102 protein-coding genes and 1 pseudogene (2 of these 103 cut by a window edge) are annotated in these 115,343 nt (G+C 51.3%); 22 read left to right on the forward strand and 81 right to left on the reverse strand.

The annotated features are described in order from the left end of the window. From I8J30_RS23455 to ilvB, 40 genes and pseudogenes are all read right to left on the reverse strand, one after another. Window positions 1-707 carry the start of a GH39 family glycosyl hydrolase gene (locus I8J30_RS23455; RefSeq protein ID WP_210662287.1) on the reverse strand. Its footprint begins 1,303 nt before the window's first position, so 707 of the gene's 2,010 nt are visible here — the first part of the coding sequence; the start codon lies at window positions 705-707; the stop codon falls past the left edge of the window. A 94-nt stretch (window positions 708-801) separates the two neighbouring features. Beyond that, the gene (locus tag I8J30_RS23460; protein WP_210662289.1) at window positions 802-4,689 is read right to left on the reverse strand and encodes a sugar-binding protein; all 3,888 of its coding nucleotides are present in this window, start codon (window positions 4,687-4,689) and stop codon (window positions 802-804) included. Between the two features lie 188 nt (window positions 4,690-4,877). Next, on the reverse strand, window positions 4,878-6,470 hold the full coding sequence (locus tag I8J30_RS23465; protein ID WP_210662291.1) for a response regulator: 1,593 nt from the start codon (window positions 6,468-6,470) through the stop codon (window positions 4,878-4,880). Then, on the reverse strand, window positions 6,463-8,199 hold the full coding sequence (locus I8J30_RS23470) for a sensor histidine kinase (protein WP_210662293.1): 1,737 nt from the start codon (window positions 8,197-8,199) through the stop codon (window positions 6,463-6,465). Before I8J30_RS23470 ends, I8J30_RS23465 begins: the two co-directional genes overlap by 8 nt. A gap of 871 nt (window positions 8,200-9,070) precedes the next feature. Then, window positions 9,071-10,069, reverse strand: coding sequence for a zinc-dependent alcohol dehydrogenase (locus I8J30_RS23475; protein ID WP_210662294.1), 999 nt, complete (start codon window positions 10,067-10,069; stop codon window positions 9,071-9,073). A gap of 94 nt (window positions 10,070-10,163) precedes the next feature. Then, a complete protein-coding gene (locus I8J30_RS23480) occupies window positions 10,164-11,000 on the reverse strand; it encodes a helix-turn-helix transcriptional regulator (protein ID WP_210662297.1) in 837 nt (278 codons plus the stop codon). 75 nt (window positions 11,001-11,075) lie between these two features. Further along, window positions 11,076-11,780 (reverse strand): hypothetical protein, encoded by a 705-nt coding sequence (locus tag I8J30_RS23485; RefSeq protein ID WP_210662298.1) that lies wholly within the window; start codon window positions 11,778-11,780, stop codon window positions 11,076-11,078. 3 nt (window positions 11,781-11,783) lie between these two features. Continuing rightward, the gene (locus I8J30_RS23490) at window positions 11,784-13,244 is read right to left on the reverse strand and encodes a serine hydrolase domain-containing protein (RefSeq protein WP_210662300.1); all 1,461 of its coding nucleotides are present in this window, start codon (window positions 13,242-13,244) and stop codon (window positions 11,784-11,786) included. Window positions 13,245-13,260: 16 nt separating this feature from the next. After that, window positions 13,261-13,566, reverse strand: coding sequence for a hypothetical protein (locus I8J30_RS23495; RefSeq protein ID WP_210662302.1), 306 nt, complete (start codon window positions 13,564-13,566; stop codon window positions 13,261-13,263). A 571-nt stretch (window positions 13,567-14,137) separates the two neighbouring features. Next, window positions 14,138-14,914, reverse strand: coding sequence for a DeoR/GlpR family DNA-binding transcription regulator (locus tag I8J30_RS23500; protein WP_210662304.1), 777 nt, complete (start codon window positions 14,912-14,914; stop codon window positions 14,138-14,140). A gap of 73 nt (window positions 14,915-14,987) precedes the next feature. Continuing rightward, entirely contained in the window at window positions 14,988-16,094 is a 1,107-nt protein-coding gene (locus I8J30_RS23505; RefSeq protein ID WP_210662487.1) for an ABC transporter ATP-binding protein, read from the reverse strand. 5 nt (window positions 16,095-16,099) lie between these two features. Further along, the gene (locus I8J30_RS23510) at window positions 16,100-16,930 is read right to left on the reverse strand and encodes a carbohydrate ABC transporter permease (protein ID WP_210662307.1); all 831 of its coding nucleotides are present in this window, start codon (window positions 16,928-16,930) and stop codon (window positions 16,100-16,102) included. Between the two features lie 25 nt (window positions 16,931-16,955). Continuing rightward, window positions 16,956-17,894, reverse strand: coding sequence for a carbohydrate ABC transporter permease (locus tag I8J30_RS23515; RefSeq protein ID WP_210662309.1), 939 nt, complete (start codon window positions 17,892-17,894; stop codon window positions 16,956-16,958). A gap of 89 nt (window positions 17,895-17,983) precedes the next feature. Next, window positions 17,984-19,372 (reverse strand): ABC transporter substrate-binding protein, encoded by a 1,389-nt coding sequence (locus I8J30_RS23520; protein ID WP_210662311.1) that lies wholly within the window; start codon window positions 19,370-19,372, stop codon window positions 17,984-17,986. Window positions 19,373-19,504: 132 nt separating this feature from the next. After that, window positions 19,505-20,863 carry an aspartate aminotransferase family protein gene (locus tag I8J30_RS23525; protein ID WP_210662313.1) on the reverse strand — a complete coding sequence of 453 codons (1,359 nt, stop codon included), beginning with the start codon at window positions 20,861-20,863 and terminating at the stop codon, window positions 19,505-19,507. A gap of 24 nt (window positions 20,864-20,887) precedes the next feature. Continuing rightward, window positions 20,888-21,394: pseudogene (locus I8J30_RS23530) on the reverse strand (MATE family efflux transporter); the annotation flags it as partial. A 15-nt stretch (window positions 21,395-21,409) separates the two neighbouring features. Continuing rightward, window positions 21,410-22,246, reverse strand: a complete 837-nt coding sequence (locus I8J30_RS23535) for an MATE family efflux transporter (protein ID WP_210662316.1) — start codon at window positions 22,244-22,246, stop codon at window positions 21,410-21,412. A gap of 9 nt (window positions 22,247-22,255) precedes the next feature. Next, complete coding sequence (locus I8J30_RS23540) at window positions 22,256-23,212, reverse strand: PHP domain-containing protein (RefSeq protein WP_210662318.1); 957 nt, start codon at window positions 23,210-23,212, stop codon at window positions 22,256-22,258. Then, window positions 23,209-24,174: a CehA/McbA family metallohydrolase gene (locus I8J30_RS23545; protein WP_210662320.1), complete on the reverse strand. Its 966-nt coding sequence runs from the start codon at window positions 24,172-24,174 to the stop codon at window positions 23,209-23,211. The genes I8J30_RS23540 and I8J30_RS23545 overlap by 4 nt, the downstream gene beginning before the upstream one ends. Window positions 24,175-24,431: 257 nt before the next feature. After that, the gene (locus I8J30_RS23550) at window positions 24,432-25,406 is read right to left on the reverse strand and encodes an ABC transporter ATP-binding protein (protein ID WP_210662322.1); all 975 of its coding nucleotides are present in this window, start codon (window positions 25,404-25,406) and stop codon (window positions 24,432-24,434) included. Then, a complete protein-coding gene (locus tag I8J30_RS23555) occupies window positions 25,399-26,382 on the reverse strand; it encodes an ABC transporter ATP-binding protein (RefSeq protein WP_210662324.1) in 984 nt (327 codons plus the stop codon). The genes I8J30_RS23550 and I8J30_RS23555 overlap by 8 nt, the downstream gene beginning before the upstream one ends. 12 nt (window positions 26,383-26,394) lie before the next feature. Continuing rightward, entirely contained in the window at window positions 26,395-27,324 is a 930-nt protein-coding gene (gene opp4C, locus I8J30_RS23560; RefSeq protein ID WP_210662326.1) for an oligopeptide ABC transporter permease, read from the reverse strand. A 13-nt stretch (window positions 27,325-27,337) separates the two neighbouring features. Further along, complete coding sequence (locus tag I8J30_RS23565) at window positions 27,338-28,291, reverse strand: ABC transporter permease (protein WP_210662328.1); 954 nt, start codon at window positions 28,289-28,291, stop codon at window positions 27,338-27,340. A gap of 69 nt (window positions 28,292-28,360) precedes the next feature. Next, complete coding sequence (locus I8J30_RS23570) at window positions 28,361-30,097, reverse strand: ABC transporter substrate-binding protein (RefSeq protein WP_210662329.1); 1,737 nt, start codon at window positions 30,095-30,097, stop codon at window positions 28,361-28,363. A gap of 259 nt (window positions 30,098-30,356) precedes the next feature. Further along, window positions 30,357-31,265 (reverse strand): ArsR/SmtB family transcription factor, encoded by a 909-nt coding sequence (locus tag I8J30_RS23575; RefSeq protein WP_210662331.1) that lies wholly within the window; start codon window positions 31,263-31,265, stop codon window positions 30,357-30,359. 167 nt (window positions 31,266-31,432) lie between these two features. After that, window positions 31,433-32,725 (reverse strand): MFS transporter, encoded by a 1,293-nt coding sequence (locus tag I8J30_RS23580; protein ID WP_210662334.1) that lies wholly within the window; start codon window positions 32,723-32,725, stop codon window positions 31,433-31,435. Between the two features lie 56 nt (window positions 32,726-32,781). Continuing rightward, complete coding sequence (locus I8J30_RS23585) at window positions 32,782-34,317, reverse strand: leucyl aminopeptidase (protein WP_210662335.1); 1,536 nt, start codon at window positions 34,315-34,317, stop codon at window positions 32,782-32,784. 180 nt (window positions 34,318-34,497) lie between these two features. After that, the gene (locus tag I8J30_RS23590) at window positions 34,498-35,871 is read right to left on the reverse strand and encodes an ATP-binding protein (RefSeq protein ID WP_210662338.1); all 1,374 of its coding nucleotides are present in this window, start codon (window positions 35,869-35,871) and stop codon (window positions 34,498-34,500) included. A 4-nt stretch (window positions 35,872-35,875) separates the two neighbouring features. Beyond that, window positions 35,876-36,274: an ATP-binding protein gene (locus I8J30_RS23595; RefSeq protein ID WP_210662340.1), complete on the reverse strand. Its 399-nt coding sequence runs from the start codon at window positions 36,272-36,274 to the stop codon at window positions 35,876-35,878. A gap of 181 nt (window positions 36,275-36,455) precedes the next feature. Further along, window positions 36,456-38,084 (reverse strand): anti-sigma-I factor RsgI family protein, encoded by a 1,629-nt coding sequence (locus tag I8J30_RS23600; RefSeq protein WP_210662342.1) that lies wholly within the window; start codon window positions 38,082-38,084, stop codon window positions 36,456-36,458. Continuing rightward, window positions 38,081-38,902 carry an RNA polymerase sigma factor SigI gene (sigI, locus tag I8J30_RS23605; RefSeq protein WP_210662344.1) on the reverse strand — a complete coding sequence of 274 codons (822 nt, stop codon included), beginning with the start codon at window positions 38,900-38,902 and terminating at the stop codon, window positions 38,081-38,083. The genes I8J30_RS23600 and sigI overlap by 4 nt, the downstream gene beginning before the upstream one ends. Before the next feature lie 108 nt (window positions 38,903-39,010). Then, entirely contained in the window at window positions 39,011-39,436 is a 426-nt protein-coding gene (locus tag I8J30_RS23610) for a hypothetical protein (RefSeq protein ID WP_090977421.1), read from the reverse strand. Between the two features lie 169 nt (window positions 39,437-39,605). After that, a complete protein-coding gene (locus tag I8J30_RS23615) occupies window positions 39,606-40,154 on the reverse strand; it encodes a peroxiredoxin (protein ID WP_210662346.1) in 549 nt (182 codons plus the stop codon). Between the two features lie 209 nt (window positions 40,155-40,363). Then, a complete protein-coding gene (leuB, locus tag I8J30_RS23620; protein WP_091212701.1) occupies window positions 40,364-41,443 on the reverse strand; it encodes a 3-isopropylmalate dehydrogenase in 1,080 nt (359 codons plus the stop codon). A gap of 851 nt (window positions 41,444-42,294) precedes the next feature. Beyond that, complete coding sequence (locus tag I8J30_RS23625) at window positions 42,295-42,954, reverse strand: response regulator (protein ID WP_210662348.1); 660 nt, start codon at window positions 42,952-42,954, stop codon at window positions 42,295-42,297. Then, on the reverse strand, window positions 42,951-44,315 hold the full coding sequence (locus I8J30_RS23630) for a sensor histidine kinase (RefSeq protein ID WP_210662350.1): 1,365 nt from the start codon (window positions 44,313-44,315) through the stop codon (window positions 42,951-42,953). The genes I8J30_RS23625 and I8J30_RS23630 overlap by 4 nt, the downstream gene beginning before the upstream one ends. A gap of 297 nt (window positions 44,316-44,612) precedes the next feature. After that, on the reverse strand, window positions 44,613-46,157 hold the full coding sequence (locus I8J30_RS23635) for a 2-isopropylmalate synthase (RefSeq protein WP_210662352.1): 1,545 nt from the start codon (window positions 46,155-46,157) through the stop codon (window positions 44,613-44,615). Between the two features lie 188 nt (window positions 46,158-46,345). Further along, entirely contained in the window at window positions 46,346-47,338 is a 993-nt protein-coding gene (ilvC, locus tag I8J30_RS23640) for a ketol-acid reductoisomerase (protein WP_091212692.1), read from the reverse strand. A 181-nt stretch (window positions 47,339-47,519) separates the two neighbouring features. Beyond that, window positions 47,520-48,008, reverse strand: a complete 489-nt coding sequence (ilvN, locus tag I8J30_RS23645) for an acetolactate synthase small subunit (RefSeq protein ID WP_210662354.1) — start codon at window positions 48,006-48,008, stop codon at window positions 47,520-47,522. Beyond that, window positions 48,005-49,750 (reverse strand): biosynthetic-type acetolactate synthase large subunit, encoded by a 1,746-nt coding sequence (gene ilvB, locus I8J30_RS23650; protein WP_210662356.1) that lies wholly within the window; start codon window positions 49,748-49,750, stop codon window positions 48,005-48,007. Before ilvB ends, ilvN begins: the two co-directional genes overlap by 4 nt. A 561-nt stretch (window positions 49,751-50,311) precedes the next feature. Here ilvB and I8J30_RS23655 point away from each other — a divergent pair. Next, on the forward strand, window positions 50,312-50,761 hold the full coding sequence (locus tag I8J30_RS23655) for a GNAT family N-acetyltransferase (protein WP_091212684.1): 450 nt from the start codon (window positions 50,312-50,314) through the stop codon (window positions 50,759-50,761). A 19-nt stretch (window positions 50,762-50,780) separates the two neighbouring features. On the opposite strand, the gene I8J30_RS23660 is transcribed toward I8J30_RS23655, so the two are convergent. The 6 genes from I8J30_RS23660 to I8J30_RS23685 all read right to left on the reverse strand — a co-directional run bounded on the left by I8J30_RS23660 (window position 50,781) and on the right by I8J30_RS23685 (window position 55,560). Next, on the reverse strand, window positions 50,781-51,167 hold the full coding sequence (locus tag I8J30_RS23660) for a hypothetical protein (RefSeq protein ID WP_210662358.1): 387 nt from the start codon (window positions 51,165-51,167) through the stop codon (window positions 50,781-50,783). A gap of 222 nt (window positions 51,168-51,389) precedes the next feature. After that, the gene (gene rplT, locus I8J30_RS23665; protein WP_090977446.1) at window positions 51,390-51,749 is read right to left on the reverse strand and encodes a 50S ribosomal protein L20; all 360 of its coding nucleotides are present in this window, start codon (window positions 51,747-51,749) and stop codon (window positions 51,390-51,392) included. A gap of 47 nt (window positions 51,750-51,796) precedes the next feature. After that, window positions 51,797-52,000: a 50S ribosomal protein L35 gene (rpmI, locus tag I8J30_RS23670; protein WP_090576365.1), complete on the reverse strand. Its 204-nt coding sequence runs from the start codon at window positions 51,998-52,000 to the stop codon at window positions 51,797-51,799. Between the two features lie 23 nt (window positions 52,001-52,023). After that, window positions 52,024-52,521: a translation initiation factor IF-3 gene (gene infC, locus I8J30_RS23675; RefSeq protein WP_143111540.1), complete on the reverse strand. Its 498-nt coding sequence runs from the start codon at window positions 52,519-52,521 to the stop codon at window positions 52,024-52,026. A gap of 314 nt (window positions 52,522-52,835) precedes the next feature. Further along, the gene (locus I8J30_RS23680; RefSeq protein WP_210662360.1) at window positions 52,836-54,074 is read right to left on the reverse strand and encodes a glycosyltransferase family 2 protein; all 1,239 of its coding nucleotides are present in this window, start codon (window positions 54,072-54,074) and stop codon (window positions 52,836-52,838) included. A gap of 307 nt (window positions 54,075-54,381) precedes the next feature. Then, the gene (locus I8J30_RS23685; protein WP_210662362.1) at window positions 54,382-55,560 is read right to left on the reverse strand and encodes a glycosyltransferase family 4 protein; all 1,179 of its coding nucleotides are present in this window, start codon (window positions 55,558-55,560) and stop codon (window positions 54,382-54,384) included. A gap of 273 nt (window positions 55,561-55,833) precedes the next feature. Here I8J30_RS23685 and I8J30_RS23690 point away from each other — a divergent pair, with 273 nt between their 5' ends. After that, entirely contained in the window at window positions 55,834-56,391 is a 558-nt protein-coding gene (locus I8J30_RS23690; RefSeq protein WP_210662364.1) for a phosphatase PAP2 family protein, read from the forward strand. Here the strand turns inward: I8J30_RS23690 and trmB are convergent. Both trmB and I8J30_RS23700 read right to left on the reverse strand, forming a co-directional pair. Next, window positions 56,310-57,095 carry a tRNA (guanosine(46)-N7)-methyltransferase TrmB gene (gene trmB / locus I8J30_RS23695; protein WP_091212666.1) on the reverse strand — a complete coding sequence of 262 codons (786 nt, stop codon included), beginning with the start codon at window positions 57,093-57,095 and terminating at the stop codon, window positions 56,310-56,312. The two genes, I8J30_RS23690 and trmB, sit on opposite strands and share 82 nt — an antisense overlap. 304 nt (window positions 57,096-57,399) lie before the next feature. After that, complete coding sequence (locus tag I8J30_RS23700) at window positions 57,400-57,585, reverse strand: hypothetical protein (protein ID WP_090977456.1); 186 nt, start codon at window positions 57,583-57,585, stop codon at window positions 57,400-57,402. Window positions 57,586-57,894: 309 nt separating this feature from the next. Here I8J30_RS23700 and mnmL point away from each other — a divergent pair, with 309 nt between their 5' ends. From mnmL to I8J30_RS23720, 4 genes are all read left to right on the forward strand, one after another. After that, window positions 57,895-58,863: a tRNA modification radical SAM protein MnmL/YtqA gene (gene mnmL / locus I8J30_RS23705; RefSeq protein ID WP_210662365.1), complete on the forward strand. Its 969-nt coding sequence runs from the start codon at window positions 57,895-57,897 to the stop codon at window positions 58,861-58,863. A 1-nt stretch (window position 58,864) separates the two neighbouring features. Continuing rightward, the gene (gene mnmM / locus I8J30_RS23710) at window positions 58,865-59,434 is read left to right on the forward strand and encodes a tRNA 5-(aminomethyl)-2-thiouridylate-methyltransferase MnmM (protein WP_210662366.1); all 570 of its coding nucleotides are present in this window, start codon (window positions 58,865-58,867) and stop codon (window positions 59,432-59,434) included. 66 nt (window positions 59,435-59,500) lie between these two features. Further along, window positions 59,501-59,902 carry a VOC family protein gene (locus tag I8J30_RS23715; RefSeq protein WP_210662367.1) on the forward strand — a complete coding sequence of 134 codons (402 nt, stop codon included), beginning with the start codon at window positions 59,501-59,503 and terminating at the stop codon, window positions 59,900-59,902. 47 nt (window positions 59,903-59,949) lie between these two features. Further along, on the forward strand, window positions 59,950-60,915 hold the full coding sequence (locus I8J30_RS23720; protein WP_240548323.1) for a type I phosphomannose isomerase catalytic subunit: 966 nt from the start codon (window positions 59,950-59,952) through the stop codon (window positions 60,913-60,915). Window positions 60,916-61,043: 128 nt separating this feature from the next. Here I8J30_RS23720 and I8J30_RS23725 read toward each other — a convergent pair whose 3' ends face one another. The 3 genes from I8J30_RS23725 to I8J30_RS23735 form a co-directional block, all read right to left on the reverse strand. Next, a complete protein-coding gene (locus I8J30_RS23725; protein ID WP_210662368.1) occupies window positions 61,044-61,886 on the reverse strand; it encodes a hypothetical protein in 843 nt (280 codons plus the stop codon). Window positions 61,887-61,911: 25 nt separating this feature from the next. Continuing rightward, on the reverse strand, window positions 61,912-62,967 hold the full coding sequence (locus I8J30_RS23730) for a hypothetical protein (RefSeq protein ID WP_210662369.1): 1,056 nt from the start codon (window positions 62,965-62,967) through the stop codon (window positions 61,912-61,914). A gap of 122 nt (window positions 62,968-63,089) precedes the next feature. Then, entirely contained in the window at window positions 63,090-64,364 is a 1,275-nt protein-coding gene (locus tag I8J30_RS23735; protein ID WP_210662370.1) for a glycosyltransferase family 39 protein, read from the reverse strand. Between the two features lie 120 nt (window positions 64,365-64,484). On the opposite strand from I8J30_RS23735, the gene I8J30_RS23740 reads away from it, so the two are divergent. From I8J30_RS23740 to I8J30_RS23750, 3 genes are read left to right on the forward strand one after another with little or no spacing between them, the layout of a single operon-like run. After that, window positions 64,485-65,189 (forward strand): glycosyltransferase family 2 protein, encoded by a 705-nt coding sequence (locus I8J30_RS23740; RefSeq protein WP_210662371.1) that lies wholly within the window; start codon window positions 64,485-64,487, stop codon window positions 65,187-65,189. A 19-nt stretch (window positions 65,190-65,208) separates the two neighbouring features. Further along, window positions 65,209-65,571 (forward strand): DUF2304 domain-containing protein, encoded by a 363-nt coding sequence (locus I8J30_RS23745; RefSeq protein ID WP_091212644.1) that lies wholly within the window; start codon window positions 65,209-65,211, stop codon window positions 65,569-65,571. Further along, window positions 65,568-65,939 (forward strand): EamA family transporter, encoded by a 372-nt coding sequence (locus I8J30_RS23750; protein WP_177245598.1) that lies wholly within the window; start codon window positions 65,568-65,570, stop codon window positions 65,937-65,939. The genes I8J30_RS23745 and I8J30_RS23750 overlap by 4 nt, the downstream gene beginning before the upstream one ends. Window positions 65,940-66,001: 62 nt before the next feature. Here I8J30_RS23750 and I8J30_RS23755 read toward each other — a convergent pair whose 3' ends face one another. From I8J30_RS23755 to I8J30_RS23765, 3 genes are all read right to left on the reverse strand, one after another. Then, window positions 66,002-66,727, reverse strand: a complete 726-nt coding sequence (locus I8J30_RS23755) for a DsbA family oxidoreductase (protein ID WP_210662372.1) — start codon at window positions 66,725-66,727, stop codon at window positions 66,002-66,004. 73 nt (window positions 66,728-66,800) lie between these two features. Continuing rightward, the gene (locus I8J30_RS33270) at window positions 66,801-67,265 is read right to left on the reverse strand and encodes a helix-turn-helix domain-containing protein (RefSeq protein WP_210662373.1); all 465 of its coding nucleotides are present in this window, start codon (window positions 67,263-67,265) and stop codon (window positions 66,801-66,803) included. Beyond that, window positions 67,241-67,702: a cupin domain-containing protein gene (locus I8J30_RS23765; RefSeq protein WP_210662374.1), complete on the reverse strand. Its 462-nt coding sequence runs from the start codon at window positions 67,700-67,702 to the stop codon at window positions 67,241-67,243. Before I8J30_RS23765 ends, I8J30_RS33270 begins: the two co-directional genes overlap by 25 nt. A 128-nt stretch (window positions 67,703-67,830) precedes the next feature. Here I8J30_RS23765 and I8J30_RS23770 point away from each other — a divergent pair, with 128 nt between their 5' ends. Further along, window positions 67,831-68,922 (forward strand): fatty acid desaturase, encoded by a 1,092-nt coding sequence (locus I8J30_RS23770; protein WP_210662375.1) that lies wholly within the window; start codon window positions 67,831-67,833, stop codon window positions 68,920-68,922. An 87-nt stretch (window positions 68,923-69,009) separates the two neighbouring features. After that, complete coding sequence (locus I8J30_RS23775; protein WP_240548324.1) at window positions 69,010-69,243, forward strand: non-heme iron oxygenase ferredoxin subunit; 234 nt, start codon at window positions 69,010-69,012, stop codon at window positions 69,241-69,243. Between the two features lie 94 nt (window positions 69,244-69,337). On the opposite strand, the gene I8J30_RS23780 is transcribed toward I8J30_RS23775, so the two are convergent. The 11 genes from I8J30_RS23780 to I8J30_RS23830 all read right to left on the reverse strand — a co-directional run bounded on the left by I8J30_RS23780 (window position 69,338) and on the right by I8J30_RS23830 (window position 85,277). Next, complete coding sequence (locus tag I8J30_RS23780; RefSeq protein ID WP_210662376.1) at window positions 69,338-71,464, reverse strand: DUF5054 domain-containing protein; 2,127 nt, start codon at window positions 71,462-71,464, stop codon at window positions 69,338-69,340. An 18-nt stretch (window positions 71,465-71,482) separates the two neighbouring features. Then, window positions 71,483-72,376, reverse strand: a complete 894-nt coding sequence (locus I8J30_RS23785; RefSeq protein WP_210662377.1) for a carbohydrate ABC transporter permease — start codon at window positions 72,374-72,376, stop codon at window positions 71,483-71,485. A gap of 16 nt (window positions 72,377-72,392) precedes the next feature. Next, entirely contained in the window at window positions 72,393-73,283 is an 891-nt protein-coding gene (locus I8J30_RS23790; protein WP_210662378.1) for an ABC transporter permease, read from the reverse strand. 72 nt (window positions 73,284-73,355) lie between these two features. After that, complete coding sequence (locus I8J30_RS23795) at window positions 73,356-75,065, reverse strand: extracellular solute-binding protein (RefSeq protein ID WP_210662379.1); 1,710 nt, start codon at window positions 75,063-75,065, stop codon at window positions 73,356-73,358. 184 nt (window positions 75,066-75,249) lie between these two features. After that, window positions 75,250-76,980, reverse strand: a complete 1,731-nt coding sequence (locus tag I8J30_RS34070) for a cache domain-containing sensor histidine kinase (protein ID WP_210662380.1) — start codon at window positions 76,978-76,980, stop codon at window positions 75,250-75,252. Further along, complete coding sequence (locus I8J30_RS23805) at window positions 76,977-78,374, reverse strand: response regulator transcription factor (RefSeq protein WP_210662381.1); 1,398 nt, start codon at window positions 78,372-78,374, stop codon at window positions 76,977-76,979. The genes I8J30_RS34070 and I8J30_RS23805 overlap by 4 nt, the downstream gene beginning before the upstream one ends. A gap of 86 nt (window positions 78,375-78,460) precedes the next feature. Beyond that, window positions 78,461-79,237 carry a class I SAM-dependent methyltransferase gene (locus I8J30_RS23810; RefSeq protein WP_210662382.1) on the reverse strand — a complete coding sequence of 259 codons (777 nt, stop codon included), beginning with the start codon at window positions 79,235-79,237 and terminating at the stop codon, window positions 78,461-78,463. A 372-nt stretch (window positions 79,238-79,609) separates the two neighbouring features. After that, window positions 79,610-80,602 (reverse strand): L-glyceraldehyde 3-phosphate reductase, encoded by a 993-nt coding sequence (mgrA, locus tag I8J30_RS23815; protein WP_210662383.1) that lies wholly within the window; start codon window positions 80,600-80,602, stop codon window positions 79,610-79,612. 68 nt (window positions 80,603-80,670) lie between these two features. Next, window positions 80,671-82,476, reverse strand: coding sequence for a B12-binding domain-containing radical SAM protein (locus I8J30_RS23820; RefSeq protein ID WP_210662384.1), 1,806 nt, complete (start codon window positions 82,474-82,476; stop codon window positions 80,671-80,673). Window positions 82,477-82,625: 149 nt separating this feature from the next. Further along, window positions 82,626-84,224 carry a stalk domain-containing protein gene (locus I8J30_RS23825; RefSeq protein ID WP_210662385.1) on the reverse strand — a complete coding sequence of 533 codons (1,599 nt, stop codon included), beginning with the start codon at window positions 84,222-84,224 and terminating at the stop codon, window positions 82,626-82,628. Window positions 84,225-84,395: 171 nt separating this feature from the next. Then, window positions 84,396-85,277 (reverse strand): helix-turn-helix transcriptional regulator, encoded by an 882-nt coding sequence (locus tag I8J30_RS23830; RefSeq protein ID WP_210662387.1) that lies wholly within the window; start codon window positions 85,275-85,277, stop codon window positions 84,396-84,398. A 146-nt stretch (window positions 85,278-85,423) separates the two neighbouring features. On the opposite strand from I8J30_RS23830, the gene I8J30_RS23835 reads away from it, so the two are divergent. From I8J30_RS23835 to I8J30_RS23845, 3 genes are all read left to right on the forward strand, one after another. Then, window positions 85,424-86,257: a phytanoyl-CoA dioxygenase family protein gene (locus tag I8J30_RS23835; RefSeq protein WP_210662390.1), complete on the forward strand. Its 834-nt coding sequence runs from the start codon at window positions 85,424-85,426 to the stop codon at window positions 86,255-86,257. Between the two features lie 1,920 nt (window positions 86,258-88,177). Continuing rightward, window positions 88,178-89,044: an RluA family pseudouridine synthase gene (locus tag I8J30_RS23840; protein WP_338044931.1), complete on the forward strand. Its 867-nt coding sequence runs from the start codon at window positions 88,178-88,180 to the stop codon at window positions 89,042-89,044. A 16-nt stretch (window positions 89,045-89,060) separates the two neighbouring features. Continuing rightward, window positions 89,061-90,026: a helix-turn-helix transcriptional regulator gene (locus I8J30_RS23845; RefSeq protein ID WP_210662394.1), complete on the forward strand. Its 966-nt coding sequence runs from the start codon at window positions 89,061-89,063 to the stop codon at window positions 90,024-90,026. On the opposite strand, the gene I8J30_RS23850 is transcribed toward I8J30_RS23845, so the two are convergent. Next, window positions 90,023-90,694 carry an MBL fold metallo-hydrolase gene (locus I8J30_RS23850; RefSeq protein WP_210662397.1) on the reverse strand — a complete coding sequence of 224 codons (672 nt, stop codon included), beginning with the start codon at window positions 90,692-90,694 and terminating at the stop codon, window positions 90,023-90,025. The genes I8J30_RS23845 and I8J30_RS23850 overlap by 4 nt on opposite strands. 831 nt (window positions 90,695-91,525) lie before the next feature. Between I8J30_RS23850 and I8J30_RS23855 the strand changes: the two genes are divergently transcribed. Both I8J30_RS23855 and I8J30_RS23860 read left to right on the forward strand, forming a co-directional pair. Beyond that, window positions 91,526-92,134: a DUF2087 domain-containing protein gene (locus I8J30_RS23855; RefSeq protein WP_091220057.1), complete on the forward strand. Its 609-nt coding sequence runs from the start codon at window positions 91,526-91,528 to the stop codon at window positions 92,132-92,134. A gap of 59 nt (window positions 92,135-92,193) precedes the next feature. Further along, window positions 92,194-92,547, forward strand: a complete 354-nt coding sequence (locus tag I8J30_RS23860; protein WP_210662399.1) for an antibiotic biosynthesis monooxygenase family protein — start codon at window positions 92,194-92,196, stop codon at window positions 92,545-92,547. A gap of 72 nt (window positions 92,548-92,619) precedes the next feature. Here I8J30_RS23860 and I8J30_RS23865 read toward each other — a convergent pair whose 3' ends face one another. The 3 genes from I8J30_RS23865 to I8J30_RS23875 form a co-directional block, all read right to left on the reverse strand. Further along, entirely contained in the window at window positions 92,620-94,119 is a 1,500-nt protein-coding gene (locus tag I8J30_RS23865) for an IMP dehydrogenase (RefSeq protein WP_210662401.1), read from the reverse strand. Window positions 94,120-94,251: 132 nt separating this feature from the next. Further along, entirely contained in the window at window positions 94,252-95,673 is a 1,422-nt protein-coding gene (locus I8J30_RS23870) for a S41 family peptidase (RefSeq protein WP_210662403.1), read from the reverse strand. Between the two features lie 180 nt (window positions 95,674-95,853). Then, the gene (locus I8J30_RS23875) at window positions 95,854-96,801 is read right to left on the reverse strand and encodes an aldo/keto reductase (RefSeq protein ID WP_338044929.1); all 948 of its coding nucleotides are present in this window, start codon (window positions 96,799-96,801) and stop codon (window positions 95,854-95,856) included. Window positions 96,802-96,915: 114 nt separating this feature from the next. Here I8J30_RS23875 and I8J30_RS23880 point away from each other — a divergent pair, with 114 nt between their 5' ends. Both I8J30_RS23880 and I8J30_RS23885 read left to right on the forward strand, forming a co-directional pair. After that, window positions 96,916-97,764 carry a helix-turn-helix transcriptional regulator gene (locus I8J30_RS23880; protein WP_210662404.1) on the forward strand — a complete coding sequence of 283 codons (849 nt, stop codon included), beginning with the start codon at window positions 96,916-96,918 and terminating at the stop codon, window positions 97,762-97,764. Window positions 97,765-97,847: 83 nt separating this feature from the next. Beyond that, window positions 97,848-98,648, forward strand: coding sequence for a Cof-type HAD-IIB family hydrolase (locus I8J30_RS23885; RefSeq protein WP_210662406.1), 801 nt, complete (start codon window positions 97,848-97,850; stop codon window positions 98,646-98,648). 66 nt (window positions 98,649-98,714) lie between these two features. Here I8J30_RS23885 and I8J30_RS23890 read toward each other — a convergent pair whose 3' ends face one another. Then, the gene (locus tag I8J30_RS23890) at window positions 98,715-99,809 is read right to left on the reverse strand and encodes a YeiH family protein (protein WP_210662408.1); all 1,095 of its coding nucleotides are present in this window, start codon (window positions 99,807-99,809) and stop codon (window positions 98,715-98,717) included. Window positions 99,810-100,030: 221 nt separating this feature from the next. Here I8J30_RS23890 and I8J30_RS23895 point away from each other — a divergent pair, with 221 nt between their 5' ends. Beyond that, window positions 100,031-101,140 carry a PdaC/SigV domain-containing protein gene (locus I8J30_RS23895; protein WP_210662410.1) on the forward strand — a complete coding sequence of 370 codons (1,110 nt, stop codon included), beginning with the start codon at window positions 100,031-100,033 and terminating at the stop codon, window positions 101,138-101,140. Window positions 101,141-101,197: 57 nt separating this feature from the next. Here the strand turns inward: I8J30_RS23895 and I8J30_RS23900 are convergent, their stop codons facing one another. The 6 genes from I8J30_RS23900 to I8J30_RS23925 form a co-directional block, all read right to left on the reverse strand. Beyond that, entirely contained in the window at window positions 101,198-102,259 is a 1,062-nt protein-coding gene (locus tag I8J30_RS23900; RefSeq protein WP_210662411.1) for a sulfate ABC transporter substrate-binding protein, read from the reverse strand. 23 nt (window positions 102,260-102,282) lie between these two features. Next, on the reverse strand, window positions 102,283-103,347 hold the full coding sequence (locus I8J30_RS23905) for a sulfate/molybdate ABC transporter ATP-binding protein (RefSeq protein ID WP_091212572.1): 1,065 nt from the start codon (window positions 103,345-103,347) through the stop codon (window positions 102,283-102,285). 3 nt (window positions 103,348-103,350) lie between these two features. After that, a complete protein-coding gene (locus I8J30_RS23910; RefSeq protein WP_091212569.1) occupies window positions 103,351-104,148 on the reverse strand; it encodes a sulfate ABC transporter permease subunit in 798 nt (265 codons plus the stop codon). Next, window positions 104,145-104,948, reverse strand: coding sequence for a sulfate ABC transporter permease subunit CysT (gene cysT / locus I8J30_RS23915; protein WP_371264799.1), 804 nt, complete (start codon window positions 104,946-104,948; stop codon window positions 104,145-104,147). The genes I8J30_RS23910 and cysT overlap by 4 nt, the downstream gene beginning before the upstream one ends. 205 nt (window positions 104,949-105,153) lie before the next feature. Then, window positions 105,154-105,786 (reverse strand): YigZ family protein, encoded by a 633-nt coding sequence (locus I8J30_RS23920; protein WP_091212563.1) that lies wholly within the window; start codon window positions 105,784-105,786, stop codon window positions 105,154-105,156. 12 nt (window positions 105,787-105,798) lie between these two features. Further along, complete coding sequence (locus I8J30_RS23925; RefSeq protein WP_210662413.1) at window positions 105,799-107,148, reverse strand: glucose-6-phosphate isomerase; 1,350 nt, start codon at window positions 107,146-107,148, stop codon at window positions 105,799-105,801. 158 nt (window positions 107,149-107,306) lie between these two features. Here I8J30_RS23925 and I8J30_RS23930 point away from each other — a divergent pair, with 158 nt between their 5' ends. Further along, the gene (locus I8J30_RS23930) at window positions 107,307-108,611 is read left to right on the forward strand and encodes an NAD(P)-binding domain-containing protein (RefSeq protein ID WP_210662415.1); all 1,305 of its coding nucleotides are present in this window, start codon (window positions 107,307-107,309) and stop codon (window positions 108,609-108,611) included. 87 nt (window positions 108,612-108,698) lie between these two features. Here the strand turns inward: I8J30_RS23930 and ppnP are convergent, their stop codons facing one another. The 4 genes from ppnP to I8J30_RS23950 all read right to left on the reverse strand — a co-directional run bounded on the left by ppnP (window position 108,699) and on the right by I8J30_RS23950 (window position 113,489). Further along, on the reverse strand, window positions 108,699-109,016 hold the full coding sequence (gene ppnP / locus I8J30_RS23935; protein WP_210662417.1) for a pyrimidine/purine nucleoside phosphorylase: 318 nt from the start codon (window positions 109,014-109,016) through the stop codon (window positions 108,699-108,701). A 104-nt stretch (window positions 109,017-109,120) separates the two neighbouring features. Beyond that, window positions 109,121-111,136, reverse strand: coding sequence for a transketolase (gene tkt / locus I8J30_RS23940; RefSeq protein ID WP_210662419.1), 2,016 nt, complete (start codon window positions 111,134-111,136; stop codon window positions 109,121-109,123). Between the two features lie 276 nt (window positions 111,137-111,412). Further along, the gene (gene purU / locus I8J30_RS23945; protein WP_091212549.1) at window positions 111,413-112,312 is read right to left on the reverse strand and encodes a formyltetrahydrofolate deformylase; all 900 of its coding nucleotides are present in this window, start codon (window positions 112,310-112,312) and stop codon (window positions 111,413-111,415) included. A gap of 49 nt (window positions 112,313-112,361) precedes the next feature. Next, the gene (locus tag I8J30_RS23950; RefSeq protein WP_210662421.1) at window positions 112,362-113,489 is read right to left on the reverse strand and encodes a deoxyribonuclease IV; all 1,128 of its coding nucleotides are present in this window, start codon (window positions 113,487-113,489) and stop codon (window positions 112,362-112,364) included. Window positions 113,490-113,741: 252 nt separating this feature from the next. Between I8J30_RS23950 and I8J30_RS23955 the strand changes: the two genes are divergently transcribed. Together I8J30_RS23955 and I8J30_RS23960 are read left to right on the forward strand one after the other, a co-directional pair. Then, window positions 113,742-114,173, forward strand: coding sequence for a DUF2621 family protein (locus I8J30_RS23955; RefSeq protein WP_210662423.1), 432 nt, complete (start codon window positions 113,742-113,744; stop codon window positions 114,171-114,173). A 76-nt stretch (window positions 114,174-114,249) separates the two neighbouring features. Next, entirely contained in the window at window positions 114,250-115,149 is a 900-nt protein-coding gene (locus I8J30_RS23960; protein WP_210662425.1) for a TIGR01777 family oxidoreductase, read from the forward strand. 68 nt (window positions 115,150-115,217) lie between these two features. On the opposite strand, the gene I8J30_RS23965 is transcribed toward I8J30_RS23960, so the two are convergent. Further along, on the reverse strand, window positions 115,218-115,343 hold the end of the coding sequence (locus tag I8J30_RS23965) for a DUF6382 domain-containing protein (protein WP_210662426.1). It continues 1,458 nt past the right edge of the window; 126 of the gene's 1,584 nt are visible here — the last part of the coding sequence; the start codon falls outside the window, past its right edge — the gene reads right to left on this strand; the stop codon is at window positions 115,218-115,220.

Consider the following 115,343-nt stretch of genomic DNA (forward strand, 5'->3'; position numbering starts at 1 on the left):
CCGGTTGAGCTTAGATCCGACCAAGCATCCGCCGGTCCGATCAGCTTAATCGTGGAATCCTGCGCTTTCATGGCATTACCGACCGTCTGAGCAAACGTTTTGTAATTGGCTTGGCTCGAGAATTTGCCGTCTCCTTCGATGGTAGGCTCGTTCCAAAGCTCCCAATAACGGATAGTCTTGGAGGCCCCTAACACATGGTCCGTGTTATATCGCTTCACTACGCCTTTCATGAAATTGGCATATTCCGTCCAGTTGGCTGACGTAATCGTGCCGCTTGCATCCCGCGTATTCGGGACGCCTGCAGGGAAACCCGCGATGACAAAGAGCGGCTCTGCTCCGGCATCATAGATCGTATTCAGAATCGCATCCATGTCCGTTAGGGCAAAATTACCGGCAGACGGATAGGGGTCTCTCCCGTTATACAGCATGTTCTGAATCGGATTCACGCGCACAAGCTTAATCTTCGCATCGCTGATTCTTGTCTTCAGTGCCGTGTTACCCGCCCACCAAGCATACTTGTCCGGTGCCCCGACGCCCCACGCAAATGGATTGACGCTCCCTGCATTGGAAGCCGTATCCACTGTAATTGTCGTTGCCGTCCCTGCGAAGCTGACACCTGCGGGAAACAACGTCGCCAGCGCCACTGCTGCCGTAATGCCTAATTTCAACCCTGCTTTCACCCAACTTCTCTGCCTTGTGTTCTTCACTAATTCACCTGCTCTCTTCAATTTATGCAGCTATAAGAAGAGGAGGACGCCGCTGAAGTTGCAAGCTCCCGAACATCCTCCTCGTACTGCCAAACTAATTCATGAGCCAGAGCGTACCGAATTGCGACGCATTCTTGGCGTCTCCCACGCCAGATGACCATTCGATATACCCTTCACGGCCGCTGCCATCGTTGTCGTTGACGAGGAAGGAGAAGCCTGCAGCCTTCAGAGCCGCTCCGGCGCCGAAACCATCGAGCTCGGCAAACGGAATGCTCAGCTCGTAGAGCGTTGTGCCATTCGCTTCATCCCGAATGACGGCGATTTCCCCATTCTCCATCAACCCGGCTTTGGCGAAGCCCATCCCCTTGAATAGCTGCGGGGCTGCCCCGTCCGGTTTACCGATCTGAATCTCGTATACCTGCGCACCGTATCCGGCACCTGCCGAGTTCGTTGCGTCGAATGCCAGCTGAAGCGAATCGCCCTGCCACATCGCTCCTCCGGATTGCGGCTGGAAAGCCTTCTCATCCTTCACCGTTGCGAGCACGTACAGCTTAGACGCGTCCCACATCAGCTTCACGTTCGCCGAAACATCGTTTACTTGCCAGCTCGGGCGGTAATTCGCGCTCACCTGTGTCTGCTCGTTAGCGATTGCGGAAGCTGCAGATTGCCAGCTTTCATCCACAAGTCCGTCGATAACTGGAGCCTGCGCCGCATGAGAGGCTGTCGCTACATGCAGCTTCTGTACGAAAGGTATCGTTTCTCCGCCTGCAGTTACGCTCCCCGCAATGGATAGCGAACTCATCGCTTTCGTGCCGCTTAGCGGGGCGAGCGAATAAGGCAGAGATACGGACGCGCCCGGCGCAATTTCGAATGACGTCTGTCCCAACGTCAGCTGCCAGCCTGCCGGAGCAGGCAATGCCACTGTGCCGGACACAAGCAGGCTCGTCGTATTCGTGAGTTGAATGACCTTCTTATCGACTTGAACCGCTAATTTAGGAACGACGTCCAGCGCAGCGTCTTTGGCGGCTAATGCCGGCTTGGAGCCAAGCGGTTGTATCGTCGCTTTAACCGTGCCAAGCTCAGCAGTTGCCGGCGGCTTCAATTTGAAGGTGATCGTCTGGCTTGCGTATGGCTTCACTTCATACTCGCGGAACATACCCTTCGCTGAGGCAAACCAGCTCTTCGGAATTCCTTTCAGCTCCAGCGTCCCTGCGATCTTGCGGCTGCTATAGTTATAGACTTCGACCGAATACGAATTATCGAAGCCGCGCGTTAGCTTCGCATTGCCAATCCGCGTATACGGGCTTTTCATTATCCAGGCTTCCGCAGGATGGACGGGCTTTCCTGCAGACAACTTCTTCGTTCTGGGGACAGCCTTGTTGACATACGACCGGAGGTCGCTCCCTTGCACGTAGATCAGCTGTGCCGACAGTGCTACCGTCACTTTCCCTTTGCTCGGTGCGACGGATGAGGCGTTGCCGTAGAAATCGTATAGCGTCACCGCTTTGGATGAAGTCAGCTGAATGGTCTTGGCGGTCGTCGACCATATCGCCATAACAGGATCTGCGCCATGGCGGTCGAATGCAAGAGCGGTTACGCCATCGCTGCCAAGCCCCGCATCGCCTGCATACGCGCGATCCGCCAACACCCGATTCATGGCAGCCACCGCCGGGTAGATCGGTTTCACGGCACCGCCGAGCCCGGAATCGGCAAGTCCGAATTGCGTATCCGTAGCGATATTGAACGAATACAGCGCGTTCTTCTGCACGCCCATCGCATCCGCGAGCAGATACCCCTTCACCGTGTAGAGCGCTTGGTTGTTCACACCTTGCTCGTCCGTTCTCCAGCCCCACTCTGTCAGCCATACCGGCTTGTTTGGCATTTTCGCTTGAACGCCTGCGATATCGTGGACGAACGCATTTCCGGCTTCCGGGTCTCCCGCTTGATACGGATGAATAACAACGGCGTCCGTGTAATTCTTCGCTCCATGAGCGATCATGTCATCCAAATAGCTGCCGCCCGTTCCCGACAAGCCGCTCATGACGACGGTTGCAGAAGGATCTGCCCGCTTGGCCGCCAAATAGCCCGCCTTCAGCAGTTCCACGTAAGCCTCAGCCGAATGCGTCGGTCTAAAGAAGCCATCCAGATTCGGCTCGTTCCAAATTTCCCAGAGATGGACGGTATCTTTGTACCGCTTGACCGTCTTATAGACAAAGTCCGCGTATTCGCCAACTGTGCGTGGCGGGTAATGTTCGGACATCTCGGTCCCCGGCGCAGCGGCACTCGCCCAAGTCGCGCTATAGGCCAGCAAGCCGATCATTTGAAGGCCGCTCTTCTTGTTCGCTGCCACGATTCGATCGTAGAGCGACCAATCGTAGTTGCCCTTTGAGGGCTCAATCGTATTCCACAGAAAATCATTGCGGACAAGCTCTGAACCCGACAGCCGGATAAGCTCGGCTTCCTGCCGGCGAAGAGCGTCACTCGCCAGATAATCGTAATGGGTGGAGAAGCCGCTCAGCGAACGTGAATCGGACTGAGACTGCGGATGCTTGCCTGATGAGGCAGGCGGTGCAATAACTGCAAAGGCAGTCGTCATTGCAGACGTTAAACCTCCATCATCCTCCGTGACCGCTTCAAACGTGAAGTATCCGTAACGAGGCGCTGAGAATGAAGCAGTCAAGCTTACTTCTCCGCCCGCAGCAATGACGGGAATCGCGATAGTGCCGGTCAGCACCTTCGCATCAGCTGCATCCTTCACCGTGTAGTTCAGCTTTCGTGTCTGCGAGGTCGGTGAGGAACCGTTATTGTTCAGCTTCGCTTCGATCTTAATGTTTTTGCCCTCGAATACCGATCCCGATTTCATTGCGGATAGCTTCGCTACCTTCAGCGAAGGCTCACGAACGACCGGCGGCAGCAAGCCGCCTTTATAGAACGAGAAGTTATCAAGCTCCCAATAACCGGCGCCGTTCTCTTCCGGACTAATATTGAAGCCGTTCACGAGACTCCAATCCAGCTTCCCATCACCGCCGCCATCTTGATAGGCGAGCTCTGAAGCCGCAACCGATACCGGCGTCCAACCGTTGCCCTTCACTTCGATCACGGAACGGAACTTATCTCCTCCGTCTTTCTCCTCAACGCCAACGGAATAGTGTCGATCCGTCCCGTCACCGCGAACCATGAACTTCAGCGCTTGCGTGCCGTCAAGTTTCCAGTCCGCGGGAACGGATCCATGTGCGACAAGCCCCCATCCGGCATCGGAACGCGTATAGGTAAACCGTGCTCCCGGACCTGCCACGCCTGCTGTCTCTGTTTTCGCAATCTGGCTGCCATCTCCGGCCCATAGTCCCCAATCCCCGAAAGTATCGGGTGAGAAGCTATTCGTGTAGCTCGGCTCGAATGCTCCAATGGTCATGTCGTCAATGGTAAGCTGACCGGAGCGGTTCTTTTCGGGACTAATATTAATGGCATTCACTTTGTCCCAATCGAGATGCCCGTCTCCGCCATCCTGATAGGTCAGTTCGGACACCGGAATGGAGATGAGCGTCCACTCCCTATCCGCAATGGACACCAGCTTGCGGTATTTGTCTCCCCCGTCCTTCTCCTCCACTCCGATGTAGAAGGTCTGTTCTTCTCCATCGCCTTTGGCATAAAACTGAATCGTCTTCATCCCGTTCAGCTGCCAATCCGGCGGAAGCTCTGCATGTGCTACCAATCCCCAACCAAGCGCCGAGCGATCATAGTCAATGCGCATCGCCTTGCCGGTCACGCCGGTCACGCTTTCTTGCTTGACCGTGCTGCCTTCGCCCGCCCATAACCCCCAGCTCGTAAATCCATCGGGATCGAAGCTATTCGTCCATGTCCCGGCTGTTTCCGCCGCTGCCGCAGCCGCAGATGCACCTTGATTAGGCATCCATAGCGGCACCGCTACAACGAGTGCCATCAACCATTTGATGATCGTTCCTGCTTTCAATTGCTTAGCCAATTCACTTCCTCCTCCATCCTTCATATCCATTTCCGACACCACCGTTTTCCGATGTCATCCTGAATGATATAGGGAATGGAAACGTTTTCTCTACGCTGTGCGGTGACAATTCCGACGTTTCCGTTACTTCGCCCGGCAAGGTAGCGGCAAAAAAACCTCCGATCGCGATTATCGGAGGTTTGAAAAGGCTACTTATTAAACTTTTGCCGGTATTCCTTCGGGCCAATACCGACGATCTTGCGAAATAGCTTAGCGAAATGAGACAAATTCGTGTAACCGACCGCTTCGGCGATATCGGATACCTTACGGTCGGTGTCCGACAACAACGACTTGGATTTCTCTACCCGGGCATGCATGATGTAATCGGATAAAGCAATACCCGTTTCTTTCTTATACAACCGGGACAAGTAGGCCGGATTCAGAAATACATGCTTGGCGATATCTTCCCGCTTCAGCTCTACATCCATGAGATGCTGCGCCACAAATTGATGGATTCTATCGATAACCGCGCGCGTGTCCGGCACTTGACCGTGATAGGCCTCGAATGCCTCCTCGAGCGTTTGTTTCGCCCAAGCGTGGAACTGGGACAATGATCGAATGCCGACTCTCGCGGCGTATCCGCTGTGGATCGGCAATCCTTGGCGATGGAACGATCGGTAGAGCAAATGCTTGATCGAGGTCGTCAGCATATCCACCATATCCGCAGTCGCGTCGCGTTCTCTCATCGCCTTGACCGTATCTTCCAATCGCCGCAGAAGCTCTTGCTTGTTCCCCGCTTCGAAGAGCACCAGCCAATCATCGACGGGAGCAAACGGGATCACCTGCTGTACCGTTCTCCCCGCCGATTCTGACCACATAAACACGTCGTTCGAATCGGCCACATTATCTTGTTCCAACTCCAATAACGTGCGATAGGAACCCGGAAGACGGGATAACTCCGTCCCTTCCCCGATATAACAGGAAATCTCGCAGTAGAAATACCGCTTAGCCGCTTCAAGCATGCTTCGGCAGCGATCCCTTAACCGCTCCATTCCTGCTTCATCATAGATCCCGTCATAGAGCAGGGCTACATTAACGCCGGACCTGTCTTGCAGCACCGCGCCTCGACCATCCGCGAGCAAAATTTCCGCAGCCGAGTTCCGAATGGCATATTCCATGATCTCTTCGTCCCGCGTATCGAGCTCTTTGTTCCACTGCTCCACGCTAATCAGAATGGGAAGTATCGTTTGGCGGGAGGATAATGGCAAATTATAGAGATGAATCGCTTCGTCGATCGTGTCCGGCGAAGAAGAGATGCGCCGGCTCAAGAGATCCTGCCAGAAGCGTTCAATGAGCAGCGGCTTCTGCTGCACCCACCGGTCGTGATAACGCCGGTAAGTTTCCTGATACACTCTGGCTTCGCGCTTGTCTCCAATTTCCTTCAACGCTTTACCGACTACTTGCTTAAGCTCCTCATAGTCGATCGGCTTAACAATATATTCATAGCTTCCGAGATGAACCGCTTGCTGGGCGTAGCTGAAGTTCGCATGACCGGTCAGAAAGATCGTTTCCGTCTCCGGAAACTGTTCGCGTGTCCATTCGAGCAGCTGGATCCCGTTGTCGCCGGGCATTTCAATGTCGGAAATAAGCAGATCGACGTTCACGCGGTTCATCAGCTCCTTCGCTTGCTTGGCGCTGTAAGCCTCATAGATGTTATCGATGGGCAGGTCCGTCCAATCAATGCCCTGCGTAATGCCGGCAACTGAGTATTTCTCATCGTCCACGATCAATAGATTAAACATGCTCATTGCCTCCTCCGTCCGTCCCCAAGTTGAAAGGCAAGGTCAGTCGAACGATCGCGCCTTGCGGATCGCCGTTCGTGAAATGCGCTGCCGCCTTGTCGCCGAAATACAGTCTTAAACGATGAATGACATTCCAGATTCCAATATGGCTGCCATCCGCTTCCTCCATATAGCTTCCCGAAGCGAGCTTCGATAACTGCTCGGCCGGAAACCCTTCTCCGTTATCGGCGATTACGACGACGAACCGCTCGGGATCATCAGGAAGCGCTTCCGCAACCATGCGAACAAAGAATGACTCGCCTTCCATTCGCATGCCATGAACGATGGCATTCTCGACGAAAGGCTGGATCGACAGCGCAGGTATGAACGCCTCTCCCCAAGGTGCCGGGATGTCGATTTCAAATTCCAGCATATCGGGATATCTCAGCTTCTGGATTTCCAAATAATTGCGAATATGCTTCATTTCTTCGTTCAAGGTGACATGCGAACGGTTCGTCCGAATGGTGAATTTAAAGTAGTCCGCTAAGTATAATGCCATCTTCTGCACGTTACCGTACAGCTTCAGAGTAGCCAAACTATAGATGATATGAAGGCTGTTTAAATAAAAATGGGGGTTAATCTGTACCTGTAAATGCTTCAGCTCCGCTTGTTTGACGCGAAGCTCCTGTTCGTAGATGCCGATTCGAAGCTGCTTAATCTGATCGGCCATATGGTTGTAAGTGGATGACAAGAAGGACAGCTCGCTCGTCTTGTCCTCCGCCAATCTGAAATTCAAATCCCCTTGAATGATTCGCCGCATCCCGCGCATCAGGTCGCTTAGCGGCATGAACAGCACTCGCCTGAGGAGCAGAATATACAAGCCTAACACCAAGACAGCGAAGATCGGAATGATCCATGCCGCTCTTAAGAAGAAGGTCAACCGCTGCAGCAGGCTTCGTTCCGGAACGAGCACGACGATGCGAATATCCGACAGCTCGGATTTCGTTCCGACCGCAAGCTTCTTTCCCTCCGGCTGGTCCAATATGACATAGGAATCGTCCAGCAGATCCAATTGAGGGCGAAGATCGTCCAAACCGGCATCTGTTAGAGAGGATGAGGATAGCGGCTCGCCATTCGCTCCGAGCACCATAGCTTCCCCGCCTCCCCCGAGGTTCAATTGTCGGAATGGGACAAGCAGGCTCTTCACATCAATCCAAGCGCCGAGCATGACATCCGGCGAAGCATGAACGGCAGTGAACAATCCATATCCCCGGCCATTGTGCAAGACGGTCCAGCCGGCATTATCGTTCACGCTGCTCTTATCCAGCCAATCGGCAAGCTCGCCAAAATCTTTATAGTTGCCATCCGTTACCGTTAAATCCTGCCCGCCGCGGGAATAGACGAAGAATGTATTGATGGTGCTGTACAATACCAGATCATCCCTCAGCCGATTAATGATGCGTGCCTTGCGCATCTGATATTCCCCATCGCTCTCCGAGTATAGGTTCAAAGACAGCACATCGGGGTCGCCGGCAGCTCTCGTCAGTAAATATTTGTTCGTATCTTCAAGCACCTGATCGACCTTGCTCTGCATGAACAAGTCGACCAAATCATTATTGGAAGACGCGACTTTCTCCCGTACGACATGAATCGCATAGAAATTCGTATAGAGATGATAGGCGACTAGAGGAACGAGCACCGCAACAATGCCGATTATCAATTTAAATTGGAGCGATTGGAACACCTTCATCGGCATCGATCCTTTACAGTGAGTAGAGTTAGTTAATTTCGATTATCTCACATTGCGCGAAAAGGCGTCCACGCTATACGGTGCACATTTGAACGTTTTCGTTACCTCCTCCTCCCATCCTCCTCCCACCGCCGTCCCATTGCCATTGCCATTGCCATCGCCTTCGTCAACCACACATTAGTCTCCGCACTCCTCATTTTTAGTTTTCATGCGGTCATTTGTGACCACTAACATCAATTTATTGAAATATTAATTTTCTTGCGGTCATTAGTGACCGTAATCGAGGGGAAAGAAATAGAAAACCGTGAAGTATTCATTCTAATGGTCATTATTGACCATAAATACAGTAAATGCCCTTTATCTTCGTTCTAATGGTCAAGATTGACCACTTGATAGAGCCGATAACGCTGTTGTCCAAGTCTCATCTGTCTAGCGGATCGCGATTCAGGTACAAGGAACTCTCAGCACCAAAATCCATCGGAAAAAGAAGCCGAGAGTCTCAAATGCGAACTCTCAGCCCCCCAAACTACCCCCATCTCAATCGCATCACCAACCGAGAGTCTACCAAAAAGACCCATCAGTCGAGTACAGCCGTGCCGTGTAAAACGAAAACAAGCGGGGGCGAACCGGTTAGAATTTCAGGTGGCTGCTTTGGGACTAAATAAGGCTTGTACGGTTCGTTAAAATTTAGCGCATATGAACATATGCCCTGAAGAGAAGCTCATCCGCCAAGGGGATGGTGGGAAAGCACTTTTTTGTCTCTGGTTCTAAGTTGCCTGCAACAAAAGGCCAACCCGTATTTGGGTTGACCCAATAACGCAAAAAGGCTGCCCGCTAAGGCAGCCTCCCAATACTCTTGTTAGCTCTATCTTTACAGCAGATCCCAATCAAAAATAACGCCAATCGCCGAAGTGCGATCCTTCATCAAGAAATCATAAGCAGCAGGTGCCTCGAGCGGCGAGTACGTATGGGTCATCAAATGCTCGATGTTCATTCGGCCTTGGAGCAGGTAATCGTAGAATACGGCCGTCATTTGATCGCCGGTCACGCCGTTATAGTTGCGCGTCATGCTGGCATGAACGCCGAGAATGGCGACTGAGTTCGATACGACGCGCGGTCCGATCACTTGCTTGGACGGCTGAGTCGTATCGCCCAGCAATACGACACGGCCCATTTCCTTCGCCAGCAGCGTGGCCGGCGCCAGTACAGCCGGATGGCCTGTGATATCATACACCACGTCGCACATGCTTCCGCCCGTGATGCGGCGCACTTCTTCAGCCGCTACATCAGCAGCAGCGCAGATCGTATGCGTCGCTCCGCTCTTGCGGGAGAACTCCAAGCGCGATTCCGCCTGATCGATAGCAATGATATGTCTGGCGCCGGCTGCTCTCATGTACTGCACGACCAGCTGGCCGAGCAAGCCTTGGCCGATGATGGCAACCGATTCGCCAAGCTTCAGCTCCGCGCGGCGCGTGCCCACTTGCGTAATTTGTCCAAGCGTCAGCCAGGAAGCTTGCTCATCCGTAATGCCGTCCGGAATCGGCTTCACATTGTTCGCATGGGTATTGAAAAATTGTCTGTGCTGCATATTCGATGTGACCCGGTCGCCAACTTTAAACCCTTCGGCGCCTTCACCCACTTCAATAATTTCAGCAGCCATGGAATACCCCGGATAGAACGGATATTGCACCCATGACTCCCAGTTCGTATTCGTATCGAAAATCCCGCGCAGGCAAAGCGTTTCCGTGCCGGTACTGATCAACGATTTTCTGGCTTTGCAGCGCACCTCGCCGGCTTGCAATGGAGCTAATTCTTCTTCGCGTACTTCAACGACCTGCGCCGAAGGAAAAATAATATTCGTGGAATTCATTGATTCCCTTCCCTCCCATTCGTCTATACGGACATTGTAGGAGAAAAGAGTGCGCTTACAATAGAGCAGTTTTATCGCTATAATGATCATTTCTTTAGGTTATCGTTTCCTGCATGAAGCGGCGGTACTGAATGGGAGCCATTCCGGTATACTTTTTGAACAGACGCGTGAAGTTAGTCACCTCCGAGAAGTGAAGCGCCTCCGCCACCTGCGTAACGCTCATATCCAAATCAGTGAGCAGCAGCGCCTTGGCCTTCTCAATTCGCAGCCTGCGCTGCAGCCCGATCGGCGACATGCCGTACAGCTCCTTGAATCTGCTGCTGACGTAAGCCGTGTTCAAGTGCAAATGCTGTGCCATCTCCGTTAAAGAGAGCGGCTTCTCCGGCTGCTGCACGATTTGGCACAGAATGCCGAGGAAGCTCTGCTGCGCGGCACCCGTATCCGCAGCCGCTCGCTGCCCGATCGCCTCGTCAAACAAGAGATACAACAGCTCAAGCGACTTCGCTTTCTGCAAAATCGCCGCCGGCAGTGATGAAGCGTTCCGCCTCGATTCCATGAGCTGCCCGAACACCGTCTCGAAGCGTTCCTTCTGTTTCAGCTGATAAATATACGGGATTTGGAACAGCGGCAGCACATCCAAGACCCGCTCCACTTTGTACGTAAAATGCCACCACAGAATAACCGCTTCGTCATCGGTATCTTTATATTGATCATGAATCAAATGAGGAGGAATGAAGATCACGCTGCCCGGTACGATCTCATAGACCGAATCGCCGATCCGCAGCTTGGCCGTGCCTGTTTTGTGATAGGACATCATGTACTCACTCGAGAACGCTCGGTCACGGAAGTTCATTTCCCTGCGTGTATGAATGGCAAACTCCGACACGTTCAGCTCCGCCTGTTGAAGGAGCTTTATCAAGTACTGATTCACTTGTAATCCCCATCCAATCTATCTGTCTGCCTGTTTAGCTGTATCGTCGCAGGTTCCTTTCATTCTAGCATAGGGTCACGGGATCGAGGGATTGCCATTCTTCAAACGGTCGAATTCATAGATAGCTTGCAGCTTAAATTCGCCGTCCATATGATCCCTATGAAAAAGGCCCATGTATCCGACATCGGCGAAAATCATCGTTTCCACGGAAGTCTTCTCGTCGCTGCGGCTGGACTGCCAGTAATAATGCAGCTGCAGCGGGGCTTCATACCACAGCCAATCCAAATCCTTATTCGCCTGATTGCGATGCGTCAGCACCCAGATCTGAAACAGCACATGCGGATCCTTGATATCGATTTTCGATGCAAGATTGACAGTCTTTAAGCGTTCCGCTTCCTTCTTAAGCAGCTCATGGATCTCCGAATTCGCTGTAACGGTCGTAATAGAACGCACTTCGTTGAACTGTGAGGCATATTGATCCGCCTTGGCATGCACACGCAGCTCATGGAACGAGAGGGTAGGCAGATAGAAATTAGCCGTAACCGTTACAAGGCCGAAGAGCAATGCTTTCAGTAAGAAGCCATGCTTCTTCTTGTTCATGTAAGACAGTCCGATGATGAACCCTACAGGGATCAGCACCTTGCTAATATTGACGTAGAAATTGCATAAGCAATAGAGCGCGACGATCATCAGCCACATCCGTACCGTCATCGCTTTACGCTGATCGAGATAGGAGACCAGAAGAAGAGCCAGCAAGCCGATCCAAATCAAGATAGTCATGAATTAACGGATTCCGCGAACGATGTTCGTGTCGGTCGAGACGAAGGACACATTTTGCCGGTAACGCAGCTCCAGCTTTTGATCCCCGAATTGAACTTCAAAAGTCACGATAAAAGGCGTTTCGATAAAACGCAACGTAAGGAGAAGTGTATCCTGCTCCTGCCAGGTAAAGCTCGACACCGTGCGCTGCTTGCCAAACGCGCTGGGCTCCGGTTGAAGGAGCTTGCCGCTGCCTTCCATCCATGTACCGCGTCCGCTATGCACGATATACTCACCGGCTGCAGCTCCCTCGAGCGTCATGACGACCTCGCCTCGCTCGAAGCGGAACGTAAGTGATTCCCATTGCTGCGGGTTCTCATTCAAACGGTATTTATGGCCGGACACAAGTTCCTCCTGCGCTGAGCCGTTGCCGAATACCGGCGGGTGAAGCGCTAAGGATGCGAGCTGCGTCGATAGCTGCGCGGCTTGTTCGCCGTTTGCCCCCAGTGGGAGCGCTCGATCCAAGGTAGCGGGGAGAATATGCGTCCAGATGGCATCCAAGACGCCTTGCATGTCATTCGTGCTGCTCGTAATGGCGATCACCATGTCTTGTTCCGGCATGACGATGCAGAACTGGCCGAATGCGCCATCTCCGCGGTACGCACCATGGCGGCATTGCCAGAACTGATAGCCGTACCCTTGTGCCCACTCGTTGTCTCCGCCGTCGCCATTCTCGATTTGCTTCGAGGTCGCTTCCTCGATCCAAGCCTCGGAGATGAGCCGCTTGCCCTCCCAGAGTCCTTTCTGCAAGTAGAGCTGTCCGAACTTGGCGACGCCTTCCGTCGTTAGCGCCAATCCCCAGCCGCCGATATGGATGCCGCGAGGGCACGCTCCCCATGTCGCTCCCAGAATGCCCAGCGGTTCAAACAATCGAGGCTGCAAGTAATCGAGCAGCTTCTGTCCGGATACCTTCTGAAGAATCGCCGACAGCATATAGGTCGCTCCGCTGTTGTACACGAAATGAGTACCCGGCTCCCGCTCCACTGGGGCATTCAGAAAAGCACGCACCCAATTGCCGTCCTCACTGGTGATGAGGTTCACGATGGTGTCTGTTTCATGGCCGGTTCCCATCATGAGCAAATCGCGAATGCGCATCGCTTGCAGATTCGGCGACGGGTCAAGCGGAGTCTCTTCCGGGAAGTACGAGATGACGGTGTCATCGATCGACAATAATCCCTCCATCGCTGCCATTCCGATTGCAGTGGAGGTAAAGCTTTTGCTGAGCGAGAACATCGTATGCGGCAGCTGCCTCGCATAAGGCGCCCACCAGCCCTCGGCAGCTACGTGGCCATTACGCATGATCATTACGCTATGAATTTCGATTTGACGTCTCTGCCAATCATTCAGCAAGGCCGTAATCGCCTGCGGACGAATGCCCAGCTCTTCCGGCCGGCTTCTCGGCAGGCGCTGCTCTGTTTTTGTCATTTTGGGGAACCGCCTCTCAAAGTTGTGGCTTATTATCCTGATTCTCATTGCTGCCGAACTCTTTCCAATTGGTCTTGATTTGGTTCATAAGCTTGGCAAGCGGACGTTCAAACTCTGCAGCGACCAGATAGCCAATGCCTATAATTAGTGCGAACCTGCTCATGACTAAGGGACCGTTACCTACATAATCCTGCATGGCTTCGAATAATTCGCTGTTCCATGAAGTGACGTTCGAGCCGAATATAGCAGCCGTCACATACCAGATGCCATATAGAAAAGCTGCAATACAGATCAAAATAATGCCGACTGTTCTCCTTTGCATACATACCTCCCCTAAGTTAATGGCATCGCGATCTACAAAGTTGCATAGTAAGCAACATTTGCCCGCTAGAAAAAGCAATATAGAGAAATGGATGCAGTTTCTGCAACAGTTCTCTTCTGCAGAGCCGGAAAACCTCGGTTAAGCAAGTAAATGCTGCCTTTTCTGCAACCTTCTCTTATTGTAGTCGGTTCCACTGGGGGAATGCTGCATGTTATGCAGCATTCCCCCGGTACCCCTGTGGCACGGCACAATAGCAATCCTGGGTAATGCAATACTCAATTGGTATTGTATCCCATATTTGCGGCGTTGGCATTACTTTTCAGTTCGTCTATTCCTTAGGCAAGTTCCCGTGCCTCTGCTCAGATGTTCGCGAGCGAAGCGGCCCGTGATACTCCACCACACCTGCTGCCATAATGAGCGGTAATCCGCCGATGACGCACCGTTTTCACTATGGATTCTTATTCGGCTTCAGCTCTGTCGAAACCTGTTCGATGCCGATCCTCGGAGCAATAAAAAAAGCAACCGCACTTCCCGCAAGGGTGATGCAGTCGCTTTATACGGTCATAATTAATCAACTCAACCAACTAACGCCCATCTCTTCCAATGAACCTCTCCATCCCGCAGGAGGCTCATGATTGGAGACGATGCACTGTATATCCGTCAGTTCGGCGATCTTCGCGACCGTTCGTTTGCCTATCTTCGAGGAATCGGCGACGACAATCGACGTTTCCGAACAGCGAATCAGCTTGCGCGTGAATAACGCCCGTTCGAAGTCGTAGCTCGTAATGCCATTCTCGAGCGAGACGCCATCCACGGAGAGGAAGGATTTGTGCACATAGAAGTCCTCCATCACTTTCTCCGCGATCGGTCCCGACACCCGCATATGCTTGCTATTGACTTCTCCCCCGATAAAGATCATTCTTCCGTCGAACAACCCTCTCTTCTGGTAGTCGATAAGAAGAATAAGCGTCGGAATGGAGCATACGAGAATGGTAAGATTGCGTTTGTCTGCCAGATGGTGAAGGATCTGCATCGCCGTGCTGCCTTCGTCGATTACGATAACGTCATCATTTTCGATCAAATTGGCAGCCAGCATGCCGATTTTCCGCTTCTCTTCGGCATGAATAACCTCACGTTCGTGATAAGCAGGCTCGAAATCAGTCTGAACCTTGACCGCTCCGCCGTACACCTTCTTGAGTTTGCCATCCTTCTCAAGATCATCAAGGTCGCGCCGAATCGTCTCCGTCGTCACCTCGAACTTATGCGCGAGCTCGTTAACCTGAACCTTCCCTTGGATGACCAACATCTCAAGAACGCGTTTCTTTCTTTCCTCACTTGCAAGTGACATGCTGCTCACCCCTTGATCGTTATAGTGCCATTATAGCAAAAGGGGATTCATTCGTAATAGCTTCCGCGTGTATCTATCGATACTGCATCAGATTGAGCCCGTTCTCAGTCGAATCAAATACATGGAACTTATCGTCACGGAATCGAATGTGGACGATGTCACCGGAATGAACATCGGACTCGTTATCGACCAGAAACCGAATCATGCCTTCCAGCTTGTTCCCGGGATCTACGACTTTCACCAGCTTACCGCTGCCCAGATGCTCAATGAGGTCAACCTTCATCGGAATCCCCAGCTTGTCCGCGGCATGGGTCAACGTAATATCATGCGGCCGCACGCCCAAATGAACCTGCTTGCCACTATGTTTAACATCTAATTTGCGCGTTTCCGGCAGCGTGTATGAAAACCCTTGCGTCACGATCATCTGCACGCCATCACGCTGTTCGATTTTCCCCGCAATCAGGTTCATCGGAGGGTTGCCGAGGAAGCTGGCGACAAACAGGTTTACGGGATGGTTAAACAGTTCCTCCGGCGGTGCATATTGCTGGATCTTGCCTCCATTAAGAATCGCGACACGGTCGGAGATCGCGAGCGCCTCCTCCTGGTCATGCGTCACGATTATCGTCGTCACGCCGAGCTGACGCTGCAGCTTGCGGATCTCATCGCGAACGTCCAGCTTCAGCCTCGCATCCAGATTGGACATCGGCTCGTCGAGCAGCAGAATCTCCGGGTCTTTCGCCAAGGCGCGCGCCATCGCTACCCGCTGCTGCTGACCCCCGGACAGCTGCGACGGCTTGCGGTCGAGCAGATGGTCGATCTGCAGAATTCGGCCCATTTCCTTCGCGCGTTCATAGGCCTGCGCCTTCGGTATTTTACGCTCCCTCAGCGGGAAAGCGATGTTGTCGCGAACCGTAAGATGCGGGTACAAGGCATAGGACTGAAACACCATCCCGATGTTGCGATCCTTGGGCTCCACGTGGTTAACCATTCGGTCTCCGAAGAAAATTTCACCCGAGGTTGGCTTGAGGAGTCCCGCGAGCATCATCAGCGTTGTCGTTTTGCCGCAGCCGGAAGGGCCGAGCAACGCGACGAATTCCCCTTTTGGAATTTCCAGGTCGAGCCCGTCTACGGCCCGTCCGCTTTCTTTTTTGCCATCGTAGGATTTGACGATATTCCTCATTGTAATCACGATTGTTTCGCCCCTCCCATATTGACCTTCATAAACATCTTCTGCGTGAAAATATAGAACAGCACAACCGGCAGCGTATAGAACAAGCCAATAGCGGTGATCAAGCCGTAGTTCATGATATGGTTCTCCTTGGTGACGAGCTTCGCCAAGTAACCGGCCAGCGTCAGCATGTTATCATCGAAGATGAGCAAGGTGAAGAGGAACCACTCGCCGTAAGCGCCTAGGAAAGCGAACACCGCGATCGCCCCGATGCCGGAGAATACATAGGGAACGAGCACTTTGCGGAATGCGCCGAACCGGCTGGATCCATCGACCATTGCGGCCCATTCAATATCCCAAGGCACCTCATCGAAGAACCCTTTCATGATATACACCAAACCCGGAAGCGAGCCCGTTGTTGCCACGAGCATAACGCCGAGGTAGGTGTTCACCAGGCCCATTTGGACCAGGATAAAGAACGTGGCGATAATGAGCGTAATACCGGGAAACGAACGCATCAGGAACAGAAACTTCAGAGCCGCGCCCTTGCCGACAAAATCCAGCCGCGAGAACGCATAGGCTGTCGGCACCGATATCCCAACCTCGATTGCGACAATCAGAAGGGAGTAGACGATGGTGTTGAGCACGATCGGCCAGATCATCGGCAGCTTCACGCCGGAATACTCTACTGGAGAGGTAAAGAAAGAGAAATTATCGAGCGAGAACTCCCCGGTCGTGAAATTCATCGTAGCTGCGAGAAAATACCATATGATCATGGCGGCAATCGGAAGCGTAAATAGCGTCATATAGGTGTGCACAAGCACTTTCTTTAACGTGCTGGTCGACATCGGGATTCACCACCGGTCTTCTGGATTAGTCTTCGATACGAGAAGGTTTGATCATCTGATCGAAATCGAACAGGCGGATCAATAGCAGCGTCAGCACGAAGGAAATGAACACGACGATTAACGATACCGCTGCCCCGTAGCCATAATATTTGAGATTGAATGCTTGCTGGAACGCGTATAGCGATAAGGTCGTCGTATCCCGCATCGGGCCGCCGTTCGTAAGCAGCATGATGAAGAAATACGAGGATACGAAGCCGATCAAGTCCGAGATCGTGATATACATGAGCGGCCACTTGAGCGTCGGCAGTATGATTTTGATAATAACGGATTTCTCGCTTGCGCCATCGACGCGCGCCGCTTTGTACAAATCCTCCGGAATGGAGTTGATTGCCGAGGACAATAAGATCATGCCGCCCGATACCGTCGAAACGATGGTCGCCAGAATGACAATGGCCATAGCGCCTTTCGTAAACCAAGAGACCGGCTCCGAAATGATCCCCATATTTTGCAGAAATTCGTTAATCAAGCCGCCTTCGGTCGGGTCGAAAATAAACTTCCAGAAGGTGACGTACACGACAGACGGAATGATACTCGGGATAAGCCAAAACACTCTATAAATGACAGCCGTCACTTTGCCTTTAAGAAAATATTGCGTCGCAATGGAAATCACAAGCGCAAAGAGCAGCGAGATGACCAAAGTAAGAATGGCGAATACGGCGGTATTACCAAGAATTTGCGGCAGGTTGTAGTCCGTGAATATGCGTTTGAAATTGGATAAGCCGATGAAATGCGGTTTCATGGACGCGTTGAGATCCGTGAAAGCCATGCCTACCGTCGCAATCGCCGGCAAGACGAAGAAAACGAAGACGAGTAATGCAAACGGCAGGATAAACAGATACGGATAAATGATTTTGCGAACAGGTTTCTTGTACGGCTTTGATTCGAGCGCTTGTGCTGAGTTCATTTCGTTGCGGCCTCCATCCGGTGTGCAGCGTTGCCGAGAAATAGGAAAGGCGCCCGCATCGGGAGTTGAGCGCCTATTCCCCTTATGTCTTATTCCTCAATGATTAGATGATCGGCTGGTACGTTTTGCTTAACTTCCTTCTCGAACAATTCATAAGCTTCTTCAGCCGTCGCATTTTTGGTCAAGATCGCATCGATGCCAAGCGTGTAGCCTTTGGTGAATACAGCGTAATCCGGGAGAGCCGGACGCGTCTTCGTGAACTCAACCAGATAAGCGTGGTCCTTATAGAAGGACATTTCCTTGAAACGCGCATCCTCTTGCGCTTCCGGCGTTACCGGCAGCTTGCCGCTCACGACCGTATGGTTAATTTGCAGGTCCGGAGCCAGCACGTTCTCGATTAGGCGCTGTACATAAGGCATTTTCTCATCGTCAACGGTAGGACCAACGAAGATCATAGCTGGGTTACTGTAGGAAACCGGCTTACCTCCTTTGGTAGCGGAAGGAACCGGGATCCAAACTACGTTTTGATCGAACCACGTGTTGTAAGCTTGCACATCATCTTTCATGCCGTTTGCTTCGCGCATCATTTGGTAGAATTCCGTACGCGCGAATTGGGCGAAGATTTCGCCTTTCACGAACATCGGAGCGGACATGTCTGTGTCGACATCGCCGATATTCTCTGCGATAACACCGCGTTTCTTGGCATCTGCCCAGAATGCGTAGACGTCCTTCGCTTTAGGCGTCAGCATCATTTTGTTCTGCGCCGCATCGTAGTTCACGAAGTCAAACGCGTAGTTCCAGCCCTCGAAACGAGTATCCTCTACGGCGAAGCCGATCTTCACGAGCTTCTTCTTCTTTGCTTCATCAGCAAGGTCAACCAGATCTTGGAAAGTAAACTCGCCGCTGTCGACTTTGGCTTTCAAGCCGTCGATTTGGTCTTTCGTCCAGCCGATGCCTTCCAGTGCTTTGCGGCTAATGAAAACCGGTGAAGCATCCATATCTTGAATCGCGCCATAGTAGTGGCCGTCGTAGCTCATAATATTCGTGTAGGATTCCGGTACGCTCTTGAACACTTCAGAATCCTTCACCCAATCGATATCGCGGATCAGACCAGCGTCCTTCTCCCAGCCGATGTCAACGCTGGAGTTAATAAAGACATCCGCGACTTTGCCGGCTTGTGCTTGAAGGACGAGCTCGTCGTCACCGATCCCCGGCCACCAATCGAGCTTCACTTGTACGTTCTCGGAAGCCAGCTGCTCGTTTGTGCGCTTCTCTGCTTCGATGAAGTTATCTTTGCGTGCTCCCCAAGTATTCTCTCGAACCGAAATCGTTACGACCTTAGGTTCCGTGTTTCCCGTTGAGTTCGCATTGTTAGCAGGAGCGTTAGCGGATGTGTTCGTGTTGTTGTTGGCTCCGCACCCCGCCAAGACCCCCATACCTATAACCATTGTCAAAGCTATTCCAGCAAATTTCTTCACAGCTTATACTTCCTCCTTCGAATCTCTCGAATTGATGCCTTACAAGATTGAGTATAGAGCTCGTTTGTAAAATTGCGATAAAAACAACGTTAAGATTTTGTTTATCGTTGTTTTACTTGTTGTTATGTTGTTTTAAAACCCGCAAACATGTTGAATCGCTTCTTCTACGATGTCCAAAGCCAAAACCAGCTGTTCTTCGGTGGCAATTAGCGGCGGCACCAAAGTAAGCACGTTCCCGCTGGAAACCTTGAAGCTGAGTCCTCGCTCCATGCAGCGGTACATCACTTTCTCCGCTTCATCGCTTGCCTTATCCTTCGTTTTGCGGTCCGTAACCAGCTCGATCGCCGCCATCATTCCGATGACTCTCACGTCTCCGATCGGCATATATCGCGATTTCATGTCTTGTAATCTAGCTTCAATAACCTTCTCCATCTGGCTCGCATGCTCTACGAGGCCGTTTTGTTCGATATATTCAATCGTGGCCAGCGCCGCGGCGCAGCCGACCGAGCTTTTCTCATGCGTATAGTGGCCGAGTGAAATGTCCTGCGCGACGTCAAGCCCTTCGCGAACGATAATGCCTGCCATCGGGAACACGCCCCCTCCGAAACCTTTGCCGATCACCACGATATCCGGCACGATGTCGTAATGCTCGTGCACAAACATCTTCCCCGTTCGGCCGAACGCTGTCGGAATCTCATCCAATATAAGCAGCACGCCATAGCGGTCGCATAGCTCCCGCAGCCGTTTGAAATACGCCTTCGGCGGAATTTGAATATCCGTGCTTCGAACCGGCTCCATGATGATCGCGCCAACGTCGCTTTCCCGCTCCAGCATGTACGCCAGATAGTCCAAGCATTTCAAGCCGCAGCCATCGCAATCTCCCATGAAGCATCTGTAGCTGTTGTATGGCATCATGTGTTCCGTGCCCGGAAGCAGCGGGCCCATGGAGTTGCGGAATACGCCTTCTCCGCCAACCGAGATCGCATCCAAGCTTGCACCGTGGAACGAATCCCAGGTCGAGATCGTTTTGAATTTGCCTGTAGCTTTGCGAGCCAGCTTCAGCGCCATGCCTATTGCGCTCGTGCCGCCCGGCGTGAACAACACCTTGTTCAGGTCGCCCGGCGCAAGCTCGGCCAGCTTCTTCGCCAATTGGATGGCGACGGGGTTCGTGAACCGGCGAGGTAGGAACGGCAGCTCATCGAGCTGGTTCTTAACCGCATCGATTACATAGCGATTCTTGTAGCCGACCTGATGGACGCTGTTTCCGTGGAAATCCATATACTTGCGGCCGTCCATGTCGATGAGGTAGATGCCATCCGCATCGGTAACAACATTAAGGCATGGGGTGGACATGGATTGATGGATAAAATATTGGCTGTCTTCCTCCAGCACTTCCATCGTTTCCTCGCTTAAGTGAGTTTCTTGCCAAAGCTTCCGTTCCGAAGTAAGGTTGATATCCCCTTCCGTTCTCAAAAAGGCTTTCCATTCCAACTTGTCGCTCCCCCTTCATAGGTGCTAGATACTTTGCGCCAAGTTTTTGGCCCATTTATTCGATCGATACCGGAAAAATCCGATACAAGCTTTCGATACTTCTTCCAGAGCGAATACAACGTACACCCCTTCGACCGGCCAGTGAAACAGATAAACGCCGGCAAAGACGAGCGGCAATGAAATGAACCAGGTCGTAACCAGGATCAGCTTCATCGTATAAACGTTATCCCCGCCTGCGCGGAACAGGCCGACAATCCATACATTATTGAGGAAATAGGCAGTGAGCACGAGCGATTGGATTAACATGACATGTCCAAAAGCCGTCTTAACCTCCTCGCTCGTGTTGCCGAACAGCTTCACGATAAAGGGACTGGACACGGCGACAGCTGCACTGACCAATAACGCGATCACGACCGTTAGCTTCGTAAATTTCCTTCCATAGAGGATCGCTTCGCTTGGGTCCTCGTGGCTCAATTTCTGTCCAATCATGACTTTCGCGGCATACGCGAATCCGAAAATACCCATCATGAAATATCCATTGAATGTTCATGACAGCTGAAAGGTCGCGAGCGCAGCCACGCCCATGTAACCGAAAGCCACCGCATACAGCATGTTGCCGACCGACCAGAGTCCTTCATGGACAACCAGCGGCATCGTCGTTCGGTACAAGCTTCTCGCGAACGATAATTTGAACGAGAACAGCGACTTGAAAGGAATGTTGAACACTGCTTTCCTGGCATAAACGTACCCGATAAGCGCAACGGAGCTGATGACGGACGAAACCAGCGTTGCATAGGCCGCTCCCTCTACGCCGTAGGCGGGAAACCCGAATTTGCCGTAAATCAAAGCGTAATCGAGTATCACGTTAACGGACATCGAGATGATGCCCACGATGAGCGTTGGTTTGACCATGCCGATGGATCCAAGCGCTTGACCAAACGTATCCTTCACCGAATTAATAAGATAGACAACTAACAGGATGGTCAGATAGTGCACGCCATAGGCAACGGCCTCCTGATCATTAATGAAGGCCGTTAAGATCCCATGGCGGAAAACGCACACAGCCCCTGCCAGCGCCAGCGTTATGCCGATGCTGGAGGTCAGCATCAAGGAGAACGCCTTCTGCGTGGACGCCCGATCTCCTTTGCCATGGAATTGGGTGATGAAAGCTGTAATGCCATATACGCCTGACAGAATCATGCTTAGAATGAATCCGATCTGTCCGACCGCAGCGACGACCGCAATGGCCGTATCGCCGAGTCCGCCGACCATAAGCGTATTTACCAGGGAGAACGAGTTGCCTATCAGCATCTGAAGCACGGTCGGAATGACCAGCTTGATCAGATTTTGACGGAATTCAGTATGCAATTCAGAGCTGCTCATAGCTGATGTCTACATCCAATCATCAGGGAAGATCGGATTGGACCAAGCGACATTCCCTTCGAAGTCGACGCATTCGACGCGAACGTATCGCATTCCGGCGTCCAGAAGGAACGCGCCTTCCGTTACCGCCGAAGCATCCCGATTGAACACCGTGCGGCCATTGAAGGGATGCGTTATAAATTTAATGAACTTGACTGGCGAGCATTCGATCTTCAAGAAGCCATCTTCCACTCGCATGTCGTGAATGGCAGGACCGTTCGAGGAGTAATAGCTGCCGGCTTTCAAGGCTTCTATGATTTCCCCTTGTCGCAAGCCATCAGCCTCAACCGATATCCATCCGCCGAAAAATTCCGAAATCGCGCTGTCCATCGGACCGCCGTGCGCATCATCTGCCGCGATTCCGAATACTTTGCGCCCATTGCTGAGCAAGTAATCCCAGTGCCTTAATCCATAACCAACCGCTTCATCGAGCTCGGATTGGTGATTATAGATTTCGACGGCGAAATAATGCTGAAGCTGCAGCAGATCGTCAGGTTTATTGCGCGACCATGTCGGATGATTCATAATGACGAGATTTCCTTTTGCCCTCATCTCATCGATAAGCTCTTGAATGGTGTCCAGGCCGGTGTAATCCGGCTTCGGATGTTCTTCGTTATGCTCGAATTCTTGCGTTGAGCCAAGCGACGGGTCGAGCAGGCCGTGGATATGATATTGCTGCCCCGTCTCTCTCCAGCTCATCTCGCAGGCCATTTCGTAACCGCTCAGCATCAAGAAGCGCTCATCGTCGTAGGCTTCCGATTTCCAGTAAATCTCGTGATCGCTCAGGCACATGAAGTCGTACCCCTTCTCGCGGTAGGCCTTGATCACCGTTTCCGGCTCGTATTGTCCGTCGCTTCTCGTTGAATGCGCATGAAGATTGCCTTTGTACTTGCGTTTGCTTCTATTTAGGAAACTCATGAATTTCATAGCAGATCCTCCACGAAAATCGGATTCGTCCAAGCTACATTACCCTCGAAGTCAACGCATTCCACGCGGATATAGGTCATGTCCTCTTCAATTTCCATCATCGCTTGCGTAAGCGGTTCGCCGGACATAAAGTTGCCGAAGAATGGCCCGCGTTGCGGGAATGCTTTGAACATAATGAACTTGCATGGGGAGCATTCAATCTTCAGCCTGCCGTTCTCCACCCGCAGATCGTACACTTCCGGCCCTGAGCTGGAGTAGAATTGCCCCTGCTTTAGGCTGCGAATGACATCCGAATGCGTAAGCGAGTCCGCTTGCACTTGAACCCATCCCCCTCCGTATTCGGGTATTTTCCAATTCGGGTCGTGACTGTGGGAATCGTCTGCTGCAATGCCATACACGCGTTTGCCGTTCTGCAGCGCATGGTCCCAATAGGCCGCACCGTATGAGCTGGCAGTCGACCATTCCGTAGCATGATTGTAGATTTCGACGGCGAAGAACCCATCGTATTTCACCATGTCCTCGAACCTCGTCAAATGCCACTCCGGATGGTTGAACACGACTAGATTGCCATGGGAGCGCAGCTCATCGATCAACAGCTGGGGCGAATGGTCGCCAACCCATGGTACGGGCGTTGGGAAAGCATGCAGATGCTCGTAGCGCGGTTGTTCCGGTTCAACGGTCGGATCGTCCAGTACACCAAAGTGGTAGCCCGGGTTCTTGGCCGGTACCGGGTTCAGCTCGCCGCGCTCCGTTCCCGGAATCGTAATGAAATCGGAGGTGTTGAACGCCTCGGTACGCGTATAGATATCATGATCGCTGAGAGAAATGAAATGATAGCCTTTCTCCTTGAAAGCTCGAACGACATCCGCGGCAGGCAACCGGCCGTCCGACCAGGTGGTGTGAAGGTGTAGGTTTCCTTTGTAGTTCGGTTTATTGCGGTCTAGCAAGATGATATTGTTCATGTCCTGCCTCCATTTTGTTTGTTGTTGTTTTGTTAATTGTTTTATGTGGTTTATAACTAGGATACATCGATAAACTGTGCGGTTCAATCGATTCCGGTAAAATTAACACGGAGTTAATACTCTTTAACAAACGAAAACAAACATCAAACCACATCGACTCCATATTCAATTCAAGCAAGCCGAATACAAAAAAAACAGCCGCCCCGACAACTTGATGTCAGAGCGGCTGTTTCTTTTCTTACTTAGTCCTTATTCCGTTATACGAGATGGCAAGCTACGCTGTGATCGTTCCCGACATTTCTGAACAGCGGCACTTCCTCGCGGCAACGGGCTACCGCAAAGGGACAGCGAGTATGAAACTTGCATCCGGCCGGTGGATCCGCCGGATTCGGCAGTTCCCCGCTCAGCACGATTCGCTCGCGCTTCAGTTTCGGAATCGGGATCGGCACGGCAGAGAGCAAAGCCTTCGTGTACGGATGCAGCGGATTGCGGAACAGCTCGTCGCGAGAAGCGGTCTCCATCATCGAGCCAAGATACATGACGCCGATATGGGAGCATAAATGCTCGACGACACTTAGATCATGAGAAATGAATAAATACGTTAATCCCTGTGTGTCCTGCATCTTGCGAAATAAATTAATAATTTGTGCCTGAATGGATACATCCAGTGCAGAGACCGGCTCGTCCGCAATGATCAGATCGGGATTCAAGACGAGGGCTCGAGCGATGCCGACGCGCTGGCGCTGACCGCCTGAGAATTCATGCGGAAACCGGTCGATGTGATACGACGACAATCCGCAAGCGGCCAGAACATCCATGACCCGGTCGCGTATCTCCTCCTTTGGCACGAGACCATGGTCGAGCAGCGCCTCGCCAATCGCATCGCCGATACGAACGCGAGGGTTTAGCGAGCTGTACGGATCCTGGAAAATAAGCTGCATTTTCGGGCGAAGTCTGCGCAATTCCTCGGGAGGCAAGTTATAGAGCTCAACACCTTTGAACTTCACTTCACCGGCCGTTTTTTCCGTCAGTCGCAGGATCGTCCGCCCTACCGTGCTTTTCCCGCTTCCGGATTCTCCGACGAGACCGAAGGTTTCGCCCTGCTTAATCGAGAAGCTGATATCATCAACGGCCTTGACGTTGCCGACTGTACGGCTGAGCAGACCGGATTTGATCGGAAAATATTTCTTTAGCCCGTTCACCTCGAGCAGTGGTTGTTGTACCTCAGACATACGCGATCGCCTCCTCATACAACCAGCATGCGACCTTTTGCCCATTTCCGACTTCCTTCAATTCGGGCTGCTTTGTTCTGCAAATGTCCATGCAATGCGCGCACCGGTCATGAAAGTAGCAGGATGGGACGAGCTCCAGCGGATTCGGAACCTGCCCCGGAATGGAATACAGCTCTTCTTGGCGCTGGTTGATAATGGGCTTGGATTTCAGCAAGCCTTGCGTGTACGGGTGTTTCGGACTTTCGAACAAGGCGACAACTTCGCCTTCCTCTACGACTTTCCCCGCATACATGACCACGACATAATCCGCCATCTCCGCCACGACGCCAAGATCATGCGTAATGAGCAATATGGACATGTTGGATTCGTCCTTGAATCTGCGCAGCATATCGAGAATTTGCGCTTGAATCGTAACGTCAAGCGCAGTCGTCGGTTCATCGGCGATAAGCAGCTTCGGACCGCATGAGATCGCGATGGCGATCATGATTCGCTGCAGCATGCCGCCGCTTAGCTCATGCGGATACGAGTCCGCAATTTGCTCCGCGCGCGCAATGCCTACTTCGCCGATGAGCTCAATTGCCCGCTTCCGCGCGGCTTTCCTGCTGAGCTTTAGATGCTCCATCAACGGCTCCATTAGCTGCTCCCCGATTCGGAGCACAGGGTTGAGCGAGGTCATCGGTTCTTGGAAAATCATTGCGATTTCATTGCCCCGAACGGTACGGAGCTCATTGCGGCTCAGTGTAAGCAAGTTTTCGCCTTGAAATGAAATACTTCCGCCGACCACCTGACCTGCCGGTGCTTCGACCAATCCCATCACCGACATCGCGGTGATGCTCTTCCCGCTGCCTGATTCCCCGACGATACAGACGATCTCGCCTTGGCGAACCTGTAAGCTGACGTCATCTACTGCTCGAACGACACCTTCCTCGGTTTTGAAAATCGTGCTTAAGCGCTCTATATCAAGTACGTTATCCATGCTCACGTACACCTACCTTTTCTGCTTAGGATCCAAGACGTCCCTCAATCCATCCCCGAAGATATTAATCGCGATGACAGTCGCGAATATCGAGAAACCGGGCGGAATCCAAAGCCACGGATGGTCTTGAAAGTCGATCATATTGTTAGCGGCATCGATCATATTGCCCCATGTTGGTGTTGGCGCCATGACCCCGAGTCCGAAATAACTTAGGACGGATTCGTATAAAATCGCCCCGCCGATGTTTAATGTGGCAATGACGATGAGCAGCGGTACCAAGTTCGGTAACAAGTGATTGAATAGCTTCCTTCGGTCGCGAAGACCGAGGACGACGGTTGCTTGCATATATTCTCGTTCACGCAGGCTAAGCATCTGACCTCGAACCATCCTGGCAAGCCCGGGCCAGCCGACAATACTTAGCATCAGCATGACGATATACATGCGATAGTCCGTCGGTATTTTCCATTCTGACAGCAGTGCACCTAAGATGAACAGGAGCGGCAGGCTTGGAATCGTCAGCAGCAAATCTGCCAGACGCATGATGATTTGATCGACGATCCCCCGATAATAGCCGGCAATCACCCCAAGCAGCGAGCCAACGAAAACCGACAGTACCATCGAAGCCAAGCCGACGGTCAATGAAATTCGTCCCGCTTGCAGTGCGCGGGTCAGTACGTCGCGCCCCAGCGCGTCCGTGCCCAGCCAGTGCTTGAGACTCGGAGCTTTATTCATAAAGGCCATATTGATTTTGTTATCCGTGTACGGCGAGAACAACGGACCGATGAAGCATGCCGCGAACATGAACGCCACGACAACAAAACCAAACACAGCCAGCTTGTTCTTGAGCAGTCGCCTTAAAGATTGTCTCCATAGCGACGTATATACTGGTTTAGGTTTAGGGGCCGACAAAACTGCTGTCCCCTCACTATGAGTCGTTGACATCCGATTGGACCTCCTACAGCCTGACCCGCGGGTCGGCGACATGGTACAGAATGTCCGAGACCAACGTGCCGATGACGGTCAAAATAGCAATAAACAAAGTGAATCCCATGAGCAGCGGATAATCCCGCAAGCCGAAGGATTGCATATAAAGCTGCCCGATCCCCGGCCAGTTGAAAATTTTCTCGATAATCAACGAACCCCCGAACAGCGCGGGAAGCTCAAAGCCGACCAGCGTGATGGCGGGCAGCAGCGCGTTGCGCAGCGCATGCGTGAACAACACCTTACGTTCTTTTAACCCTTTCGCGCGGGCCGTACGGATATAATCCTGTTTAATAACGTCAATCATATTACTGCGGAAGTAGCGCGTCAGAGAACCGACTCCGAGCAGCGTCATGACCATGACCGGAAGAATCATATGGTGTACGACTTCTTTGACATAGGCCAGCCCCGTTGCATTGCTGCCCGTCGTCATCATGCCGCCCGGAGGCAGCCACTTCCAATCGACGGCCAGAATCTTGATCAGGAAGAGACCGATGAAGAACGAAGGTATGGACATCGCGGCGAACAGTGCCACCATTACGAACGTATCGAACCATGAATACTGCTTGTACGCGGCGATTACGCCGACGACGACCGCGATCAGCCAAGTCAGAAACGTGGAAACGGCCGCAAGCAGGAATGAATTCCAAATATATTGGTTAAACAAAGTGAGAACCGGTTTTTGCTGTGACAACGAATAACCGAAATTGCCGTGGAACGCATTCTTCATCCAGATCGCATATCGCTCGATCACAGGCTTATTCAGCCCATAGATCTCCCGAAGCTCTGCTTTGCGCTCTGGCGTCAGCTTGATATTTCCCGTGATGAAATCCCCAGGCGTCAACGCGTACAGACAAAATATCAAGAAGGAAGAAGCGAACAATATGACGATGATATATAGGATACGCTTCGTAATGTACGTGCTCATAATCGACTCCTTAACCTGCTATTCCCTGCCCGGGATAACCCGAACAGGGAATAGCATTCGTTTGTATCGTTATTGGCTCAGCGTCCAATTCGGCAAGCTTGGGGCAAGACCGTTGAACGGGCTGACGCTTAGATTCTGAATCCGTCCGTTATAGGCGTACACGCTCTTCTTATAATTTGTGAAAATGATCGGCAGCTGATCGTTCAGCAGCTTGTAAATATCCTTGTACACGGCTTTGCGCTCTTCAATATTCGAAGTTGCCAAACCTTTCGCATACAATTCCTTGAAGGTTGCATCATCGTAGCCTGCAATTTCGCCATCAACGAATTGCAGCAAGCCATCCGACGGATCGGTCAAGAGCGACGTCGAGAAGGAAGCCATGTCATAATCGCCGCCTTCCACCTTGGATACAAGCGCGTTGAAATCCGCGAATACTTCAGGCTCGAATTTGATGCCCAGCGCTTCGAAATCTTCTTTGGCTACAGCGATAAAGACATCCGTTTCCGGTTTTTTGTAGCCCAGGTAATGAATCGTCAGCTTCTTGCCGTCTTTCTCGCGAATGCCGTCTGCTCCTGCTTTCCAGCCCGCTTGATCCAAGAGCTCCTTCGCTTTCTCCGGCTCGAACTTATACGGATTGATGCCTTCCTCCGTATATGACCATGAGATCGGAGAAGAAGGAATGTTCGCTACTTGGCCCGCACCCTGCGCCGCATCCACATAAATACTTTGACGGTCCAAGCCGTAGGTGAGCGCTTGACGGACCAGCTTATCCTGCAGTGCCGGATGCTTCAGGTTCAATTGAAGATAGCCATACGTGCTTGGCGTATAGGGCAGAATATTGACGAAGCCAAGCGCTTTCAGCTTATCGATATTTTCCTTTGTAGCCGTGAACGACGCATAATCGACCTCGCCTGTTTCCAGGTACTGCCATGTATCGCCCTGTGCTGTTTTGTATATGAAATGCTCTGTTTTCGGTTTGCCGTCGAAATAATTCTCGTTCGCGATCATGCGGACTTCCTGGCCCGGAATGAATTTCTCCAGCTTATAGGGTCCGGTGCCCAGCGGACTGCCGCTTAACTTCTTCATGTAATCCAATTGACCTTGTTTGTAGTCCTTGCCGTAATACGCCTTGGACAGCACGTCTGATCCGAGCAGGGTCAACGCACTGGCATTCGGCTTCTCGAGCACGACGGATATCGTCTGCGGGTCGATGACCTTGATCCCCGATATACTGTTCGCCGTACCTGCTTTATAGGCGTCGCCGCCTTGGACATGCAGCGTGTTGACCATGGAGTCGCCGTCGTACGACTTGTCGTACAGAATCGTCCACGTAAAGGCGACGTCTTCAGCCGTAAGCGGCGAACCGTCACTGAATTTCAAATCCTTGCGAAGATGGTACGTATAAGTCAAGTTGTCCGCGGATACTTCCCATTTTTCGGCTAAGCCGGGAATCGGAAGTCCTTTGTCGTCGACTTTGACTAGCGGCGTGTAAAGCAACGACGAGACGTTGCCGTCATATCCGCTTTGTTGGAAGTACGGAGTGAACGCGCCGCTTGGATCGGTTAAGCCTACGATGATCGTATCCGTGCGCTGCTTGGCGATGTCCGGAAGTTTAGACATGTCTGACGCTGTGAAGAGGCCGGAAGCATCCTCTGCCGGAGCGGTTGTGTTCGCTGCATTGTTCGTTGCAGGCTGATTCACTTCCGTCTGGTTGGCAGCCCCCGTGGTATTATTATTGCCGCAAGCAGATAACAAGATGGCGCTCGCAAGTATGGCTGTTGATAAGGTTGCAATTTTTCTCTTCATGATACCCTCCTAGATTAGGCAGCTTTTGGCGCTTCTTTAATTCCGATAGAATTACTCGACTTTCTTCGTCCTTATTATAGGGTCGAAATTCGGTTCTGTAAATAGAGAACTCTAAATTAATTCTTTATCTAAAGAATATATAAAGAATTGATTCGAAAAACCCCCACGTTCGGATAGGCTGCAGCAAACGAAAAACCGCTTCCCCACCGTGAAATCACGTGTGTGGAAGCGGTTAACTTATAAAAGCTCTCTTCTATCCTCAGCCCTGCTCGATATACCCCAAGATTTTGCTATGAACCTGCTCCAAGGCGCTCGTTCTTAAGCTATAAGTAGTAAGCGTCTCCCCTTCGAAGTGCGCCGAAAGCATGCCGGCATATCGAAGCTTTGCAATATGATCATGGGTGATCCCCTTGGATAATTCCATATGGCGCACGATTTCGATGAACGAGCGCGGCCCTTGATTGAGATATCTCAAAATCTTCAACCGGCTCTTCTCTGCTACGCTACGGATCATGCGATACTCATGCGGCGCCAGAAATTCTTCGTCCTCCGCATAAATTCGGGCTGCGTAATGGCAAATGGTAACTTTGCCAAAGCTGAAAATAACGTTGATCGGCTGAAAATGATACTGCGGCATAAGAATCAATTGTTCCAGTCCGTTGACCGGTGCGAACGACAGCCCGTTCGTCGTCTCATCGACGAAGGCAATCGGATCCGCCGACTGAAGCGCTTCCTTGCGTGCGCGCGCTTGCTCTTGAAGCCCTTCCAGAATAAAGGGATCGATATGTCGAAAATATTGATCATTCCACTGCTCGAACAGTTTGACGGTATGATCGCGAAATTCCCCCATCTGATCCGGGAACTGGTTACCGTAAGCGGACATTAATTCATAAAGTTCTCCCGCCGTCATCCCTTTGAGCCACTCGACGAAATCGACGACATTTTCTCCCGGGCATAAATGTACGAGTAAATACGTCAGCTTCCAGTCGCCGTCGATCTGAACACGATCCAGTACATCCGCTAATTCAGGCGTGATCATTTGGCGGACCTGTTTGGCCCAGGACGGAGTTAAATCGAGCTTTTTATGCGATTTACGGCAAACATAGGCATGCAAGCTGCCTATGATTTCGTATAATGGTTTGAATCTCACGTCCAAGCTATATACCATAACGTAACGCCCCTCTCTGCCTATCATTATAGCAACTCAACTTCGCTGAGCACCACTTCGAATTTTTCGGGTTCCCCCTCACAAAAAAATAACCTTCCTGGCTAGGAAGGCCGTTAAAGAGAATCTTGCATAGCGAATTCGCTGCGCAGCTCGGATTTGGACCGCCCTCACTCCGTCAGCGTCTGCTGCTCGCTGCGCTCCGCTCGAAGCACAATCGGACCTACAATGAGGGCAAGCAAAAGCAGGGCAACACCCGTAATAAGCGAGATGCCATAGCTTTGCAGCCAATACGGGCTTTCCTCGATTTGCTTATATAGCCAGCCCCCGAAGAGCGGGCCGACAAACCCTGTCACGCCGGTAAGCGCCGAGAACACGGCAACGTACATCGGTCGATCAGACTTTGGCGTATCGCCGATAATAAAGTTGAAGACAAGCAAGTTGTAGCCGCCAAGCCCTGCGCCAAGCGCGATATTAACGATGGTCAGGACAAGCAGAACGGGCAATATCTCTATTCCTACCCATAGGACGCAAGACCCCGCAATAATCGGCAGTGCCCACAGCAGCAGCGTCCGCGAATCAAATCTGCTGTTTAGATTGCCCCAATAATAATAGCTGAACATCGTCGTCAGCATCTGAACCGTCGTGAGTACCGTAATGCCCCACTTGCTGATATGCAGCGTCTCTAGCATGACATACGAGAATAAAGGGATCGCCGCATTTTGCAGCAAAATAAATACCGCAATGAAGATCGTCGCTTTCATATAGCCTTTATCTTTAAGTGGTTTGAGGAAGAGTGCTGCCGAGCTCGATGCTGCCGATTTCTCGAACGGGGGATTAGGGTAGCGCCACAGCTCGATTCCATTCCAGACTGCGCATAAGGCACTGACAATATAGAGAACGGCAAATCCGGTCTCCGCATTCATCTGCTCCAGAATTTGGCCGCCAACCAGTAACGTGATGCTGCCAACCGCCCAGTGAATGGTGTTCCGAATGCCGAAATAGCGTCCGCGCACCTGCGCCGGCACCATATCCGCAACGATCGAGGTCCAGAAGACTGAACTTGTTGAAGCGCAAATAAAGGAGATTAGAAATAATCCGATAAAAACAGCCACCTGCAGTTCTTCAGAGACGAAGAACGGAATAAGGCCTGTCGCGACCCAGAACAGTCGATGGACCACCCCGAATATCGTGAGGAGCAGCTTGCGATTGTTTATCCGCTGCATGTAGAAAGCCGCTACCAGCTGCACGAGATTGGCAAGCGCGGGAATAGCCAGGACCAGCCCGACATCCGATGCCGAGCCGCCCAAATAGACAACGTAAATGGTTAAGATCGGACCGCCAAGCATATTCGCGATGACAACAGCCGGTATGCCTTCCATGATGGACGTCAACAACCCTCTGCGCTGATCGGACAATTGCTTTCGGCGAAAAACAGACATTAAGTGGTTCCAGAAATTCATGCGGTTATCTCCCTCGTGATGTTTCCCCTATGAATGGCCGCGCTATCTATAACATGCTAAACGAGCAGTTCGCCAAGTGTGCGCACCATAACGCCTGTTCCGCCTTTAACTTCCCATGACCGATCCCTCTCCAGCCATGCCGTGCCGCCGATATCCAAATGCACCCACGGCTTCTCCTCCGCGAAGGCGCCGATGAACAACCCGCCGATGCTTGCGCCGCCGTATCGTCCGCCGCCATTCTTCATATCCGCAGCATCGCTGTCCAGCTGCTTGCGGAATTCCGGGAATGCAGGCATCGGCCAGATGCGTTCCCCGGCTCGCTTGGATGCGAGAATAACCTGCTGCTGCAGCGTCTCATCATTCGTGACGACGCCCGTAGCAATATCGCCTAGCGCCACCATAACCGCTCCGGTTAAGGTAGCAACGTCAATCAGCTTCGTTGCCCCGCGGCGGATTGCTGTCGTGAGTCCGTCCGCCAGAACGAGCCGTCCCTCCGCATCGGTATTTACAATCTCAACTGTCGTGCCGTTCATCATCGTAAGCACGTCACCCGGCTTCATGGCCCGATCGGAAGGCATATTCTCCGCGGTTGGAATGACGATGACCGCGTTAAGCTTCGGTCGCAGCTCGCCTAGAATACGAACCAGTCCCAGTACGGCAGCAGCGCCGCCCATATCGGAAATCATCTCTTCCATGCCAAGGCCCTTCTTCAAGGAAATCCCGCCTGTATCGAAGGTGATGCCTTTGCCAATGATGCCCCATTTGTCCTCGTCACCCGGAGCGCCTTCATACTGAATAACAATCATGCGCGGCGGGTGGATACTGCCTTTGCCGACGCCGATAAGTCCACCCATGCCCAGCTTCTCGCATGTCTGTTCATCCATCACTTCAACATCGAGGTTATAAGCCTTAGCCAGCGTCTGTGCTTCGTTCGCCAACACTTCCGGAGTCAAAGTGTTGCCCGGCAAGTTGATCAAATCCCGGGCTAACACGACGGATTCTGCGAATACGGCACCTCGCCGGGTACCGCTCTCCCACTGCTCCGATGCTGCGGCTGCCAGCGGCTCCGGCAATGCCTGTGTTACCGTGAAAGCAACTGTATTCACGAGCGATTGCCTGCGGTTGTCGATCTTCTTCGCCGTCTTACGCGTGAATAAGCCGAGAATATACCCCTCTGTCATGGCCTGCGCTGCCTGGCATACCGTGAACACGGCCGTTCCAATTGATAGGACTTGAGGGAGCAGCTGCTGCACGCGCACAGCCTTTAACCGCTTGGCTGCTTTAGCCGCTGTCGCCGCTGCATCCCGCAGTCCATCAACCGTTAGATGGTCCTGCGAGGAAATGCCGACGAAGATCACATGCGACTCCGGCCGCAGCCCTAAGGTTGGCAGCACGAACGTCTCACGGAGCTCGCCCTTGAACAGCTCTTTCTCAACATGCTTGCGCAGCGCCTCGTCCAGCTGTGGATGGATGCCCGCAACTGCCCCTCCGGGCTGCTTTAATTCTTCTTTGCTGATGAAGGATACGACGACATCGGCAGCATCCGCTGCACTCCGCGCGCTCTTCGTCTCATATGTGAATGTAATACTCATCGTCTGTCAACAACTCCTGTCTTGAAACTCGTAGTCTGCACAAGCCTAATCAACACAAAAAAACCGGGTTTCCCCGATTTCCTGGTTCGTCCTTGCCGTGCAGCTCTGAAGTACAAGCATGATCAGCCGCTGCAAGACAACTTCTGCAATTAACACGGGTTATACCCCGATTCTAATCCTTTATTCCGCCAATGGCAAATAGATATTGAACTCCGTACCTTCGCCGCTGCTGCTCGAAACGCGTATCTTCCCGCCGTGGTTGCGGACGATGCGGTAGCTGACCGAAAGGCCCAATCCCGTACCTGCGGCTTTCGTCGTGAAGAAGGGGTCGAACAGCTTGGATTTGGTCACGACATCCATGCCTTTCCCATTATCGCGGATCGTAATTTCGGCGTCTTTGCCGTCTCGCCTTGTAATGATATCAATCCGGCCGCTTCGCTCGCCGCCCAATTCATCAATGGCGTCCATGGCATTACGAACGATATTCAAAATAACCTGCTTGACCTGCTTCACATCAATGGAAGTGGAGAGATCCTCGTCATAGGTTTCCAGATGGATTTGGCAGCCCTTCATGAGCGCCTCGCTGTCGGAGAGGAGAATGACTTCTTTCAGCAGCGAATTAATCAGCACCTTCTGCTTCATCGGGGCAGATGGCTTTGAAGAGTTCAGAAACTCATAAATGATGTCGTTCGCACGATCAATTTCAGTCAAAATAATACGGGAATATTCTTCTTTCCCTAATTGGGTGAGGTGAGGCTTCAAGAGTTGGATAAAACCACGGATGGAAGTAAGGGGGTTGCGAATTTCATGCGCGATGGCAGCCGCGATCTTACCCAGCATCGCCAGCTTATCGTTCTGATAAGCCGATTGCTCAATCTGCTTGTATTCCGTGACATCCTTGACACTGAATAAATAGTCGCCGTCCAGCTGGTCCCCGTACGTAACGGTTACGAGGAGGAAGCGACCGTTCACATCTTGAAATTCCAGATAGCGGCTTCTTCGCAAAAACATTTCTTTATAGAGCCTGAGAATAATGCGCTTCTTGCTCCGGCTAAGCTGATTATGCCATAGAATATCGGTCAAATTGCAGCCGATTAACGTTTTGCGGGGGATATCGAGCAGCTTGGCCATCTGCACATTGATAAAGGAGACAATCCCGTCGCTATCCAGAATCGCAATGCCGCTGTCCATATGCTGCAAGACATTCTCATATTTGTTCTTCACCATGCGGAAGGAGCGGTGCGAGCTGAGCAGCATGTCCCGCATCTCGCTGAAGCGCTGCTCCGGTGTTTGTTCCGGCTGAAGCCGGAATCGAAAAGCGACCATAAGCTCGATCAGAAAAATAAACGATCGGCTGTACAGGTTGAGCGCTTCCTCGGATTCCACGTTAGCAACGAGCATCTGCATCGATTCTTCATGAATGGCGATAATATCTTCCGGATGAATGCCGTGAAGCAGCTTCCCGATTTCAGTCGCTTCAAAAAGCGATGCTTCGCTGCCGCTTCGAATATATTCAGCCAGCGCTGGAAAATATCGCTTTCGAATGGCCTGCATTGATTTACTCCTCTCCTGCTGCACAGTTCGGCGAATCCATGCGCAATGGAGTAACAATCCATTTACGAAGTGTGATCATGGTTCCTCGTAACTGATCATGTGACAGCTCAATATCGTCTGCCAATTTCTCTATCAACTGAAGATGGATTCGACTGGATCCGCGAAAATGATCGAAAAGTCTGACTTCAATGCCACTGGCAGGTTCCCCTTTAGACGGACTGATTTGCCGAATGGTCATATGTCCCTTCTCCGAGAATGAAATGAGCTGAAGCGCTAGTTCGGAAATCGTATATGCAATTACCGTCTGATCAACAAGACTGAAGCCGATCGCCTTCGCGATGTCTCTCCCTCTTTGTCGTGCCTTGATCGCATCAGCCTTTTCCCGAATATGGAGCATTTCCACGTTTTTTCTCGCCTCCGCACATCAAAAAATTGCTTTCTTTATGCAGGTTCCGAGCCCGAGATCGCTTACAATAATCATAGTAATTACGTGCTTTTTCTGTCAACAGGAGATCCTGTCGAATCATACCGAAAAAACGTAGTACGAAAGGCGCAGTCGATGTCTGCGCCTTCGGTAACCTATGCTAATTGTGAATTCCTTGTCCGCGTCCGTTCTTCCCCTCGTTGCTCCCCTTGCCGTTACTGCTGTTTTTCCCTTGATTGCGATCGTCGTTCCTATCGTTTTTGTTCTCGTTCTTTTTACCCTGGTCGCTCGACTTAACGCTGTTCTTATCGTTTTGTTTCCCTGTACTTTGGTCATTATTCCTGGTGTTGTTCTTACTCGAGCTGTTGTTCTTGCGATCGTCCTGCTTCTTATCATCCTCTGAAACGCCATTATGACGACCATCGGAAGTGTTTTTCACTTCGCCCTGGCCGCCTTTTTGGTCGTTGCTGCGATCCTCGTTCTTGCGATCGTCAGCGTTTTGCTTATTGTCGTTTTTTCCATCGTCATCGTTGCGACTGTCGTCTCCGGGTTTATCGTCCTTGCGAATGACATTCCCCTTCTGAGGGTTCTGAGTAGGGGCTCCGATGCCAGTGCCTCCGCCTGAGGAGTGATTCCCACGATTCCAGCCTCTGTCGATGAATTTGTTATCATCCTTGCTGCTGCCTTTGTTGTTACTTTTAGGATTGCCCTTATTGTCGCCTTTGTTATTGTCCTTCTTGGTGTCCGCGCTGATGACCTTGCCTATGTCCGCATGATCCTTGTTATCCTTCGATCCTGACTTGTTATCAGAACCCGAATGATTGCCGCGGCGATCGTCTTTCTTTCTCTCCCGCTTCTCTTGCTCTTTCTTCAGCAGCTCTCTTAACTGCTCTCTCTGCTGTTCCTTCTGCTGCTCCCAAGTCTGCTTCGTTTGAGCTGCGGTCGGTTCTTCCGGTTTTTGTGCCGTATCCCCTTGTTCTTGCCCGTTCTTCGTTACAGATGGCGCCGGTTTGTTGTTATCATTGATGACTGCTTTCACGCCGCCCCACGGCTTCGCCGTCTTGTGAATCGACTGCGTCTTGAGCTGTTCAATCGTCACCTTATGGCCTTGCTTCTTCGCCATTAAGTAGAAGGCCAGCTTGCCTGCAGACAGACCGTCTTGCTTCGCCTCATCGCGAATCTCTTTAGGTGCTGAAAGTGTCGTCACTTCAACCTTCAATTTGCGGCCTTTATCGGTCTTCGAAAGCGACTTGCGTACTGCAGCATCCATATGCGTCGTAACGGTATTCTCGTATTCCGATTCTGCTGGATTAGCTACAAGTACACTGGTAATAATGACGTCGCCTTCACCGCTGTTCAGATACGGGCCGGCACTGATTCGATCCATAATCGCTTCCGTGACTTGCTCAAGCGTCAGCCCTTTATACGCCAAACCTTCCGTTACATCTACGCCATCGTTATTAATTGCGCGCAGCTCTTCAACATGCTCATCCGCTGTGATGCCAAGCTCGATGCTTGGATTCACGTCCATGGTCAGATAAGCGACAACCTGCGGTCCCTGATTCATGTGGTTCAGCAGAAACGGAACAAAGAGGAGGAGCAGAATCGCTGCCGCACCTGCGCTAAAACTATACAATTTACGCGGCTGGGCGAATCTTCGCTGCTCTGTGAAGCTGAACTCTTCGCCAACCTGAGGTTTCCGGCCTGTAGGCACCTTGCGGAATTGCCCGTCCGGCATTAGAAGAATTACGTATTTATGGCCTGTTTCCATTACAATTCCACGACTCATGCTCTCACTCCTTTCACCTGGGGTTGTTCCTGCTGTGGTGGCTCTTGGGGCTGTATATATTCCTGCAGGTAAGGATAATCACCGTTATGCAGCAGTGCGATAGCTATTATGTATTTGCGATTCCGCTCGATCGTTTTGCGGGATACGCCTGCCATCTCGCATAACTCTTTAATGGGCAGCTTCTGCTTCGTCTCCATAATCTCGTAGAGCTCCGGAGCGTTCGCGAGCAGCTTGCTGATCGAGATAAGCAGAACCCTGGAATCGGAATGCTTCGGCGATAAATCCGGCAGTTCGCCAAACGAGATGCCAAACTGCTTCAGCCGGCTGTCATACTCGCTGATTTCAAGGCGCCTGGCTTCCACATCCTGCGCAACGGAGTACCGCTGCAGCGCTTCTTTCATCTCTATAGGATTGACGGTCATTTCTTCCTCGTCATCCTGATCAAAGGCACTGTATGGAACAGTGCCGGAATGCCTTTGTTCTTTTCGGACATAGTCAATAAGCCTGCGCCGAATGACCGTTTCGGCAAAGCCTAGAAACGATTTTCCTGCCTGACTTGAGAACTGTTCGATCGCTTCGTCGAAAGCAGCCAGCGCTATGCTGAACTCATCCGAACGAGTAGGATCAATATATCGTTTGCAGAATCGACTTGTCACCTTCGCAATATACGGCTTATACGACGCGATAAAATCATTGCGCGAAGCTTCGCCGCTGCGAATCATCTCCACCATATCTTCCGGTGTGATTTTCGTATCTAGGGTGACAGCGGACGTATCGGGCTTACCGCCAAAAATCCGTTTGAACAGAACAAGTAACAACCGCTCCACCTCACATTTACATTTTTCGTGATGTCCCTTTTGCTTGAGGGGGTCGAACACATTGGTATATAAAAGAAAAAGCCTCCTTCGTCAGGAGGCATTTCGTATCTAGCAATATCCTTCGGAGGTTCGTCGCTGCAGTAGCTTATTACGCCGCTGGTTTAATACGCCGAGCCGCTTTTTCAATTCCGCTTCCCAAGCCTCATCCGCGATTTGCTTCGCGAAGCTTAAGAGATCAAGTGCCATATCGATTTGATTGGTCACGACATCCATAGGATCTTCGTTCTCATTGTTTACACAGTTCTCGAACAGTTCTTTATCTTCCTGCTCAACATATTCAATAAAGTCGACTTCCGATGCGCCGTCGCCGTGTGCATACTCAGCAAGAATCTCATATTCATTCTCAATCATGTGATGAATCTCAACGCGATGACATACTGGACAGAAAAGAATAGGAACGTTATGAATATGCGTGCGAAAATGCTTCAGCGTGCCATTCGTGCCGATCATGCTTGCTCCACAGCAAAAGCTCATGTCAGTCTCCTCCTTAGCCTCCATTACCCTTCATCAATCACATCTGAAACTTTGTATAACTTATTCGCGCCTCTCTGGCAAAATTCCTGCTTTCCTGCGTTTCCAGAGTATAGAAAAACCCGAGGCCTCTGGAGAGGTCCCGGGTTGATCGTATGCAAGATGTCGATTCTTATTTCGCAACCAGGTGAGAATCGCCCGGTTTCCAGTTGATTGGGCACAGACCGCCGGATTGCAGAGCTTGCAATACGCGGAGCGTTTCTTCAACGCTGCGACCAACGTTGTTGTGGTTGACAACTTGGTATTTGACTTCGCCTTCCGGATCGATAATGAACAAACCGCGAAGCGCGATTCCTTCTTCTTCAATAAGGACGCCGTAGTCGCGGGCAACGTTCTTCGTGAGGTCTGAAGCAAGCGGAAAATTCAGTTGGCCAAGACCGTTGTCAGTAACCGGCGTGTTGATCCAAGCGCGGTGGGAGTGTTTGCTGTCCACGGATACGCCAAGGATTTCTGCGCCGATTTTGCCAAATTGTCCGGCAGCTTCGCTAAGAGCTGTAATTTCAGTTGGGCATACAAAAGTGAAATCCAGAGGATAGAAGAAAAGGACCAGCCATTTACCTTTGTAATCGGAAAGTGCTGCTGAGCTGAAATCTTGCCCATTACCTGTTGCTGTCTCCATCGAGAAATCCGGAGCAAGACGACCTACCAAACGTTCTGCCATTGTTGTGACCTCCTGAGATTGTGCTTTGCGTTCGGAAGCGGCTTAGGCTTGTACCTAATCGCAACTGAACCGCTCGCCGCACAATTTTGCGCTTGCAGCGCTATCGCGTGCTGCGATAGACCTCATTGTTGACAACTACGTTTAGAGTAATACCAACTTTTAAAGCAAAATCAATATTGAAATTATTACTTGCTTATAATTATTGTATATTACTTCTTCAATGCTGCGATGATCAGATCGCCCATTTCAACTGTGCCGATTGCTTTGCTCTTATCGACAGCGATGTCACCTGTACGGTGGCCAGCGTCCAGCACGGATTTCACTGCATCTTCGATGCACTGTGCTGCTTCTGCGTAGCCGAACGTCAAACGGTACATCAGTGCAACCGATAGGATCGTTGCGATCGGGTTCGAGATGCCTTGACCGGCAATGTCAGGCGCGGAGCCGTGTACCGGCTCGTACAAGCCGAAGCTGCCTTCGCCAAGCGAAGCGGAGGAAAGCATACCGATGGAGCCGGTCAGCATCGCTGCCTCGTCACTGATGATATCGCCGAACATGTTCTCCGTTACGATAACGTCGAAGCTCGCAGGACGGCGAAGCAATTGCATGGCGCAGTTGTCGACCAGTACGTGCTCAAGCTCAACATCCGGGTACTCCGGAGCGATCCGGTTTACTACTTCGCGCCATAGACGGGAAGTTTCAAGTACGTTTGCTTTATCAACCGACGCCAATTTCTTGCGGCGAGTCTGTGCAATTTCGAAGCCTTGGCGAGCAATACGCTCAACCTCTTGAACGTTGTACACGCAAGTATCTACCGCTTCTTCACCGTTAGCACCTTCGCGGCGGAATTTCTCACCGAAGTAGATGCCGCCTGTCAGCTCACGCACAACGATCAGGTCAGTACCTTCAAGCACCTCCGGCTTCAGCGTGGAAGCTTCCATCAAGCAGTCAAATACGTTAGCTGGGCGAATGTTGGAGAAGAGGCCCAATGCTTTACGAATACCGAGCAAGCCGGTTTCCGGGCGAAGCTCTTTCGGGTTGTTATCCCATTTCGGTCCGCCAACCGCACCAAGCAGAACGGCATCGGCATTTTTACAAATGTCGAGCGTTTCTTGCGGAAGCGGAGTTCCTTTCTCGTCGATCGCGATACCGCCGAACAAGCCATGCTCAAACTCGAATTGGAAGCCGAACAGCTCCTCTGTTTTCTTCATTACTTTAATCGCTTCGCCAACAACCTCCGGTCCAATTCCGTCACCGGCGATAACTGCAATCTTTTTCACGTCTGCCATGTCTGATTGACTCTCCTTTTATTCGGGACTTGAGAAGCAGCAGCTGTCGCCATCGTTCGTGCAGCGCAGTAAGCTTCCTCTATAGCCGTCCTATGATTATGATTCTCAGTCTACTCCTAGTTGTACCACAAGTAGCGGACATTGACAAAGATATGAAAGCTATGACTTTTATAGGCTGAGCGAATAAGTCTCGAGAGATGGACTCGCAATAGCCAATCAGCTTAGCCGAATGCCGCATGTCCAATCCCGACTGTTCGCGCAAACCATTCAGCTTAGCCCAATGCCGCATGTCCAATCCCGACTGTTCGCGCAAGCCATTCAGCTTAGCCCAATGCCGCATGTCCAATCCCGACTGTTCGCGCAAACCACTCGGCTTAGCCCAATGCTGCGACGTTGCAGCTCGAGAATTCTAACGAATCACAGAGGTCTTATTTGTGAGAATATAGCCCCTCAAAAATTCTAACGAATCACAGAAGTCTTATTTGGCCCAAAAAGGCCGTTTGACGCGCTGATTTGACTGAATAAGACCTGTACGATTCGTTAGCCTTTATTTTTGATCAAAATGCGGCACATAAGACCTCCTGGATTCGTTAGAGTACCGGACAGCCAATTCCAACGAGCCGAATGCCGCATGACCAATCACGATTGTTCGCGCAAACCATTCAGCTTAGCTGAATGCCGCATGTCCAATCCGATTGTTCGCGCAAACCATTCAGCTTAGCTGAATGCCGCATGTCCAATCCGATTGTTCGCGCAAACCACTCGGCTTAGCAGAATGCTGCGACAAAGTTGCTGCTCGAGAATTCTAACGAATCACAGAGGTCTTATTTGTGAGAATAATCAGCTTCAGCTCAAAATAAATCATTATCCTTCGCTCGCTGTGCCGCTTCTTTGCTGCTCTTGCCGCCGAGCTTGCGCAGGATATTATTCACATGGTTCTTGACCGTGCGCAGCGAGAGGAAGGATTTCTCCGCGATTTGCGTCTGGCTGTAGCCTTCGTGAATCATCGACAGCAGCTGTACCTCCGATGGCGTCAGCATCCGCTTGAATTTATCCGTTTCGTACTCCCGCTCGAGCTTCTTGAGCCGCCTGAACTCTTCGAGCATCAGCCTCGCCGCAGAGCCGTCGATCGCCGATCGATCCTCGGCCGCTTTGCGTACCGCGCTTGGAATCGAAGTAAAGTCCGATTTCACCAAGTAGTTGACGGCCCCTGCACGGAACGCTTCCACGACAAAAGCGCGATCCTCCATCGAAGTGAGCATAATAACGCGCGCATTCGACGCAACAGACAGCTCCGCTGCAAGCCGTAAGCCCTCCGGACTGTCTGCCAGCATGATATCAAGCAGAATGACATCCGGATTCCGCTCAGCTACAATCGTGAGCGCCGCATCGGCATGATCCGCCTCGCCGACGACTTCCATATCAGGCTCGCCGTTCAAGTAAGCGATTAATCCTCTGCGCCAGTCCGGATCGTCCTCGACCAGCACGATCGAAATTGCTCTCTCGCTCATCTCTCTGCTCCTTTCCCCCGCTTGACCGCTTTAAAATGAAACCGCACCACCGTGCCTACTCCCACCTCGCTGCTAATGCGCAGCTCCCCGCCTTGGCGGCTCATCAGCTGGGCACAGTACGCCAGCCCCAGCCCGAAATTCATCGATTTGCCGCTCTTGGTCGTGAAGAACGGCTCAATGACTTTCCTCAGATGGGAGCGCTCAATGCCAGCGCCTGTATCGCTGATCTCAATCGTGCTGCCGCGTTTGCCGCCGATTACGGTGACGGTTAATTCTCCGCCGCCGGGCATCGCATCAATTGCATTTTGCAGTACATTATGTATCGCTTCCGACGTTTGCTCCGCATCGGCAATCGCCGTTGCCTGATCGTCGGAGTGCAAGGCTACGGCAATGTTTCGGCTGCTTGCCTGCTGCTCTAGCATTGCCAGCTGACTGCGTACCAGCTCCGTCAGGCGAACCTCCTGCGGCTGCAGTCGCAGCTCCTGCGTCCGTTCATGTACGCTGCGAATCATGGCTTCAATATGCCCGGCCGCTGTGCTGATCACGCTCAGATCGCTGCGCAATTCCTCATTTGCTCCGGCCTCGCGGTTCATTTTATCGGTAAACAGTTTGATTTTCCCGATATCGTTCTTGATCGCATGGTTCAGCATTGCTGTACCGCTCGTAATCGCCCGCAGCGAATAATCCAATTGCCTGCGCTCAATGAGCAGCTGAACACCAAGGAACCCGAAATTAAACAGAGCAAAGATGAAGATGACGAAAGCAATACTGATCGGCCATACGTTATACCGCCAGAGTCCATATAGGCCGAACAATGGCATAATGAAATTCATCGTCAGCGCGATAAGCACAGCGGGAATCACCGCTAACAGCAGCACGGAATGTGCCCGCCGTTCCGCCGGGTGCACATGCGACTTCGTCAGCACCAGTATCGCTCCGATCACAAAATACGGGATCGCCCATATGGCGAGTATATTGTAATGCACGGGATACGACTCCGCTATTGGCAGCGCGAGCATCCCGAGCGGCAGGATAGCCGCTGCTGCCGGCAATCTGCGAGAAAGCACCGCCGGTACTCGTTCCGAATTATAGGCTGCCCCAAAGCACAGAAATCCGAAAGGCAATCCGTAGTAGCTTGTCCAAGAGCACGTGCGCTGGATGATCCGCAGCACATGCTCGCCCGATGCATCGATATCTTGATTGGCCAGCATGGTGGTAATCCAGCCTTCCAGCACGGATGCCAGCGCTCCCATTCCACCGCAGAAGGCAACTAGGCTCAGCCAGCGGCCGGCAGCATTCCTCCGATTCGCCGACACAAGCAGCACTGAAGTAATCCATAGCACAATCCACACGAACAGCATCGATTAACGTTCCCCCAATCGGCACAGCGCGCTCGCATCTCAGGCTTCGGACCTGAGGCGACGACGAATGTCGATTTTTCTATATTATATCATGGCTGCAGCTGATTGGTTTGCGTATCCCATCGGATACGCAGCATTCAGCTAATCGGATTGGTTTGCGTATCCCATCGGATACGCAGATTCAGCTAATCGGATTGGTTTGCCTATCCAATCGAGGCTTATTAACCCCACTAACCACAAAAAAAACGCCCTGACAGCCGATAATCAGCCGCCAGAGCGTCGGTCACTTCCATAAAACTAAATCAAGCTCATTTTGTCGCGTCTGCCCGGGGACTTCCGCTTCTCCACGAGTCGGTTCAATGCGTCGATGTAAGCACGCGCGCTCGCTTCCAAAATATCCGTGCTAAGGCCGCGGCCTTGCGCGGATACTTCATCTTGCTTAAGCACGACATGCACTTCGCCAAGCGCATCTTTACCATGCGAAACGGATTTGATGGAATAGTCCTCCAGCTCCACCGTTTCTGCCGTCAGCGCATCGATTGCGTTGTAAATGGCATCAACAGAACCGTTGCCTTCTGCAGATTGCTCCTTCACTTCGCCTTCAGCAGTACGAACACGGATCGTAGCATTAGGTACGGATTTGTTGCTATAGCTCACTTCGATCGTCTCAAGCGAATACACCTCAGGCGTATCGGTGAGCTTCTCTTCCAGCATTGCGCGAATATCTTCGTCCATGACGTTCTTCTTCTTGTCCGCCAGGTCTTTGAATTTCGCGAAAGCCGTGTTTACTGCTTCGTCATCAAGCTCATAGCCGAGGTCAATCAGCTTCTCACGGAACGCAGCGCGTCCGGAATGCTTGCCAAGCACGAGCTTGGAATCACGCAGGCCGATCGACTCCGGAGAGATGATTTCGTATGTCGTTTTCTCTTTCAGCATGCCGTCCTGATGGATGCCGGACTCATGCGCAAACGCATTCGCGCCTACGATGGCCTTATTGCCAGGGACAACCATACCCGTCAGCTTGCTTACTAGACGGCTTGTTTTCGCAATTTCCTTCAGGTTGAGCGACGTTGTCGCACCGAAGTAATCCGCACGCGTAGCAAGCGCCATTGCAACCTCTTCGAGTGCCGTATTACCGGCGCGTTCGCCGATTCCGTTGATCGTACCCTCGATTTGATCCGCACCGTTTAGAATCGCTGCCAGTGCGTTAGCTGTCGCCATGCCAAGATCGTCATGGCAGTGTGCGCTGAGCTGAATTTTCTCAATGCCAGGCACCTGTTCCTTGAGCGTCTTGAAGATATGTCCGTACTCGGACGGATTCATATAGCCAACCGTATCCGGAATATTAACAACCGTTGCGCCTGCGCGAATCGCCATGTCCGTTACTTGACACAAGAAATCAAGCTCCGTACGGCCCGCATCCTCAGGCGAAAATTCGATTTTGCTAAAATATTGCTTCGCATAACGGATCGCACGCTCCGCTGCCTCCAGCACTTGATCCTTCTCCATACGCAGCTTGTGCTTACGATGAATTGGGCTGGTCGCAAGGAACAGATGAATACAAGGGTCTTGAGCGCCTTTCAGCGCTTCAACTACCGCATCAATGTCCTGCTCGCGGGAACGCGACAGGCCGATGACAGAGGCATTCTTGACGGCACGCGCAACGGCATTAACCGCTGCCAGATCGCCCGGGGACGCAGCCGGGAAGCCGGCTTCGATCCGATCGACGCCAAGCTTCTCCAGTTGGTACGCAATCTCAACCTTTTCCTTCGTGTTGAGGTTAACGCCCGGAGATTGCTCGCCGTCACGAAGCGTCGTATCGAAAATATAGATTTTACGCATTAGCTACACCTCGGACTCAAGAATAATCCCGGATAGCGAAACGGCCCTGACGCCTCCAGATCGGAGACGCAGGGACCGGTCACTTTATCCGGGTATGCATATTTATACATTCAACCACAGAATGCCGCCTTCCAAACCAGTTGGAAGGCGAGCCAATCTGCATAACCGGTTACGCGGATAATGCCTTATTATTTCTTGATCCAGTGCATCAATTCACGAAGTTGACCGCCAACCACTTCGATTGGGTGTTGTGCTTCGTTACGGCGAGTTGCCGTCATGAATGCATTGTTGGATTGGTTTTCCAAGATGAAGTCGCGAGCGAATTTACCTTGTTGGATATCTGTAAGAACAGCTTTCATAGCTTTCTTCGTCTCGTCAGTTACAATGCGAGGACCTGTTACATAGTCGCCGTATTCAGCTGTGTTGGAGATGGAATCACGCATAGTGGAAAGGCCGCCTTCATACATCAGGTCAACGATAAGCTTCAGCTCATGCAGACACTCGAAGTATGCCATTTCAGGTGCATAACCTGCTTCAACAAGCGTTTCGAAGCCTGCTTTAACAAGTGCAGTTGCGCCGCCGCAAAGTACGGCTTGCTCGCCGAACAGATCCGTTTCTGTTTCTTCGCGGAACGAAGTTTCGATAACGCCTGCGCGTGTACAGCCGATACCTTTTGCGTATGCAAGACCGATTGCTTTTGCGTTGCCGGTAGCATCTTGCTCGATTGCGATAAGACCAGGTACGCCAAAGCCTTCAACATAAGTACGACGAACCATGTGGCCCGGGGACTTAGGAGCAACTAGCAATACATCTGTGTCTTTACGAGGTTTGATTTGGCCAAAGTGAACGTTGAAACCGTGGGAGAACATCAAAGCTGCGCCTTGTTTCAGGTTCGGCTCGATTTCTTCTTTGTAAACGCGAGCTTGCGTTTCGTCAGGCATCAAGATTTGAACAACATCAGCAAGTTTTACAGCTTCGCCAACGGACAATACTTCAAAGCCGTCGTTTTTAGCTTTCTCAGCAGATTTACCGGCGCGAAGGCCGATAATTACTTTCAGACCGCTGTCGCGAAGGTTTTGTGCTTGAGCATGACCTTGGGAACCATAACCGATAACTGCGATTGTTTTGCCTTGCAGAACGCTTTGGTCTGCATCTTTCTCATAGTACAATGTAACTGCCATGTGAATGTTGCCTCCTTTAATTTAACCCTTTTGAGCGGGTGTTACAGAAGGGACTTGATCCGAGACTAACCGATTCCAGGCAACGCCGCTGCGGTTCCCTTACTCTAACCCCCGCTCAAAAGCGGTGTCGACCTTATGATTTGGTCTAAAGATGTACTTGCATTAGGTACCTATGATCTAGTTATCTAGCGTTTCCGCGGACCATTGCCGTTACGCCCGTACGAGACAGCTCGCGAATGCCATAAGGCTTAAGCAGCTCGATCATCGCATCGATTTTCTCCGTATCGCCTACTACCTGCACCATCAGCGACGTTGTGCCGATATCGACAACGGCGGCGCGGAAGGTTTCTACTACGCCGAGAATTTCAGGACGGGACGTTGGTTCCGCACTTACTTTAATTAGCGCAAGCTCGCGGCCAACCATCGGATTGGCGCTCAAGTCCACGACTTTAATAACGTCGATGAGCTTGTACAGCTGCTTGATGACTTGCTCAAGCATCTTGTCATCGCCTGTAGTGACGATGACCATGCGGGACAAGCCGGCTTCCTCGCTCGTCCCTACCGTGATGCTTTCAATATTGAAGCCGCGGCGTCCAAACAAACCGGAAACGCGCTGAAGGACGCCTGGCTGATCGTTTACGAGAACTGCTACCGTATGTCTCTTCATCATTCGGAATCCCCCATTAGCATTTGGTCAATTGTGGAGCCTTGTGTAACCATCGGATACACATTCTCATGTTTGCGAACGACAAACTCCACTACTGCCGGTCCCGGATGATTCATTGCTTCTTGCCAAACGGCACGTGCATCTTCTTTATTGGAAGCGCGGAATCCGCGTACGCCGTAAGCTTCAGCCAATTTCACGAAATCAGGACTGCCTGAGAGATCAATGTGGCTGTAACGGTTGTCATAGATCAGCTCTTGCCACTGACGAACCATGCCCAGCACCTGATTGTTAATGATAACTACTTTGACCGGAATGTTGTTGATGGCGCAAATCGCAAGCTCTTGCGCGCACATTTGCATACCGCCGTCACCATTAATGGAGATAACGAGACGGTCCGGATTCGCCATTTGAGCACCGATTGCCGACGGGAAACCAAAGCCCATCGTACCAAGTCCGCCGGAAGTGACCCACGAGCGCGGTTGATTGAATTTGTAATACTGCGCTGCCCACATTTGGTGCTGGCCAACGTCAGTCGTTACAATCGCTTCACCCTTCGACTCTTGGTAGAGCATTTCGATAACCCATTGCGGTTTCAATTCTTCATCGGAATCCGTGTAGCTGAAAGGAACTTCCTTGCAGGATTTAGCAAGCTGCGCACGCCAAGCATCGGCTTTCTCCGCATATTTCACTTCTTTGTTCGCGATTTGAAGAACCGTCTTCACGTCGCCAACGATCGGAATGTCCGTAGGAACGTTCTTGCCGATTTCCGCCGGGTCGATATCGATGTGAACGATCTTCGCCTTCGGCGCAAAGCCGGACAGTTTGCCCGTTACGCGGTCATCGAAGCGCGCACCGATATTGATCAGCAAATCCGCGGATTGAATGGCTGTATTGGCTGTGTAGGTACCATGCATACCCGGCATGCCGAGCCACAGCTCGTTACCGCTTGGGAATGCGCCCAGTCCAAGCAACGTCGTTGTAATCGGAATACCCGATTTCGTAATGAACTCAAGCAATTCCTCATGACCGCCGGAGTAAACAACGCCTCCGCCTGCCAATACGATCGGACGCTCCGCTTCCGTGATCGCTTTAATCATTTTCTCAACTTGCAGTTTATTCGGCGTAACCGTTGGGTTATAGCCGCGGATGCTAACTTCCGTCACCGGCTCGAACATCGCAAGCTCGGCGGATACATCCTTCGGAATATCGATCAATACGGGACCTTTACGGCCGGTATTGGCGATGTGGAACGCTTCGTGAATGATACGAGGCAAATCGGCAGCCTTACGTACCAGATAGCTATGTTTCGTAATCGGCATCGTAATGCCGGTAATGTCAGCCTCTTGGAAAGCATCCGTACCGATAAGCGAAGTCGCTACGTTGCCGGTAATGACGACAAGCGGCACCGAGTCCATATACGCAGTTGCGATTCCTGTGACGAGATTCGTAGCTCCCGGTCCCGATGTTGCGATACATACGCCAACTTTGCCGCTAGCCCGCGCATAGCCGTCGGCCGCATGAATGGCGCCTTGCTCGTGACGGGTCAGCAGATGCTGAAAATCCGAAAATCCGTGCATGGCATCATAAATGTACAACACAGCTCCGCCTGGATAGCCGAACACGCACTCCACATCCTCCAGCACCAAGCTGCGAAGCAAAATTTCTGAGCCGGTAATGACCTCCGGTTTTCTCAGGTTTTCCTTAATTTCTTCTTTTGACCTTAACGTTGCATGTTGAGCGACCATTAAGTCGTCCTCCCTTCCTAGGTGAAACGAGTTAGATATTAGAAAAACAAAAAAACCTTTCGTTCCCAGACGTCTATTGCGTCTAGGGACGAAAGGTTTAGCTTCCGTGGTACCACCCAAATATGTTATTCGCCTCACAGCGAATAACCTCATGAGGTAAGAACGAACCATCGTTCATTACCTTGGCACAATAACGTGTGCCTTACGATTTCCCCTAATACGATCAATCAAGATCTTTTCAGGGAAACAGCTCCGAGGTGAGCTCGTTGGAAAGGGGTATTGGCGTCGGTTTCAGCAGATCCGATCGCTCTCTGGAGCAAAAGAGCCCTTAACACTTCGTCCTCTTCATAGCCGTTTACTTATTAGCTTATCGTTTATTATATGCTCCCCAATTTCATTCGTCAAGGACTTGCTACAGCATAATTATAAAAAGTTATGTATACGCGATTCTTAGGCGCGCCGCTCCGCTATTTGCTACATAAGATGAAGAATCATGCGCCAAGGTAAACAGCGCCCCGCAAAACTTTATCAGCTTAGAATTCACGGAAAGCAGGATGCCCTATGATTCGAGCAAGGCAAGCACGTATTGATGACGATGAGATTATCCGTTTAATTAAGACCGAGCTTATCCCGCTCTCGTATACAGCTTCGCCCAGAGATGCCCAAACCATTCGCGAGCTGCCCAAACGTTTAAGCGACGGCGTCTCGCTTGTTTACTCCCGATCCAAAAGAAGCATACCGCTTGGATTCATCCATTACTATACGCGAGGCGACATGCTCCTCTTCGACATGCTCGTCGTCCATCCGCAGCATCGCGGCAAGCAAATCGGCACGCTGCTCATATCCAAAGCGGAAACAGCCGCCAAAGAAAAGGGCTGCAGCTACGCCAGATTGTTTGTCGATCATGGAAATCCAAAAGCCCAGCGGCTCTATTCGAGGCTGGGCTATCAGACCATTCGTTTCATTCATCAGGTTCGCTGCTACGAAATGGTTAAATCATTAGCAACCTAATTCGCTGATTCTGTCACGATTAGTAGTATGGGGTGTTATTGTAACCGGCAATCGGCTGGCAATCGCAGCCGCCCGGACCACCAAAGCCCGGTCCGCCAAAGCCCGGCCCACCGAAGCCCGGTCCGTAACCTGGGCCGCCAAAGCCCGGTCCGTAGCCCGGGCCGCCGAAGCCGCCGCCCCAGCCAAAGCCGCCTCCGGCAAATAAACCGATCGCAAGCAGATCGAATAATACAAGTGCTATGATCGCTCTTGTTTGAACCTCTTTACCATTGCTAAGCGGCATAAGCTGCAATTGATTTTGATGGGCGCGAACGAGTTTACCGGTGACGACAGAACCGTCTTTGCGAACCGCATAGACGGTTTTGCCGACCATCTTCTGAACTTGTTCTTTCGTAACGCGTTGCATAAGGATTTCCCTCCTTAACATAGCTTACAATGCATGTGGTTTGCCTTCGGCGACAAATGCTCATGAAGGTCATTTGTCTCGGAAGTATAAACGGCGTTGTCCTATACTCTATTCGCTAGCATCCGAATGCGATTGTACCGCTGTCCATATAGAAAAAAAACAAAAAAGCGCCTTACCGCTGTAGCGGTAGGGCGCTTTTATCATAAAACGGTAATCCGAAGACTACGCGTTTACTTTTTGTTTTGCAAGGTTTGCAAACGTGTTGAACGAGTTGATGTCGTTAACTGCAAGGTCAGCAAGCATTTTGCGGTTTACTTCGATGCCCGCAAGCTTCAAACCGTACATGAATTTGCTGTAGGACAGGCCGTTTTGACGAGCTGCAGCATTGATACGAACGATCCACAGTTTGCGGATGTCACGTTTGTGTTGACGACGGTCACGGTATGCATAAAGCAAGGATTTCATTACTTGCTCTTTTGCTGTTTTAAACAGGCGATGCTTTGAACCGAAATAACCTTTTGCTAGCTTCAAAATTCTTTTACGACGACGTGCGCGGACGAATCCGCCTTTAACTCTTGCCATGAGTAGAAACCTCCCGAGTAATAGTTATACGAATTAGATCGATCTAATTAACCTTTGATGTTTGCCAAGCCTTGTTGCAGACGTTTGAAATCGCCTTTAGCCAAGTTTGGTTGAGTGTTCAGAACACGCTTCTGACGGGACGATTTGCCGGAAAGAAGGTGGTTTTTGTAAGCTTTGTAACGAATTACTTTACCAGTACCCGTAATTTTGAAACGATCTTTCAAACTGCTGTGAGTTTTCATTTTAGGCATGTGGTGTTCCTCCTCAAAGAATGTTAGTTTGTCGGTTTCGGTGCCAAAATCATAATCATACTGCGGCCCTCAAGTTTAGGAACACGCTCCATGACGCACAGATCAGCAACCTCAGTTGCAAGCCGATCAAGAATCTTCTGACCGACCGAAGCATGTGTAATTTCACGTCCGCGGAAGCGAACCGAACATTTCACTTTATCGCCTTCACCCAGAAACTTTACAACATTGCGGAACTTTGTTTGGTAATCGTTCTCGTCGATGTTAGCACGGAACCAAACTTCCTTCGTGTCTACAATCTTCTGATTCTTGCGAGCTTCTTTTTCTTTCTTTTGCTGCTCATAACGGAATTTGCCATAGTCCATAATCCGGCACACCGGCGGTTTCGCTGTCGGTGCAACGTTCACTAGGTCCAAGTTCAAATCGATTGCCAATTGCAGTGCCTCGCGGAAAAGCTTGATGCCTAATTGTTCGCCTTCAGCACCGACTACACGCACTTCTCTGGCCCGAATTTCATCGTTGATTTGATGTTCCCTGCTAATAACCTGCCACCTCCAAAAAATTATGAATCACGCAAGCAAAAATCAAAAAATGCGGATCCGCTCGGGACCCGCATTCCAATAATCAAGATTGTTGGCTGTTCATGCAGCGATTAAGCTGAAGCCTGTTCCAATCATCGATCGCGAACCATTCGGCCATCGCCGAGTAGGTGAGAAGCGGGTGCCTCTACTTGTGCGTATACATGTGTGAATAATCCGTAAGACATGTTACTGAAATACTATAGCATAGCCTATTCAGGCATGTCAAGCTTCAACTGGAGAAGATGACCGAAAGCTCATTAGACCTGTTTACTCTGCACTTCTTCCAAACGAAGCACACGCGTATGCTGCGTATGGCTCCATTGCTTGTTGTTTTGCGTGAAGAACGCGTAGCAAGTAATTGGCAGCCAGGAAAGCTGGAAAAACACCATCGAGATCAAATGCGCGTACATCTTCCACGAGCGAATGCCTTCAAGCATCATGACGAGCGGGAACATCAATACAGTGGCAAGAATCGCAACACCCGCTACCCAATACGGCAGGTAGTAGTAGATGGATGAAAAAGCATTCTCCGCCGGAATAATATTATCCATCCACAGCAGCGCCGTAACCAGGAAGCCGATGAATGTGTTGTATACCGAGATGGAGTACAGCGCCGCATCGAACTTCACGAAGCTGCGTTCTTTAATACTTGCCCAAAGCAGCGGGAAGAAATAACTGCGAGCTACGGTAAAGTGACCTTGCATCCAGCGCAGGCGCTGTCTGGAAGACGCTTTGAAGCTTAGCGGCTTCTCGTCGTACACTTTGGCATCGTAATTCAAGACCGGATGAATACCGCGTTTCACGCAGCGCATCGAGAACTCCAAGTCCTCTACGAGACTGGTTGCTCCCCAGCCCATTTCCTTAATCAGCGCGGTATCGAAGCACATGCCCGTGCCGCCAAGATAGTTGGCCATGTTCAAGTTTCGGCGGGAAAGCTGCCACAACCGGTTGCAATACCAGTAGGTAATGGCATAAGAAGCCGTAACCCAAGAATCCGTCGGGTTCTTCGTATCCAAGTAGCCTTGGATAACCTTATGACCTTCGCAAAGATCATTGTTCATATGAATCAAGAAGTCATTGCCGACCAGGTTATCTGCGTCGAACATCACGATGGCATCATACTGACGGGGCATTGCCCACAATTCCTTCAGCATCCATTCAATCGCATGGCCTTTGCCGCGCAGATGCGGATTCTTACGCTCACATGCTTGCACGCCATAGCTGCGGACGATCTCTGCCGTGTTGTCCGTGCAGTTGTCGCAAATGACGAAAATATCGTAAAGTTCCTTCGGATAATCCAGCTTTTTTAAATTTTCAACAAGCGCCCCGACTACCTGTGCTTCATTGTGTGCAGCGACAAGCACGGCAAACGATTTCTGCGGTGCGTGCTTTACTTCCTTACGTTTCCTTACAATGCCGAACAGGGAAATGCTGAATTGATACACACCGACAAAAGCCAAAAAGATTTGAAACATAATAATGATTGTATTAACCATTATTTTTTACTACCCCCTTGAGACCCCATTTTTTATATTCTCTCTAGTTTTGATCTCGCTGTCAGTGAATCGCGGCAGTCCTTTTTGTATATTCCGCAACCCTACTGATTTTCCACACATTGTGTCCATTTGTCAAAAGTAGAAATCGTCGCTTAACCGCCAAGAAGTCGAAGAAAAGCGCTTGCATTGGGTGTTGACGGGACTGATACCTTGTTTTCGTCCGTTTCACCCTTATTTTCAGCCATTTACGATAAAAACATGTTTCATTTTCATTAAACGAATACAACTGGCAAAGGTTTCATGTTAATTATCCCCTAGTGTGACGATTTGTTGAACTCGGGACTGCGCTTTCGGCTTGCCGGAACCTCATAAGAAGCTCTTCGAATATGGCATCCCAGGATTGTCTGAGGCTGTGCGCCAATCCCCTAGCCGTGAAACGTTTGCGCAGCTCGGGGTTCCTGTACATGCGTTCCAGTGCTGAACGGAAGGCGTCCGCGTTGCCGGCTTCGCACCTCAATCCATTCCACTCGTGGACAACCGTGTCCACCACACCTCCCGTATCCGCACAAATGACAGGCGTACCGCAAGCCATCGCTTCCAATACGACATTGCCGAAAGTTTCGGTAGGTGACGGGAACAGCATGACATCCGCTGCCGCATACCATTGTTGAAGCGCCGGCATCGCAGTAAAACCAAGAAAACAAGTCGAAATGCCCTCGCGGGCAGCTTGCTGCTTCAAGGTATTCATGGAAGGACCGTCGCCGGCTATAACGAAAGTGGCGTCGTTGCACACCTCTCGCTTAAACTTTGCAAATGCGGCAATCGCGCAATCCACGTTTTTTTCAGGCGCAAGTCTGCCTACATAAAGGACGATGAAGCGATCCTTCGGAATTTGATACTGCGCCAGCAGCGCGGCTTTATCCACATTCGGATGAAAGCTCTTCGTATCCATTCCCCGCGTCCAAACGGCCAGACGATGCTCATCCCACCCCCGTTCCTTCAGCTCAAGAAGCGTCGATGCGGAGGGTACGAAAATGAACCTGCATTCCTGGTGAAACCATTCCATATACCTCCATAACATCTTAACCATCCAACGGGTATTGTAAAACGCCAAATAGCGGTCAAAATGTGTATGATAGGAAGCAACCAGCGGTATTCGGTGTTTATGGGCGTAATGAATGCCGCAAAGCCCCAGATTAAACGGGGTCGCTACATGAATGAGAGTAGGCCGAAACGCTTGCAAGGTGCGATTAATATGAATTGGATTCGGGAGTGCCAGGCGGCATTCGGGATAGAGGAAAAAGGGCATGCTGGCAAACCGAGTGACCATCGGCTGAGGTTCTTCATGCGCGGCAGCCGCAGGCTGAGGTGCGAAAACAAGACATGGAATATCGCGGCGGCGCAGGTACTGCTCCCACCGTTCAAGCGTTCGTGCCACTCCGTTCACCTCAGGAGTGAACGTATCCGTAAATAAAGCAAGACGCATCGATCATCGCCTCCATCCGCTAATACCGCCTAAGAGCGCGGCAAGCTTGTGGAGCCAGTGTACACGAGTTGTATTTCCAGGGTATTAGTGGAACATGAAGAGTACGTGAAGATCGGACAAGCAGCACTCCCGGCATCCTTCATAATCGGTTATATAATTGTTAATACGGCAAAAACAATTCCGGCCTATACTTGATCTGCAAGTGAAAAGCGATTGATGGCTTGCAGCTGATGGATAGGCGTGACATTTGCATACGACCAGGAGGGGATTCATGTGGTTAATGTCGTGTTCTGGGCTTTAACACAGGAGCAGCGCTTATTACTATGGGCAAATCGCAGATCGGCGCACAGGGCCGTTAATCGATTGTTAGGAGGTTGGCTGGGGACGGTTACCCATGCAGGCGGGGCAACGTTCACTTTAGCGACGGCTTTGCTCTGCGGGCTGTTCGCCCCGGGCGTATGGGGCACCGCGGGCTGGCAAGCTTTCGCCGCCACCATTATCAGCCATATTCCCGTTGCCATCATGAAACGTAAATTCAGCAGACTCCGCCCTTATCAAGCACTTAGCAGCGTGCATGTATGCAAAAATCCGCTGCGCGACTCCTCGTTTCCTTCGGGTCACACAACGGCTATATTCGCTTGGCTCTTGCCTTGGCTCGTGGCGGAAACCGCTATGCTGCCGATTATCGTGCCGGCAGCGATCGTCCTCGGCGTATCCGTTGGCTGGTCAAGAATGTATCTCGGTCTTCATTACCCTTCCGATATAGCGGCAGGGGCTATCATCGGTTCGTTCGTATCGTTGTCCGTGTCCGCGGCTTGGTCACTCTTCTGAGAAGCGGCCAGCTTAGCCTCTTTATGAGCCGCAATCGCCTTCTCGCCAATTACAACTTCGACGCGGTGGATATTGTTGCCCTTCTCGACGAACTTAGCTTCATATTCAGTCAACACAAGATCATCGCGCAGCGTTTCTTTATGAAGATGCAGCGAAATATTGCGCATATGCAATTCCATATCCGCGAAGCTGTTGAGCGAGAATTCGAATAGCAGCTGCGAATCTGTTTTAAAGTGGATTTCACCGTATTCGTTTAGAATCTCCATATACTTCTTGACGAAGCGCGGGTGCGTGAGTCTTCTGCGCCCGTGCTTTGCTTTGGGCCAAGGATCGCTGAAATTCAAGTGGATGCGCTGGATTTCCCCAGGTGCAAACATCTCCTCGATCCCCTCGATGTTAGCCCGCAGCAGTGCCAAGTTCGGCGGTTGCGAAACGCCTTCCTTCTCCCATGCCAAACGCGCTTTGTCGCTTGCACGGCGGATCAGCTCGTCGTACATATCAACGCCGATGAAATTAATATGAGGATTCCGAACGCTCATATCGCTGATAAACCGGCCTTTTCCCATCCCAAGCTCAACATAGATCGGGTTATCGTTGCCGAAAAATTCACGCCAGCGTCCTTTATGAGGCGCTGCATCCAGCACCACAAGCTCCGGCTGTGCTTCCAAGCTCTCGAGTATTCCTTTTCTTCCTCTAAGACGCATATCGATTGATTCCTCCATTGTTAAATGCCGAATGCTGCACGAGCAACCGCTCGTCCAAACCAATCAGCGCTCGCTGAATGCTGTGCGAGCGATAGCTCGTCCAAGCCAATCAGCGCTCGCTGAATGCTGTACGAGCGATAGCTCGTCCAAGCCAATCAGCGCTACTAAACCATATTGTGCCCGAATTCGGCATCACTTGTAAAGTCGGCGGTAATGCAGCCTCCGTCCGTTTCCTTGCATATAAAAAGCCGAGGGCGCAGCGAGCGCCATCGGCTGAAGTTCATTCTGATGCAACTACCCTTGTTTAGTTGAGCATTTGGTTCTGAGCGGTTTCTTGCGACTCCAGGATGTCATGAAGTTTCTTCCGGGCGGAAACCTCAACATTATGATTACCGTAAAAACGGATACCTGCGAGCGACATCAATTCTTTTCTCGTTAATTCGACCGTAACTTTCTCGTCACCATGCGGAATTTTAACTTGTGAATCCATTCCTCATCACCTCAACTTGATTATTTTCAAGCGAATTTCCAGAAAACCGACCTGCTATGACAAGTGTTTGGAAGAGGGTTAAAAGTAGTGTTTTTGCTGTTCTGTCGCACTTTTAATATAACACTTCATGTTAGGTTTAGCAAGCCCTTTTCTAATCTTTTTTACAGCATTGCGCCTAATTTGAAACCGTTTTTTTGTTTCTAATGAAGTGCGCTTATGCCTCCGATTACACCCCCGGCGTAGCGTTTTGTCTCTTTTTTCGTTATGATTGGGGATATAAGATTTAATAAAAGCAAGAGGAGCCTACCAATGAAAGTGCAAACTCAGCCGGATGCCGACACCCTACAGCCTAGCCTGTGGAGCGACAAAAGGTTTCATACATGGAATCACGAAATGCGGGAGCAATTCGGGAGCAAAGTATTCAAGGTCATGCTGGATGCCGGCTTTACCTGTCCCAACCGGGATGGGAAGATCGCGACAGGCGGATGTACCTTCTGCAGCGCCAGAGGTTCGGGTGATTTTGCGGGCAGCCGCAGAGACGACTTGGTGACCCAATTCAATAAAATCAGAGATTTGCAGCACCAGAAATGGCCGGAAGCGCAATATATCGGGTATTTCCAAGCGTATACGAATACGTATGCGCCGGTTGAAGAGCTGCGGGAATATTACGAGGCGATCCTCGTTCAGCCCGGCGTTGTCGGCTTGTCCATTGCAACACGGCCGGACTGCTTGCCGGATGATGTCGTCGATTACTTGGCTGAGCTGAATGAGCGGACTTATCTGTGGGTCGAGATGGGACTTCAAACGATCCATGAGTCCACTTCCACGCTGATTAACCGCGCTCATGATACTGCCTGCTACGAAGATGCGGTTAAACGTCTTCGGGCACGCGGCATTCGCGTTTGCGCGCATATTATTTATGGCCTGCCTCAGGAAACGCATGAAATGATGCTCGATACCGGCAGAGCTGTTGCTGCTATGGATGTGCAGGGGATTAAGATTCACCTGCTTCATCTTATGCGCAAGACGCCGATGGTCAAGCAATATGAAGCAGGCCTGCTCCGCTTCCTGGATCAAGATGAATATGTGAAGCTGATCGTGGATACGCTTGAGCTGCTTCCGCCGGAGATGATTGTGCACCGGCTTACCGGCGACGCGCCTCGCGACCTGCTGATCGGTCCGATGTGGAGTCTTAAGAAATGGGAAGTGCTCAATGCGATCGACCGCGAGCTGACCGCGCGCAACACCTGGCAAGGCCGCTTGTGGGAGGCGCAATAGGATGGGATTCCTAAGCGTGCTCAGCATGGCCCATAAGCTCGTGAAGGAACGAGTCTCACCCGGTGACACCGTTATAGACGCGACCTGCGGAAACGGCGTAGACACGCTGTTCCTGGCGGAGCTCGTTGGCCCGCGCGGAACCGTCTATGCCTTCGACATCCAGGAGGAAGCGCTGGAGCGGACGAGGCAGCGATTGAATGACAGTGCAGCAGGTGCAGCGCTCCACCTCGTCCATGCGAGTCATGCCGATATGGTGGAACAGATTTCTGCCGATGGGCGCGGGAAGGCGGCAGCTGCAATGTTTAACCTCGGCTATCTGCCCGGCGCGGATCAGTCCGTCATCACGACGCCTGATGGCACGCTCGCCGCTCTGAAGGCGGCTCTTGCGGTACTTCGACCTTCCGGCATCGTGACCGTCGTGCTTTATCCCGGTCACCCCGGCGGCGCCGAGGAAGCCGACGCCGCCCTGCAATGGGCTTCCTCGCTGCCTCAGTCGCTGGCCCAAACGGTGCTTTATCGTATGGCGCAAAAAGCGGAGGCACCTTATTTGCTTGCAATCGAGAAACGGTAGTACACGTAAGACAAGCCAGCTTCGAAGCTATGCCGGATTCGTTAAATTATGAGGAGGTCATTATTCATGGCAGTTCGTAAACTTGAGCATGTAGGCATTATGGTTTCTGATTTGGAGAAGTCGATCGCATTCTATACCGAGATTGTCGGCTTGAAGTACCTGTACACGTTGAAGCATTCCAACAATGTCATCCGCCTGGCTTTCCTGTCCGGCACCGATGGCGGTGAATCCGAAGTCGAGCTGATTGAAGGTTACGACGGTCAATTGGCGGAGGAAGGACGCACGCATCATGTCGCGTTCACGGTTGACGATGTGGATGCAGAATTCAAGCGCATCACCGATCTTGGTGTCCCGCTTAAGGATACCGAAATCACGATGCTTCCCAATGGCGCGCGTTATTTCTTCTTTTACGGCCCGGATGGCGAATTCTTGGAAATGTTCCAGCCTGCCGCACAACCACAAGGCTAATGACTGTTTAAGGTATACAAGGAAGTTCAGACAGAGGAGTGATTCAATTGACACAAACTTACCCCTTGCAATTTAAACCCGAAATGAAAGAACGGATCTGGGGCGGCCGCGCACTGGAGCAATTCGGCCTGGAGCTTCCGGAAGGCGCGATCGGCGAAGGCTGGATGATCGGCGATCATCCGAACGGCACGACCAAAGTCATGAACGGCGCGCTCGCCGGACTTGGATTGGACGAAATTCGCGAGAAATACGGTCGTGAATACTTCGGTACGAAAGGCTATGCCGAGAATGGCCGTTTCCCGCTTCTGATCAAGCTGCTGGATTGCAACGACGATCTGTCCATTCAAGTGCATCCTACCGATGCCTATGAAGGATTGCCAGAAGGCGAGCTCGGCAAAACCGAAATGTGGTACATATTGGCTGCCGAGCCCGGCGCCAAAATCATCTACGGCCTCAAAGAAGGCGTTGACCGCGCTGCCCTCGCAGCTGCCATTGAAGAAGGCCGCGTCATGGATTGCCTGCAAGAAGTACCGGTCGAAGCCGGCGATGCGTTCTACATCCCTGCGGGTACAGTTCACGCACTGTGTGCAGGCGTTGTAGTCGCTGAAATTCAGCAAAACTCCGATACGACTTACCGGGTGTTTGACTACAATCGTCCGGGTCTGGACGGCAAGCTTCGCGAGCTGCATGTCGAAGACTCCCTTAATGTTACCGCGTACGAAGGCGCAGGCGCGAGCCGCATGAAGACCGATGCCATCGGCGACAATGAATGGCTCACCATCGCAGAATCCCCTTATTTCATCGTTGAAAAAGGGCTTGTGCGTGCACCTTGGAAGCTGACAACGACACCGGAATCATTCGTCATTCTCGTGATCGCGGAAGGAACGGGCTCGCTGAGCTGGGACGGCGGCACGCAAGCCGTTAAGGCCGGCGAATGCTTCTTGCTTCCTGCAAGCCTTGGCAGCTACGAGCTGGATGGCAGCATGACCGTTCTGCGCAGCGTAACGCCTTAATTCGAACAATGAAAAAGCCCACCCAAAAGTGTGAAAGGCGACTTTTGAGTGGGCTTTTTTTTTATGAGCACCTGAGGATGTCAGATAAAGGAACGGGTTGTCCAGCTGACTACGCTAAGCTCCCTGCCTCATACCTTAATGACAAACGGTGCAACGAGCACCTTTCCCTGATACTGAAACTGTGCCCATAGCTTATACATCCCTGCCTTGGGGAACTGCGTGTGGAACATGACACTGGAGGTGCCGGCGCTCATATCGCTTACGGCATGTACATGCAAATACTGCGTGGCACTCTCGTCCAGAATGACGCAATGTCCCGAAGTGCCAAGATAGGGCTCAAGCTTAATCGGGTTTCCGGTAGCGGCATCCTTCAACGTAAAGTTCAGCATCGCCATTTCCCCTGCCTTAATTTCCTTCATGTCAGGCATTGCAGTGAGCGTAACCTCAACACCGGAAACAACCGTTTGCATAGACTCGCTGACCGTAAGCATCTCGATAGCCGGCTCCGCACCGCCAACCGTAATCCATTTCTTATATACCGTGAGCCCAACGTCATCCGGCATAAATTCCGAAATCAGCAGAAATCGGCCGCCATGCGGAAAGCTCAGCTTCACTTTGAATTTCCCTTGCCCTTCATGAACCGGATGGACATGCGAGAACGTGGATAAGTCAGCGCTAACGATAATGAGATGCATCAGCTTGGTCATATCCTCTGTGAAGCGCTCCACCGGAAGTCCCGACGGATCCAGCACCTGCAGCTCTATTTTAATCTCCCGCCCGCTCTCGACCGACTGCTCCTCCGCTACGGTAACCTTGTATCCCCGATCGGACACATTAGTCATTTGATCTTGCTGCAAATAATGAAGCAGTCCCCTGGTTGGCGGATCTATCTCCACATTGCGAAGCGGTTTGGCTGTGCAGCCCCCTAGAAGAAGCGCTATCAGCCCTGCCATAACCAGCCATCTCAACATTAAGCTCCTTTGCTGCATCCGTCGACTATCCTTTCCCTTTCGAAGCAGACAGGAAATGAACGCCCAGAGACAGTAATGTCGCCTCTACAATCGAGCCTGACCATAGCTCTGCAGACCAGCCGATTCCATCCACCGCGTTCATGTAGCCGAAGTAAAAGCCCCAAAGCGCAACCGGCAGCGCCCCTGCGATTATTCGCTGTGCCCACATTCTGCCTTCGCCGGCCTTCAAATAGTGATAAAGCAGATCGCCCAGCAGACCTGCAGCACCTGCAATAATAATCGACTGATAGTATACAAAGCCGTCCAGTACATTCATCATCGTCGTAATCATCGCAAACAGCAGCGTCATGGCGCCGAAAGGCAGCTGCCACCGTTTCATAAGCAGAAACACCGGATACATATAGATAAGCGTATCCAGCAATATGTAGGTAAGACCGCGCATCTCGTTACTTTCAGACACGATCCCCCCATTAAAGTGACTGACATACCAGTCTACGACAGCGGCTGCCGGCAAATTGTAACGAAACGTCCAGGCGTACATGAGGAAGAAGCTGACGGCGCCTACCGTGATTACCAAGGATAGAAATGCCGGCGCAAACTCCACCCAGCTCGGTTTTGTCCATTTCTCATTATGCCAGCCGGCCCGAAACGGACTCGACAAAATCAATATCCCGCCCAACAGCAGCATCAGGTGTGAAGGACTCAGCAGCGCCGCCGTATTCTGCTCGATGCCGAACACAACATGCCAGTACATATCGAATAGTCCGCCGAGCAAGAAGATGACAACGCCGATTAATCCGAGCCCATAGCCGACAGGTGCCGCCTTGATCCAGGGTAAGCCGGTAGTTCGCTTCGAACGGTACAGCAGCCAGCACATCCAGATGGCCGAAACCATAAAACCCGAATAAAGAATGGCATGCCATGGAGTAAAGAACGTTTCGACGACTCCGTGATTATGAGCAAATCCATCCACGAAGATACCGCCAATCAGCCAAATGCCAAAGAGAATGGTCCAATAATCTTTCGCCGTGCTCACTCGTACTACGCGTGTATTCATAGCTTGAATCGGAACCGGTTGCATGGCGCGTCCCTCCGGAGTTGTCAATTTTGCAAAGGCTGTAACCGCCTTCACATTCTTGTCTTATTGTACTATGCCGATTTGCTTTTCCACTACTGGGCCGGCTAAAAAAAGAAGACCGCCGATTAAACGGCAGTCTCCTCTTCCTTCTTCCAAACCCCTCTTCGCTCCAGCAGCGCTACTAAAGCCGCAGCAGCAAATATCGTTAATAGACATACGAGCGGATAACCATAGCGTCCGAAGGTAATAAATGGTAGATGAATGAACCAATAATAGAGAAAGGGCAGCAGCAGCGGCAAAACCAGCTTCAACCGTCCGCGAATGCCAACCACGACGATTCCTGCGAAGCCAACAAGCACATACAGCCAGTGCACCACATTAATCGCCGGTCTAGGCAAGCCCGGTACCGGCTTAGAGTAGAACGGGCTCTCGAAGAGCTGGATGGACTTTCCGACCGTAAACCAGTACGCATAGTCGAACGTGTGATGTTTGAAGCCATAAGCAATGACGCGCTGCGCGGCCAGCTTCTCCGCACTGTCGCTGCCAACGAACAGCTTCTGATCCTTGTATTGCGGATATTGCTCGAAGAACCCTTTGGGCGGATTGGCGCGTTTGATCAGCGCTCCCAGCAGCATGGGATTGCCGGTGGATTTGGTGAATGGAATAAATTCATGAAAATCGACGTAGTTGCGAACCCACCACGGCGAGAGCAGCAGCATGCTGCATACGCCAACGATAGCTGTATACTTGAAAATATCCTTCCAGTTGTAGCGCTTCACGAGCCAGATGATCAGCAAACAAATCGGAATCAGCGCGCATTGCGGTTTGACGTAACAGGAGAGCCCCAGCATGATACCGACAAACACATATACGGATGCCTTTCTACGCTTCAGTGCATAAATAATGCTGCAAATCAGCAACAAAAAGAGCAGTTTAAACGTCGATTCCGTTAGAATCGCGCCCGAGGCAAACAAGTTCGGCACATAAAGCGCATCGAGCAGTACAGCCGCAACGGCGACGCGTCTGCCCAGCAGCTCACGCGCGATGATGAAAATGAGATAAACCGAAGCCGCCTGCATGAGGCACTGAAGCAAACGGAAGCCCATCACGGCGGCATCGCGATCCAGAAAGGACAAAAATCCGCTGAGCACGACAGGAACCACAGGCATGATATAGTTGGTCGGGTTCATACCGCTGTTATAAACAAGCGTATGATGCTCGAGCAGAACCTGCGCGGCATGTACATATTTGACATCATCATTGTTGCGTTTCTCATAGGAACCAAGCAGGAAATGGTCGCCGAGCGACAAGACCGAAATCACATGGATGAGTAAAACCGACGCCATTAAAATCCAAACAAACTTCCGCGTCCGGGACGTTTCGGACCGTAGTGAAAACAAAGCAAAACTCCCTTTCCAATTTACTGGTATTCTATAAAGAACCGATTTCTATTATACTATAAAAGATTTGTTGAAAAGCAAGCCTCGCAAGTAGAAGGATGGGAAAGAAGGTAATTTGAAATGCAGCAACAACGGAGCAGCGATATATTGGTCATTATTCCTGCCTATAACGAAGAAGATACACTGGCCCGAACCGTGCAGGAGCTCAAACGGCACACCCCTTATGATTTTGTCGTCATCGATGATGGCTCTAAAGACCGCACGCCTGAGATCATTCGCAGTGAAGGATTTCCTTCCCTTCGCCATGCCGTGAATCTCGGAATCGGCGGTTCGATGCAAAGCGGCTACAAGTATGCAGACCGCGGCGGCTATAAATATGCGATTCAACTGGATGCGGACGGACAGCATCGGCCAGCCGACATAGCGAAGCTTGTTACTGAAATCATAAGCCATGACTTTGACATGGTCATTGGCTCGCGTTTTGTTGAACAGAGCAGCTACAAGGGAAGCCTCTCCCGACGAATCGGGATCTTCTACTTTCACTGGCTGATTCGGATGTTGACCGGCGTACAGGTCTACGACCCGACATCCGGCTTTCGCATCGTCGGACGCCGTGCAATCGAGCTGTTTTCGCGAACCTACCCGACGGATTATCCCGAAGTGGAAGTGCTCGTCAGCTTGTCCAAGCGAGGATACAAGCTCAAAGAGATCAGTGTCGAGATGCGCAACCGCCAAGGCGGCTCCTCCTCCATCAACTGGTCCAAATCGATTTATTACATGATGAAGGTTACGATGTTCTCGCTCATTCGCAAAAGCTTCTCTTAAACGAAAGGAACCGCCCTAGATGAATCAGCTTGTCGCTATTCTCATTACGTTGTTTTTCCTGGGGCTTATCGTTTCGTTCACGGTAACCCATAAATTAAAGGATCGCTACGCGTTCCTCTGGCTGATCACCGCCATTGCCGGCGTACTCGCCGCTGCTTGTATCCCGCTGCTCAACCGGTTCGCCCTATGGATCGGCATCGCCTATATGCCTACCTTCGTGTTTCTGGTCACCATCATCTTCATCCTTGCCCTGCTCGTGCGGCAGACGATGAGCTTGTCGAACCAGTCGGAGAAAATGAAGACGTTAACGCAGGAATTCGCCGTCATGGAGAAGAAGCTGCTCGACCTTCAGAAGGCAGTGGAAGGACGTGAGACGCTGTGAACGTCGTCCAATTCCTTCTCATCCTCGCCAATACGCTCATGCTTGTAAGCGGGCAATTTCTATGGAAATACGGGCTCATGCAGCGCGCGAAACCTTTCGAATCGCTGCGCACGATTCTTGAGCTGATGTTCTCGCCCTATATCATGGGTGGATTGTTCATCTACGGCTGCGCAACGGTGTTGTGGCTGTTTATCGTATCGAAGGTCGACCTCAGCTTGGCTTATCCCATCCAGAGCCTGGCGTACATCATCTCCATCATCGGCGCTTATTACTTGTTTGGAGAATCGTTGTCTGCACTCAAAATCATCGGCTGTCTGCTCATCCTTGCAGGCGTTGCATGTATCGGCTTGTCAGCCCGTTATGCGTAAAAGCTAAAAAGCACGGTAAGTTCTAGAGCCGAGAGGCTCCGACTTACCGTGCTTTTTATTGTTTAACTCTGTTCGCTCTCGCCGATCCCGCATGCATCATCGGTGCACACGCCGGCGCTGCCATTTGAAGAAGGATCTAGAATGATCAGCGGCTTCTCCTCTTCCCAGCCCTTCTGCAGGACATCGAGGAACACATCGCTTTGAAGCGCCCCGGCTACCGCATATTTGCGGTTGATGACGAAGAACGGAACGCCATTCGCGCCAAGCATGTTTGCCTCGCTGCACTCCGCTTGCACATCGGCTTTAAACGCATCGCCGCTCAACATCGTTTCCACTTCATCCGGGTTCAAGCCGGCTTCAACCGCGATGCCTTTGAGCGTATCCAATTCGGCAATATGCTTGGAATCGGTAAAATACGCCTTGAACAGCAGCTCCGCTACCTCTGTCCGTTTGCCATGGGCGCCTGCAAAATGAATCAGACGATGCGCATCCAGCGAATTCGCCGGAATCGCATGCTCGAAGTTAAAGGTAAGCCCCTGCGCTGCGGCTTGCTGCACCAAATTCTCATGAAGCTGGATGGAGCGCTCGCGGCTCACGCCGTATTTGTCCGCTACCAGTCCATACACATCATGCTTCGGATATTTCTCCGCATTCGGATCCAGCTGGAAGCTGCGATAGACAACCTCTACCTGGTCTTTATGCTCGAACTGATCCAGTCCCTTCTCGAAGAGACGCTTGCCGATATAGCAAAACGGACACGCGATGTCCGACCAAATTTCCACTTTCATCTTGACTTCACTCCTTCATCTGATAAGCCCATTATAGCCGCTTTGTCAGGTGTAGGACAACGTTTGGAAGCGTTCAACTGTAAGCTTCCCGCCTCCTCCATTCGCTTGGAGGACAGCCGGTTACTTTCCGGAACACATTCGTAAAATGCTGGCTGGTCTTAAATCCGAGCTCGTGCGCAATTTCAATGATGGATAAGCCCGAGTTCAACAGAAGCTCACAGGCTTGTTCAATCCGCACGCGTTCCATGTAGGCAGCAGGCGATTGCCCGAACTGCTCCTGGAATAATTTATAGAAGTGCGACTCGCTCACTTGAACCGCCTGCGCCATCTCCGCTATGGAGAACCGTTTCTCAGGCGTTTGCTCCAATTGCCGAACGAGCTCAGCCATCTTTCCCCTCCATTCCGGTTCAATCGTCTTCGCCGGAACCGGCTGCAGCAGCCCAAGCAGAATATCCAGCATCCGATGATGAGCATACAGCCTCTTCGCCGGTCCATCCGATTCTAGCGTCGCCTTCAGCCGCGCAAATTGCTCATCCACCCGACATCGGCACGAAATACATGCGGCAGCTGCTGCAGACCGGCTTTGATGAAGTTACGCTCCTGCTGGCCCAAGTTAAGCCAATCAGAGTCACATGCAGGGTCCGTTATGATAAACCACCAAATGCGGCTGGGTTCGATATGGTTGAATCTGGCCTTATGCAGCTCTCCCGGAGCTGTGAAGAACCATTGCCCTGCAGTAGTGGGATATTGCACGCCATCTACTTCCCAAGTAACGCTGCCATGCTCCAAATAGACAAATTCATAGCCGGTCATGTGACGATGCAAGGTGAGCTGATAGGCCTCCGAATATTTTTGACAGCCCAGCACGATCAGCTCGGGAATAATGCTGGTTCCCACTGCATCCATCCCCAGCCTTTCATCATAATCAGGCGGGTAGATCCAGCGCATCGATGTCGGCGATTGTTTCCTTGCCATCCCGCTCCCCCTCTCCATACTCGCAGATGTGTCTAAAACTATTTAATAATTTCTGGAAAGCCAGCTGGCGTTTCATCCCTTACACTTAGAAGCAGCAACGCTATTCTGAGTCAATAAGGGGTAATCATATGAGTGAAATCTCCAAACGGGATTACAGCATTCTAGGGCCTGAAAGAGAGAAAGCGATCGCGAAAGGACTGGTATCCGCCGAGTGGTACAAATGTCCCGTTCCCCGCAAACGCATGAAGGAGCTCATGGTCCGCAGAAACGGTCCGGCGCTTCGAGACACGCTGTTATGGTTCATCTTCCTCGCAGTAACGGGTTATCTTGCTTATTTATCCTGGGGAACCTGGTGGGCGATTCCCGCATTTGCCCTCTATGGCGTCATTTATTCCACGTCAGCCGTCTCAAAATGGCATGAATCTTGCCATGGTACGCCTTTCCGAACGTCGTGGATGAATGAAGCCTTATATCAGCTATGCTCCTTCCTCATCCTCATACAAGCGACGAATTACCGCTGGAGTCATGTTCGTCATCATACCGATACGATCATTGTCGGCAGCGATCCGGAAATTATGGAGCCGCGTCCCCCGATGTGGAGTAGACTAATCAAGATGATTTTCCGATTCGGCGATATCTTCGGTACGTTTAAATCGTTATTCCGCCATGCTTTCGGCCGCCTCACCAATACGGAGAAGGAACTAATCCCTCCAAGCGATTTTCGCTCTCTGTTCTGGGAAGCACGTATTTTCATTCTCGTTTATGCTGCTATTATCGGGCTGTGTTTCTATACGCAGAGCCTGCTGCCGCTTATGTTCGTCGGTTTGCCTGCGTTCTACGGCTTCTTCTTGATGACCGCTCTGAACTCCACTCAACATCTTGGCTTATACGAAGACATGCTTGATCACCGGCTATGCGTGCGCACGTTCTATACGAACCCTATCATTCGGTTTCTGTATACCAACATGAACTACCATATGGAGCATCATATGTTCCCGATGGTACCGTATTATAACTTGCCTGCCCTGCATCAAGAGATCAAGGAGGATTGTCCGGCCGCCGCGTCAAGCTTCACGGCCGCACTGCGCGAAACGGTTGCCGCCCTATGGCATGCACGGAAAGATCCGACGTACGTCGTACCTAAATACCGCATATTTGCCGAGAACATCGCGCAATCCCATTCGACCAACCACTATGCAAGAGTAGGAGATCCATCATGACAACTTTACTGGCTTGGATTGAAGTTTGCAGCAGCTCCGACATCGACACAGAGGATGTTATCCGCTTCGATTATGGCGAACGCACCTATGCCATCTATAGATCCGCAAGAAGGCGACTTCTACGCAACGGACGGCTATTGCACGCATGAGAAAGTCCACCTCGAAGGCGGTCTTGTCATGGGCAGCACCATTGAGTGTCCCAAGCATAACGGCCGGTTTGATATTGCGACCGGCGAACCGGTTCGCAAGCCGGCATGCAAAGCGCTCCAAACCTACCCCGTGAAAGTCCAAAACGACAAAGTTTATATCCAACTGGACTAGCGCGTGGTCGCTAGACAAAGAGAAATGTACGTGATGAAGGACGCAGCTAACGTCCTTTATCACGTACATTTTTTTATGCCATCGTAGACATTGATTATCTTACTGCTTCCGAAACTGCAGCGCCGTTCCCATTTGAATGCAACTTGATCGCGAATCTAAACTTAGTATTCTCCTCGTACCACATGCGGAAATTCGTGCCCCAAACATTATTGTGCAGATTAAAATGCATCCCGCCATCTAATGGAGCGAAGGTTTGATCGAATTGAAGCATTCTCTTCTCGCCCGGAGACAGCACCGGAGCATCCAACGTTTCCACGTGGACCCTCCCATCGCTTCCGTGGTAATGCACGCCTGAATGAACGGCATGAAGGCTGCGGTTGCCGTTCTTAACAACCTCGAGCGGCGAAACACGTTCCCCCAGCTTATCCATCCTCCAAAGGTTCGGATTATCTACCTTCAAAGCAAAGGAGAACCAGCTCGCCTCCGGCAGTCGGTAGGCTTGTTTATCGAACCAGCTTAATTCGACCTCGATTGTTTTCTCCTGTTTGAAGAACCGATACAGAATCCGAAGCTTCTTGGGAGCGCCATGTGTCTGCGAGGCTTCTTGGCTCATAGTAAGCTGCAAACTGACTTCGTCATATTGCTCGTCTTCCCGGACAACCGCATGACTGATTCGCGGTACAAATCGCTTATGTTCCGGTCTGGGCTCCGCAAACTCCATGCCCGGCTTGCCGAAGTCGGGCTCCGACCAGAAATACGTTTCAGCCCAATTCACAACGTAATCTCTATACCAATTTTGGTAGTGATCCATGCCAAACGTTTCATATTCGAATACGCCTAACCGATGCTGATCGTCAGCCCAAACTTTGCCCCGCTCGTCAACAAGCCTATTTATCGATCCGTCGATTCCAAAATCGACACTGAAGCAGCCTAAAAGCAGCTGCTGTCCCAAGGTGAATTCACGTCCATTCGCACGATCCGACCCATCTGGAGATAACATCGTCAGCGCCTGGTGTGCCTCGTTTTGCAGGTCTGACGATAACATCGATATCGCCTGATTGATGTAATTCCGTTGTTCATGCCATGAGCTTTCAAGCAGGCTGAAGCTTTTCCCCGAAGCAGCTTCGAACTTCTCCGAGTGGTCGCCGCCATAAATGCCGAAATAGCCATAACGAGGATGGATGGCATCCTTCGCGACGACATCGGCTTGCCTTGCCGCATGGAAGTCAGGGACCGAATAATGCTTGAAATCGGTCAAATGTGTCTTCTCGTCCATCCCCCATGTATGTTCGGGTATGAGCATGAGCTGATCGCAGAAGTCTGCATATTGCCGGCTGCTTGCATCCAGTCGGCCTTCTTCCACCCACTTGCTCCGCAGCTTCAAGAGCTCTCGATAGTGGGCGATTTTCAGCGGATCGGAGGCTGCTCCGTGGATCCATGAATCGCCAATTTCCTCGGTAATGACCGGGAATTGATCTTTCATCGCAACCAGTTTCTCGGCGAATGCATCCATTGTCGAGGCTTCTATCATTGCTCCCGGGAATTGTTCGGCAAGCTGCGCGAACTGCTTCCGAATATCGGCTGCCTTCGGCGGCCCCATATTATCGTTCGTATGCGCGAACACAAGCACTTCATCCAAACCGTCGATTAATGTGATATTGCCGTAACTGCCGGCATAGTTAACGACGATTTCCGATCCGTCTTGTGCTCGCCATACGAATACATCCGGAACGTTCGGCTTCGTCGAAGCATAGTTAACGCCAAGGTGCAAGTATTGGATACCGTACTTCGCCATATAGGGAACCATGCCGATCGTATGCCCGGGTACGTCCGTCATCTTTGCCGCGATCGTACGTTTGCCATACTTCTCATCCAGCCGGCGCGCGATCGACAAACCATGCTCGAATAATGCCGGATCCATTAATTCCGTGTGCGTCGTAAACGGTAGTCCGTGCCAAACGATACTGCCCGCGGCAATCCCATCTTCCATGCGTTTTTTCTGCTCTGGATCAGCCGTTTTCAGAAATTCATGAATAAGCCAAGAGCCGGTTGTCCAAACAAACCTTTCCTTGCCTTGTTCGCGATTGAATTCGTCAGCCAGATCGAGCGCTTGAGGAATAAAGGAATGAAAATATTGATCCACGACATGGCTTGCCAAATCCGTAAACCCGATATCCAGATGCGTCTTAAAGACAACATGAACTTTACGTATGTTGTTCATCCCCATCGTACCTCCTATTTATTCTTTGACAGATCCAAGCACGATGCCGTGGACAAAATATTTCTGAAGAAACGGATAGATCGCCAGCAGCGGAATCATCGCCACGATCAGCTTCGCCGAATTGAGCGTCTTGTCGGATGCCTTCGATAGCTCAATTAATTGATCCGTCGTCAGCGATTTCATCAACTCCGGATCAATCCGTACGACAAGCTGTTGAATGTAGGTCTGCAGCGGATAGAGAGACGGCTTGTTCATGTAGATGAGTCCGTCGAAGAAGGAATTCCAATGGCCGACAATGCTGAATAGCGTTACAGTCGCCAAGGCCGGCATCGATACGGGAATAAAGATACTCACTAGCGTACGCCACGGACCGGAACCGTCAACGATTGCCGCTTCTTCCAGCTCTTTAGGTAAATTTCTAAAGAAATTCATAATGAGAATGACATTAAAGATGGGCACTGCACCCGGCAAAACGAGCGACCATAGCGTGTTCTGCAGATTCAGTTCCGTCACTGTCATATACAGCGGAATGAGTCCGCCGGAGAAAAGCATGCAGAACACCAGATACCACATATAAATTTTTCTGCCCGGAAACATCTTGTTATCTCTTGCTAACGGATAAGCCATGATAACGGTCAGTACGAAGTTGATCACACCGCCAAGCAGCACTCGTTTTACGGAAATGTAGAAGGCTGCAAAAAATTTATGATCCTCCAAAATAATTTTATACGAGGTTAAATTGAAGCCAACAGGCCAGGCAAATACTCTACCGGCATTTACAGCAGCTTTGTCACTGAAGGACAGCGCAATCGTATACCAGAGCGGGAACAACGAAATGCACGCAATAATGATCAAAGCCAAATAGATAAACATATCAACGCTGCGGCTGCTCCACGATTTTGAAAGAACCATGCCCAGACCCCTTTTCTTAGAAGATGCGATAGTTGGCAAACTTGTCGGCCATTTTATTAGAGAGCGCGATCAATATTATAGCGATCACAGACTTCATTAGCCCGACAGAGGTGGCAAGTCCGTATTGTTGATCCACGAGGCCCATGCGGTATACGTACGTATCGATAATATCGCCGGACGAGTAAACGAGCGGATTGTACAGATTAAACACTTGATCGAAGCCGGCGTTCAAAATATTACCTAGGCTAAGTGTCGATAGCAGCACGATAGTAGGCATAATGCCGGGAATCGTGACATGCCATAGCTTGCGGAACCTGGATGCGCCATCGATCTCAGCTGCTTCGTAGAGCGAAGGATTAATGCCTGCAAGCGCAGCCAAATAGACAACAGCGCTGAAACCAAATTCCTTCAGCACATCGCTCCAAACGATAATATGACGAAAATATTGATTGCTGGCGAGGAACATAATAGGCTCCATGTGAAAAAATCCAGTAATCTGGTTGACGATTCCGTCTATAGAAAGCATCGCAATCAGTATGCCGGATAGAATTACCCAGGACATAAAGTGCGGCAAATATACGATAGTTTGAACTAACCGTTTGAACGCGCGCGCTCTAATTTCATGCAGCAGCAAGGCGAACGTAATTGGAATAATAATGCCCAGAACAATCTTCATTGAAGCGATAACTAATGTATTGATGAACACCTGTCTACTGCCCGGAAGCTGAAGCATGAATGTAAAGTTATCCAATCCGACCCATGTCTGCTCAAAGATCGGAATACCCGGTATAAAATCCTGAAACGCAATAACGGTACCAAACAGTGGAATCGTACTGAAAATGATGAGCAGCACGATGCCCGGAAGCAGCATCAGGTGATAGTTTAGCAGCCATTTTTTCGATATCATCGGTGTTCCACCTGTCCTATGGAATGATATAAGGGAAGCGCCAGCATTTCGCATTGGCGCTTCCCCATCTTACTATTTGCTTATTTCTTCTTTCACTTCTTCGCTAATACGTTTACCGCCAAGCGTATTCCATTGCTCTACGAACTTATCGAAGCTGTCTAGAGGCTGCTCGCCCATAATGATCTTCAGGAACGTTTCGTTCTCGAGCTTCTCCAGAATGGACCACTTCGTTTGCATCGACTTTGTTTTTCCGAAGTACAGGTTATTAGAGAATACGACATTGTCGGCATTCATAAGCTTTGCGCCTTCGAATCTTGCCGTAGCGTTGGCCCAAGCGGCCAAATCCTTCTTCGGATTAGCTTGATTTGTAAAGTAATCCTTGTACCAGCCTTTAAGCTCCGTATCCAATGTCGAATCGTCTTTTGCGTCTACGGCAGCTTGAGCCTGCGCATGCGTATCGTATACTGTGGTTTCTGGGCCAACTTGAAGCGAGAATGGCCACAGCTCCCATTTCTGCTGAACGGCAGGTTGATCCTTATACAGTTCAGCCGCCTCCGGGTCAATCTTACGAATACCGTTATATTCCACATTCAGTACGCGCACTACCGCTTCCGGATGCTCATAGCCTTTTCTTACGACAAGGTATTGACCTGTTGGATCCTGGTCAACCGTATTGAACTTGCCTTCGCTATCAAGAGGAGCGATAAACGGCTTCCATTCCGCTTTCGGATCATTTTTGACCGAGTCGTTCAGCGGCCAGTAGGAAATCCACCATGGCCCAAAGACGATACCGACTTGGTTGTTAGCTACAACTTCAGCCGGATCTTTACGGATCGCGAACTCTTTGTCGATTAAGCCTTGCTTATACATTTCACTCAATTTGCCGAGTGCCGTCTTCATCTCAGGCAATGTCGAGCTGTACACGACGTTGCCTGCAGCGTCCTTCAGCCATTGGCCTTTAAACGCGTGGAATGTGCTCATAATGGGGTCGAAGCCGGAGAAGTTATTCCAGCCGGCAAGCGAAGGAACACCGCTAATGCCAAGCGTTTTACCATTGCCGGCAGCATCGTTATCGATAAATGTTTTAGCTACCGACATCAGCTCGTCAACTGTCTTAGGCGCTTGCAAGTTATATTTGTCCAGCCAGTCCTGGCGAACCCACATAATATTGTATTGCTGGCCGATATTCGTATTTGGAAGCGCCATCAATTTACCGTCGAATGTCGCTCTTTTTAGCACGCGCTCGCCATAGGAATCGTAGTAGCCTTTAATGAGAGGGCTGATGTTGCTGTTATAAGCGTCCGTCAAATCTTCAATAAGATCGGCTGCTACGAGCTGCTTGAGCTGCTGCTCATTCACGAGGAATGCATCGGGCAAATCTCGGCTCGCCATGGATACACCAAGCTTCTGCTCGTAAGCTTCAGGCGTTTCCACCTGCCATGCATGCGTCACCTTCACGTTCAATTTCTTATCGACCCAGCGAGTGAACTCGTTGTCTTCAACCGTATCACCGTTTTGGAAGGTGACATTTTTGGAGTTAATCGCTTTCGCAATTGAAAGTGAAATAGGTTGATCGAATTTACCGAACGGGTCTGGCTGCGCTGCGTCCGACGCAGTATTCGTTGCCGTATCCGCCCCGGCATTCGTTGAGGAATTGGCTGTGTTGGTATTTTTGCTGCCATCTGAGTTGCTTGCGTTGTTCCCGCTATTGCCTCCGCAAGCGCTTACCAAAAGCATTAGCGATACTAAACTGAGTGCTGCCCATCTGCTCTTGCCCTTCATCTTTCATCCCCCTTGATGATCTATATCACTACGTCTTTATCTTACCTTTGGCAGGGCAAATAAAGTGAGAGAAGCCTGCTGTTGCTGGTTAGAATTTGGTTCGTCATTCGCTGAGGTTGAACACGGATAATCTCATTTTCTCACCTGTTGTAACCATTTTCGCACCTATCTTGTACCCGAAGCGCTAAAAAGGAATCTTCAGCGTTACCGTCGTTCCTTGCCCGATCCGGCTGTCTATGGAGAATAGGCAGTCATCGCCGTAATGGGCTTGGATGACTCTCTTGACATAATCGAGTCCGATGCCAAGACCGGAGTCCCGCAGCGGATTTTTCTCTTCCAGCATGACTTTGGCGATCTCCTCTGCTGTCATCCCTTCGCCGTTATCGATGACTTCGATGATCAAGTAATGATCGCTGACTTTATGAATGTCGAGCGTTATTTTTCCATTCTCGTCGCTTAGGCCGTGATACAGCGCATTCTCAACGATCGGCTGCAGAATGAAGCGGGGGACGTCCGTATCGAGCAGCCCCTCATCAATGTCGGTAACGACCTGGAACTCGCAATCGTACCTGACACGCTGCAGCGCGATATAGTCATGTATGGCTGCCAATTCATCTCGGAGCGGCACGATTTCTCCTTTTTTTCCAAGGTTATAGTGAAGAATGCGGGTAAAGACCGATACAAACTGGTCGATCTCCGTTTGGCCCTTCATCCGGGCAAGCCATTGGATCGTATTTAAGGTGTTGTGAATAAAGTGCGGGTTGATTTGATACAGCAGCTTCTCCACCTCTAACTGCCGCTTGTTCGTTTCTCTCAGCTCGATATCGCCGATCAGATCCTGAATTCGGGTTCTCATCTGATAGGATTTTTGCATGACAATATCAAACTCTTTAATGTTGGTGTAGCTGACCGGAGAATCGAATTTGCTGCTTGCCAGCAGTTGAATGTCATGGCCGACTTTCTTTAAGGGACGATAAACCGTTCGCCACAGCGCATAAGCAGACAACAGACTGACGAATAGGCTGCCGGAACCAATTAAAATATATTTGACCAGCCATTTATGGAACTCTTTCTCGAAATCTTGTTTCGCAATGACGACCATCAGCGTCCATCCTTGCTCATTAGGTTGACCGAAGATATAGTAGTCCCCTTGCTTCTCTTTAAACGTGCCGCCTGTGCCGGCGGTCGCAAACGGTTGTCCAACCTGATATTTCTCCGGAAAATCGCTGTAAACGATGCTGCCTTGATCATTGATCAGTACATTAGAAGCCTTCATGCCATATTGCTGCTTGTCCATGATTTGTTCGAACAATTTATTATTCGCTTCCACGTACAGGTACACTTGGTCTTCCCCCGTTAAATACACGGGCCTTACCAATGAAAATACAATCTTCTTCTTTCCGTAACGATACAGCGTTTCATGCGGCCCGTAGAAGGTCACGGCTTTCCCTGCTGCCAGACGAGGCAGTTTATCGAAGCTGAAATTGCGATCCACAACCAGGTTCTCAAACTTCACTTCTTTATTCTTCGGAAAATAATAAAACATAACGCCAAGATTAGGGTTCGTAAAGTTAACCAGGTTCAAGTTCTGCTGGATATCTTGACTCAGCTCCATTTGCTGATAAATGCTCTCCGTCGTCAAATAATCCGTCAATTTCTGACCGACGTTGCCTTCATTGGTGAGCTGCAGCGAAGCGTAATCCATATTATTCAGCGTACTGTTCAGGTTGTAGCTGCCCTGGTTGAGCGAGTTGAATAAACCGCTTTCAATTTTCTTGCTCGTGATTTCTTCAATGGATAGATACGATACCCATCCTAACAGAGCTAACGGAATGAATGCGCTGAGCAGCAGAATGAGAATGAGTTTATTTTTGAGCGATCGTGCTCTTCGCAGTTTGGGTATAGGTGCGTTCACAATGTCCTCCCGCTTTTCTTCCCGAACTGTTTTCGATGATCCAGCGGATTTCTCCCGAACTGTTTGAAGAAGACGCGGCTAAAATACTTTTCATCCTGAAAACCCGTTTTTTCGGCAATGGTGTAGATCGGCAGCAGCGTTGACTCGATCAAGACAACTGCCTTCTCCAAACGCAAATGTTTGGTGTACTCGCTATAAGGCTTCCCTACGATATCTTTAAAGCACCGGCTGAAATAGCTGCCGCTCATTAAGAACTTTGCCGCCAATTCATCGCGATTAAAATCATAGTCGCTGCTTTCATGGATAAGGCGAATGGCCTTCATAACAAGGATGATAATATCTGTAGAGTACGGAAACGCTCCCGTTCTAAAGCGCAGAGCTTCTCGTAAAGCTGCGAGCCACGCCGAGGTTTGATGCCAGAAGTAAAGCGTATTTTTATCTGCCAGAATGTCTCCGAATCCATCCTCGCTTAATACGGTGAACCATAGAACAAGCTGCTCATCAATCAGCTTCATGATCGTATCGTGATTAGGTCTTAAATCGGCGATTGCTACGAGAATCGCTTGGAACGCTTCATCCTCATAAATCCAGTTCATCTCTCTCCAATTGCTATATAACTTGTCCCAGTCATTCGACCGTTTCGTCTCGTCCAAAGCCGGCATGTTTAAGGAAACGAAACCGAATTTCTGACCGGGCTGAAAGTCATAATAGATTTGCTTGGGTGTTTCGGACTGGACTGCTTTGCTGATCCCATTCACCGATTCTTGACTTGCGCCTTCAATATCCACCCATAGCCAATTCTCATGACTAGTTACAAATTGCCGGGTGACGCCGTCGATTTCTTGATGCTCCTTGCGGAACAGCCACATGCCGCTGCTTACATCAAGGACATGCTCGGATCTGTTGATCTCGGCGGGGAATGCACGTTGATGCGGCGTGTCGGCAGCAGCCACGTCAACCAACAGCCCGAAATGCTGGCCTCCCGGTTTCTCCTTACGATACGAGCCTGCGCTTTCGTGTTCAATACGGTCCAAGATCCGGCCGATGATTTCTTCGATCTTCTCTGTGTCGAGCTGCGTCTTTACGATATAATCCAATGCGCCTAAGCGCAGTGCCTCTTGAATGTAGTCAAAGTCCTGATGGCAAGTAAGCACAACCATTCTGGTCTGGTGAAATTGCTCCCGAATGGCTTTCATGAGCTCAATGCCATTCATAACCGGCATAGTCAAATCTATAAAAACAAGGTCAACCTGATGCTGCTGCATAAACTCGAGCGCTATTTTTCCATTGACCGCTTCACCAATGATTTCAATCTCGAATTGCTCCCAGGGTACGATCGAAATAAAGCCCTTCCTGGCTAGTTTCTCATCGTCCACGACGAGTGCTGTAATCATTAAAACTCCCCCCTTTTGCTGGAATCTATAGAAAAGCCGCCTTATAAAAAGGCGGCTTTTTGAACACCTCGGTACCCCTTAATCGCTCACTTTATTTTTCTCGCCGTTACTACAGGCTGATAATACCCGGATTCGGATGGCATCAACCACTCGATTTCCGAGAATCCCGCTTTCATCAACATCGCTGTTAATTCATCACGCAATAAAGCTCTGTACCTGGTTTTATTGTGCTTCGTTATCCAACTTCCGTTTATTTCTTGCAGAATAAACTGGTTCGTCTGATAGGTCGTTGCATCATCTGCCCAATCCCAAACCTGAAATACAATGCGCTTACCCTGGTCGAAAACGCGCGGCTCTGTAGCTCTGGGCTTTTCCGGTGCCAGCTCATCGTAATCCCTGATGGTGATCAGAAGAACGCCGTCATTCTTAACCTTCGCGTACATATTGCTTAGAGCGAGATATAAATCATCATCGGTCAGGAGGTGCGGGACCGCGTTATCTGCGGAAAGAACGACATCAAACGTACCTGGAACCTCTTGTGCCAACGAACGAAAATCAGCGACCCCGAAGATTATTTCAACCCCGAAAGCTGCTGCCTCTTCTCTAGCTCTTTCTATTGAAACGGAACTTAAATCAGTGCCCGAGACTTGAAATCCATGATTAGCAAGCCCAATGGCTTGTGTGCCGATCCCGCAGGAGCAGTCTAAGAGCGAGTACCCCGCTTGGTCCGGATCTGCCAGCTTTGCATGAATGATTTTGCTTAAAACCTCACCTTGTCTGGCAATAGCCTGATTCCAATCCACGAAAATGAGGTGATACGCTTCAGCCAGGTCATCATAAAAGTCTAAAACAGAATCCTCCAATATACACACCACCTATTGGTATTCGTCATTTTCAATGAGTTGGACCTAATTATAGTGATAAAGTGCAATCATGTATACTACATAAAACGTTATATGATATAGATCAAAAGCTATTTACCGCAATCCAAAGCAATCTATTCCAGCGAGTTCACGGCGGCTTTGAATGGCATCCGTTATGCCAAAGAAGTTCTCGAGCCCGTCCCACTTTAAGCTGGCACTGTTCCGCGATCAATGATGTGATCAAAATTATATTTCATTTTACCCACCTCTAGCAGAGTACTCCGAATTATTAATCATTATATTGGCACAATTTTGATCCTGTCAAAAAGAAAAGCCTTGGAGGCATGCCTCCAAGGCTTCTTATAGATGTGATTAGCGGCTAAGAATAGCTTCGATACTAGCCAGCTCTTCGCTCGTAAACGAGAGATTGTTCAGCGCTGCAACGTTGTCCTCGATTTGGCTGACGCGGCTTGCGCCGATCAGAGCCGAAGTGACGCGTCCGCCGCGAAGTACCCACGCCAGCGACATTTGAGCCAGCGACTGTCCGCGTTCCGCTGCAGTGGCATTGAGCTTCTGCAGTTGAGCTACGCGCTCCGGTGACACTGCGCTTTCGCTCAGGAAGCCTGTTGAGCTTGCCGCACGCGAATCGCTTGGGATACCGTTCAAATATTTGTTCGTCAGCAATCCTTGTGCCAGCGGGCAGAACGCGATGCTGCCTACGCCGTTCTCTTCCAGCACATCCTGCAAACCGTTCTCCACCCAGCGGTCGAACATGTTATAGCTCGGCTGATGAATGACAAGCGGCGTGCCCAGCTGCTTCATGATTGCAATGGCTTGCGCCGTTTGCTCTGCACTGTAGCTGGATATGCCGACATAAAGCGCTTTGCCGGAACGTACCATGTGATCCAGCGCGCCCATTGTTTCTTCAAGCGGCGTTTCCGGATCCGGACGGTGCGAATAGAAAATATCGACATACTCGAGGTTCATTCGTTTCAAGCTTTGCTCCAAGCTTGCAATCAAGTACTTGCGGGAGCCCCACTCGCCGTATGGGCCCGGCCACATATAATAACCGGCTTTGGAGGAGATGATCATTTCGTCACGGTACGGTTTAAAGTCCGAGAGCATCATTTTGCCGAACATTTCTTCTGCAGATCCTGCCGGAGGACCGTAGTTGTTCGCCAAGTCAAAATGCGTAATACCCAAATCGAAAGCACGATGAAGCATCGCGCGGCCGTTCTCATACTTGTCCACGCCGCCGAAATTATGCCAAAGCCCTAACGAGATCGCAGGCAGTTTAAGGCCTGTACGTCCGCAACGGTTGTACTTCATCGTTGCATAACGCTCTTGATTAGCTGCATATACCATGTTCATTGCTCCTTAGTAGTCCGGATTATATAAAACCTCTTAGAGTTTACACCATATACCAGACCGGCTCAAGTTAAGCTGGAAGGAACCAGCGATTGGGTAAAGAATTCAGGTGACCGGGAATCGCCCTTGCCGCCTCCGCTATAGATGACAACGAGCAGCGTTTCTTCTTCCATCGAAACGACGCCTTCCTCCAAGTACCGCTTCAATTGGAACGGCAGTCTCTCGATGACGGCATGCTTCTGAAGCTCCTTCTCGCCAAGCCCCATTGCGGCAAAAACTTCCGATACATCCCCAGGACGCTCGGCTAGACGCTGCATCCAGCCGCTCCACTCTGCCTTCTCCATGCTGAACTCCCACCACACTTTGCGCGGCTTGTAGTTGTGATTCAAGAAGTAATCGAGTTTCATCAGCCCCAGTGCAACATCAAGCTGCCAAGTTGCAGCTTCATCCTTCGCATGGGCTTCCGTAAGAAACGCCCACAGCCGCGAGAATAAGTCCTCCAGTTGATGACCGATCTTCTGCCAGCCGCGGCCTTCCCAATAATCGCCGAACTGCTGGAAGAAGTCGAAGGCCGACGGGAATGCCCGCTCCACCAGATAAAGCAGCGTATGATCCATCCGATGCGCATTCCAGTATTTCTCGAGCACGTCCTCTACGCGTTTGATCCGAACGATGTCCGAGAACGGCATGATAGCATTGCCGAGAATTTCGTATGGCGCACGGTCCATATAGATATAGCCGTGCTTCTCCGCGTCAAGGCGCATGCCCGTGCCTCGCAGCATCTTGAGGAAGCCAAGCTGAAGCTCCTCGGGACGCAGCTCAAACACGTCGTTGAACGTCTTGCGGAACGAATCGTAGTTCTCATGAGGCAAACCGGCGATCAAATCGAGATGCTGATCGATTTTGCCGCTTTCCTTGACCTTCATCACCGTCCGCGTCAGCTTGGCAAAATTCTGGCGGCGCTGTACGGCTTCGTTCGTCAGATCATTAGTCGATTGCACGCCGATCTCGAAGCGGAAGATGCCCGGCGGCGCGTGCTCCGCTAAGTAATCCAGCACTTCCGGACGCATAATATCCGCCGTGATTTCAAACTGGAAGACACAGCCGCCGTGATTCTCGATGAGAAAACGGAATATCTCCAGCGCGTAATCGCGCTTAATATTGAACGTGCGGTCAACGAATTTAATGAGCTTCGCGCCGGCATTAATCAGATAGAGCAGATCCGATTTGGTGCGCTCCATATCGAAGTAACGGACGCCGACCTCGATGCTCGACAAGCAGAACTGGCAGCTGAACGGACAGCCGCGGCTTGTCTCGAAATAGACGACGCGGCTTGCCAGGCGCGGCACATCCTCCTCGAAACGATGCGGCGAAGGCAGCGTAGCCAGATCAAGCTTCGGCCGAGGCGGATTCACGATAATCTCCATTCGGCCATCTTGGTGCTCCTTCCGGTAGGCAAGGCCAAACACCAGATGGAATTTGCGCGTATCCGCAAGCTCCGTAAGCAAGTGGTGGAAGGTCTCTTCCCCTTCCCCAACGACGATATAGTCGACCTGTGGCAGACGCTCCAACCAGAACGCCGTGTCGTAGCTCACTTCCGGACCGCCGAGGACGATGCGGATCTCGGGTTTGATTTTCCGCAGCATGTCGATGACCGTAATCGTCTCTTCGATGTTCCAAATATAGCAGGAGAAGCCCACAACATCGGGGTTGCGGGCAAATAAGTCAGCGACGATGTTCATCGCAGGGTCTTTAATCGTAAACTCCGCGATATCGATATCAAAATCCTTCTCGGCGTATGCCTTCAAACAGCGCAGCGCGAGCGAGGTGTGTATATATTTTGCGTTTAAAGTGGAGAGCACTACTTTCATTGAACGTCATTCCTTCATTTGCTTGAATATGAACCCAGACTAGCTTAACTATCCCATTGTAACGAAAATCAACATAAAAAAGAAGAGCAGCCCCTATGGCTCGGCGACTGCATACGCATTCTGCCTGGCCAACCGGACTGCTCCATCCGCTATGCGCGGACGCTGACGAATACTTTATCTTTGCCTTGGTACGAAATGACCGGGAATTTCACGCGCCATTTGCCGTTGCCAAGCGCGGTCACTTCATCCGGCGCGAAGCCGCGCGGCTCGAAGCTAAACTCTTGATCGTAATACACGAGCAGTTGAATCGTATCCTCCGGGAGCATACGGCGCAGCTCGTAGCCGGTGTTCAGTGCCCAAGTGCGCAAATCTTCACTGGATGCATGACCGTACTGCATATAAATCGCCGGATCGATCACGGCAGTTACAACGAGCCATCCTTGCGCATCCCGTTTCACGTCCACTTGACCCAGCTCGGTTGTGCCGCCTGTTGTTTGCAGCTCCGCAAACTCATCCTTGATCAGCTTCTTGATCGTATCCGTTGATTCCCCTACCAGCGTTTTCGGGAGAGTAGGAGGCAGAAATTCGATTGTCTTCGGCGGCGTTTCTTCCAAATCGTATTTCAGCATTAAGATATTCATAGAGGAGACCGCGAAATTCAAATCCGCCTGCGTGGTATCAATACCTGCAGCCGTAATCCCGATCAGCTCGCCGTAGTCATTAAACAAACCGCCGCCGGAGCTGCCATGATCGATTGGCACACTGATTTGATAATATTGCGCGCCATCAAAGGTAACGTTGCTGATTACGCCGTCTGAGATCGTATTTTGCAGACCCAGCGGACTGCCGATCGCTACGACATGATCCCCTTTGGATGCGCCGACACCGATTTCAACGGGATCGACCTTAAGCGCCGTCTTCGTCTTCACGATAGCCAGATCGTAATTCTCGTTGTAGCCGACAACGCCTTGAATTTCCAGTTCCGTACCGTTCAGCAGCAGCGCGCTTCCTTTAGTCGCATCCGCAATGACATGATAATTGGTCAAAATCTCATCTTTCCCAATGACAACCCCGCTGCCTTGCGCAGTGTCCGTCATGATCATCACGACTTTATTATCGTTCTTCGCGACGATTTGTTTGGTTGTCATGAGAACCGGATGTTTCTCCAGCGCTGCTTGCTCGTCCGTCTCCAGCTTCTGTTCGATGGCTTCAGCAGACGTGATGCGGATTACATGCTTCGCCTGATCGAACTGTACATCGGCTCCAAGCGCCTCTGCGATGAAACGAAGCGGCACCATCGCAGCGCCATTCAATTGCTGCGGCGCTTGCGACAGCAGGATCGTTTTGCCATTCTTGATGGCTTTCTTATTGCCAAGCTGCAGGGAAATCGTAGTGCGTCCCTTAACAGCAATAATGGTCTTGGTCGTCGGTTCCCACGTTACACTCGCCTTTAGCGCCGTAAAGATCACCCGCATCGGAACGAAAGTCGTTCCCTTCAACGTGAGCGGCGAGGGGCTGATCGCCAGCTTCTTCCCGTCTACGAGGACGGAAGTTGTCTGGGTCGATTTAGCAGCGGCTGCTGCATAATCTGCCGGGGTTGCTGCTGAGCCGGCCGTGGAGCTTGTCGCGAAGCTTGTTGCGGCATCAGCTGTATTCACATTCACGTTCATGGAGAATGGTGCTAATACAAGTCCTGCAGATAAGACGGATAAGAGCCATTTTTGCTTCAATTTCATAGTCAGACTCACGCGTGTTTCCTCCAATAATCCCTAAATCTTACATCAAACTATCGTATCATCCACCCTCTATTTTGTCTATCAAATGCCATTTGCTAGATACTAGAAAACCATGGTGCTGCTTGAAAAACATAGTGCTACTGCTGCTTGAAAATCATAGCGCTACTGCTTGAAATCATAGAACTACTGCTGCTTGAACTCCGTCGGCGTAAGTCCCGTCTCGTCCTTGAAATTCCGAGAAAAATAATGAACGCTCGCATAGCCCAGCCGTTCCGCAATAACCTCCATCTTGTCCCCGCTTAGCAAGTAGTACTTGGCCTTACGAATCCGCTCGGAGATGAGATACTGCTTCGGGCTCTCGCCGGTGCATTTCCGGAATAGCGAGGAGAAGTAAATGACATGGTAGCCGCATAGCGCGGCAAGCTCGGCGACGCTCCAGTTCTTCTCCGGTTCTTTATTTATGGCAAGCAGGGCCGGGTCGATTTTGCGCTGCTCTTGCGATTTTGGACGTTTCGTCAGTTGGTTCCGAACGATAACCGCCAGCAGCTCCGTCATGAGTGCGCGCATGACGATCGTGTAGCCGGGCTGTTCGTTTAGGTACTCTTTTACAATCCGCATCATTATCGGTTCAAGCCCCGGTATGGTGAAGAAAGGCGGCAGCTCCAGTTCCTCCTGGCCTGCAATTTCGAGTTTGTAGCTGCTTCGTTTGCTGGAGAGAAGCGTCTCCTCACTGCAGCTCTCTATTGTAAATGCCGGATGCACGGGCTCCAGTGAAGGACCGCGGTAGGTAAAATGGATGCCGATAAAGACGACCTCACTGGCTATCGTCAGCTTATGTGGACAATGAGGGCCATACAGCGCGCTGTCTCCCGGTCCCAGGATGCAGCGTTCTGATCCGATACGCACTTCAGCTTCTCCTGAGAGGATGTAGAACAGCTGGTAGTCCGGTATTATTCGGGGTCCAAACACCATTTGCGGCACTGCTTCGGCATGACTTGCGAAATTAACGGTAGGCAGCAGATCTTCGATCGCCCCGATTAGGTAATCGGAATGCGGCAGCGACATATGGGGATCGACTCCTTCATCACAATATTTGAAAAGTGCAAAGCCCTGTTGTGTATGTGTAAATACACCGCTTTCAAATTGCTTTATGCTTAGCACATAGCAGTGAAGGAAAGGCAACTAACCAGGGGTCAGGGAGGAATCATTCTATGTTAAGTCAAGCACAAATCACGGAATTTGAAAACAACGGGTTTCTGAAAGGCGACGTCGTGCTCAGCGATTCGGAGGTTGAGGCGCTGCGCGAAGAATTGGATAAAGTCATGAATGGCGAAACGGTGAAAAAGCCGGTTCTGAACCACAACATGCTATCATCGGACTCTCCTTACGACAATATGAAAATGATCGCGAGCGAGAAAGTCGTGCAAATCGTGAATATTTGGCTCGCGAGTGATCGGTTCTTGCAGCATGCCGCTCATCCGGTCATCTGCGAGGAGGTTGCACAACTGTCGCATACCAATTCGCTGCGTATCTGGCATGATCAGATTCAATATAAGCCTCCGGTTACCGGCGGGCCGACTGCATGGCATCAGGATCATCCGCTGTGGCCGATCATCCAGCCTGCTGATCTTGTGAGTGCTTGGGTCGCGCTTGATGATGCTGTCATCGAGAACGGCTGCATGTGGATGGTGCCGGGCAGCCACAAGTGGGGCAACCACCAGCGTTACCTCTCCAGCACGAAAGACTTCAAGCCGTTCCACAAGCGTCCGGAGATGCTGCCGAACAACGCCGTCGTCGAAGCGGTGCCGTTCGAAATCAAAAAAGGCCAAGTAGGCTACCACCACTGCCTGACCTGGCACGGCAGCCCGCATAATCGCTCCGACATGAAACGCCGCGCCATCGCGGTTCATTATATGCCGGGCCATACCCGCTACGAGCCCGTTGGCGAGCATGTCATGCTCTCTTATGTGAACGTCCAGCCGGGCGAGCTGCTGGTCGGTGAGCATTTTCCGGAGGTGTACCGGAGGCAAGGGGTAGAGGTTTAAGAGATCGGAACCGAGGCGCTTGTGCGCCTCGGTTTTTTTGTGCCGCCTGCGGCGGGAGCGGGGCGGGTGGGGGACGCGGGGCGGCTGGGCGGACTTTGGGGTGGCTGGAGCGGCGGGGGCGGCGGAATGGGTTTGTTTTTCGCGAGGTTTCCGGCTGGTTCGCTGCTGAGCGTTCCATTATTGAACTCTCGCCTCTCGCTTCCCGCCGTGGCTGATACGGGGCTGTTTCATTTGCTGAGAGTGCGATTTTGGTACTCTCAGCTGCATTTTTCGGCTAGTTCGCTGTTGAGCGTTCCATTATGAAACTCTCGCCTCTCGCCGTGGCCGATCTGGGGCGGTTTTGTGTGCTGAGAGTGCGATTTTGGTACTCTCAGCTGCATTTTTCGGCTAATTCGTTGCTGAGCGTTCCATTTTGGCACTTCCGACTCCCGCCGGGCTGATCCGGGGCTGTTTCGTTTGCTGAGAGTCGGTTTTTCCGACTCTCAGCTTCGTTTTTCTATGATTTCGCCGTTGAGAATCGGATTTCCCTACTCTCAGGATCGGACTACGGCTAGTTTGGGGTGGTACGTGCTCTGAGAGTCGGTTTTCCCGACTCTCGACTTCGTTTTTCTGTGATTTCGCCTCTGAGAGTCGGATTTCCCCACTCTCAGGTTCAGACGATGGCTTTTTGAGGTGGTATGTGTGCTCAGAGTCTGGTTATTCCTAGTTACTATGATTGCCTGGCGACATTGAGAGCGGTATATCCGCTAACGTGCTCCACTTCGACCTCGTTTGGTTGCTATAAGCGGTCTATCCGCTTGTAGCCCCCCAGAACGGCTAATTTAGTCTAGTTTCGGCGATTGTGCAGCATCTTTAGCGGTATATCCGCTAACGTGCTCCACTTCGACCTTGTTTGGTTGCTATAAGCGGTCTATCCGCTTGTAGCCCCCAGAACGGCTAATTTAGTCTAGTTTCGTCGATTGTGCAGCAGCTTTGGCGGTATATCCGCTAACGTGCTCCACTTCGACCTTGTTTGGTTGCTATAAGCGGTCTATCCGCTTATAGCCCCCCAGAACGGCTAATTTAGTCTAGTTTCGGCGATTGTGCAGCAGCTTTAGCGGTATAGCCGCTAATGTGCTCCACTTCGACCTCGTTTGATTGCTATAAGCGGTATATCCGCTTATAGCCCCCCAGAACGGCTAATTTAGTCTAGTTTCGGCGATTGTGCAGCAGCTTTAGCGGTATATCCGCTTACAGCCTCCCGGAAGGGCTAATTTACTCTGGTTGCGGCGCTTGTGCTACATTAATAGCAATATATCTGCTTATGTGCACCACTTCGGCCTCGTTTTGCTGCTGTTCGCGGTATATCGCCCATATTCTGCGAAACTCACTCATACCAACAACCATTTCGAGCATCCTAGACGACACTTCGCACAGGATTCGTCTACGCGGGCAATGTGTTATTTGTATGACCGCGTTTCTTTCGGTATAGTAAAATGAATATACAATTCGTACTAGGAGCGTTTATAGATGGATAACAAGCAACAACCACGATCACCTAAACAAAAATCGAATGCCGGAAAAAGGCAGTCCGCAGCATTCGGTAAATCCGGATCGGGAGCTTCGCGCGGCAATCTCGGCTCCGCCGCCGACTCGCGCGGCACATCCGCTTCGCGCGGCAAGCCCGGCTCCGCCGCCGACTCGCGCGGCACATCCGCTTCCCGCGGCAAGCCCGGCTCCGCCGCCGACTCGCGCGGCACATCCGCTACGCGCGGCAAACCCGGCTTCGCCGCCGACCCGCACGGCACATCCGCTACGCGCGGCAAACCCGGCTTCGCCGCCGACTCACGCGGCGCGTCCGCTTCGCGCGGCAACGCCGGCGCCGCCAGAGCGGCGGCAGCGCCGCGTCAAGCTGCGCCGGCGCCGAGCCGCAACTACCCCGTGCAAGAAAACGCCGAGCTGCTGGCGTTCTTGCTGCAAAGCGTAAAAGGCGAAGGCCGCAACGCCATCAAGGCGATGCTGAGCCGCGGACAAATCGCGGTGGACGGCAAGACGCAGAAGGTGTTCAACTTTGCGTTGAAGCCTGGGCAAACGGTGACCGTCTCCAAAGAGCGAATCGTCGAAGCGCCTCCGCTGATTGGTTTGTCGATTCTTTTTGAGGATGATGATCTCATCGTCGTGGTGAAGGAAGCGGGCCTGCTGTCCATCGCCTCCGATCAAGAGTCGGAGCTGACTGCTTATCGCCAGCTAAACGCGCATGTCCGCCTGACGGATCCAAGCAATCGGATCTTCGTTGTCCATCGCCTTGACCGCGACACTTCCGGCGTTATGATGTTCGCTAAGAGCGAGCGCGTGCAGCAAGAGCTGCAGAATACTTGGCAGAACACGGTGAAAGAGCGCACTTACATTGCGCTCGTCGAAGGACAAGTCAAGAAGCAGGAAGGCACCATTTCGTCGTATCTCAAAGAAAGCAAGACGCTCAAAATGTACTCCACCTCCAATCCGACAGACGCCCAGCATGCAGTCACCCATTACAAAGTGCTGCAGAGCAACCGGAACTACTCCCTGCTCGAGGTATCGCTCGAAACAGGCCGCAAAAATCAAATCCGCGTCCACATGGAAGACATCGGACATCCGATAGTCGGCGATAAGAAGTACGGTTCCAAATCCAGAGCCATTCCTCGCCTAGGCCTCCATGCGCGGCTCTTAGCTTTCTTGCATCCGTCGACCGGCAAGCTGGTTCGTTTCGAAACCGATATTCCGAAGCTATTCTTAAATCCGTTCAAGGACGGTTTCATTCCCAAATAAAAGGAGGCAGCCCTCCGTGTCCAAAGCAGACAACATGCTGGCCATCCTGTGGCTGCTCAAAGCAAACAAACGAATGACCGCCAAGCAGCTGGCAGACTCGCTTGAGATGCACATCCGAACCGTATATCGGTACATCGATGCGCTCTGTGCGAGCGGCGTTCCGATTGTGGCCGATTCCGGCCATAATGGCGGGTACAGCCTGCTTGAGCATTTCAAGGAATCGCCGCTCTTCTTCGATCTGGAGGAGCAAAAAGCGCTCATTCATGCCGCACTCTTCGCACAGGAAGCGGGTTATCCCTACGGAGACGTGCTGAAACAGGCCGTTACAAAATTAAAACGCTACACCAATGAGGCGCAGCGCAGCGAAATCGAACGGCATATGGTCGGGTTCGAAGTGGTCAATCCATCCGCACCCCCATCGAATATCGAGGGTTTCCTGCAACAGCTGGAGCAATCCGTCGCAAGCTGCACCACGCAGCACATGGTCTATCAGAAGGGCTACGGTCTGGATGAACAGGAGCGCTCCATTGACCCTTACGGCCTCGTGCATTGGAGAGGCAAATGGTACATCATCGCCCACTGCCATCTCCGGCAATCCACGCGCAGCTTCCGTGTGGACCGCATTATGGCGCTAAACGGAACGGATAGCGTATTCGAACGTCCGGAAGCATTCTCGGCACGTTCTTTTCTGCTCCAAAATTTAAAGCGACAATCCGAGGGGGAAGATCAGCTCATCCCCATCGTGATTAAGGGCAATTTGCAAGCTCTGAATGCACTATGCGAAATGTGGTTGTTCAGTGAAGCGCTCGTCGATCGTTCCGTCGATACCGGCCGCTTTATGATCGAAAATCATTTGCTCCAAACTTACGTCCCCTATCACCTGCTCAGCTTCGGAACGCGCATTCAAGTACTGGAGCCGCTGCAGCTGCAAGAACGGCTGGTTGAAATCGCCGGCCAGCTTCTTCAGCACCATTCCCGTTAATGCGCCCTGCTTGCAGCTTGATACTCATCGAGCTGTGCGGCGGGCTGCATGACCGGTCCCCCATGACAAATCTCCAATCGTTTCGGCTTCAGCTGCCGCACGATTTCGCTGCTGCGAATCGCTTCGGCCATATCTGCCGTAAACATCGCCATCGGCTTGCGCAAACGCCCTTTCTTCGAAGTAAATAAATCTCCCGCCAGCAGCATGCCATCTTGCTTGTGAAAATACACGACATGACCCGGTGCATGACCCGGCGTATGATAAACGCTCAAGCTCCCTATATTGGCGAGTTCACCGCCCTCCTGCTCAAGCGGCTTTGCCAATCCTGCTTTAACCGACTGCGCTGCTTTCTTACGCCCCGGATACGGTTTGTTCCCCTCCATGTACGGAAACTCAATTTCATGCGCATATACTTCGGCATCCGGGTAACGAGCCAGTAATCCCGTAATCGCACCAACATGGTCCGAATGCCCATGGGTAAGTACTATACGTTTAAGCGGTCCTGCCTGCAATTGATCTATAAAAGAAATAATACCCTTGGTCATGAGCGGAATACCCGCATCCACCAACGTAACGCCATCTTCCTCACGTACCACCCATACCCGCAAAGGGATAACCATCCATGTCCGTAAACACCATACATGCTCAGAAATTTGCTCGGATTTCATCCTTCATATCCACTCCTATTCCCACTTTTCTACCCCGCTGCGAATTCAATAACCAACGGTTACTAACCACTGGTTATAATATATGCCCCAACTCCCTTTCTGTCAATACCGTTTCTCCCGTCTTCAAAAAACGACATGTTTCGATATATGGAGGAATTGTAAAGAATCGCGAGGAAAGCTGAGATAATAGGCAAATATCTCGACAGATTAGCATTATTTTGATTTTTCTGAATATTTACATAATAGGCGAATTGCCTGTACACTAAGGTCAGATCAAACAAGCAGCTCGCCCCCACGCCGAGAGGTTCGGGAAGAGAAGAAAGCTGGTTGATCGAGAAGATCTCCACTTTCTCTGAGAGGGGATAGTCCATTGAAGAAGGTTAGCGAAGTATGTCCCTCAATGATTCGGGAAAGGAGTTATCCGGTATAGTTGTTTTCGGGGCATGCGGGAAACGGTGAGCAAAGTCGGATAATACGGTCAATGGTCAGGTTAAGCTTTTCGGTCTAAAGCGAGATTTACAACAATAACAAATTTGAAAATGAGGATCCATCAACAGTAAGAGCAAGATCAGCGTAAACTGTGATTAGCAACGGTTGTTGTTTGGAAAATGGAATGGAGTGCAGTATCCAATTGAATAGGAATGGTTCGTATGGATAGGGATTTCGGTTGTCATAGACAAGCGAAATCCCTATTATATTGCGTTCTCAGCGAGATCCGAATTCAGGCGGTGCCTATTTTTCAAGTCGCGGATTGACATGTTCATCTAATTAGATTATCTTCTAATTAGATGTTTATCTAATTTAAAAAAAGAAAGGCTGGCCACAGCTATGATGCAGCTTGATAAGATTGTGAACTATCATAAAGCACTCGCTGATCCTACTCGCATCCGGATGCTTATTTTGCTTGCGGAAGGCGAAATGACCGGACAATTGCTCGCGGAGAAACTCTGCCTATCCCCCGCTACCATCACGCATCATGCCGCCAAACTGCGGGCAGTCAGCCTCATTCACGAGCGCCGCGACAAGAATGCGATTTTCTTCTCGCTGGATCATTATTTTCTACGGCAATATGAAGGCTCGCTGCAAGCTATCCTTGCGCGGCCTGCAACGAATGAAACGAAGGAGATCGAACCGATGGATGAGAAAAACGAACGATTGAAGCAGTCTGTCCTGCGCAATTTCACCACTGCAGATGGTAAGCTAAAGCATATCCCCGCCCAACTGAAGAAGAAACGAATCGTGCTGGAGCACTTAGCGCAGCAGCTGGAGGAAGGCAGAAGCTATACGGAGAAGGAACTAAACGAGTTTATCAAACAGTTCCATCCCGACTTCGCTACCATTCGGCGCGAGTTCATCATGCATGCATACTTGTATCGCGAGCAGGAAGTGTATGAACGGAACCCGCAAGAAATGTGGGAGCGCTGGGAAACGTTATCCTAATCTATTCTAATCAAAGCTTAGCTAATCCATTCCAATCTATCTAGGGGGACCTTTTACCGATGAGCAATCATTCGAACGACCATCACGAGCCCTCCGGCATCGCCAAGACACCGGAGCCTCCTTATTACGCCGTCGTCTTCACCTCACTCCGGACACCCGGGGACAATGGCTATGGCGATATGGCAGAGCAGATGAGCAAGCTCGCATCCGTACAGCCGGGTTTCCTTGGCGTTGAGAGCGCACGCGACAGCGATGGGATCGGCATCACCGTATCCTACTGGGAATCCCTCGATGCCATCAAGAATTGGAAAGCCAATCCCCTCCACCTAACCGCGCAGGATAAAGGAAGAACAGACTGGTATGCCTCCTACAGCGTACGAATCAGCCGCGTGGAGCGTCAATATTTCTTCTAGAAGCAAGGTGAAAAATAAGAAAAGGGCCGCCCGGCGAATCGTTGCAGATTCCATCCGAGCAGCCCTATTTATTTATTCTCCGGCAATGCTGTTCTCTTTCAAAATAACGTCATGCGCGCCGCCTTCAATTATGCTCGTCGCTGAAACCAGCGTAATCCGCGCATTCTGCTGCAGCTCTGCGATTGTAAGGGAACCGCAGTTGCACATGGTCGATTTGATTTTGTGAATCGTCTTGCTCAAGTTCTCATGCAAGCTGCCCGCGTAAGGAACGTAAGAGTCTACGCCTTCCTCGAACATCAAGCCCGCTTTGCCGCCGGTGTCGTAACGCTCCCAGTTGCGTGCACGGTTGGAGCCTTCGCCCCAGAACTCTTTTACGAAGTTGTTGCCGACCTTCAGCTTGCGTGTCGGGCTCTCATCGAAACGGGCAAAATAACGGCCCATCATGACGAAGTCCGCACCCATAGCGAGCGCCAGCGTGATGTGATAGTCATGCACGATACCGCCGTCAGAACAGATCGGCACATAGATGCCGGTTTGTTGGAAGTATTCATCGCGCGCTGCAGCAACTTCGATCATCGCCGAAGCTTGTCCGCGACCAATCCCCTTCTGTTCGCGCGTAATGCAGATGGAACCGCCGCCGATGCCGACTTTAATAAAGTCCGCGCCTGCTTCTACCAGGTATAAGAAACCTTCGCGGTCAACTACGTTACCTGCGCCGATTTTCACGTCGGAATTCGATTTGACGAAATCAATCGTTTCCTTCTGCCATTCCGAGTAGCCGTCGGAGGAATCGATAACGAGCACATCCACGCCTGCAGCCACAAGTGCCGGTACACGTTCCGCGTAGTCCTTCGTGTTGATACCCGCGCCTACGATATAACTCTTATTCGCATCCAGCAGCTCGGACGGATTTTCTTTGTGCTCATCATAATCCTTACGGAAAACCAAATAATCCAAATTGCCCTGCTCGTCTACAACAGGCAGACAGTTCAGCTTATGATCCCAAATCAGGTCATTCGCTTCCGAAAGCGTAATGCCCGATTTGCCATAAATCAGTTTCGAGAACGGGGTCATGAACTCGCTAACCGTCTTGGACTGCGAGTCCCGGCTGATCCGATAATCACGGCCCGTTACGATGCCAACCAGCTTGCCTTTCGGCGAACCGTCGCTTGTAATCGCGACAGTGGAATGGCCTGTACGCTCTTTGAGCTCCAGCACATCCTTCAGCGTGTGCTCCGGCGTCAGGTTCGAGCGGCTGACAACGAAGCCTGCCTTATAGCTCTTCGCTCTGCGCACCATCTCCGCTTGTCCTTCCACGGACTGGGAGCCGTAAATAAACGAGATGCCGCCGCTGCGCGCGAGCGCAACAGCCATGCGATCGTCAGAAACGGCCTGCATAACAGCGGATGAGAACGGAATATTCAACGAATAGGCCGGTTTCTCGCCTTTCTTGAACTTCACGATCGGAGTCTTGAGATTTACGTTTGAAGGATTGCAATCCTTCGTTGTCAAATTTGGCACCAGCAGAAATTCGCTAAAGGTGCGGGATGGTTCCATGTAATAATGAGCCAAAGATGTCGCCTCCTGCAATCCAATTCCGGATAAATTCTTACAAGCATATCACAGCGATTTAAATCGCGCAATGGAAGTTGTTGCTTCCGACTTTACTCCAGTATTTCAACGACGATCCCGGCGAAAAGGTTGCTACTTCGCCGCTTCAAGCAGCGAAACCGCTTTGATTCGTTGCGGATCCTCTTTATCGAATTTGTTCGTCAGCATCACCATCATACGATAAGCAGTCTTATCGTTCATCGTTCCGGTCTGCGGCAGCTTCTCATTCGCTTGGAAGCTGCGGACGGCTGCAGCTGTATCGTCATCATAGATTCCTTTGCCGGCACCTGCCGCATAACCGAGCACTTGAAGCATGCTCTGCACCGTCTGCACCTTGTCGCCATAATCGCCGATCCCCAGCTTTAAGCCGGCTGCAAGACGTGGCAGCTGCGCATAATCCGGAGCTGCAACCACATAACCGGGCTCGATGCCCTTCTTATGAATCCATTGGCCATCCGGTGAACGCCACTGCGCCTCCGTCAGCTTAAGCACGGAACCATCCTTCAACTGACGGAAGTTCTGCACGATACCTTTACCGAACGTTTTCTGTCCTACGACTTTGGCATCGGCCGTTGCTTTGAGTGCTGCAGTCAGCACCTCGGCAGAGCTTGCCGTATGCGCATCCACCAGAATCGCAATCGGCAGCTTCCATGGCTCTTTCTGTTTCGATTGATGGGTGATGACGCGCGACTCGCCTTTATACACCACTTGCACGATCGTTTTCCCCTTCGGAACAAACCGATTGGCAATCGTGATCGTTGGCTCCAGCAGTCCGCCCGGGTTACCGCGAAGATCGAGCAGAAGCGACTTCATCCCTTTCTTCTGCAGGGCTTCAATCGCAGCGTTAAATTCGCTCGCCGTCTTCTCCGCGAATCGGCTGATGGTGATTTCACCGACTCCGTCAGACAGCATGTTGGAAGTAACCGTAAGCACCGGAACGGCACCGCGCACAACGGATATAGCAAGCGGTTTACTCGAGCCCTCCCGCTCTACCGTCAGCTTCGCGGTTGTTCCTTCTTTGCCTTGCACAAGCTCCTTTAGCTTCGTTAAGTCGAGTCCCTTGGCCGAGGTCCCGTCAATGGAGACAAACACATCGCCTGCCTTCAAGCCTGATTTCTCCGCCGGGGCGCTCTTAATCAATTTATCGATAATAAACCGGCCATCTTCCTCACGAATTTCAACGCCGATCCCGACAAAATGATCCTCATACGAGCTTATGTATTGCTCCCCTCGGTCTCCCGTTAAATAAACCGAATAAGGATCGCCCAGCGAGCCGACCATGCCTTCCGCAGCGCCGTCGACAAGCGCCTTCGAATCCGCGCCTTCCAAGTAACGATTCATGATTTCTTTATACGCGTAAGATAAATTGCGGAAGGCAGGCTCCTTCATAATGGGGTATTGAAGCAGCATGCTGAACCTTCCCCCTGCAAATCCGACCACTACCGCCACTGTCAGCAGTACAGCCAAGGATACGCGCCGCCGCTGTTTTACCGCTTTCTCACCATAAATACTCATCTGACACCTCTTCCAAAATGAACCTGTAACTCACTCTATCGCATTCGAGCGGCCGTCGCAAGTTCCTTCCCGGCAAAGCAAAAAGACGTTCCCGCGCACATGAACCAGACCTCATTGCCGCATCGCCGCAGCAGTCTGTTTGTGCAAGGGAACGCCTTGAATTTCGGTTGCGTTGAAGCGCTACAGCGCCGCTTTCTCGGTAAGCAGGTTCAGCCAATCGCGTTCGGCATCGGATAGCGTCACCGGCAATGCCTTGAGGCTGTCTTGCAGCTCGCTTGGCTTATGCGGTCCGATAATGGCCGCGACCGGGAACGGCTGATTCAGTACATAGGCAAGAGCAATGTGATTAGCGGTTACGCCGTATTTCTCCGCCAGCAGCGTCGCTCTGCGCTTGCGCTCCCAGTTCTCGGCACTGTAATTGACGCGCACCATCTCCGCATCCTCGCGATTATCTTCGGAATAACGGTCCGTGAAGAAACCGCCGGATTGCGAAGACCAAGATAAGATCGGCAGCTGTGACTTCTCATGCCAAGCTTCGTCCTCTGCGGTTGTCGTTACACAGCCTGCCCAGCGCGCTTCATTAGGCCTTGCCAGCGCCAAATTCGGACTGCTGCAAGCGAAGCCTGTCATCCCGTGTTTGGCTGCATAGGCATTGGCTTCTTGAATGCGAGCTACGCTCCAGTTGGATGCCCCGATTGCACGGCAGCGACCGGCGGCCAGCTGATCATTAAGTCCTTCCAGAATGTAACCGACGTTCACATTCGGATCGTCGCGATGAAGCATGTACATATCCATATAATCCGTCTGCAGCCGCTCAAGCGACTCCACCAAGTCACTTTGAATGCAGGTTTTGGTCATGCGGGATTGTTCGTAAGGATGTGCGCCTTTCCCGATGATGACGATCTCGCTGCGGTTCCCGCGATCCGCCATCCATCGTCCGATAGCCTGTGCCGAGCTCACGCCGTAAATATGCCCGGTATCAATCGCGTTGCCGCCGGCAGCCACATAAGCGTCAAGCAGCTCACCGGAGTAATCCATACGATCAATGTTAAGCATCATCGAGCCTTGAATAAGCTGCGTAACGCCCTGCTCAATGCCTGCAATTGCGATTCGTTTCATAGTCGTCATCGTATGCGCTCCTTCATATCGTTATATTGATCATTATAGTAAAGGATTTCACTTTCAAAAATCGAAATATATTGCATGGACTACAACGATATTGCACATTCAAGGAGTGTACCGATGGCTAAGCATCATTTGACGCTTCCGCTGCTGCGGAGGAATAGGTTCTATTGTTTTCCGGAGTCCGCCGGCTTTTATGAGCATAATAAAGGTCATGATGTACGTCGCGCGGCAGGTATGCTGCAGGAATTCAACCTGCATCTGGTTACCTCAGGCAAAGGTTACGCCGAGCATGACGGGCAGCGCTGCGAGCTGAGCGCAGGGGATGCCTTCCTATATTTCCCGGGCGATAAACAGGCGTACTTCGCCGACGATGAGCAGCCATGGGACATCAAGTGGATTCATTTCTATGGCAGCGGAATTCTTGCCGATCTGACCGAACGCGGCTTCCATCGTTCAATAGGATGGCGATTACGATCGCCGTTAGGGCTCGAGAGCTTAATTGATGAGCTGCTGGACGAAATCAACCGGCACAAAATGCTGCATCCCAGCCGCATTTCCATGCTGATGTACGGCATTATCGCGGAATTCATAGAGCAGGCCGAGCCTATTGCGGCTCCTAGCACCGGGGCATCCGCGATTGAACGGATGCTTAAGCTGCTGCCCGAGCTGCAAGCGGCCGCAGCCGAACCATTCGACCTCGATGAATGGGCGGCGCGCGCCGGAACGAATCGATTTGCATTCTGCAGATGGTTTCGCCGTGCCGCCGGTCAAACGCCTCTTGAATTCGTGACGATGTGCCGCATCCAGCGGGCTAAGCAATTGCTCGTCGAACAACAGGACCTCAGCGTGAACGAGGTGGCGAGGTTGTCGGGGTACGTTCATCCGAGTTATTTTAACAAGCGCTTTCAAGAAAGCGAGAACATGACTCCGACTTCCTATCGTCAGCAATTTACAATGTCGACATAGGGATTAGGGTTGTTCCTGCCTTTGATTTCCGCTACAATCAATGAAAATGCGTACGCAGGAGAGAGAAGGAGCAGAGAGAAATCATGTATAAATTAATTGCCATTGATATTGATGACACGCTCTTAACAGATGAATGTACGGTTACGCCGGGAACGAAGGAAGCACTGACCGCAGCTATGGAGAAAGGCGTGTTCGTCACGTTGGCGACAGGCCGCATGTTCCCATCCGCGAAGAAGATCGCTCATCAAATTGAGCTGAATGTCCCGATCATCACGTACCAGGGCTCCAGCGTCAAAACGTTACTGGACGAGCAAGTGCTCTATGAGCGCTACGTTCCTCAGGATGCTGCCGAACTGCTGATGCAATACTGCGAGGAGCATAACATCCATGTGCAGCTGTATACGGATGATGTCATTTATGTAAAAGAAGATAATCAGAAAGCTCGCGACTACTCGAAGCTGGCGAACATTCCATTTGTGGTAGAGCCGGATCTGAAATCGCTGATCAAACGCCCTACAGCCAAAATGCTCATGATCGACGATCCTGCCCGCCTTGATCAAGTTGCCGCAGACCTTGCCCCATTGATCGGTAATCAGGCTCATATTACGAAGTCCAAGCCGCACTTCCTCGAGGTTACCCATAAGGAAGGTACGAAAGGGCATGCGATCGCGTTTATGGCGGAGCATATCGGCTGTTCGCTGGACGAAGTTATCGCCATCGGCGACTCTTGGAATGACCACGAGATGATCGAAACGGCAGGACTCGGCGTAGCGATGGGCAACGCCGTGCAGAAGCTGAAGGATATCGCGCAATATGTCACCAAATCCAACAACGATGAAGGCGTACGCCATGTCATCGAGAAGTTCATTCTTCAAACCGTATAAACTTGATAAGAGCTGCACCGACAGTCGATTGGGACGACTGTTACGGTGCAGCTCTTTTTAGATACATCAGATGGTAAAATAGGTGCCAACAGCGAGCAGTACGGATGCGATAACCATGGCCGCGAGCGGCTTGATGATCGCTTTGCCGCTTCCGCGTAAATCTACGTTGAGCCCAAGCGCTACCATCGCCATGGTCAGCAGGAAGGTCGTTATCTTGGTAATGGCATTCATTATCTCCGGCGCTTCATGCATAAATGTCTGTCCGGCATCGGTGCTGCCAAGCGCACTCAGCGCGAGAAAACCAAGGAGAAACCATGGAAGCTGCAGCTTTGCTGCTTGAGGTATCTTCGCCTTATCTTCCGCTCCGGATGTCTGTTCCATTAACCGACGCAGTCGCCGCTGCTGTCTCTGCCGCTGCACAAGAATAAGCACTAGACTTAGCGGCACGAGCAGGAAAACACGCCCAAGCTTCGCGAGCAGCGCGCCTGCAAGCGCATCTTCTCCGGCAGGCGCAGCCGCCAGCGCAACATGCGCAATTTCATGCAGGCTCGTTCCGGACCAAATGCCATATTGCAGCTCCGTCAGCGCAAGGACGGGCCGAAGCATCGTGTAGCCGACCGCAAACACCGTCCCTACAAGTGCGATGAGGCCGACGCTCACCGCGGTGTCTTCCTCCTTGCTTCGCAAGATCGGCGATACGGCTGCAATAGCCGCCGCGCCGCAGATCGCGGTGCCAATGCCAAGCAGCAGCGACAGCTTCTGATCCGCCTTAAGCAGCTTCGCCAGCAGCAGCGTACAGCCGATCGCGAATAGAGCGGCAGCGATATCCCGAATGAGCAGGCTCGGTCCATCTTGAAAAACTTGCAGCAGATTAAGCTTGATCCCGTAGAGAATGATCGCGAGTCTCAGCAAGCTTTTGCCCGAGAATGTGATTCCGGCCCGAAGAGCCTCCGGATAGCCCCACACCTGTCTATAAATCACCGCAAGCAGAATGGCGCATGCCATCTGCCCTACATAATGGAGAACCGGCAGCTGGGATAATCCATAACCCGCAGCCGCCAGTAGAAAAGTAAATCCGATTCCGCCTGCTTTCTTACTGCCTGCAGAGCCGAGGCTTGCTATATAGGGACCAATAGGTTTAATCGTCTGCTCAAGCTTCATAGTCGCCCTCCTGCCACCTCCGTGTCTGGTTGTTGGTGTTCATTATACGTGGCAGCAGTTGATAAGAGAAATCAATCATTATGATGAAAAGAATAAAGGATTGTTATGTTGATCCATGAGGAAATCGTGCCTGCGAGCATCGTTACCAATTTGTCACTCCTATTTGGATGATGCCCGTTATACTGAGGTCCTAGCCTACAACAAACCTGGAGGGATCATTCATGATCAACATACAGCAACCATTCAAACGAATTACAACAATCGGAGCCGTAAGCGCGCTGCTTCTTACTCTTTCCGCACCGCTCGCTTTCGCAGATCAAGCCACACCCGTAACTGCACAAGCAGAGGCTAGCGTTCAAGCCGGCGCTGCCCAATTGTCTTCCAAGACCGTCACGGATAAAACCGACTATTATGAGTCCGAGCTGAACATCCCCGTCATCAGCGGAATGCAAGATAAAGGCTACCAGAATACGCTGAATGCTAACCTTGCGGCACGTGCGCATGCAGAGCTTGAGAAGCTGAAGAAACAAGCCAAAGACGATGCCGCCGCTGCAGCCGGCGTTTACGAATTCAGACCTTATATGTTCAAAGTCAGCTATGAATTGATTGGCGATGGCAGCAAGAGCTCAGGCGGGATTCTTTCCTTCAAACTGATAACCTCTGCTTATACCGGCGGCGCTCACGGCTGGACACGCGTTGACACTTACAATGTCCGCAATGAAGCAAAGGCTTCCGCCGTGAAGCTTAAAGAACTGTTCGGCAATGGCTATAAAACCATCCTCAATAAGGCGGTTAACGCCGAAATTGCCGCACATTCCGATATTTATTTCAAAGATACCTTTAAGTCCATTACCGACGACCAGCGCTTCTATCTCAAGAATGGCAAAGCGGTGCTCGTCTTCCAGCAATATGAAATCGCGCCTTATGCAGCAGGTATTCGGGAAATCGCCGTTGCCGTTCCGGGCAGCAAACCAGATGCAGCCGTACCGGGTAACCTCAGTTCATTGAACGTTACTGTAGGTGGCAAAACGGTGGCAGGCGCTCATCTCTTCGTGGGCAAAGACGGCATTGCCATGGCTCCGCTTCGCGCGATCTCCGCACAGCTGGGCTATGAACTCAGCTGGAATGCGGGTTGGACCGATGTTGACAAAGGCACGCAGCATGTTTCCCTGCAAGTTGGCAAAGACAACTATGCCTCTACTGCTGCTCAAGTCACGCTAGGTGCAGCTCCGGTTATGAAAGACAATACGCTCTACGTGCCGCTGTCTTTCTTCTCCAAAGTGCTGAAAGCCACAGTTTCCTATACGAAGGATGCCGTAGTCATCGGCTAAATTGCATAGAAAACGCAGAAAAAGCTCCCCGCAGGGAGCTTTTTCTTATTTGTCCGGTTAAATGCCGGCCAACACTTGATACCATACGCCTTTCGGTGAATAAAGCGATTTGCGTACTTCCGCCCATCCTCCCAAGTAGCTGATATCGAACAAATCCTCAGGAGTCTTATAATTGCCTTTGACCTCTTCCATGACCTTGTCGTTCACCGGTCGGAAGCCGTTGTCCGCGAAGATACGCTGTGCTTCCTCACTGTACAAATAGGCGAGCAGCGCTTCAGCCGCTTTGCGAGTGCCGTGCTTATCGACGTTCACATCGACAATCGCAGCCGGGTTCTCAATCAGAATCGTCGATTTCGGCACAATAACCTCATACGGAATGCCTTTCTTAATCCGCGCCAGCAGCTCATTCTCGTAGGTGATGATCACGTCGCCAACCCCATATTCAAAGGCAGCCATGGATGCACGGCCGCTCTTATCCAGTGACTCTACATTATGATGAATCCGTTCCAGAAACGACTTGGCATAAGCCGGGTCCTTCTGTCCCGTCTTCGCTTCCGATTCCTTCAGTCCCGCGCCGTACATCGCATTGATGTCCCATTGCGCGCCGCCGGAGGTTTTCGGATTCGGGTACAGAACCTTCACGCCTTTACGGGTGAGATCCTCCCAATCGTGAATCCCCTTGGGATTGCCTTCGCGAGTGCCCATCACGGCAATGGAGCGTGTAATCATGCCGCCGTTGCCGACTTTCCGCCAGTCGCTCGTGATGAAGCCTGCCTTCTGAATCTTATCGATATCGCTTTCCATCGCAAGTGCCGCTATATCCGCTTCGAACCCGCCGGCAATCGCACGAGCTTGAGTACCGGATGCTTCATACGATTCTTGGAACGTAATCGTCTGTCCGGTCTCTTCTTTCCAATGCTCTGCAAACTTCGGCAATAGGATATCGAATGCATCCTTCGCTACGGAATAAGCACCGATTACGAGCGTGACATCACCTTGTGCTGCCGTAGGCGCGGCGCTATTCGTATTCGACGTCCCGCACGCTGCCGTGAAGAGAAGCGAGGACGTCATAAGCGCGGCCACTGCAATGCGCCAACCTTTTGTTAGGAATGATTTCATTGTGTACACAACGCTTTCTTAAGTTAAATATGCATCGGCATCGGATCTTCCTTCAGCTTGTTCTCCATAATCCAAGTGTCGTTGTCGTTGAACAGATAGGCGCGATGAATCATGACGCTGATCTCTTCGCCCGGCTGCAGCACATCCTTCTCAAGCGATCGATACGTAATCAGCTTAATGTCGCCGACTTCCACCTCAACCATCCACTCGCTTCCGCGGAAATGCAGATGCTTCACTTTGCCGAGCACCGTTGCGGAAGGCAGGCGGAATTCATGGCGCTTGCCAATCTCAATATATTCCGGACGGATCAGTGCTTTAGTACCCGGCCAGTTCTTCGCTTCTTCGAAGCCTTTCAGCATTTCCACTTTATCCACAATCGTGGACTCCCCGATGAAGCTGGCCACGAATTGGGTTTGCGGACTTTTATAAATATCCCAAGGCGTACCCTTCTGTTCCAGGCGGCCTTTATTAATGATCATAATTTCGTCGGCTACTTCAATCGCTTCATCCTGATCATGCGTAACGAAAATCGACGTAATGCCAAGACGCTCAATCATTTCCTTCAGCCATGTGCGAAGCTCATGCCGAATCTTCGCGTCAATCGCCGCAAACGGCTCATCCAGCAGCAGCAGCTGAGGCTGCGGCGCAAGCGCCCTGGCAAAAGCTACGCGCTGGCGTTGACCGCCTGAGAGCTGATGCGGGTAGCGATGTTCAAAGCCCTTCAGACCCGTAAGCTCCAGCAGTGACATGACACGCTCGCGTATTGCATCTTTGGGTTCCTTCTTAACCTTCAAGCCGAAAGCGACATTATCATAAACCGTCATATGTTTGAACAAGGCATAGTTCTGAAATACAAACCCGATTCCGCGTTCCTGCGGCGGCAGGTCGTTGACCCGTTTGCCATGAAACACGATATCGCCGGAGGTTGGCGTCTCCAGCCCCGCAAGCATACGGAGAATCGACGTTTTGCCGCCGCCGCTTGGTCCGAGCAGACCGATCAATTGACCTTTTGCAATGTCAAAACTAACATCCTTGACCGCTTGAAAATCACCGAACTGTTTATTTAAACCGCGCACCTCGATATGCATCGCTTAATGCACTTCCTTTCTCTTCTTCGCCCATTCCATTAGCAGCAGCAATCCGACCGAGAAAGCAGCCAGTACAAGCGCCACGCTGCTCGCCGCGATTACATTGAAATTCTCGACATCCTGATAAACGAGCGTTGTCGCCGTTTGCGTCTTATTCATGATATTGCCTGAGACAACCAGCACCGCACCAAACTCACCGAGCGATCTTGCGACGGTCAATACAACGCCATAGATGACGCCCCAGCGGATAGACGGCCATGTTACCTTCCAGAAGGTGTACCAGGAGTAAGCGCCAAGCGTTGATGCCGCTTCTTCCTGCTGAGAGCCGATTTCCTGCAGCACCGGCATGACTTCACGCACCATAAGCGGGAACGTCACAAAGAGCGTGGCAAGAATCATACCCGGCAATGCATAGACCACTTTAAAGCCGATATCTTCGAAAAACGTACCGATTACCGAGCTCGGACCGAGCATAAGCACGATCATCAAGCCGCCGATGACCGGTGAAACCGCAAACGGCAAATCAACGATGCTGTTCATCAGCCCTTTGATCCGTTTGCTAAGCCACGTTCCTCGAACCAGATAAAGGGCTAACATGACGCCGAACAGTGTGTTTAGCAGCGTTACGACAATGACGATTAAGCCGGTCATCATAAGCGCATGCAGGGACTGCTTGCGTGTCAGCGCTTCTGCGAAGCCGCTCCAGCCGTCTCCCCAGGAGCCGGTAAAAATCTTCACCAGCGGTGCGATCAGCAGAATCAGAAACACCAGATAGGTTAACGTAATCCAAAGTTTTCTCATTTGCCGTGCCTCCTCGACTGGACGAGGTTAACCGCCCACAGAATGAGGAACGACAGTGTCAGCAGCATAACGGAAACGGCCGCGGCCCCCTGCACGTTATCGCTTTCAATTTCTCCGAAAATATAAACCGCCGCGATCAGCGTTTTTCCCGGAATGTTGCCAGCTACGAGTACGACAGCGCCGAATTCAGCCAGTGCTCTTGAGAACGCCAGCATCGCTCCGCTAATAATACCCGGAAGCATGGAGGGGAATATCACTTGAAAGAAGGTTCTCGCCCTCGATGCGCCAAGCGTATACGAGGCTTCTTCTTCCGACTTGTCAAGCTCTTCGAGCAGCGGCTGAACGCCTCGAATCACGAAGGGAAAGGTCACGAAGACCATAGCTACGATAATGGCGGGTTCATGAAATACGATCTGAAATCCGAGCTTGTCGGCGATTCCGCCTGCGAAGCTGTTCGGACCCAGGAGCAGTAATATCATCAAGCCACCGACAGCCGTCGGCAGCGCAAATGGCAAATCTACTAAACTATTAAGGATTCTTCGCCCGGGAAATCGGTAACGAATCAATACCCATCCAATCATGGTGCCAAGAAATACATTGATAAGTGCGGCTATTACGGAGAGTTTAACGGTTAAAAGCACAGCCTTCCAAGCCAGCGGGTCTGTGATGCTGTCCCAGAACGGCTGCAGGCCAAGCTCAAAGGATTGCGAGTAGATTCCGATAATCGGCAAAACGATCAGCAATACGAAATAAAGCATAATGGTGCTGCGGAAGCCAAAGCTCCACAAGCGGCTGCGCATGATGATATTCAAGCTGACTTACCCCCTGACACTTTCCTTGAGGAATCGTTGTAGTGGTTTTTAATTCCCATCAAATCACTTGGTATTAAATGTAGCAGACGGAGGCGCGTCTAGTCAATCCTAATATTCTGCATTCGGAAGAGGAATTAGATGTCGAAATAAGAAAGCTCCCCGGGACAGTTGGCCCGGGGAGCTTCGTATTGCATTATTCGCCTTCAATGTAGTACTTCTCTTCGCCAAGAGAGAGTACGGCTTGTCCTTGCGTGATATCGGTTATCCACGCGCTGAATCGCTCTGCTTCCGGCGCTTCCGGCAGGCAGGTGATCACCACACGATCGGTGAATTCGGTGCCGCCGATTCGTACGTTACGCGCATGGAATTCATTCTCGAGCTTGCCATACCAGGTGTAATCGACATCGACGATGACCTCGCGATGCAGAATATTCACGATCGGTTCAGCTGCTTCAATGGCCGCCACGGCGCCGTCGGTATACGCCCGAATAAGGCCGCCCGCACCGAGCATAATGCCTCCGAAATAACGAGTCACGACAATGACAACGTTCTTGAGGCCATGATGCTTAATCACTTCCAGAATCGGTTTGCCGGCTGTTCCGCTTGGCTCCCCGTCGTCGGACTGCTTCTGGATCTCGTCGCGTTCACCGATAACGTAGGCCGAGCAGTTATGCGAGGCGTTCCAGTGAAGCTTCTTCAGCTCCTCTATATAAGCGATCGCTTCTGCCTCCGACGTTACCGGCTTGCCGTAGCCGATGAAACGCGATTTCTTAATGACGATTTCTTTGCTGGCCTGCTGACGCAGCGTATTGTATCTCGGCAGCATGACAATGTGAGCTTACAGGCGAGCTTCCAGCTCAGCCTTCTCTTTCTCATAGCCCGGTTTGCCAAGCAATGCAAACATGTTTTTCTTGTATGCTTCAACGCCCGGTTGGTCGAACGGATTGACGCCCAGCAGGTAACCGCTGATGCCGCACGCGATCTCGAAGAAGTACACCAGGTAGCCGAATGTGTAAGGTTTCATGTCCGCAATGTTCACGACAAAGTTAGGCACTTGTCCGTCTGTATGTGCAAGAAGCGTGCCTTCAAAGGCTTTCTTGTTTACGAAATCCATGGTTTTGCCGGTCAAGAAGTTAAGCCCGTCCAGGTCTCCCGCATCATGCCCGATCGTAATTTGCTCTGCCACGTTCTTCACTTGGATGACCGTTTCGAAGATGTTACGGTTACCCTCTTGTATGAATTGACCCATGGAGTGCAGATCCGTCGAGAAGTCTACGGCAGCCGGGAAAATCCCTTTGAAGTCTTTGCCTTCGCTCTCGCCGTACAGCTGTTTCCACCACTCCGACACGAAGTGAAGCGCCGGCTCGTAGTTAACGAGAATTTCCGTTGCTTTGCCTTTACGGTAAAGGGCGTTACGCGCTGCCGCGTATTGGTACGCTTCGTTCTCTGCAAGCACAGGGCTGCTGTACGCTTGCTGAGCGTCCGCTGCGCCTTGCATCATTTCTTCGATATTGATGCCTGCGGCTGCAATCGGCAGCAAACCAACCGCCGTCAGTACGGAGTAACGTCCGCCTACATCATCCGGAATGATGAAGGACTCGTAGCCTTCTTCCGTTGCCAGCTTCTTAAGCGCGCCCTTCTCGCGATCTGTTGTCGCATAGATGCGTGTACGTGCTTCAGCTTTGCCATATTTCGCTTCCAATGCTTCGCGGAATACGCGGAATGCGATTGCCGGTTCCGTCGTCGTGCCGGATTTGGAAATGACGTTGATCGACCAGTCGCGGCCTTCCAGCAATTGAAGCAAATGCGTTACATAGGTGGAGCTGATGTTATTGCCTGCGAACAAAATTTGCGGCGTCTTGCGTTGTTCTTTCGGCTGCAAGTTATAGAAAGAATGTGACAGCATTTCGATTGCCGCGCGAGCGCCCAAGTAAGAGCCGCCGATGCCGATAACGATCAGCACCTCGGAGTCAGATCCGATCTTCGCAGCTGCTTTCTGAATGCGGGAAAACTCTTCTTTATCATAATTCGTCGGCAGGTCGATCCAGCCCAGATAGTCCGAGCCTGCGCCTGTACCTTCACGAAGCTGGGTATGTGCTGTGCGTACTTGCTCTGCTAAATTATCGATTTCATGCTGGCCGATGAACGGCAATGCCTTGCTATAATCAAACTGAACTGCTTTACTCATTCGTATTAAACCTCCCACAAATTATCCTGTTTACAGCTAGGATAAGGATAATGGATTTGTTAGGCAAAAACAAGGGATCGAGGGGTCCAATACTTCTTCCCGCCTTTTTGTGATAAAATGAAACTACTTAAAATCCGCTTTCAAGGAGATGACAATACATGTTTAAAATTGCATTTATCGGCCTAGGCGTGATGGGCGAGCCAATGGCTGCCAATTTGCTTCGCAAAGGGTATTCCGTTACGGTGTTTAACCGTACGCCTGGCAAAGCGGACAAGCTCCTCGAGCTGGGTGCGGATGAAGTTTCATCGCCGGCTGCTGCAGCCCGGGTATCGGATCTGATCATTACGATGATCAGCAACGACGACGCGATTCGTGAAGTTTACTACGGCGAGAACGGTCTGCTCGGCGCTATGATGCCGGGAACCATTGTCGTCGACAGCAGTACCATTTCTCCGGTACTGGCACGCCAGCTACATACGGATGTTTCCGCAAAATACGGCGACTTCCTCGATGCTCCGGTTACGGGAAGCAAGCCTGCAGCCGAGAGCGGCTCGCTTGTCTTTATGGTCGGCGGCGATATCGAAGTCATTCATAAGGTACATGACGTTCTGAATGCGATGGGACGTAAAGTCATTCCAATGGGGCCCGGCGGCAGCGGTTCTACTGCGAAGCTGGCCCATAATACGATTGTCGGCATCAACGTTGCGGCCCTGCTTGAAGGGATGGCGATTGCCGCAAGCGGCGGCATCGACGCCAAGTCGTTCCTGGAGCTTGTTCAATCCGGCGGAGCTGCCAGCAAAATGGCCGAGCTTAAAGCGCCGAAGCTGCTGGAACGCGATTTCAGCGTGCAATTCTCGCTCGCCCTCATGCTGAAGGATCTTCGCCTCGCTTCATCGCTTTCGGATGAGCTGAAGACGCCTACGCCGATTCTCGAAACGGTCAAGAGCCTCTATCAAGTCGGTGACGCGATGGGCCTTGGAGAGCTTGATCTCTCCGCGCTCGCACACGGCTACGAGCAATGGATCAACAAACGGATCACGACTCACAGCGACGCCCAAGAGATCGTTGCGGCAGCATCGGAAGCAACGGCTGCAGTTCCTGTTTCGGACAGCGCGCAGAATCGCCGCCGGGCTGAACGCCTTGCGCTGAATGTGCCGCTGAAACTCTCCATCTATCAATGGGCGCAGGAAGGTTCGTTCTCCGGACAACTGATCGATGGCACCCTATGCGACATTTCCGAAAGCGGGCTTCAAATTTCGTCCAACTTCCCGCTGGAGTGCGATATGTTCGTGGTGATTCACTTCCCTCAGGATTCGGAGCTGCCTCCTGTAACCGGACGCATTATCCGCATCGAAACCAATGGCAGCCGCTTCCGTTACGGCTGTTTGCTGGCAGGACTCGCTCCATATCAGCGTTTGCAGCTGGAAGCTTATATCAACAAACAACGTATTACGGCTGACTAAGCGTATAACGTACGTATACAAAAAGCTGCCCCGTTCTCGCTTGGATCATCCAAGTCGACGAGCGGGGCAGCTTTTCGTTCAATAAGACTATTCTTGAATATAAGAGCAGATGTAATCCGTAACTGTTGCTACTTGAAGCTTGAACTTTGCATTTGCCGGAACTGTAAATTGGCCTTCGCCGGAGATGCTGATCCACTCGGAGTCGCCTGGCAGCAGCACTTTCAAATCGCCTGCCACGATTTCCATGATTTCCTTCACATCTGTACCGAATTCATATTCGCCCGGCATCATGATACCGAGTGTTTTCTTCGTTCCATCCGCGAACAGCACTGTGCGGCTTGTTACTTTACCATCGAAGTATACATTAGCTTTCTTGACGATTGAAACATTCTCGAACTGAGACATTCGGCATTAGCTCCTTTGTGGTATAAGCTTAGAATGAGGATAGGAAAGCAGGGCTTCCGGCCGCGTAATATGGGACGGCTTTCAGCCCCGCAGTTGACTGACTACTACAGCAAGCCTTTTACTTTGCTTACAACATTCTCAACCGTGAAGCCATACTCGGCAATTACGCGGTCGCCTTTTGCGGAAGCACCGAATGTATCGATACCCAGAACCGCACCGCCGTCGCCCACATAACGCTCCCAACCGAACGGTGAACCCATTTCGATTGCAAGACGTGCTTTAACACCCGGAAGAATAACGGATTCTTTGTAAGCCTTAGGCTGACGCTCGAACAGATCGAAGCTTGGCATGCTGATGACACGAACTTGAATGCCTTCTGCCGCAAGAGCTTTCTGAGCTGCAACCGCAAGTTGAACTTCGGAACCGGTCGCGATCAGCTGAGCTTGAGGTTTGCCGTCAGCCGCATCGGAAACGACATATGCGCCTTTCGCGATGCCTTCGCGAGCTTGCTCGTTAGTGCCTTCAAGTACGGGCAGGTTCTGACGAGTCAGAACAAGTGCAATCGGCTGATCCGCTTTGGAAAGCGCATAAGCCCAAGCTGCCGACGTTTCGTTCGCATCCGCCGGACGCAATACAGTCAGCTGCGGAATGATACGCAGGGAAGCCAATTGCTCGATCGGCTCATGCGTAGGACCGTCTTCGCCGACAGCGATACTGTCATGCGTCAGCACGTAAACAACCGGCTGTTTCATCAGCGCGGACAGGCGTACTGCCGGACGCAGGTAATCCGTGAATACGAAGAACGTAGCGCCGAATGCTTTAACGCCGCCATGCAGGCTCATACCGTTGATTGCAGCTGCCATCGCAAACTCGCGTACGCCGAAGTAAACGTTGCGGCCTTCGTAGCTGCCCGGTTTGAATACAGGCAAACCTTTCAGGTGAGTCATTGTGGAGCTTTCCAGGTCAGCAGAGCCGCCGATTAGGTTTGGCACGTTCTTTGCAAGTCCGTTCAGCGCGTTACCGGAAGCTACGCGAGTCGAAAGCGCTTTGTCTGCAGGTGTGTATGCAGGCAGATCGTTGTCCCAACCTTCAGGCAGGTTGCCGCTGATGGCCGTTTCGAATTGTGCTGCCAGTTCAGGGTTAGCTGCTTTATAAGTTGCATACATGGCATCCCATGCTGCATTTGCTTTCTCGCCGTTTGCTTTCACTTCTGCGAAGTGAGCGGCAACTTCTGCCGGCACGTGGAAAGCTTCGTTCTCCCAGCCGTAGAATTGCTTCGTCAGGACAGTCTCGTCAGCGCCAAGCGGGCTGCCATGTGTACCCAAGTGACCGCCTTTGCCGCCTTTGTTCGGGCTGCCGTAGCCGATTGTCGTTTTCACTTCAATCAGTGTCGGTTTGCTTGTATCCGCTTGTGCAGCAGCTACCGCTTTAGCCAGCGCGTTCAGATCGTTGCCGTCTTCTACGCGAAGCACTTGCCAGCCGTACGCTTCGAAGCGGCCTTGTACGTTCTCGGAGAACGACAGGTTTAGCTCGCCATCGAGCGAGATATCGTTTGAATCGTAAAGGACGACCAGTTTGCCAAGCTTCAGGTGAGCTGCGAGCGAAGCGGCTTCGCTTGCAACGCCTTCCATCAAGTCGCCATCGCCGCAAATTGCGAATGTATAGTGGTCGATCACGTTAAGATCTTGTTTATTGTAAGTTGCGCCAAGATGGGCTTCAGCCATAGCCATACCCACTGCCATTGCAATCCCTTGTCCAAGCGGACCGGTTGTCGCATCTACGCCGGCTGTGTGGCCGAACTCCGGGTGACCCGGTGTCTTGGAGCCCCATTGACGGAAGTTTTGAAGTTCTTCGATAGGAAGATCGTAGCCTGACAGGTGCAGCAGGCTGTAAAGCAGCATGGAACCATGACCTGCGGAAAGTACGAAACGATCGCGGTTGATCCATGTTGGGTTGGACGGATTGTGGTTCATTGTCTTCGCAAACAATTGATACCCCATCGGAGCCGCTCCCATAGGCATGCCCGGGTGGCCGGAATTTGCTTTCTCAATCGAATCGATCGCAAGTGTACGGACCGTATCAATGGAAAGCTGGTCGATGGACTTCTGTGTTACTGTCATTACGTAAACTCCTCCTAAATCCGAATAGGCTTGCATCGAAGTGAAACGGCTGTCGCCATCCTTGGGAAGCGCGGCGCGTTTCAAGTCATACTCTCTCTTTAATTCACTTTGGCGGTGTTCCCGCACTGGCTTTGCAATATTGTACCATTACCACTGCGCCTTTTCCATCCTTAATGCGTTAGTGCGCTAAAAATCGACATAAAAATGGCGCGTTCACACGGGGAATTCCGCGCAAACACGCCATTGTTGTCAGTTAAACACTGACGGTAGCTTCGATTAATTGAATACGACGGTCTTGTTCTTGTGTACAAGAATCCGATCTTCAACATGCCACTTTACGGCACGCGCAAGTACAACACGTTCGATTGTACGTCCGATGCGCTTGAGGTTGTCCACTTCATCGCGGTGGCTGACGCGCTGCACATCCTGCTCGATGATCGGTCCACCGTCGAGCTCTTCCGTTACATAGTGCGCCGTAGCTCCGATGATTTTGACGCCGCGCGTATACGCCTGAGCATAAGGTTTGCCGCCTACGAAGGCAGGCAAGAAGGAATGATGAATGTTAATAATCCGGTTCGGGAACTGCTCGATGAATTTCGGCGAAATAATTTGCATATAACGCGCAAGTACGATCAAATCTGCTTTATCGGATACAAGCTCCAGCTGTTTCTTCTCCGCTTCGGCTTTCGTATCTGCCGTAACCGGAACGTGGTGGAACGGGATACCGAATGATTCCACGAGCGCTTTCATGTCCGGATGATTGCTGATGACCATCGCGATATCCGCTTCCAGATCGCCTGCTTGCCACTGCCACAGAAGCTCCAGCAGGCAGTGATCTTCTTTGGAAACGAAGATGGCCAGACGTTTCTTGCGGCTCGCGCGGAACGTATGCCATTTCATCTCGAAACGATCCGCCACGCGGGCAAAATCCTCCTGGAGCACCGGCAGCTCGGTGTCCAGGTCACTCAGATCAAATTCAAAACGGATAAAGAACATGCCGCCGCCGGGATCCATGGAATACTGGTCGGACTGCACGATATTCGCGCCATGCTCGTACAAGAAGTGCGAGACAGCCGCTACAATTCCGGGCCGGTCCGGACAAGAGATGAGCATTGTCGCACGATTGCGCTTATCCGGGCGCTGCGAGGACGGTCCGGGCTGATAGATGTTTTGCATAATAGACAAGTCTTCCTTCCGTCAACAAGTAGAGTAGCTATAGGTCGGCTTATGCGTTCACAAGCAGCTTTTCGCCCGCGAACCAAGCCGTAATCCGTTGATTGATGGCTTCTTCCGAAAGCTCCGGCAAAATGCGGTGCTCGGCTACAAGATCATACAAACGATCCATCGGCTCGCGCGGATCGGCTTTCTTCGCTTTCGCGTCGTTCTTCAGTACATCCCAAACGGACAGTACATAGCCGCGGTGGTTGATGTCCTGTTTATTGAAGAAATGGTGCAGACGCTCCACATCCTCCAAGAATTCTCCGCCGAAACGCGTATGCGCATCGCCGCGAAGCAAAGCAATTTCCGCTTCGTACATCGGACGCTGCGTTTTGTCCTCTTGACCAATCCACGGCGTCTCCAGGATAAACGGACGGCCTTTGAGCGCTTCGTGATGCACGATATTACGGATTGCATCGTGTCCGATCCAGCCGGCACCGATCGGTGCGTGACGGTCTTTACCCGCTCCGCGCGGGTTTTTGCTGTCATTCACGTGGACAACTGCGACGCGGTTAAGGCCGACAATGCGGTCAAACTCGGTCAGCACGCCATCGATATCATCGACGACGTCATAACCGGCATCATGCATATGGCATGTATCCATACAAACGGTCAGGCGGTCGTTGGCAGCTACTTTGTCAATAATCGCTGCAAGCTCATCGAAGCTGCGGCCGATTTCAGTGCCTTTGCCCGCCATTGTTTCAAGCGCGATATTTACATTGGTTTCTTTCGTGCCGTTCAGCACTTCATTTAAACCTTCCGCGATGCGAGCAATTCCGTACTCCGCATCCTTGTCGGTGTAAGCACCTGGATGAAGCACGATATTGCGTACGCCGATCGCGTCTGTACGGCGGATTTCTTCCTGCAGGAAGCGGACTGCCAATTCAAACGTGTCGTCTTTGTAAGAACCGAGGTTCACAATATATGGGGCATGAACGACGATCTCGTCTATTCCCGCCTTGCCCATTGCGTCTCTGCCGTCCGGAATATATAAATCTTCAATCGGTTTACGCCGCGTATTCTGTGGTGCGCCGGTGTAAATCATGAATGTGCTTGATCCGTAGGATACGGCTTCGTTCGCTGCGGTTAGCAGCCCTTTATCGGAAAATGAAACGTGGGATCCGATTTTTAACATGGACTCATTCGCTCCTTTCGTTACAAGGCACGGACTACTGGGTGTCCGGTTCCTCGCAAACGCTTGTCCTTCCTATTTTACAAGGAATATTCAAATAAATCTAGGCGTTTGACCGGAAGGAAAGTTTGGATGCTTTCGCATTATGCCGGAAATGCCTTGTCGGTTGCGGGAGATAGACGTCATCGCTTATAATGGAAACAATTTGTTACGCATAATTCGCATATCTGAGTTGGCTCGAGGTGAATAAATCGAATGGCACCAAATTGGTTTATGTATTTTATATTGTTTTGGGCAATTGTGATGATTGGCTTTATGTCGATCGGCGGCTATTTTATGTTTCGTAAATTCCTTAAGGTGCTCCCCATGCGGGATGGCAAGTCCAAGCTGGATTGGCAGAACTATTGGGTAGAACGCAGCCGCGGGATGTGGCCGGAAGATTCCAAGAGTTTTCTGGATCAGCTCGTCTCGCCCGTACCAAGCGCGTTTCGGGACATTGCCAGACATTCCATTGCAGCCAAAATCGCTCAAGTAGCCGTTGAAGGCGGCGCATCGGAAGTGTCGCGTAATCACTGTATTGAAGGTTATATTCGGGCAACGCCTAAGCGCGATTACCGCAGCTTGATTTCGTTTCTGGAGAAGGAACAGATTGACTATTCCGCCTATACACATTTACTTAACAAATAAGCCGCCCGCTTGGGCGGCTTTTGCAGTATTATTGAAGAAATTGGATGCTTTGATTGGAGTTAAAGGAGGTCTCTGTATGAAGGTAGCGGTTACCGGAGGAACGGGATATGTCGGGGCTATGCTTGTCGATGCCCTCCTGCAGCGAGGGGATGAAGTATGGATTATCTCCAGGTCTGAGAAACAGATGAGCTCGAATCCGAAGCTGCATACGATCACTTGGTCCAAGCTGGCCGAGTCGCCCGTTAAGCTGGAAGGGATCGACGCAATCGTCAATCTGGCCGGGGAATCCATCAGTCGCCGCTGGACGAAAGAAGGCAAGAGCGCTATTTTGCAATCGAGACTGAATGCGGCACGTGCGATCGGCAAAGTCGTCGAAGCACTGCAGCGTAAGCCGTCCGTCGTTGTAAACGCATCCGGAATCTCCATCTACGGTACAGACCGCACTAAAGTCAGCGATGAGTGGAGCCCTGCCCACATAACCGATTTCCTCGCAACTGTCGTAGAGAAGTGGGAAGCCGCCGCGAATCGTATAGAGGTCAAGCGGCTTGTGAAGCTGCGGATCGGACTTGTGCTCGGCATGAAAGGCGGTGCCTTTCCTAAGATGCTGCTGCCCTATCGGTTACTGGCAGGCGGAAGAATAGGAAGCGGCAAGCAATGGATCCCCTGGATTCATGAAGACGATATGATTCGACTGATTCTGTTCTGCCTCGATGAACCCAATATACAGGGACCGGTCAACGCTTGCGCACCGGAACCCGTTACGAACAATGAGTTTGGAAGAGCAATCGGCAAAGCCATGAGAAGACCGCATTGGTTTCCGGTGCCGGCATTCGTACTCAAGGCCGTCCTCGGTGAACTATCCTTCCTGCTGCTCGAAGGTTCAAGAGCGGTCCCGCGCAAGGCATTGGAGCTCGGGTTCGAGTTTCGTTATGATACCGTTCAAGATGCGCTGCGTCAGTTAGTAAGCAGGAAGTAAGAACAAGAACCTTGAATGGTCGAACTTACACATTACATGAATGAACCTTACCCTATCGGGGCTGCCCTTCAGCCTGCTTGTTGTGCGAGGCCGGAGGGCAAGCCCGATCGGAATCTATATTGCGGCCCTCTATCGCCGGCCAGCTGTATCGAATCGTTATCGTTTAGCGGATAGACTTTGTATGGAATCATTGT

This window comes from Paenibacillus lignilyticus (genome assembly GCF_017942085.1).
Classification (GTDB): Bacteria; Bacillota; Bacilli; order Paenibacillales; family Paenibacillaceae; genus Paenibacillus_Z; species Paenibacillus_Z lignilyticus.

What these genes read in the sequence shown, in the direction of transcription:
- I8J30_RS23780 (WP_210662376.1), bottom strand. Translation starts at nt 71,464, where the DNA reads ATGAACAACATACGTAAAGTTCATGTTGTCTTTAAGACGCATCTGGAT.
- I8J30_RS23685 (WP_210662362.1), bottom strand. Translation starts at nt 55,560, where the DNA reads ATGCGTCTTGCTTTATTTACGGATACGTTCACTCCTGAGGTGAACGGA.
- I8J30_RS23565 (WP_210662328.1), bottom strand. Translation starts at nt 28,291, where the DNA reads ATGAGCACGTACATTACGAAGCGTATCCTATATATCATCGTCATATTG.
- ilvC (WP_091212692.1), bottom strand. Translation starts at nt 47,338, where the DNA reads ATGGCAGTTACATTGTACTATGAGAAAGATGCAGACCAAAGCGTTCTG.
- I8J30_RS23870 (WP_210662403.1), bottom strand. Translation starts at nt 95,673, where the DNA reads ATGAGTATTTATGGTGAGAAAGCGGTAAAACAGCGGCGGCGCGTATCC.
- I8J30_RS23510 (WP_210662307.1), bottom strand. Translation starts at nt 16,930, where the DNA reads ATGTCGACCAGCACGTTAAAGAAAGTGCTTGTGCACACCTATATGACG.
- I8J30_RS23570 (WP_210662329.1), bottom strand. Translation starts at nt 30,097, where the DNA reads ATGAAGAGAAAAATTGCAACCTTATCAACAGCCATACTTGCGAGCGCC.
- leuB (WP_091212701.1), bottom strand. Translation starts at nt 41,443, where the DNA reads ATGGCAGACGTGAAAAAGATTGCAGTTATCGCCGGTGACGGAATTGGA.
- I8J30_RS23885 (WP_210662406.1), top strand. Translation starts at nt 97,848, where the DNA reads ATGTATAAATTAATTGCCATTGATATTGATGACACGCTCTTAACAGAT.
- I8J30_RS23500 (WP_210662304.1), bottom strand. Translation starts at nt 14,914, where the DNA reads ATGTCACTTGCAAGTGAGGAAAGAAAGAAACGCGTTCTTGAGATGTTG.
- I8J30_RS23715 (WP_210662367.1), top strand. Translation starts at nt 59,501, where the DNA reads ATGGCAGTTCGTAAACTTGAGCATGTAGGCATTATGGTTTCTGATTTG.
- ilvB (WP_210662356.1), bottom strand. Translation starts at nt 49,750, where the DNA reads ATGGTCGCTCAACATGCAACGTTAAGGTCAAAAGAAGAAATTAAGGAA.
- I8J30_RS23835 (WP_210662390.1), top strand. Translation starts at nt 85,424, where the DNA reads ATGTTAAGTCAAGCACAAATCACGGAATTTGAAAACAACGGGTTTCTG.
- I8J30_RS23545 (WP_210662320.1), bottom strand. Translation starts at nt 24,174, where the DNA reads ATGAACAATATCATCTTGCTAGACCGCAATAAACCGAACTACAAAGGA.
- I8J30_RS23850 (WP_210662397.1), bottom strand. Translation starts at nt 90,694, where the DNA reads ATGAAATCCGAGCAAATTTCTGAGCATGTATGGTGTTTACGGACATGG.
- I8J30_RS23725 (WP_210662368.1), bottom strand. Translation starts at nt 61,886, where the DNA reads ATGTTGAGATGGCTGGTTATGGCAGGGCTGATAGCGCTTCTTCTAGGG.
- trmB (WP_091212666.1), bottom strand. Translation starts at nt 57,095, where the DNA reads ATGCGTCTTAGAGGAAGAAAAGGAATACTCGAGAGCTTGGAAGCACAG.
- I8J30_RS23655 (WP_091212684.1), top strand. Translation starts at nt 50,312, where the DNA reads ATGATTCGAGCAAGGCAAGCACGTATTGATGACGATGAGATTATCCGT.
- I8J30_RS23630 (WP_210662350.1), bottom strand. Translation starts at nt 44,315, where the DNA reads ATGCTGTTCGTGTGGATTGTGCTATGGATTACTTCAGTGCTGCTTGTG.
- I8J30_RS23880 (WP_210662404.1), top strand. Translation starts at nt 96,916, where the DNA reads ATGGCTAAGCATCATTTGACGCTTCCGCTGCTGCGGAGGAATAGGTTC.
- rpmI (WP_090576365.1), bottom strand. Translation starts at nt 52,000, where the DNA reads ATGCCTAAAATGAAAACTCACAGCAGTTTGAAAGATCGTTTCAAAATT.
- opp4C (WP_210662326.1), bottom strand. Translation starts at nt 27,324, where the DNA reads ATGTCAACGACTCATAGTGAGGGGACAGCAGTTTTGTCGGCCCCTAAA.
- I8J30_RS23950 (WP_210662421.1), bottom strand. Translation starts at nt 113,489, where the DNA reads ATGTTAAAAATCGGATCCCACGTTTCATTTTCCGATAAAGGGCTGCTA.
- I8J30_RS23540 (WP_210662318.1), bottom strand. Translation starts at nt 23,212, where the DNA reads ATGAAATTCATGAGTTTCCTAAATAGAAGCAAACGCAAGTACAAAGGC.
- mnmM (WP_210662366.1), top strand. Translation starts at nt 58,865, where the DNA reads ATGGGATTCCTAAGCGTGCTCAGCATGGCCCATAAGCTCGTGAAGGAA.
- I8J30_RS23855 (WP_091220057.1), top strand. Translation starts at nt 91,526, where the DNA reads ATGCAGCTTGATAAGATTGTGAACTATCATAAAGCACTCGCTGATCCT.
- I8J30_RS23575 (WP_210662331.1), bottom strand. Translation starts at nt 31,265, where the DNA reads ATGGTATATAGCTTGGACGTGAGATTCAAACCATTATACGAAATCATA.
- purU (WP_091212549.1), bottom strand. Translation starts at nt 112,312, where the DNA reads ATGCAAAACATCTATCAGCCCGGACCGTCCTCGCAGCGCCCGGATAAG.
- I8J30_RS23765 (WP_210662374.1), bottom strand. Translation starts at nt 67,702, where the DNA reads ATGGCAAGGAAACAATCGCCGACATCGATGCGCTGGATCTACCCGCCT.
- rplT (WP_090977446.1), bottom strand. Translation starts at nt 51,749, where the DNA reads ATGGCAAGAGTTAAAGGCGGATTCGTCCGCGCACGTCGTCGTAAAAGA.
- I8J30_RS23490 (WP_210662300.1), bottom strand. Translation starts at nt 13,244, where the DNA reads ATGACAAAAACAGAGCAGCGCCTGCCGAGAAGCCGGCCGGAAGAGCTG.
- I8J30_RS23905 (WP_091212572.1), bottom strand. Translation starts at nt 103,347, where the DNA reads ATGCATATCGAGGTGCGCGGTTTAAATAAACAGTTCGGTGATTTTCAA.
- I8J30_RS23470 (WP_210662293.1), bottom strand. Translation starts at nt 8,199, where the DNA reads ATGAAGGTGTTCCAATCGCTCCAATTTAAATTGATAATCGGCATTGTT.
- I8J30_RS23495 (WP_210662302.1), bottom strand. Translation starts at nt 13,566, where the DNA reads ATGCAAAGGAGAACAGTCGGCATTATTTTGATCTGTATTGCAGCTTTT.
- I8J30_RS23960 (WP_210662425.1), top strand. Translation starts at nt 114,250, where the DNA reads ATGAAGGTAGCGGTTACCGGAGGAACGGGATATGTCGGGGCTATGCTT.
- I8J30_RS23635 (WP_210662352.1), bottom strand. Translation starts at nt 46,157, where the DNA reads ATGCGTAAAATCTATATTTTCGATACGACGCTTCGTGACGGCGAGCAA.
- I8J30_RS23590 (WP_210662338.1), bottom strand. Translation starts at nt 35,871, where the DNA reads ATGCAGGCCATTCGAAAGCGATATTTTCCAGCGCTGGCTGAATATATT.
- I8J30_RS23895 (WP_210662410.1), top strand. Translation starts at nt 100,031, where the DNA reads ATGATCAACATACAGCAACCATTCAAACGAATTACAACAATCGGAGCC.
- I8J30_RS23550 (WP_210662322.1), bottom strand. Translation starts at nt 25,406, where the DNA reads ATGTCTGAGGTACAACAACCACTGCTCGAGGTGAACGGGCTAAAGAAA.
- I8J30_RS23775 (WP_240548324.1), top strand. Translation starts at nt 69,010, where the DNA reads ATGCCATCTATAGATCCGCAAGAAGGCGACTTCTACGCAACGGACGGC.
- I8J30_RS23740 (WP_210662371.1), top strand. Translation starts at nt 64,485, where the DNA reads ATGCAGCAACAACGGAGCAGCGATATATTGGTCATTATTCCTGCCTAT.
- I8J30_RS23555 (WP_210662324.1), bottom strand. Translation starts at nt 26,382, where the DNA reads ATGGATAACGTACTTGATATAGAGCGCTTAAGCACGATTTTCAAAACC.
- I8J30_RS23515 (WP_210662309.1), bottom strand. Translation starts at nt 17,894, where the DNA reads ATGAACTCAGCACAAGCGCTCGAATCAAAGCCGTACAAGAAACCTGTT.
- I8J30_RS23615 (WP_210662346.1), bottom strand. Translation starts at nt 40,154, where the DNA reads ATGGCAGAACGTTTGGTAGGTCGTCTTGCTCCGGATTTCTCGATGGAG.
- tkt (WP_210662419.1), bottom strand. Translation starts at nt 111,136, where the DNA reads ATGACAGTAACACAGAAGTCCATCGACCAGCTTTCCATTGATACGGTC.
- I8J30_RS23680 (WP_210662360.1), bottom strand. Translation starts at nt 54,074, where the DNA reads ATGGTTAATACAATCATTATTATGTTTCAAATCTTTTTGGCTTTTGTC.
- I8J30_RS23485 (WP_210662298.1), bottom strand. Translation starts at nt 11,780, where the DNA reads ATGACTATCTTGATTTGGATCGGCTTGCTGGCTCTTCTTCTGGTCTCC.
- I8J30_RS23900 (WP_210662411.1), bottom strand. Translation starts at nt 102,259, where the DNA reads ATGAAATCATTCCTAACAAAAGGTTGGCGCATTGCAGTGGCCGCGCTT.
- ilvN (WP_210662354.1), bottom strand. Translation starts at nt 48,008, where the DNA reads ATGATGAAGAGACATACGGTAGCAGTTCTCGTAAACGATCAGCCAGGC.
- I8J30_RS23925 (WP_210662413.1), bottom strand. Translation starts at nt 107,148, where the DNA reads ATGAGTAAAGCAGTTCAGTTTGATTATAGCAAGGCATTGCCGTTCATC.
- ppnP (WP_210662417.1), bottom strand. Translation starts at nt 109,016, where the DNA reads ATGTCTCAGTTCGAGAATGTTTCAATCGTCAAGAAAGCTAATGTATAC.
- I8J30_RS23795 (WP_210662379.1), bottom strand. Translation starts at nt 75,065, where the DNA reads ATGAAGGGCAAGAGCAGATGGGCAGCACTCAGTTTAGTATCGCTAATG.
- I8J30_RS23820 (WP_210662384.1), bottom strand. Translation starts at nt 82,476, where the DNA reads ATGAAAGTAGTGCTCTCCACTTTAAACGCAAAATATATACACACCTCG.
- I8J30_RS23910 (WP_091212569.1), bottom strand. Translation starts at nt 104,148, where the DNA reads ATGAGAAAACTTTGGATTACGTTAACCTATCTGGTGTTTCTGATTCTG.
- I8J30_RS23830 (WP_210662387.1), bottom strand. Translation starts at nt 85,277, where the DNA reads ATGTCGCTGCCGCATTCCGATTACCTAATCGGGGCGATCGAAGATCTG.
- cysT (WP_371264799.1), bottom strand. Translation starts at nt 104,948, where the DNA reads ATGCGCAGCCGCTTGTGGAGCTTTGGCTTCCGCAGCACCATTATGCTT.
- I8J30_RS23790 (WP_210662378.1), bottom strand. Translation starts at nt 73,283, where the DNA reads ATGATATCGAAAAAATGGCTGCTAAACTATCACCTGATGCTGCTTCCG.
- I8J30_RS23700 (WP_090977456.1), bottom strand. Translation starts at nt 57,585, where the DNA reads ATGGATTCACAAGTTAAAATTCCGCATGGTGACGAGAAAGTTACGGTC.
- I8J30_RS23770 (WP_210662375.1), top strand. Translation starts at nt 67,831, where the DNA reads ATGAGTGAAATCTCCAAACGGGATTACAGCATTCTAGGGCCTGAAAGA.
- I8J30_RS23475 (WP_210662294.1), bottom strand. Translation starts at nt 10,069, where the DNA reads ATGAATTCCACGAATATTATTTTTCCTTCGGCGCAGGTCGTTGAAGTA.
- I8J30_RS23465 (WP_210662291.1), bottom strand. Translation starts at nt 6,470, where the DNA reads ATGTTTAATCTATTGATCGTGGACGATGAGAAATACTCAGTTGCCGGC.
- I8J30_RS23930 (WP_210662415.1), top strand. Translation starts at nt 107,307, where the DNA reads ATGTTTAAAATTGCATTTATCGGCCTAGGCGTGATGGGCGAGCCAATG.
- I8J30_RS23745 (WP_091212644.1), top strand. Translation starts at nt 65,209, where the DNA reads ATGAATCAGCTTGTCGCTATTCTCATTACGTTGTTTTTCCTGGGGCTT.
- I8J30_RS23600 (WP_210662342.1), bottom strand. Translation starts at nt 38,084, where the DNA reads ATGAGTCGTGGAATTGTAATGGAAACAGGCCATAAATACGTAATTCTT.
- I8J30_RS23580 (WP_210662334.1), bottom strand. Translation starts at nt 32,725, where the DNA reads ATGAATTTCTGGAACCACTTAATGTCTGTTTTTCGCCGAAAGCAATTG.
- mnmL (WP_210662365.1), top strand. Translation starts at nt 57,895, where the DNA reads ATGAAAGTGCAAACTCAGCCGGATGCCGACACCCTACAGCCTAGCCTG.
- I8J30_RS23920 (WP_091212563.1), bottom strand. Translation starts at nt 105,786, where the DNA reads ATGCTGCCGAGATACAATACGCTGCGTCAGCAGGCCAGCAAAGAAATC.
- I8J30_RS23730 (WP_210662369.1), bottom strand. Translation starts at nt 62,967, where the DNA reads ATGCAACCGGTTCCGATTCAAGCTATGAATACACGCGTAGTACGAGTG.
- I8J30_RS23660 (WP_210662358.1), bottom strand. Translation starts at nt 51,167, where the DNA reads ATGCAACGCGTTACGAAAGAACAAGTTCAGAAGATGGTCGGCAAAACC.
- I8J30_RS23805 (WP_210662381.1), bottom strand. Translation starts at nt 78,374, where the DNA reads ATGATTACAGCACTCGTCGTGGACGATGAGAAACTAGCCAGGAAGGGC.
- I8J30_RS23955 (WP_210662423.1), top strand. Translation starts at nt 113,742, where the DNA reads ATGGCACCAAATTGGTTTATGTATTTTATATTGTTTTGGGCAATTGTG.
- I8J30_RS23625 (WP_210662348.1), bottom strand. Translation starts at nt 42,954, where the DNA reads ATGAGCGAGAGAGCAATTTCGATCGTGCTGGTCGAGGACGATCCGGAC.
- I8J30_RS23785 (WP_210662377.1), bottom strand. Translation starts at nt 72,376, where the DNA reads ATGGTTCTTTCAAAATCGTGGAGCAGCCGCAGCGTTGATATGTTTATC.
- I8J30_RS23610 (WP_090977421.1), bottom strand. Translation starts at nt 39,436, where the DNA reads ATGAGCTTTTGCTGTGGAGCAAGCATGATCGGCACGAATGGCACGCTG.
- I8J30_RS23890 (WP_210662408.1), bottom strand. Translation starts at nt 99,809, where the DNA reads ATGAAGCTTGAGCAGACGATTAAACCTATTGGTCCCTATATAGCAAGC.
- I8J30_RS23875 (WP_338044929.1), bottom strand. Translation starts at nt 96,801, where the DNA reads ATGACGACTATGAAACGAATCGCAATTGCAGGCATTGAGCAGGGCGTT.
- I8J30_RS23755 (WP_210662372.1), bottom strand. Translation starts at nt 66,727, where the DNA reads ATGAAAGTGGAAATTTGGTCGGACATCGCGTGTCCGTTTTGCTATATC.
- I8J30_RS23535 (WP_210662316.1), bottom strand. Translation starts at nt 22,246, where the DNA reads ATGAGCAGCTCTGAATTGCATACTGAATTCCGTCAAAATCTGATCAAG.
- I8J30_RS23860 (WP_210662399.1), top strand. Translation starts at nt 92,194, where the DNA reads ATGAGCAATCATTCGAACGACCATCACGAGCCCTCCGGCATCGCCAAG.
- mgrA (WP_210662383.1), bottom strand. Translation starts at nt 80,602, where the DNA reads ATGGTATATGCAGCTAATCAAGAGCGTTATGCAACGATGAAGTACAAC.
- I8J30_RS23585 (WP_210662335.1), bottom strand. Translation starts at nt 34,317, where the DNA reads ATGAGTATTACATTCACATATGAGACGAAGAGCGCGCGGAGTGCAGCG.
- I8J30_RS23505 (WP_210662487.1), bottom strand. Translation starts at nt 16,094, where the DNA reads ATGAGGAATATCGTCAAATCCTACGATGGCAAAAAAGAAAGCGGACGG.